Source organism: Pseudodesulfovibrio indicus, assembly GCF_001563225.1.
Lineage (GTDB): Bacteria > Desulfobacterota > Desulfovibrionia > Desulfovibrionales > Desulfovibrionaceae > Pseudodesulfovibrio > Pseudodesulfovibrio indicus.
The window spans coordinates 3,138,444-3,250,119 of sequence record NZ_CP014206.1 but is presented as its reverse complement, the minus strand read 5'-3'; the positions used below and the strand labels follow the sequence as shown (position 1 = coordinate 3,250,119).

The following is a 111,676-nucleotide window of genomic DNA, read 5'->3' as shown; positions in this document are numbered from 1 at the left end:
GGCCGGAATACCGGGGCCACCACCATCCTCGTGCGCACCGGCAAAGGGGCCAAGGAAGAACCGGACTGCGCCGACCTCACCGACCACGCCTGCGACGACCTCTTCGCCGCCGCCCTGTTCATCGAGAGCAGAGCGTAGGAGGAGGATGCCTCCGGCGGCCAGGGGGGAAGGGGAAGAGGGAAACCCTTTGAGAAAAGGGTTTCCCTCTTCCCCTTCCCCCCTGGACCCCCCAACCCCATCTCCCTTCCCAAACTTTTTGGGTCGCTTCGCGAGGTTTGGGGGGCCAGGGAAGACGTGCTGTTTCTCGTTTTATTCAAGACCAACAGCGCACGACAAAGCGCGTCCGCACGGACTTGCCGAAGGCACACAAAAAGCTTTGAAAGGGGAGTCCAGAGGGGGAAACTTTCTCGAAAGTTTCCCCCTCTGGCCGCCGGAGGCAAATAAAAAGGGGCCCTCCGTCAGGAGGGCCCCTTTTTATTGATTTGCATCTCGACTACTCGGCCATTTTCTTTTGGGCGAATTTGAGCATTTTGGCGGCTTCGGCGAAGTTGGGGTTGATCGCCACGGCATTTTTGGCGGAGTTGGCCATTTTGGCCCATTTGCGCCAGTCGTAGTAGAGTCGGCCGATGTTGTAGTGCAGGTATTCGTCCTGGGAGGTGAGGGTCAGGGCCTTGAGGTAGTATTTCTCGGCGGTCTCGTAGTCCTGCATCTTGCGCAGGACCATGCCGATGCGGTTGTACAGGTGGATGGCGTTGGGATCGTCGCGCAGGGCGTCGTCCAGCATGGAGTAGGCTTCCTTGTACCGGCCCGCGTTGAGATAGCGGTCGGCGATGTCCGCCTTGAGTTCCGTGTCGCCGCCAAAGGTCTTGACCAACTGGTCGAAGACGTCCTTGGCCTTGTCCCACTCGCCCGCGTCGAGGTGCGCCTGGCCCTGTTCAAGGGCCTCGCGCTTCTGGGCGGCGATGGCTTCCAGGTCGCCCTGGACCTCTTCGTTCAGGGCCTTTTGCAGTTCCTGGAGCAGCTCGCGCATGGCGTCGAGGAGCTTGCGTTCCTGGCCGGGTTCATAGCTGATGACCAGGGGGTATATCTTGCGCAGTTCCTTGTCCGAGTTGAGGACGTAGGTGACTTTCTGGAGGATGTCCTCGAATTCGTCGCGCTCGTTTTTCATGACCTGGTTCTTGAGAAACAGGATGAGGCCGTCGTGCACGGCCTGGACTGCGGGCATGTACTTGCCCTGTTTCAGCAGCGTAGCGATGGAATTCAGCTTTTTGCGCGACTTTATGAGATCGGTGGACATGGGTCGTTCCTGGCTGTGGTTCGGTGCTATATCCCTGTGCTTTCCCGGACCATATCACGAAAGCGCGCGAAGAAATAGCGGCTGTCGTGGGGGCCGGGCCCGGCTTCCGGATGGTGCTGGATGGCCAGTATGGGCTTTTCCCGGTGGCGGAAGCCTTCCAGGGTGTTGTCGTTGAGATTCATGTGGGTCTTTTCCAGGAAGTTCAGTCCTTCGATGTCCACGCAGAAGCCGTGGTTCTGGGAGGAGATTTCGATCTTCTCGGTCTGGAGGTCGATGACCGGGTGGTTGCAGCCGTGGTGGCCGAACTTGAGCTTGTAGGTGGTGCCGCCGAGCGCCAGGCCGAGGATCTGGTGGCCCAGGCAGATACCCGCCACGGGATAGTCCCCGCACAGGTCCTTGGCCGCGTCCACGGCGGTGGTCACGGCGGCGGGATCGCCGGGGCCGTTGGACAGGAACACGGCGTCCGCGCCGAGTTCGCGCACCTGGGCCGCGGTATAGTGGGAGGGCAGGACGATCATGTCGAAGCCCTGCGCTTCCAGCAGCCGCAGGATGTTCCACTTGATGCCGAAATCGTAGACCGCGAGCTTGGGGCCGGTCCCTTTCCAGGCGAAGTCCTTCATGTCGTCGAGGAACACGGGCTTCTTGCCGTCCCAGGTGTAGGGCTTGTCGCAGGACACCCGGTCGGCAAGGTTCAGGCCTTCCATGTTCTCGATGGCGCGGGCCTTTTCGACCAGCTCGGCGGGATCGACGTCGCCGGTGGCCATGAAGCCGCGCTGGGCGCCGTTGATGCGCAGGTGGCGGGTCAGGGCGCGGGTGTCGATGCCCTCGATGCCCATGACGCCGACCTGGGTCAGGTATTCGGGCAGGGACATGACGGACCGCCAGTTGCTCGGCCTCTTGCAGCATTCCTTGACGATGAAGCCGCCCACCTGGACCTTCTCGGACTCCACGTCGTCGGGGTTGACGCCGTAGTTGCCGATCAGGGGGTAGGTCATGGTGACCATCTGCCCGACGTAGGACGGGTCGGTCAGGATCTCCTGGTATCCGGCCATGCCGGTGTTGAAGATGACCTCGCCGGAGGCCTCGCCCTCGCCGGTGAAGCTCGTTCCCTTGAAAATTGTGCCGTCTTCGAGGGCAAGAATCGCTTTCATCAATGGTTCTCCAGAATGGTCTTGACCTTGACCAGGTCCTCGGGTCTGTCCACTCCGTGGCAGACGTGGTTCGTCTCGGTCACGTAAATATCGATGCCGTCTTCGAGCAGACGGAGCTGTTCCAGTTTTTCCCGCTGCTCCAGGGGGCTGGGGTCCAGTTCGCCGAACCGTTCCAGGGCCTCCATGCGGAAGGCGTAGAGCCCGATGTGCAGCAGAAATCCGTGCACCTTCTCGTCGCGGTCGAAGGGCACCAGCGAGCGCGAGAAGTAGAGCGCGCGTCCGTCGGCCGCCCGGACCACCTTGACGCGGTCCGGCGACTGGGCCTCTTCCAGGCCTATGGCCGTGGCCAGGGTCGAGACCCGGACGCGGGGGGCGGCGAAGGGCTGCACCAGCTCGGTGAGCATGTCCGGTTCCAGGCACGGCTCGTCACCCTGGATGTTAACCACTACCGCGTCGGAGTCAATGGACAGGGCGCGCGCGGCCTCGAGCACCCTGTCGGTGCCGCTGCTGTGGTCCTTCCGGGTCATGACCACCGGGACGTCCAGTTTCCGGGCCGCGTCGAGGATTCGCTCGTCGTCGGTGGCCAGGGTGACGCTGGTCATGTGGGGACAGGCGCGGGCCCGCGAGTAGACGTGCCAGAACATGGGCTTGCCGCCGATCTCGACCAGGGGCTTGCCCGGAAACCGCGAGGAATCGTACCTGGCGGGGATGATGCCGTGACATTCAGGGAACGCGCTCATTGCTACCGTGTTGCGTATTTAATCCTATTTGAGGAAATCGGCAACCTGTTTGGAGACCGCTTCCGCGCCGCCCCGGCGGTCTCTGATGTACTGTTTCGCGGCTGCGGCCACGTCCTTGCGGGCGGGCGGCCCGTCGATAATTTTAATCAGTGATTCCAGGGCTTCGCGCCAATCCTTGGCCTCCACGGCCAGGCCGGACGCAAGGATATCCCTGCCCACCCAGGCGAAATTCTTCCAGTGCGGGCCGGTGACCGGGGTCACGCCGCTGGTCAGCGGCTCCAGGAAATTCTGCCCGCCCAGGGGGGCCAGGCTGCCACCCACGAAGGCGGCCGTGGCCAGTCCGTAGGCCGGGACCAGCTCGCCGAAGGAGTCCCACAGGACCACCGTGCCGGGAGCGGCGGGCCCGGTCAGCCGGGAGCGCAGGGTCCAGTTCAGGCCGGCGCCCTCCACGCCCTTCCGCCACAGGTCCATGTGGTGCATGTGCCGGGGGAACAGACCGAGCACCGTGCCGGACCGTTTGCTCATCAGCCCTTTGGCCAGGAGGATCGCGTCGTGTTCCTCCTCCTTGCGTACCGAGCCGAAGACCACGAACGGGGCGCGCGCGGGGATCAGGTCCCGGAGCGGGTTGGACGCGCGGGGCATGGGCGAGGCGTCGCCCATGCGGTCGAACTTGATGTTCGGCATGATCCACACCCGGTCGCGGCCGAACAGGGTGCCGAACCGTCGCCCGTCGGTCTCGGACACGGCCATGATCCGGTCCGGTGCCAGGGCGCGGAACAGGCCGGGCCAGGCGAGGTAACCGCCCAGGGATTTGGTGGACATGCGCCCGTTGGCCAGGAGCACGGGTACGCCCTGGCGCTTGCAGGCGTGCAGGAAGCCGGGCCAGATCTCGGTCTCCAGGATCACGGCCAGCCTGGGGCGCACCCGGGCGGCCATGCGGCGCATGAGGTTTGGTTCGTCAAAGGGGAAATACCAGGGTTGGACCGCCAGCCCGTTCTTGCGGCCGTTGATCTCCTCGGCGGCGCGAAGCAGGGTCTGGAAGCCCTGGAGGGTGTTGGTGGTGGTCAGCACACGCAGGCTGCGGGACCACGGGGATTCGAGGTGCTTGAGAACCTCCCAGGCCAGGTACGCCTCGCCCCCGCTGGCCGCCTGAATCCACAGGTCCGCCGGGGCGGGTTCGCCCTCGGACAGGGTGCGCTGGCTCCACCCCTCCTTGAGCCGGGAATTGTACTTCAGCAGGGGCAGGGCCGCCTTCCAGGCCAGCCCGTAGGCGGCCAGGGCCATGTCCACGGCGGATTTCCCCATCTAGGCCGCCCGTTCCAGACCGAGCCGAATCAGCTCCGCGATCAGGTTGGTGAAGGAGTAGCCCACGTGGGCCGCGGCCCGGGGCAGCAGGCTGGTGGGGGTCATGCCGGGCAGGGTGTTGACCTCCAGCAGGTAGGTCGCGCCGTCGCGGGTGGCGATGAAGTCGCCCCGGCTGTAGCCGGTCAGCCCCAGGGCGGCGTGGGCCGTGAGCATCTGCTCCTGGATGGAGCGGCTCAGTTCCTCGTCCACCGGGGCCGGGCAGATCTCCTCGGCCCCGTTCTCGGCGTACTTGTTCTCGTAGTCGAAGAAATCCGAGCCGTCGCGCGGGGTGATCATGATCAGCGGCAGGGGGGTGTTGCCCAGGATGCCGCAGGTCAGCTCCACGCCGGGGATGAAGGATTCGACCAGGGCGGACTGGCACATGGCGAAGACCTTGTCCAGGGCCGCCGGAAAGTCCTCGGCGCGGCGCACCAGGGACATGCCCAGGGAGGAGCCGCCCTTGTCCGGCTTGACGAACACGGGCAGCGGAAGTTCGAGCGCGGTGTCCCGCCCCTGGGTGGGGGTGACGAGCTGCCAGTCCGGGGTCTTGATGCCGTGGGCCTCGAAGACCTCCTTGGCCGCAGCCTTGTTCAGGGCCAGGTAGGAGGGACCGGCGCCCGCGCCCTGGTAGGGGCAGCCCGCCTTGTCCAGGACCGCCTGGATCAGCCCGTCCTCGCCGGGGGTTCCGTGGAGGTTGATGAAGGCGAAGTCGGCTCCCCTGGCCACGGCGAGCAGGTTCTTGAAGTCGTCCGCGGGGTCGAAAAAGGTGACGTCGTGGCCCAGTTCATCCAGGGCGGCGCGGATCTTCCGCGCGCCGGACAGGGAGACGTCCCGCTCGTCAGACCAGCCGCCCGCTATCAAAATCACATGCATTGAGGTCTACCTCTAGGGTCTGGGATAACAATTCTTCGAGCTGCAGGGCCTGGTTCTCGGTGGCGTTGATGCGGTCCTGGAGGTTCATGGGAATCCCGTACCGCTTGATGAGGTCCTGGAACCGCTCCCGGATGGAGACCAGCTCGTTGTGGTTCACCCGCTTGTCCGCATAGAGCACGGCCAGGGGTGTGAAATATCTGTCTAGGTCCAGCGGGAAGGGCCACCAGACGTGGTGGGTCACGCCAGTGGCGATGACCGGATTGCCTGTCAGCTCGGCTACCCACGCCCCGCCCAGCTGGCTGTGGTTGCCCCCGTGGCGGATGGAATAGGTCTTGGCCAGGTCGTGGAGCAGGGCAGAGGCGCGCACCGTGGGGACGTCCACCTCAAGGCCCACGGCCTGCGCCCTGCGGGCCAGGAAGGTGGCAACCCCGGCCACCAGGCGGCTGTGCGCGGCCACGTTGTCCAGCATGTCGAACCGCTCCCAGTACTCGAAACACCGGGCGTCGTCCGGCGCGGGGCGGCTCGGATCGAAGCGGGCCGCAGGCGGCAGGGGCAGCCCGGCCCCGTGCTGTCCGTCGGTTTTGGGTGGATTCTTTTCGGCTGGCATGGCTCGCGTGCGCTGGCGCGTCTGGTTGATAGGGTGCTCCAATGCATCCGATGGCTTCCATCTACCAGCAGGCCCGGAAAAAATAAAGTCGGATCAGGGGTCAAAGGAGAATGCCGGGTGGAGGCGAGCAAAGTTTTTAGTCGGTGGCGCAACGTGCTGCCATGTGCTATGCAAGGCATACTGGGAGGAATCATGTAGTCATGTTGTTCCTGCAATTCGTGTTTATTCTGGCCGGCGGAGCGGTCGCCTGGATGGCGCTCCTCATGTGGCGCGCCGACAGCAGGGAGCCGTTGCCCGGCGTGACGCTGTGGATCGTCGGGTTCACGGCCGTCGGGGCGGCCTCGGCAGCCAGCGGCGTCGCCTACTGGGTGGGCGACTGGGCCAGAGGATTCGCCAGCCATTTGTTGCTGACGGGCGGCATGGGACTGGTCTGGCTGGGCATCCGGCTGTTTCTCCACGGAAGGGTGGGGCTGCTGGTCTTTCTCTTTGTCGGTGGGCTCCTGATCGGCGAGTGCGTGGGAATCTATTGGTTCTTCTTCGTCCGGGAGAGTTACCAGGAACGGCTGACCATCACCTGCGTGACCTTGCTCCTGCTGTCCATGAGCATGGCCATGAACCTGTTCTACGCCCAGCTCGGCGAGCGGGCCGTGACCGCCGCCGGGTTGTGCTATTGCCTCTTCGCCCTGCTCAACGGCCTGCGGACCATCACCATCCTGATCAACCCCGACAACCTGCGCTATTTCCTGTCCGGGGGCGTGTCTTCCGTGGTGACCGTGCTCATGGTCGTGTCCCTGATCGCGGCCCAGGCCGCCCACCTGCGCATGATCCACGACGCCCGGCTGGAGGATGCGGAAGAGCCCGAGTAAAGGATTTCGAGCGGTTGTGCCTTGCATGGACCCGTCGACCGGCCACCTGGCCATGCGGCGGGTTTTTCATTTGCCCACATCTTTCAGAAGGTATATGACAATCGCTAACCTCTTGAACCCGGCCCTGCCGTCAGCCCAAAGGATTGTGTTTTGAGCTTCGAATTGTTGGAAAAATTCCGTGATCCGGCTCTCTGCCGGAAGATTCTCGATAAGATGGAATCCGAACTGGACAGGGAGCTTCGCTTCATGGAGGTCTGCGGCACCCACACCGTGGCCATCTTCCAGTCCGGCCTGCGCTCCCTGCTGCCCGAACGCATCGTCCACCTGTCCGGCCCCGGATGCCCGGTCTGCGTGACCCATGAGTCCGAGGTCAACGCCTTCCTGGACCTGGCCGGTCGCGACAAGGTCATCATGGCCACCTTCGGCGACCTCATGCGCGTGCCCGGCAATAAGGGAAGGAACCTCAAGAAGGCCGTGGCCGACGGCGCGCGGGTCAAGGTGGTCTATTCCCCCTTCGACACCCTCAAGCTGGCCAAGGAGAACCCGGACGACCTGGTGGTCTTCATCGGCGTGGGGTTCGAGACCACGGCCCCGACCATTGCCGGGACCATGATGATGGCCCGCCAGCAGGGGATCACCAACCTGCGCATCCTCTGCTTCCACAAGACCGTTCCCCCGGCGCTCGACGCGCTCCTGGCCGACACCGCCATCAACATCGACGGCTTCATCCTGCCCGGCCACGTCTCGGCCATCATCGGCGTGGAGCCGTACCGGTTCATCGCCGAGAAGTACGGCAAGTCCGCCGTGGTCACCGGGTTCGAGCCGCTGGACATCCTCCAGTCCCTGAACCAGATGATCGAGTGGCGAAACAAGGGCGAGGCGCACGTCAGCAACAACTACACGCGCATCGTGGGCGAAAACGGCAATCCCAAGGCCATGGAAGTCATGTACCAGGTGTTCGAGCCCACCGACGCCCTGTGGCGCGGCCTGGGCATGATCCCCGGCTCCGGCCTGGAGATCCGGCCCGAGTGGGAACAGTTCGACGCCAAGAAGGAATTCGGCATCACCATCGAGGAAGGCCCGGCCCTGGCGGGCTGCAAGTGCGGCGACATCCTCAAGGGCGTCAAGCAGCCCGACGAGTGTCCGCTCTTCGGCAAGGCGTGCACCCCGGCCAACCCGGTCGGCCCGTGCATGGTCTCCACCGAGGGGTCCTGCGCCGCCTACTACAAATACAAACTGGATTAGAATATGTCTGACAAGGTGTTACTCGACTACGGCAGCGGCGGCCGCGCTTCCCAGCGCCTGATTTCCGACCTTTTCCTGAAATATCTCGGCAACGACGAACTGGACCGGCTGAACGACGCGGCGGTCCTGAACCTGTCCGGCAGGATCGCCATGTCCACCGACTCCTTCACCGTGGACCCGATCTTCTTTCCCGGCGGCGACATCGGATCGCTGGCCGTGCACGGCACGGTCAACGACGTGGCCATGATGGGCGCGGTGCCGCGCTACATCACCTGCGGCTACATCATCGAGGAAGGGCTGCCCATGGCCGACCTGGAGCGGATCGTCAAATCCATGGGCGAGGCCGCCGAGCACGCCGGGGTCAAGGTCGTCACCGGCGATACCAAGGTCGTGCCCAAGGGGGCCTGCGACAAGATTTTCATCAACACCACCGGCATCGGCGAGATCATCGTCGACCCGACCCCGAGCGGCGACGCGGCCAGGGTAGGGGACGCGGTGCTCATCTCCGGCACCGTGGGCGATCACGGCCTGACCGTGCTCGGCACCCGCGAGGGGCTGGACTTCGAGGCCAAGGTTCAGTCCGACTCCGCCGCGCTCAACCACCTGCTGGTCAAGCTCGTGCGCGAGCTGCCCGAGGTCCACGTCCTGCGCGATCCCACGCGCGGCGGCCTGGCCACCACCCTGAACGAGATCACCAAGAGCTCCAATGTCTGTTGCGAGCTGGTGGAGAACGACATCCCGGTGCGGCCCGAGGTCCGGGGCGGCTGCTCCATCCTCGGCCTGGACCCGCTCTACCTGGCCAACGAGGGCAAGTTCCTGTGCGTGCTGCCCGGCGAATACGCGGACAAGGCCCTTGAAATCATGCGCGCCGACCCGCTGGGCAAGGACGCCAAACACATCGGCACCATGACCGACGCCAACCCCGGCAAGGTCGTGCTGGTCACCCAGCTGGGCGGCAAGCGGCTGCTCGGCATGCTCGAAGGCGAACAGCTCCCCCGCATCTGCTAGACGCGGCGGTCCACATGTTGAACAGGGAAGCCCCGGTCGTCGACCGGGGCTTCTTTTTTTTGGCGCGGTCTATTGGATGGCGGCGTAGGGATCGGCGCCGCCGTTCTGGATGGCCGCGGCCAGTGAGGCAGGGCCGTGGAGTTCCCGCAGGACCTTGATGTAGGCCAGCTTTTCCTCAAGGGGCATCTGCGCCAGTTTCCAGGACATCTTGACGCGGGAGATGAAGAAGAGCGGATTGGATTTGCCGCCCTTGGGGCTGCGGTCCGCGGCGGTGACGCCGGTGGCCTTTTCGGATGCGCTCCAGTCGAAGCCCAGCACCAGGCCGTCGCAGGCGTCCTTCTTGGCGTTGACGCGCAGGGCGATGATCGAGGGCGCGACCCCGTCCACGGCGTTCCGCTTGGCGGCCTCGGGCACGTACATGCTGAACGCGCCGCTCTTGCCCACGGTGGCACCGTATACGGACTGGAGGGCATCCATGGCGCACATGGACGGCGCGCCGATGAACACGTACCGGTCGCCCGGCCCCAGGGGCAGGTTCTTGTCCAGATACCCCTTGGCGATGAACCCGGCGTTCAGGCCGGGACAGAAGTGGTCGTGCAGTTCCGCGCCCTTGAGCATGCGCCAGTCCGCGCCCGCGGACCAGGCCAGGGTGATGGACGCCACGGTGAACAGGCGCGGCCCCAAGGGACCCTTGGCGGTCTCGCCCCAGACCTCGGGCCGGAAGATGCTCTCGGGCCGGATGTCCAGGGTCTGGGTGGCGTAGGTGGTGCCGGTGAGCTTCAGGTACTCGAGCTGGCCGGTGTCCCGGTTGCACAGGGCGAACCACAGGGGCTCGCTGCACGGCGTGTCCACGGCCAGCAGGGTGCGGGTGCCGGGCGTCCGGCCCGTGGTCTCCCCGATCACGTCCAGGTAGGCCTCGGTGGACGCGCCTTCGGCCTCGCCGTAGCCCGCGTTGGTCATGGCCAGGAACCCCTCGGTGTCCGGGGTTACCTTCAACCGGGCCATGGCGTTTTGGAGTTCCGTACCCGCTGTTTTCATGCCCGGAGTCCAGGCCGGGCCGAAATCCGCCCCGTAGCCCAGGCCCGCCCCGCACAAGAGCAGCACCAGGGCCGCCGCAAGAGATTTCATCGCAAGTTTCATACTGTTTGCCTCCATAATAATTTTAGATTCGTATACAGATGAAGTATACGAAAACAAAATTAGTAACAATAGAGAAATGGAGTGCGTGGTCATCGAAAGGATGGGGCAAGAGGCCGGGCCAGTCCTGTCCTTCCCGGGGACAAGCCGCAGGGAACCCCGCTCCGGCAGGGCGTTTCCGGCGGCGTGGCCAACGCAAAAGGCCCCGGTGAACCGGGGCCTTTTGCGTTGCTGATATGTGTCCTCGGCCTAGCGCCGGGCTTCGGCCTTGCGTGCCTCGATGAGGGCGGCTGCGCGACGGGCGAGGTAGGTGATTTCGGGTTTGGAGACCTGATCGTCCGCGCCCACGGTTTCGCCCCCGATGGCGGAGCTTGTCGGTGATCAGCGAGGAGAACAGGATGACGGGCAGGTCGCGCAGGACGGGGTCCTCCTTGACGCGCTTGCACAGGTGGTGGCCGTCCATCATGGGCATCTCGATGTCGGACACGAGCACCTGGACGTATTCGGTGATGGGCCGGTTGTCCTCCTGGGCGCGCTTCTTGATCTCCAGGAGGCGGTCCCAGCATTCGCGGCCGTTGTTGGTCTTCTCCACCTGGAACCCGGCCTGGCCGAGCATGTCGCGGATCATCTCGCGGCCGTTGTTGGTCTTCTCCACCTGGAACCCGGCCTGGCCGAGCATGTCGCGGATCATCTCGCGGATGAGCGGGGAATCGTCGGCGATGAGCGCCTTGTAGCCCGCGTTGCCGTCGAAGGTGACGTTGTCGTCGAAGCGCAGGCGCATGCTGGGGTTGAGCTCGGAGACGATGCGTTCGAGGTCGAGGATGAAGACGATGCGGTCGTCGAACTTGACCACGCCGGTGATGGATTCGGAGGACAGGGCGGAGACGTACTTGTTGGGCGCTTCCACGTCCTCCCAGGAGATGCGGTGGATGCGGGTCACGCCGGAGACCATGAAGGCGGAGGTGACCTGGTTGAATTCGGTGACGATGACCTTGGGCGGCTCGTTCTCGACCCGTTTCTTCTTCAGCCACAGGGAGAGGTCGAGCAGGGGGATGATGCGCGAGCGCAGGTTGAAGGCGCCCAGCACCGAGGGGTGGGAGACCTCGGGCATCTCGGTGACCTTGGGCATGCGGATAATCTCCAGCACCTTGGCCACGTTGACGCCGTAGTAGCCCTTTCGGCTCGGCTTGTGCCCGTCCTTGCGTTCGTGTTCTTCCTGGTTCAGATCGAGTTCGTCGGACTCCTTGGGCTGTTCCTCGAGGTAGAACTCCACGATTTCCAGCTCATTGGTGCCCGCTTCAAGCAGGATGTCGGTCGACTCGGTGGCCATGCTGTTACCGTTTCCTTGGTCAAGGGTACGAAATAATTAGGGCAACTCAACCCTTGTAAACGCTATTGGCAAAGGTCGTCAACCAGTGGGTAGGGGGCTTCGGGATCGGCCGGTTCCAGATCGCGGATCACGGCGGCGGCGCGCTCCAGGTCTTCCCAGTCCCGGCATTCGAGCAGGGAGGCGCGCAGGGCGCGGATGCCCTTCAGCCCCTTGGCGTACCGGGGGATGATGGAGCGGATCTTGCGGAAGGAGCGTGTGTCGCCCTCGAACAGCCGGGTCAGGCGGATATGCTCGCGCACGATTTCCGAGAGGAGTGCGCCGTCGCGCACGGGCAGGGGGGTGCCTTTGCGCAGGGCGATGAACCGGGCGAAGATGGACGGGTCGAAGAGCGCGCCGCGGGCGAACATGACGGCGTCGATGCCGGTCTCATCCAGGCAGCGTACCCCGGCCTCGGCCGAGAACAGGTCGCCGGACCCGATGACCGGGATGGACACGGTCCGCTTCAGCTCGGCGAGCTTGGCCCAGTCGGCCTGGCCCGCGAACATCTGTTTGCCGTAGCGGGGGTGCAGGGTGACCCAGTCCACGCCGGTGTCCTCCAGCCGCCGTGCCAGGTCGAGGAAGACCTCCTCGCCCTTGTTGAAGCCCAGCCGGAACTTGACGCCCACGCGGCCGCCCAGGGGATGCTGCCGGGCTTTTTCGACCATGATGGCGGCCAACTCGACCAGCTTGTCGAGGTCCTCCATGAGCTGCACCCCGGAGCCGGACTTGAGCACCTTGCGCACCGGGCAGCCCGCGTTGAGGTCGAAATTGCGGTAGCCCATGGAGACGAGCTTCTCCATGACCGGGTGGAAATATTGGGCCTCCGAGCCGAAAAGCTGGAGGATCATGGGGTCGTCCTCCGGGCAGGTGGCGATGAGCCGCCGGGTACCGGAGTTCTTGAAGGCCATGCCCTTGACCGAGACCATCTCGGAACAGGCCGGGCCGCAGCCGTAGCTGCGGGAGAGCATCCGGAAGGGCAGGTCGGAGTAGCCGGCCAGGGGGGCCAGCCAGGGGGCGTCGGGGGTGATGGCGAATTGCTGCGTCATGGTGGGAAGGGCATACGGGGTGGGCGATCGGGAGTCAAAGAAAAACAGGACCGGGGCCGGGGAGCTATCTGATATAGTAGCGGTCGTAGAGATCCTGGTACAGGCCGGACCCTACCAGAGCGTTGAAGGCTTCCTGCCATCGCTGGATGACCTTGTCGTCCACCTGCTTGGAAAAGGCGATGTATCCGGCCGACTCGACCACCGGCTCCGGGATGCGGTGCACGGCGGAGATCGGGATGTTGCTGGCCGCCAGCTTCTGGGCCACGGTCTCGTCGGACGATACGGCCAACGTGGCTTCGCCCGTCTTGAGCTGGTCGAAGCAGATCGCATAGGTCGCCTCGGCGCGCACGTTGGCAAAGCCCTTTTTATTGAGCACGGCGTGGTGCATGCTGTCGGAGACCACGCAGATGGCGGCGACGCCCCTGGCGTCTTCCAGGGACTTTAGGCTGAGGGTGCCGTTCAGGCCATAGAGGTAGTCCACCTCGCGCTGGAGCGGTCCTACCCATTTATAGAGATGCTCCCGCTGCGGGGTGCGGTAGACGTTGAAGAAGGCCGCGTCGCCGCCCTCGTCCAGCCTGCGGATGCCGTCGGCGTAGAGAACTTCGCGGATGGGCGTCTCCAGGCCGAGCATGTGCTTGAGGGCGCGGACGACCTCGAGGTTGAAGGAACGCTTGCCCGCATGGTCGCGGCCGCGCAGCTCGCCGGAGGCGGGATCGATATAGGCCTGGACGCCCAGGTCGTGGGTCAGCAGGGCGAGCTCCCCGGCCGTGGCCCGGATGGGGGCCAGGACGAGAAGGGCCAGTATGAAGATCGATAATCGCATGGTTGTCGAATAGGGTTGTGTTGGTTTCGGGTTTGAGGGTAGGAATGGCGATTGCACCGCGCAATTATAAACTATCGTTGCCGGGCGTGGCTCCGGGGCCTGCGGTCCGGATCGGCCAAGGTAAGGAAATTGAAAAAAATACAGCTTCAGGGTTGACAAACCATCGCTTTTGAAATTAAACCGGCCCGTCTTCGAGCGCAATACGGCTCTTCCCCCATGAGCGGGAAAAAAGGCCGTTGAAAACTCTTGATTTTTGACATAGCGGCGTATATAGACTTCGTTCCCGGTTGGCTGGCGTAGCTCAATTGGTAGAGCAGCTGATTTGTAATCAGCCGGTTGCGGGTTCAAGTCCCATCGCCAGCTCCAGAAAGTAATAATGGTGGGGTTCCCGAGTGGCCAAAGGGAACAGACTGTAAATCTGTCGGCATACGCCTTCGGAGGTTCAAATCCTCCCCCACCACCACAAATTTTTTCGAATCACACTGTAGGAGGCCGTCCAAGAGGCGGTCGATGGACTACAGAGAGTGAGCGGGAATAGCTCAATTGGCTAGAGCATCAGCCTTCCAAGCTGAGGGTTGCGGGTTCGAGTCCCGTTTCCCGCTCCATTTAGCCGTCTCTCAATCCTCCATCATCCTTATATCAGTGTGCGAAGGCTCACGTAGCTCAGTCGGTAGAGCACATCCTTGGTAAGGATGAGGTCACCGGTTCAAATCCGGTCGTGAGCTCCAGGCGTTTTTTTGTTTGTAATGCTTTGTCAAGCAAGTATTTAGAAAATAGAAACCTACACAACTTTATTGATTTAGGGGGTTATTGAAATGGGTAAAGCTAAATTTGAACGTAGCAAGCCTCACGTTAACATCGGCACCATCGGTCACATCGACCATGGCAAGACCACTCTGACCGCCGCCATCACCAAGCTGGCTCACATGGCCGGTCACGGCGAGTACGTCGCCTTCGACGAGATCGACAAGGCTCCCGAAGAGAAAGAGCGCGGCATCACCATCGCCACCGCCCACGTCGAGTACGAGACCGAGAAGCGTCACTACGCCCACGTGGACTGCCCCGGTCACGCCGACTACATCAAGAACATGATCACTGGTGCCGCCCAGATGGATGGCGCCATCCTCGTGTGCGCCGCCACCGACGGTCCCATGCCCCAGACCCGTGAGCACATCCTGCTCGCCCGTCAGGTCGGCGTGCCCGCCATGGTCGTCTTCATGAACAAGTGCGACATGGTCGACGACGAAGAGCTGCTCGAACTGGTCGAGCTCGAAATCCGCGAGCTGCTGTCCAAGTACGAATTCCCCGGCGACGACATTCCGGTCATCCAGGGTTCCGCCCTGAAGGCCCTGGAGTGCGAGTCCGCCGACGATCCGGCCGCCAAGTGCATCTACGAGCTGCTGGAAGCCTGCGACTCCTACATCCCCGAGCCCGAGCGCGACATCGACATGCCCTTCCTGATGCCCGTCGAGGACGTCTTCTCCATCTCCGGCCGTGGTACCGTTATCACCGGTCGTGTGGAGCGCGGCATCATCAAGGTCGGTGACGAAGTCGCCATCGTCGGCATCAAGGACACCATCAAGACCACCTGCACCGGTGTCGAGATGTTCCGCAAGCTGCTCGACCAGGGCCAGGCCGGTGACAACGTCGGTCTGCTGATCCGCGGCGTGAAGCGCGAGGAAGTGGAGCGCGGCCAGGTTGCTGCCAAGCCCGGTTCCATCACCCCGCACACCAAGTTCAAGGCCGAGGTCTACGTCCTGTCCAAGGATGAAGGCGGCCGTCACACCCCGTTCTTCTCCGGCTACCGTCCGCAGTTCTACTTCCGTACGACTGACGTCACCGGTGTCGTCACCCTGGACGAGGGCGTCGAGATGGTCATGCCCGGCGACAACGCCACCTTCAACGTCGAGATGATCGCCCCCATCGCCATGGAGATCGGTCTGCGCTTCGCCATCCGCGAAGGCGGCCGTACCGTCGGTGCCGGTGTCGTCACCGAAATCGTGGAGTAATCATGCGCGTCAACATTCAGCTGCAGTGCACCGAGTGCAAGCGTAAGAACTACGCTACGCAGAAGAACAAGAAGAATACTACCGGACGTCTGGAAGTGAGCAAGTATTGTCCCTGGGACAAGAAGCACACTGTTCACAGAGAGTCCAAGTAGATTCGATAGAGCAGGGGCATAGTTCCAACGGCTAGAACGCCGGTCTCCAAAACCGGATGTTGGGGGTTCGAATCCCTCTGCCCCTGCCAACTTAAGTCTTTGAAAGCGGCGCGGGGTCTTGCACGGAAACGGCAAGGCCCCGCCAACCGCTCAATAATTTGGGAACAGTGATATGGCCAAGAAGAAAGGCAAGAAGGCCGCTGACAAGCAGGCCGTAGAGTCTCGGGCAGCCGGTCTGAAGGACAAAACCAAGGAGCTCATGGAGTTCTTTGAGGAGTCCAAGGTCGAGATCAAGAAAGTGGTCTGGCCGACCCGCAAGGAGACCGTAACCACGTGTATCGCCGTATTGGTCGTCTCCGTGGTCATCGCTCTCTATCTGGGCGTGGTCGACCTGGCGCTTTCCAAGATCGTCGAGGCCATCCTGTCCTAAGGACCAAAGCTATTTGCAAAGGCTGGATCACAACATGGATGCCACAATGGAAAACGCCGCACCTCGTGCTCGCTGGTACATAGTTCACACCTACTCGGGTTTCGAGCAGCGTGTCGAACAGACCGTCCGCGAGATGATGCGCACCGGACAGGACAAGGGCCTCATTGAGGAAGTCGTCATGCCCACCGAAAAGATCGTTGAGATGGTCAAAGGTGAGCGCAAGACGTCGACTCGCAAGTTCTATCCGGGATACATCATGATCAAGATGATCCTGACGGACGATTCCTGGCATCTCATTCAGTCCATTCCGCGCGTGACAGGCTTTGTCGGCGGCAAGAACCGGCCGACTCCCATGCGCGACAGCGAGGCGGAGAACATCCTCAACATGATGGAGAGCCGCCAGGAGAAGCCCCGTCCCAAGTTCAACTTCGAACGCGGGGACGAGGTCCGGGTCATCGATGGCCCGTTCAGCGGCTTCAACGGTGTTGTGGAAGAAGTCAACTACGACAAGGGTAAGCTCAAAGTATCCGTCTCTATATTCGGGCGTCAGACTCCTGTGGAGCTTGATTTTGTCCAAGTGGACAAGGGATAGCCCGGATCGTCGCTAACAGCGAAATTTCTCATCGAGGAATACAATGGCCAAGAAAGAAATAGGTAAGATTAAACTGCAGATCCCCGCAGGCGCAGCCAACCCCTCCCCGCCGGTCGGTCCGGCCCTGGGTCAGCACGGCGTCAACATCATGGAATTCTGCAAGGCGTTCAACGCCAAGACGCAGGACCAGAAGGGTCTGATCATCCCGGTGGTCATCACCGTGTATGCGGACCGCTCCTTCGACTTCATCACCAAGACCCCCCCGGCTGCCGTGCTTCTGCTCAAGGCCGCCAAGATTGAGAAGGGCTCCGGTGAACCCAACAAGCAGAAGGTCGGCAAGGTCACCAAGGCGCAGATCAAAGAGATCGCCGAATTGAAGATGGTGGATTTGAACGCCAATGACATCGAACACGCCATGCTCCAGATCGAGGGTACCGCCCGCAGCATGGGTCTCGAAGTCAAGGGCTAGTGAGGAAAGAAAAATGCCTAAGCATGGAAAGAAATACCGCAACGCAGTCGGTGACCGCGACACCACCGTGCGCGTCGATATCGAAGAGGGTGTGAAGGCCGCTGTTGCCGGCGCCTACGCCAAATTCGACGAGACCGTGGACGTGGCCATCAACCTCGGCGTCGATCCGAAGTACTCCGATCAGATGATCCGCGGCGCCGTCAGCCTGCCCAACGGGCTCGGCAAAGACGTGCGCGTCGCCGTCTTCTGCAAGGGGGAAAAGGAAAACGAGGCCAAGGAAGCCGGTGCCGATTACTACGGTTCCGACGACCTGGTCGAGAAGATCCAGTCCGGCTGGCTCGACTTCGACAAGGCTGTCGCCACCCCGGACATGATGGCCGTGGTCGGCAAGATCGGCCGCGTGCTCGGCCCCCGTGGCCTGATGCCCAACGCCAAGACCGGCACCGTGACCATGGACGTGGCCAAGGCCGTCAGCGAGCTCAAGGCCGGTAAGGTCGAGTTCAAGGTCGACAAGGCGGGCGTGCTGCACGCTCCCATCGGCAAGGTCTCCTTCGGTCCGGACAAGCTCCTTGAGAATCTCAAGGCGCTGCTGGAAACCGTCATGCGCCTCAAGCCCTCCTCCGCGAAGGGCACCTATATGAAGGCTCTGGCCGTTTCCTCCACCATGGGTCCCGGCGTGAAGGTCGATCCCCTGACCGTCCGGAAATTCCTGGAAAGCACCAATTAATTGAATGCCGGGCTCCCTTTGGGGAGCCCTGTAGATAATCGCACGGAAGGTTGAGTCAGAGACGGCAGGTGGGGCTGTGCTCCCTTAATATCCTGCTCAGACAAAGCTTTGACCTGCTTTCCGGGCCGAACGACGAGGAGTGGTAGATGAACAGGCAAGAAAAAGCCCAGATCATCGAGCAGCTGCACGAAAAAGCTTCGCGCGCCAGCATCGCCGTCGTCACCGATTTCAAGGGTCTGACCGTTGAGGAAATGACCGTCCTGCGCTCCAAGTGCTTCGAGATCGGTGTCGATTACCAAGTCGTCAAGAATACCCTGGCCCGGTTGGCTCTCAATGACACCTCTCATGGTGAATTGAGCGAACACCTGAAAGAGAACTGCGCCATTGCGCTGGGTTACGAAGATCCCGTAGCCCTTGCCAAGGCGTTGGCCGATTACGCCAAGACGAACAAGAAGTTCGCCTTGCGTTACGGCACTCTCGAAGGCCAGTTTCTTGACAGTGACGCAGTGAAGGAACTCGCCAAGATGCCCAGCAAGCCTGAGCTCTTGAGTTCCCTCCTCGGCACGATGCAGGCCGTACCTCGCAATTTCGTCTGTCTGTTCGCCAACATCGAACGCAAGTTCCTGTACGCCTTGACCGCGATCAAGGAACAGAAAGAAGCTGCGTAAAAACAGGTTCAAAGCGAATCACTTTTAAGGAGAATTTATCATGGCTGATATCACCAAAGAACAGGTTGTCGAATTCATCGGCAACATGACCGTCCTGGAACTGTCCGAATTCATCAAGGAACTCGAAGACGTGTTCGGCGTCGAGGCTGCCGCCCCCGCCATGGCCGTTGCCGCTGCTCCGGCCGCCGGTGGCGATGCCGCCGCCGAGGACGAGCAGACCGAGTTCAACGTCGTCCTGACCAATGCCGGCTCCAACAAGATCGCCGTCATCAAGGCCGTCCGCGGCCTGACCGGTCTGGGCCTGAAGGAAGCCAAGGCTCTGGTCGACGAGGCTCCCAAGGCCGTCAAGGAAGGCGTGTCCAAGGACGAGGCTGACGAGGCTGCCAAGCAGCTGCAGGAAGCCGGCGCCGAAGTTGAAGTTAAGTAACTTCGCCCTCTTAAGCTAGCATAGCAAAGAGCGCTCGCCCTCTTAAAAAGGGCGTTGCGCTCTTTGCTCTGTATGTATATATAATGGTTTAATCGCCTTTCGACATTGGGTGCAAGCGCTGCAAGGATGACCATCCTCTCCTCGTCGGTGCGCCGGGTTTTTGGTTCCGGCTGCAGCTTATCTACCCGTTTAACGCATCGGTCGATCTAGACGGCCGCTGTGTCAGACAGTGGGCAAGGGCCAAGGCCCCGCGCCCCAACCATCAACCGCTCATGCATGAGGGTACAATGGGTCAACTGAGAAAAGAATTCGGCAAAATCGTCAACACGCTCCCCATCCCGCACCTGCTGGAACTCCAGGTGGATTCGTACGATCGTTTCCTCCAGGCGGAGACCCCGCCGTCCAGCCGCGGAGACTTCGGTCTCGAGGGCGTGTTCAGGTCCGTTTTTCCCATTGAAGATTTCAACAAGACCGCTAGCCTTGATTTCGTGTCCTATGAAATCGGCGAACCAAAATACGACGTCGATGAGTGCATCTCGAAGGGTTTGACCTACGAGACGCCCATCCGTATCACCGTCCGTCTCGTAGTTTTTGACGTGGATGAAGAGACCGACAACCGCACGATTCGCGACATCAAGGAACAGGACATATACTTCGGCACGCTCCCGCTGATGACTGAGAAGGGCACCTACGTCATCAACGGCACCGAGCGCGTCATCGTCAACCAGCTGCAGCGCTCCCCGGGCATCATCTTCGAGCATGATTCCGGCAAGTCCCATTCCAGCCGCAAGGTTCTCTATTCCAGCCGCATCATTCCCATGCGCGGCTCCTGGCTTGACTTCGACTTCGACCACAAGGACATCCTGTACGTGCGGATCGACCGCCGTCGCAAGATGCCCGTCACCATCCTGCTGAAGGCCATGGGCCTCTCCAGGGCGGATATCCTCGACTACTTCTACGAGATCGAGTCCTACACCCTGCACAAGACCAAGGTGCTCCGCAACGTGGTCGCCGAGCAGTACCGCAAGGAAACCGCGTTCGCCGACATCACCGTCGACGATAAGGTGCTGGTCAAGAAGGGCACCGACATCACCAAGGGCGCCTGGAAGAAGATGGTCCGCGCCGAGGTCAAGACCATCGAGGTCGATCCGGCTTCGCTGGTCGGCCTGTTCCTGGCCAAGGACATGGTGGACAAGAACGGCGAGGTCATCGCCGAGGCCGCCGAGGAAGTGACCGTCGACGTGATCGAAAAGCTCCGCGACGCCAAGATCAAGGACCTGGAAGTGCTGCACACCCGCGGCATGGACGTGTCCTCGTCCCTGCGCGACACCCTGCTGCTCGACAAGACCACGGACATCGAATCCGCGCAGATCGAGATCTACCGCAGGCTTCGTCCCAGCTCCCCGCCCACGCCCGAGATCGCGGCCAGCTTCTTCGAGAACCTGTTCCGCTCCGCCGACTACTACGACCTTTCCAGCGTGGGTCGCTACAAGCTTAACTCCCGTCTGAACCAGGACGTGGACCTGTCCATCCGCACCCTGACCAACGAGGACATCCTCCTCGCGGTCAAGGAGCTGATCCACCTGAAGGACTCCCACGGCCCGGCCGACGACATCGACCACCTGGGCAACCGCCGCGTGCGCCCTGTGGGCGAACTGGTGGAGAACCAGTACCGCATCGGCCTTGTCCGCATGGAGCGCGCCATCAAGGAGCGCATGTCCCTGCAGGAAGTGGCCACCCTGATGCCCCATGACCTGATCAACCCCAAACCGGTTGCCGCCGTGCTCAAGGAGTTCTTCGGAACCTCCCAGCTCAGCCAGTTCATGGACCAGACCAACCCGCTCTCCGAGGTCACCCACAAGCGCCGCCTGTCGGCCCTGGGACCCGGCGGCCTGACCCGCGAACGCGCGGGCTTCGAGGTGCGCGACGTGCACACCTCGCACTACGGCCGCATCTGCCCCATTGAGACGCCGGAAGGTCCGAACATCGGTCTGATCGTCTCCCTGACCACCTACGCCAAGGTCAACGACTACGGGTTCATCGAGACCCCGTACCGCAAGGTGGTGGACAAGAAGATCACCGACGAGATCGTCTACATGGACGCCTCCAAGGAAGCCAAGGAAGTGGTGGCCCAGGCCAACGCGCCCCTGGACAAGGACGGCGTCTTCGTCAACCCGCGCGTCAACGCGCGTCTCGCGGGCGACGTTCAGCTCACCGCGGCTGAAGAAGTCACCTGCATGGACATCAGCCCCAGCCAGACGGTCTCCATCTCGGCTGCGCTGATTCCGTTCCTGGAGCACGACGACGCCAACCGCGCGCTCATGGGCTCCAACATGATGCGTCAGGCCGTGCCGCTTCTCCAGGCCGAGGAGCCGCTCGTCGGCACCGGCATGGAAGGCCCGGTCGCCCGCGACTCCGGGGCCTGCGTCCTGGCCGAGCAGGACGGCGTGATCCACTACGTGGACGCCGAGCGCATCATCATCAATTACGACAACGGGCTGTACCCCAACACCGGGGGCGCCAAGCACTACGAGCTGCAGAAGTGGCACAAGTCCAACCAGAACTCCTGCTTCGGCCAGACGCCCCGCGTCCAGGTCGGCCAGGTGGTCAAGAAGGGCGACGTGCTGGCCGACGGCCCGGGCATCGACCACGGCGAGCTTGCCCTGGGCAAGAACCTGCTGGTCGCCTTCATGCCCTGGTGCGGCTTCAACTTCGAGGACTCCATCCTCATCTCCGAGCGCATGGTCAAGGAAGACGTGTTCACCTCCATCCACATCGAGGAGTTTGAACTGGTCGCCCGCGACACCAAGCTCGGACCCGAGGAAGTGACCCGAGACATCTCCAACGTTTCCGAAGAGATGCTTCGCAACCTCGACGAATGCGGTATCATCCGCATCGGTGCCCGCATCAAGCCCGACGACATCATGGTCGGCAAGATCACGCCCAAGGGCGAGACCCAGCTGACCCCTGAAGAGAAGCTGCTGCGCGCCATCTTCGGCGACAAGGCCCGCGACGTGAAGAACACGTCCCTGAAGGTTCCGCCGGGAATCGCCGGCACCATCGTGGACGTCAAGGTCTTCAACCGCCGCTCCGGCGAGAAGGACGACCGCACCAAGGCCATCGAGGACGCCGAGCTGGCGGCCTTCGACGTCAAGGAGCAGAAGCACGTCGCCGCCCTGACCGACGCCATCCGCGAGAAGGTCTGGGCCGTGCTGGAGGGCGTCAAGCTGAAGAAGGACCTGGCCGGACCCAAGAAGGCCACCCTGGGCAAGACCGGGGAGGTCATCGACCGCGAGGCCGTGGACTCCGTGCCGGTCAAGAAGCTCATCGGGCTGTTCGACCGCGAGGTCAACGACCAGCTGAAGCTCATCGTGGCCGACTACGAGCAGCAGATCGCCTTCATCAAGAACATCTACGACGTCAAGCGCGAGAAGGTGACCGAGGGCGACGATCTGCCCCCGGGCGTCATCAAGATGGTCAAGGTCTACGTCGCGGTGAAGCGCAAGCTCTCCGTGGGCGACAAGATGGCCGGCCGTCACGGCAACAAGGGCGTCGTGTCCTGCATCCTCCCCGAGGAAGACATGCCGTTCTTCGAGGACGGCACCCCCATGGACATCGTCCTGAACCCCCTGGGCGTTCCCTCCCGTATGAACATCGGGCAGATCATGGAAACGCATCTGGGCATGGCCGGCCGCAAGCTGGGCCAGCAGGTTCAGTTGATGATGGAGGAGAGCGGCAATTCGCTCAAGAACATCCGTGAGGAGGTCAAGTCCATCCTCGACACCGCCCGCATGGGCGACGTCATCGATTCCATGTCCGACGAGGAGTTCGTCGAGGCCGTCAAGAAGCTCAAGAACGGCATCGTCGCCAAGACCCCGGTCTTCGACGGGGCCGCGGAAGACGGCATCTGGGGCTGGCTGGAAAAGGCCGGTCTCGCCTCCGACGGCAAGTTCGTGCTCTACGACGGCCGCACCGGCGAGCCGTTCCACAGCCGGGTCACCGTGGGCATCATGTACATCCTCAAGTTGCACCACCTGGTCGACGAGAAGATCCATGCCCGGTCCACCGGCCCGTACTCCCTGGTCACGCAGCAGCCCCTGGGCGGTAAGGCCCAGTTCGGCGGCCAGCGGCTGGGCGAGATGGAAGTCTGGGCCCTCGAGGCCTACGGCGCCGCCTATCTTCTGCAGGAGTTCCTGACCGTCAAGTCCGACGATGTCCAGGGCCGCGTGAAGATGTACGAGAAGATCGTCAAGGGCGACAACTTCCTGGAAGCCGGTCTGCCGGAATCCTTCAACGTCCTGGTCAAGGAACTCATGTCGCTGGGTCTGGACGTGACCCTGCACTACGAGGACCGTAAGCGTCCCGGCCAGCAGCAACAGCAGGCCCTCCCGGCATTCCCGGCAGGCCCCACGCCGCTGGTGGACTAGGGCCGGACGAACACAAGGTAATAGGCCCGGCCGGCCGCAACCGGCCGGCCGGGCATGAAATAACTTTTTACGATAGGGGATATCCATGACGTTGGACGATCTGTTCACCTTGCGTGGAGCGCCGAACGCGGCGGCCCAGGGCCGCAACCTCAAAGCGATCCAGATATCCATCGCTGCGCCTGAAACGATCCGCGAGTGGTCCTACGGTGAAGTCAAGAAGCCGGAGACCATCAACTACCGTACCTTCAAGCCGGAGCGCGACGGCCTGTTCTGCGCCAAGATCTTCGGCCCGGTGAAGGACTACGAGTGCAACTGCGGCAAGTACAAGCGCATGAAGCATCGCGGCATCGTCTGCGAAAAGTGCGGCGTCGAGGTCATTGCCTCCAAGGTTCGCCGCGAGCGTATGGGACACATCGAACTGGCCGCGCCTGTGGCGCACATCTGGTTCCTGAAGACCCTGCCGTCCAAGATCGGCACGCTGCTCGACATCACCATGGCCGACCTGGAAAAGGTCCTGTACTTCGACTCGTTCATCGTGCTTGATCCGGGCGAGACCCCGCTGAAGAAGCACCAGGTCGTCAGCGAGGACCAGTACTTCCAGGTCATCGACCACTTCGGCGAGTCCGCCCTGACCGTGGGCATGGGCGCGGAGACCGTCCGCACCATGCTCCAGGCCCTGGACCTGCCGACCCTGCGCGCCGAGCTGCGCGAAGAGTCGCAGACCACCCGGTCGCAGACCAAGAAGAAGAAAATCACCAAGCGGCTGAAGATCGTCGAGGCCTTCCTCGAGTCCGGCAACAAGCCCGAGTGGATGATCATGGAAGTGATTCCCATCATCCCGCCCGAGCTGCGCCCGCTGGTCCCCCTGGACGGCGGCCGTTTCGCCACCTCGGACCTCAACGACCTGTACCGCCGCGTCATCAACCGGAACAACCGCCTCAAGCGGCTGCTGGAGCTCGGCGCGCCCGAGATCATCATCCGCAACGAGAAGCGCATGCTCCAGGAGGCCGTCGACGCCCTGTTCGACAACGGCCGCCGCGGCCGCGCCATCACCGGCACCAACGGTCGTCCGCTGAAGTCCCTGTCCGACATGATCAAGGGCAAGCAGGGCCGGTTCCGCCAGAACCTGCTCGGCAAGCGCGTCGACTACTCCGGCCGTTCGGTCATCGTCGTCGGCCCGAAGCTGAAGCTGCACCAGTGCGGCCTGCCCAAGAAGATGGCGCTGGAACTGTTCAAGCCGTTCATCTATTCCGAGCTTGAGAAGCGCGAGATCGCCACCACCATCAAATCCGCGAAGAAGATGGTCGAGCGCGAGGACCTGGTCGTCTGGGATATCCTGGAAGACGTGGTCCGCGAGTACCCGATCATGCTCAACCGCGCCCCGACCCTGCACCGGCTGGGCATCCAGGCCTTCGAGCCGCTGCTTGTCGAGGGCAAGGCCATCCAGCTGCACCCGCTCGTCTGTTCCGCCTACAACGCGGACTTCGACGGTGACCAGATGGCCGTTCACGTTCCGCTGTCCGTCGAGGCGCAGATCGAGTGCCGCGTGCTGATGATGTCCTCCAACAACATCCTCAGCCCGTCCAACGGCTCGCCGATCATCAACCCCTCGCAGGACATCGTCCTGGGCCTGTACTACCTGACCACGCCGCGTTCCTTCGAGAAGGGCGAGGGCATGATCTTCTCCTCCCCGGAAGAGGTCATCGCCGCCCACGACTTCGGCGCCGTCGGCATCCACGCCCGGATCAAGGTGCGCATCAACGGCGAGATCGTCGAGACCACCACCGGCCGGATCATCGTTTCCGAGCTGATCCCCGAGAAGGTCCCGTTCGAGCTGGTCAACTGCGTGCTGAACAAGAAGAACATCGCCGCCCTGGTCACCGGCGCCTACCGTCTGGCGGGCACCAAGGCCACCGTCATCCTGTGCGACAGGATCAAGGACCTGGGTTACGAATATGCCACCCGCGCTGGTGTGACCATCGGCGTCAAGGACCTCAAGATCCCGGACAAGAAGGCGAAGATGCTGGAAACGGCCAACGCCGAGGTGGACGAGATCGAGAACCAGTTCCAGGACGGCATCATCACCCGCACCGAGAAATACAATAAGGTCGTCGACGTCTGGACCAAGGTGACCAACGACATCTCCAATGAAATGATGCAGGAGATGTCCACCGACGTCCTGGTCGATCCCAAGACCGGCAACACCGAGGTCAACTCGAGCTTCAACCCCATCTACATGATGGCCACCTCCGGCGCTCGAGGCAACCAGGACCAGATGCGGCAGCTGGCCGGCATGCGCGGTCTGATGGCCAAGCCTTCGGGCGAGATCATCGAGACCCCGATCACCGCCTCCTTCCGCGAAGGGTTGTCGGTTCTCCAGTACTTCATCTCCACCCACGGCGCACGAAAGGGCCTGGCCGATACCGCGCTCAAGACCGCGAACTCCGGTTACCTGACCCGCCGCCTCGTGGACGTTGTCCAGGACGTGACCGTGTCCGAACTGGACTGCGGCACCGTGGACGGACTGGAGCTGACCCACTACATCAAGGGCGGCGAGATCAAGCAGCGCCTTGCGGAACGGGTTCTGGGCCGCGTGACCATGTTCGACACCTACGACGAGGAGACCGGCAAGCTGGTCATCCCGTCCAACACCATGATCGATGCCGCCTACGCCAAGAAGCTCGACGAGTCCGGCGTGAACTCCATCGTCATCCGCTCCGGCCTGACCTGCAAATCCAAGCAGGGCGTCTGCGCCATGTGCTACGGTCGCGACCTGGCCCGTGGCCACCTGGTCAACGTCGGTGAGACCGTCGGCATCATCGCCGCCCAGTCCATCGGCGAGCCGGGCACCCAGCTGACCATGCGTACCTTCCACATCGGCGGTACCGCATCCAAGGAAATCGAGTCCTCGAGCATCGAGTCGCAGCACAACGGCCGCGTCATCACCTCGCGCATGCGCACCGTCGTCAACTCCGACGGCCACAAGATGGTGCTCGGCAAGAGCTGCCAGGTGGGCATCGTGGACGAGCAGGGCCGCGAGCGTGAAAAGTACGTGCTGCCTTCCGGCGCGCGCCTGCTGGTCGACGAGGGCCAGGAGGTCAAGAAGGGCGCCGCCCTGGCCGAATGGGACCCGTACATGGAGCCGTTCATCGTCGACGTGTCCGGCGTCATCAAGTTCAAGGACATCATCGAAGGGAAGACCGTCCAGGAGGACCGTACCTCCAAGGCGTCCTTCACCATCATGGAATACCGCACCACCAACTACCGCCCGGCCGTGACCCTGCTGGGCGAGGGCGGCAAGCCCGTGCACCGGCCCGGCACCGATATCGATGCCAACTTCGCCATGCCCGTGGGCGCCATCCTCATGGTCAAGGACGGCGACACGGTCCGCGCGGGTGACGTTATCGCCCGTAAGCCGCGTGAGTCCTCCAAGACCAAGGACATCGTCGGTGGTCTGCCGCGCGTCGCCGAGCTGTTCGAGGTGCGCAAGCCCAAGGATCTGGGCGTCGTGTCCTCCATCGACGGCATCGTGACCTTCGGCCCCGAAACCAAGGGCAAGCGCAAGGTCATCGTCACCCCGGAGACCGGCGATGCTCAGGAATTCCTCATTCCCAAGGGTAAGCACATCACGGTCCAGGAGTCCGACTTCGTCGAGGCCGGCGACCTGCTGACCGAAGGCTCCCCGGAGCTGCACGACATCCTGCGGATCAAGGGCGAGAAGCATCTGGCCCGCTACCTGGTCGAGGAAATCCAGGACGTGTACCGGTTCCAGGGCGTCAACATCAACGACAAGCACATCGAGATCATCGTTCGCCAGATGCTCAAGAAGGTCTCCATCCTGAATCCCGGCTCCACCTCCTTCCTCATCGGAGAGCAGGTGGACAAGATGCGGTTCATGGAAGAGAACTCCAAGGTCGTGGCCGAAGGCGGCGAACCCGCCGTGGCCGAAACCCTGGTTCTGGGTATCACCCAGGCCTCGCTGTCCACGGACTCCTTCATCTCGGCCGCTTCGTTCCAGGAGACCACCAAGGTCCTGACCGAAGCGTCCCTGAAGGGCAAGTCCGACTACCTGCGCGGCCTGAAGGAAAACGTCATCGTGGGCCGTTTGGTGCCCGCCGGTACCGGCTTCCGGAAGTACACGGACGCCGAAATCAGCGTGCCCGATCAGCCCGAACGCCCGGACAAGTTCCTTGAGGAGCTGGAAGAAAGCCCGCTCCTCGTGGACATGCCCCTGGCATAAACGCTGCCGAGATTATAACACGGAAGCGTAGGTTTTAACTGTTTGGAAAAGTTGGAGAGGCCTGTCCTCTCCAACTTTTTTGGCCTGAGAGGCGCCAAAGTACACCGGATCATCGGGCTAAATCACTTGACAATGCCCGAAGTAATGGAGTACTTGCGGTCCTCTTTGCGCATGGTTTGCGCGTTGCTACAGTATTAACTAATGATTGGAGGATGAATGCCTACCATTAACCAGCTGATCCGCAAGGGCCGTGAAGCTCAGCCCAAGCGGAAAAAAACCCCGGCCCTGATGGAATGCCCTCAGCGTCGAGGCGTTTGCACCAGGGTGTACACCACGACCCCGAAGAAGCCGAACTCCGCGCTTCGTAAGGTCGCCCGCGTGCGCCTGACCAACGGCATGGAAGTCACCGCGTACATCGGTGGTGAAGGCCACAACCTGCAGGAACACTCCGTGGTTCTGATCCGCGGCGGCCGTGTAAAGGACCTTCCCGGTGTCCGTTACCACATCGTCCGCGGTACCCTCGATACCTCCGGTGTCGACGATCGTCGCCGCGGCCGTTCCAAGTACGGCACCAAGCGCCCGAAATAGGTTATAGCCTCATTCGCAATGCCCGGGGTGGGATGACAAAGTAGGGCGGAGGCTGCCCGAAATAATGTCCCCCCGGCCGAAATTCAAGGAGAAAAAAATGCCTCGTAAAGGTCCTGTCGCCAAGCGGCAGATCCTGCCGGATCCTGTATACGGCAGCAAGCTCATCACTCGCTTCATCAACCGTCTTATGTTGGACGGCAAGAAGTCCACTGCGGAAAGAATTTTCTACAAGGCACTCGAGATCCTGGCCGACAAGACCAGCGAAGACGCGCTGCGCGCCTTCGAGAAGTGCATCGACAACATCCGTCCCGCCCTGGAGGTCAAGTCCCGCCGTGTCGGCGGCGCCACGTACCAGGTGCCGATGGAAGTGCGTCCCGACCGTCAGACCGCCCTGGCCATTCGTTGGGCCATCTCCTACGCCCGCGGGCGTGGCGAGAAGGGCATGGTCGCCCGCCTGTCCGGCGAGCTCCTGGACGCCTTCAACAACCGTGGTGGCGCTGTGAAGAAGCGTGAAGACACCCACAAGATGGCTGAAGCCAACAAGGCTTTCGCTCACTACCGCTGGTAGTCCCGGAGTATTACAGTGGCGAGAAAAGTACCCAGAGAGAAACAGCGCAATATTGGTATCATGGCCCACATCGATGCGGGCAAGACTACCACTACCGAGCGAATCCTGTTCTACACCGGCGTGTCCCACAAGATCGGTGAGGTCCATGATGGCGAAGCCACCATGGACTGGATGGTTCAGGAGCAGGAGCGCGGCATCACCATTACGTCTGCCGCCACCACCTGCTTCTGGCGCGAGCACCGTGTCAACATCATCGACACCCCGGGCCACGTGGACTTCACCATGGAAGTCGAGCGCGCCCTGCGCGTGCTTGACGGCGCCGTCGCCGTCTTCGACTCCGTGGCCGGCGTCGAGCCGCAGTCCGAGACCGTGTGGCGTCAGGCCGACCGGTATCACGTTCCCCGCATGGCCTTCGTCAACAAGATGGACCGCATCGGTGCCGACTTCTTCCGTTGCGTCGAGATGATGAAGACCCGGTTGGGCGCCAAGGCCGTTCCTCTCCAGCTGCCCATCGGCGCCGAGGACGATTTCCAGGGCGTCGTGGACCTGATCGAGGGCAAGGCCTACATCTATGATCACCTCGATCACGGAGCCAGCTTCACCACCACCGAAGTGCCGGCCGATCTCCAGGACCAGTACGAGCTGATGCGCGCCGAAATGATCGAAGCCATCGCCGAGGAGGACGAAACCCTTCTCGAGAAGTACATGGGCGAGGAAGAGATCACCCCCGAGGAGATCCGCGAGGGCGTGCGCAAGGCGACCACCAACCTGACCATCTGCCCCGTGCTCTGCGGCACCGCGTTCCGCAACAAGGGCGTCCAGCCGCTGCTCGACGCCGTTGTGGACTACCTGCCCAGCCCGCTGGACATTCCGGCCATGAAGGGCACGGACCCGCAGGACCCCGAGACCGTTATCGAGTGCCCCTGCGACGACGACAAGCCGCTTGCGGCCCTGGCCTTCAAGCTGATGACCGACCCCTTCGTCGGCCACCTGACCTTCCTGCGCATCTACTCGGGCAAGATCGAGTCCGGCGCCACGTTCATGAACGCGGCCACCGGCAAGAAGGAGCGCATCGGTCGTCTTCTGAAAATGCACGCCAACAAGCGTGAAGAAATCAAAGAGGCATACGCCGGCGACATCGTTGCCGCCGTCGGCCTCAAGAACGTAGCCACCGGCGATACCCTGTGCGACCTCAAGCGCGCAGTGGCCCTGGAGTCCCTGGACATCCCCGAGCCGGTCATCGAGGTGGCTATCGAACCCAAGACCAAGGCAGACCGCGACACCCTGTCCGCCGCTCTCGTCAAGCTGGCCAAGGAGGATCCGTCCTTCCGCGTCAAGGGCGACGAGGAGACCGGACAGACCCTGATCGCCGGAATGGGTGAGTTGCACCTCGAAATCATCGTTGACCGTCTCCTCAGGGAGTTCAACGTGAACGCCAACGTGGGCGCGCCCCGCGTTGCGTACCGAGAGACCATCTCCGCCGCGAACAAGGTTGACGTCAAGCATGCCAAGCAGTCTGGCGGCCGTGGCCAGTACGGCCATGTCGTCCTGGAAGTCGAGCCCAATCCTGAGAAGGGCTACGAGTTCGTGGACGAGATCAAGGGCGGCGTGATTCCCAAGGAATACATCCCCGCCGTTGACAAGGGCATCCAGGATGCCATGAAGAACGGCATCTCCGCCGGGTTCCCGGTGGTCGATGTGAAGGTCAAGCTCGTGTTCGGCTCCTACCATGAAGTCGACTCCAGCGAACAGGCCTTCTACATTGCCGGTTCTCTGGCCATCAAGGAAGCCTGCAGAGGCGCCAAGCCGGTGCTGCTCGAGCCGATCATGTCGGTGGAAGTGGTCACCCCGAGGATTACCTCGGTGACGTCATGGGCGACTTGAACGGCCGTCGCGGCCGCGTGGGCGAAATGGAAGCCCGCGCCGGCGTGCAGGTCGTGCGCTCCTTCGTGCCGCTGTCCGAGATGTTCGGATACGCCACGGACCTGCGCTCCAAGACCCAGGGCCGGGCCACCTTCACCATGCAGTTCGACCACTACGAGCGGTTGCCGAACAACTTGGCCGAAGAATTGATGAAAGGAAACGATTAACGTAGAGCCGAGGATTTTCCCTTTGCTTGACACTGCGGCGGTCCGGGTGTACTCATCCCGACCGCTGCAAAGTTCGGCGCCTTTTCCTTTTCAGGCGCGGTAAAGATAAATCCTTTGAGGAGAAAGCACTATGGCTGCTTCGATGGCGAGCGATCGCATCAGAATTAAACTGAGAGCATACGATTACCGTATTCTGGACAAGGCTGTTAACGAGATCGTTGACACCGCCCGGAATACCGGTGCGGCTATTGCCGGCCCCGTGCCGCTGCCCACCGACATTCATCGTACCACCGTCCAGAAGTCTGTCCACGTTGACAAAAAGTCCCGTGAGCAGTTCGAAATGCGCATTCACAAGCGTCTTCTGGATATCCTCGAACCCACTCAGCAGACGGTTGATGCCCTGGGCAAGCTTTCGCTTCCCGCCGGCGTCGACGTCGAGATCAAGCTCTAGGAGTGTAGTTATGGCTAAGACTCTCGGACTGCTTGGCAGAAAAGTGGGCATGACCCGCATTTTCAAGGACGATGGTACCATCTGCCCCGTGACGGTCATTGAGGCCGGTCCCTGTGCGGTGATGCAGATCAAGACCATGGATAAGGAAGGCTACAATGCCCTGCAGCTCGGCTACGACAACGTGCCCGAGCGCAAGGTGAACAAGCCCATGAAAGGCCACATGGCCAAGGCCGGCGACGCCCTGTACCGCCACCTCAAGGAATTTCCCATTGAGGCCATCGAGGGCTACGAGCTGGGTCAGGAGATCACCGTCGACATCTTTGCCGCCGGTGAGAAGGTCAAGGTTACCGGCACCTCCAAGGGTAAGGGTTTCCAGGGCGTCATGAAGCGTCACAACTTCGGTGGCTCCCGCGCCTCCCACGGTGCCGAAAAAGTGCACCGCGTTCCCGGCTCCGTCGGTAACGCGACCTACCCCGGCCGTGTCTGGAAGGGCAAGAAGATGCCCGGCCAGATGGGGAACGAGCGTGTGACCTTGAGCAACGTTGAGATCGTCGATGTCCGTCCCGAGGATAACGTCCTCGTGGTCAAGGGCCAGGTGCCCGGACCGAACAACGGCCTCCTGATGATCCGCAAGAACGGCTAAGAGGTATACGTCATGGCAAAAATTCAAGTTGTAGATCAGAATAACAAGAAGGTGGGCGACTTCGAGCTGGCCCCCGAGGTTTTCGAGGTGGAGATCATGCCCGAAATCCTCAACCAGGTCGTCCGCGCCCAGCGCGCTTCCCAGCGCCAGGGCACCCATGCCACCAAGAACCGCGCCCTCAAGGACGGCGGCGGCCGCAAGCCGTGGCGCCAGAAGGGCACCGGTCGTGCCCGTGCCGGTTCCAGCAACTCGCCCCTGTGGCGTGGTGGTGCCGCCACCTTCGGCCCGCAGCCTCGCGACTATACCTTCAAGGTCAACAAGAAGGTCCGCAAGCTGGCCCTCAAGATGGCTCTGTCCTCCCGCGTCTCCGAAGAGAAGATGATGGTGGTCAAGTCCATCGATCTCGCTGAGATCAAGACCAAGGCCTTTGCCGAAGTCGCTGAAACCCTCGGCCTGAACAAGACCCTGATCGTCGCCAAGAACGCCGATCGGAATCTGGAGCTGTCCGCACGGAACATGCCCCACATCAAGGTTATCGAGGCCGACAAGCTGAATGTTTACGACGTGCTGCTGTACCCCGAGCTGGTTATGCTCGAGGCCGCCGCCCAAGACGTTCAAGAGAGGTTGAAGTAATGGATTATTCGAAAGTACTGCTCAAGCCCGTGGTCTCCGAAAAGGCCAACGAGGCCAAGGAGCAATCCAATCACGTCTCTTTTTACGTCCACCCCGATTCCAACAAGGTCGAGGTGAAGAAGGCCGTGGAAGCAGCCTTCGACGTCAAAGTCGAGTCCGTGAATATCGTCAGCAAGAAAGCGATGCCGCGCAAGCGCATGGGTCGCCTGACCGGCGGCCGCGTCCCCGGTTACAAGAAGGCCTACGTCAAGCTTGCAGCCGGCGATAAAATCGAAATCTTCGAAGGAGTGTAACCCATGGCAACCCGTAAGCTGAAGCCTACTTCTCCGGGCCGCCGGTTCCAGACCATCTCCGATTTCGCGGAGATCACCCGGACCACTCCCGAGAAGTCGCTGACCAAAGGCCTGACTAAGAAGGCCGGTCGCAACAACAATGGTCGCGTCACCTCCCGCCGTCGCGGCGGAGGCAACAAGTCCCTGTACCGCCTGATCGACTTCAAGCGGAACAAGCTTGGCGTGCCCGCCAAGGTGGCCGAGATCGAGTACGATCCGAACCGCAGCGCCCGCATCGCCCTCCTGCACTACGCGGACGGCGAGAAGCGCTACATCCTGGCCCCTGTCGGCCTGAACCAGGGCGACGTCATCACCGCGGGTGAGGGCGCCGACATCAAGCCTGGCAACGCCATGGCTCTGGCCCAGGTCCCGACCGGTACCATCGTGCACAACATCGAGCTGTACCCCGGCAAGGGCGGCCAGTTCTGCCGTGCCGCCGGTACCTACGCCCAGCTGATCGCCAAGGAAGGCAAGTACGCGCTGCTGCGCATGCCCTCCGGCGAGGTCCGCAAGGTGCTGGCCACCTGTTGCGCCACCATCGGCCAGGTTGGAAACATTCATCACGAGAATATCAAGATCGGTAAGGCCGGCCGTAATCGCTGGCTTGGCCGTCGCCCGAAGGTCCGTGGTGTGGCAATGAACCCGATCGATCACCCGCTGGGGTGGTGGTGAGGGCCGCAGTTCCGGTGGTCGCCACCCGGTTTCCCCGTGGGGTATGCCGGCCAAGGGCTACAAGACCCGGAACCGCAAGAAGGCTTCCTCGAAGCTTATCGTCAAACGCCGCGGCCAGAAGTAGGAGTATAAACGATGCCTAGATCTCTCAAAAAAGGCCCGTTCCTCGACGGTCACCTGATCAAGAAAATCCAGTTGGCTGCCGAAAATCAGGATCGCCGCGTGATCAAGACCTGGTCCCGCCGTTCCACGATCGTCCCCGAGATGGTCGGTATGACTTTCGCAGTCCACAATGGCCGGAAGTTCATCCCCGTGTTCGTGACCGAAAACATGGTCGGTCACAAGCTGGGTGAATTCTCCCCGACCCGCACCTACTTCGGCCACGTGGCCGACAAGAAGAAGTAGGGGGAGCACGTAATGGAAGCCAAAGCAGTAGCAAAGTTCATTCGCGTGTCCCCGCGAAAGACCCGCGTCGTCGCCGAGAACATCAAGGGCAAGGGCGTCGAGGATGCTCTGAACATCCTCCGGTTCACCCCGAAGAAGCCCGCCGAGATTCTCCGCAAGGTTCTGTACTCCGCCATTTCCAATGCGGAGCAGATGCCCGGCGTCGATGTCGACTCCCTGATTGTCGACACGGTCATGGTCAATGAAGGTCCTACCTGGAAGCGTATCAAGCCGCGCGCCATGGGCCGCGCTTACCGCATCCGGAAGCGTACCAGCCACATCACCATCGTAGTGAAGGAACAGTAGTATGGGACAGAAAGTACATCCTTACGGTTTTCGTCTGGGGTATAACAAGAACTGGCTGTCCCGCTGGTACAGCACCAAGGATTACCCTGCGTTCGTCCTCCAGGACGACCAGGTCCGCAAGTTCGTTAAGAAAAAGTTGTTTCAGGCCGGCGTTTCCCGCATCGAGATCGAGCGGGCCGGCGGCAAGATTCGCCTGATCATCCACACCGCGCGTCCCGGTATTGTCATCGGCCGTAAGGGTGTAGAGATAGAAAAGCTGCGCGATGAATTGCGCGGCAAGTTCAAAACCGAGTTCACCATTGAGGTCAACGAGATCCGTCGACCGGAGGTTGAAGCTCAGCTCGTAGCTGAGAACATTGCCCAGCAGCTCGAACGCCGTATTGCCTTCCGCCGTGCCATGAAGCGCACGGTGGGCCTTGCCAGGAAATTCGGCGCCGAGGGTATCAAAGTCGCTTGCGCAGGCCGCCTTGCCGGCGCAGAAATCGCTCGCGGCGAGTGGTACCGTGATGGGCGTGTGCCCCTGCACACCCTTCGTGCCGACATCGACTATGGTTTCGCCGAGGCTGCCACCACTTACGGCGTTATCGGAGTCAAGGTCTGGATCTTCAAGGGTGAGATTCTGGACAAAGAGGTACAACAGTAATGCTTGCTCCAAAAAGAGTTAAATTCAGGAAATGGCAGAAAGGCCGACTCAGAGGCAAGGCCCAACGGGGTAACGTGGTGTCCTTCGGCGATATCGGGCTGAAGGCATTGGAGCACGGAAAGATCACCAATCAGCAGATTGAATCCGCTCGTGTCGCGATCATGCGTCACATCAAGCGCGGCGGTAAGGTCTGGATCCGCATCTTCCCTGATCACCCCACCACCTCCAAGCCCGCGGAAGTCCGCCAGGGCAAGGGTAAAGGCGCACCCGACGGTTGGGTCGCGCCGGTGAAACCGGGCCGGATTATGTACGAAGTCAAGGGTGTCGACATCGAGCTTGCCAAGGAAGCCCTCAAGCGCGCTTCCTACAAGCTGCCGATCAAGACTTCCATCGTTGTGAAGGAGGGTCTCTAAGATGATCACTTCCAAGGAACTTCGTGAACTGGATGACGCGAAGCTGACCGAGAAGCTGACCGAGTCCCGGCATGAGCTGTTCACCATGCGCTTCAAGCATGCGACCGCCCAGCTGGAGAACACCAAGGCACTCGCCGGCGTCAAAAAGACCATCGCCCGTATCCTGACCATTCAGCGGGAACGGCAGGGAGCGTAAGAAATGGCTGAGTTCAAATACCAAGGCAACAAGCGCCTGCTCACCGGTCTGGTGATCTCCGACAAGGCCGACAAGACCATCGTCGTCCGCGTCGAGACCCTGGTGAAGCATCCGCTGCTGAAGAAGTACATCCGCCGCCGCAAGAAGTTCATGGCCCATGATCCGGCCAACGACTGCGGTGTAGGCGATACGGTGCAGATTGTCGAATCGAGACCCATGTCCCGGCGCAAGCGCTGGCACCTGGTCAAGATCCTCGAAAAGGCCGTTTAGGGATTAGGAGGAAATCATATGATTCAGGTTGAATCCAATCTCGACGTGGCTGACAACTCCGGAGCCAAGAAAGTCGCCTGCATCAAGGTGCTCGGCGGTTCCAAGCGCCGTTACGCCAGCGTCGGTGATATTATCGTAGTGTCCGTCAAGGAGGCCATGCCCCATTCCAAGGTGAAGAAGGGCTCGGTCATGAAGGCGGTTGTCGTCCGCACGAAGAAGGAGCTCGGTCGTCCCGACGGTTCCTACATCAAGTTCGACAACAATTCCGCCGTGCTGCTCAACAACAACATGGAGCCTGTGGGCACCCGTATCTTCGGGCCCGTGGCTCGTGAGTTGCGCGCCGCCGGTTTCATGAAGATCGTTTCCCTCGCTCCCGAGGTCCTGTAAGGAAATGATGATGAAGACTAAAATCCGTAAAGACGACAAGGTCATGGTCATCGCCGGGAAAGACAAGGGAAAGGTCGGCAAGGTGTTGAAGATTCTCAAGAAGCAGGACAAGGTCCTGGTTGAGAAGGTGAACATGGTCCAGCGCCACACCAAAGCCAACCCCTATGCCCAGCAACCCGGCGGCATTATCGAGAAGGAAGCCCCTATCCATGTATCCAATGTGGCTGTGGTCTGCGACGCCTGCACCAAGCCCACGCGGGTAGGGTACAAGAAGACTGAAGACGGCAAGAAGGTGCGCTTCTGCAAGAAGTGCAACGAGACCTTCAAATAGGTATCAGTATGACTCGTCTCGAAAAAGTATATAACGAAAAGGTCGTCCCCGAACTCCAGAAGGAGTACGGTTATTCCTCGTCCATGGAGATCCCCAAAATGGTGAAGATCTCCCTGAACATCGGTCTCGGTGCTGCCAGCCAGAACAGCAAGCTCATCGAAGCCGCCGCCGAGGAACTGACCGCAATTGCCGGCCAGAAGGCCGTGGTCACCCTGGCCAAGAAGTCCATCGCGCAGTTCAAGCTGCGCGAGGGCATGCCCGTGGGCTGCCGCGTCACTCTGCGCGAAGACCGGATGTGGGACTTTTATGACAAGCTCGTGAGCTTCGCTCTGCCCCGGGTCCGCGACTTCCGCGGCATCCCCGACCGCGGTTTCGACGGTCGTGGAAACTTCACCCTGGGCATCAAGGAACACACCATCTTCCCTGAGCTTGACATCGACAAGGTTGAGTTGGTGAAGGGCATGAACATCACCGTGACCACCACGGCCAAGACCGACAAGGAAGGCAAGACCCTCCTCGATCTGCTTGGCATGCCCTTTAAAAAGTAGGAGGACGGAAAGTGGCCAAGACTAGCATTCGCGTTAAGGCAACTCGCAAACCCAAGTTCAAGGTTCGCGCCTACAATCGGTGCCCGATTTGTGGCCGTCCTCGGGCTTTTCTGAGGCGGTACGGAATTTGCCGTATCTGCTTCCGCAACAAGGCTCTCGCCGGCGAACTGCCCGGCGTCCGCAAGGCGAGCTGGTAATTAAGGAGAAAATGAAATGGCTGTTGTTGATCCTGTAGCCGACATGTTGACCCGCATCCGGAATGCGTACGGCGCCTATCACACCGGCGTCGTCGTTCCGGTTTCCAAGATGAAATCGGCGATCGCGGGTATTCTGAAGGAAGAAGGTTATATTACCGACTACGCTGTCGAGGACAGGGACATCAGTATTACCCTCAAGTACGCCGAAGGCAAACCGCTCATCACTGGCCTGAAGAAGGTCAGCAAGCCCGGTCGCCGCGTGTACGTAGGTGCTTCTGATATCCCCCGAGTCCAGAACGGCATCGGTATTTGTATCGTGTCCACCTCCAAGGGGTTGCTTGAAGGCGCCAAGGCCAAAGAGGCCAACGTCGGCGGCGAGCTGCTCTGCGAAATCTGGTAAAGAGGTTCCGTTATGTCTCGTATAGGAAAGAATCCCATCGACATCCCTGCCGGTGTCGAGGTGTCTGTCGGAGCCTCTGAAATCCAGGTCAAGGGTCCCAAGGGTTCCCTGACGACTCCGGTCGATCCGGCCGTGGAGTATAAGGTTGAGGATGGCAAGGTGTACGTTACCCGCGTTGATGATTCCCGCCGTTCCCGCGGCCAGCACGGTCTTCGTCGGACCCTGCTCGCCAACTGCGTGGACGGCGTGACCAAGGGCTTTGCAAAGACCCTGGAAGTCATCGGCGTTGGTTACAAGGTGTCCGTGCAGGGCAAGAAAGTCGTGCTCAACGTCGGGTATTCCCACCCGGTCGAGTTCGATCTGCCCGCCGGCCTCGAAGCCAAGGTGGAAGGCTCTAAGCTGATCATCGAGGGCACCGACAAGCAGCTTGTCGGTGAAGTTGCGGCCCAGATCCGTCGTGTGCGCCCGCCCGAGCCTTACAAGGGCAAGGGCATCAAGTACATTGACGAGATCATCCGCCGCAAGGCCGGTAAGTCCGGTTCCAAGTAGGGGTAATAGTCATGAGCATAAGCAAGAACGAGCAGAGGCTTCGTCGCAAGCCTCGCATCAGGAAGAAGATCTCCGGTACCGAAGCCCGGCCCCGTCTTGTCGTCTACCGGTCCAACGTGCATCTCTATGCGCAGTTGGTCGACGACGTGAACGGCGTCACCCTCGCTTCCGCCAGCACCCAGGTGCTGAACAAGGGCGGCGAGGCCCTGAAGGCCAACAAGGACTCCGCTGCCAAGGTCGGCAAGGCTATCGCCGAAGCCGCCCTGGCGCAGAAAATCGAGACCTGCGTCTTCGACCGGAACGGATATATCTATCACGGCAAGATTAAAGCCCTTGCCGACGGCGCCCGCGAAGGCGGGCTGAAATTCTAGTCAGCCAGGAAAGAAAAATGGAACAGAATGAAAGTGGATTGATTGAAAAAATCGTCTACCTCAATCGCGTCGCCAAGGTTGTCAAGGGTGGCCGCCGTTTCAGCTTCAGCTGCCTGGTGGTCGTCGGTGACGGTGAAGGTGGAGTAGGATACGGACTGGGCAAGGCCAACGAAGTGCCCGAAGCCATCCGCAAGGCGTCCGAGCGCGCCAAGAAGAACATGATCAATGTTCCTCTTCTGGACGGCACCCTGCCGTATGAGGTCCTGGGACGTTACGGCGCGGGCCGCGTTATGCTGAAGCCCGCCAGCCGCGGTACCGGCATCATCGCCGGCGGTCCCGTCCGCGCGATCATGGAAGCCGTCGGCGTCCATGACATCCTGACCAAGGCCATTGGCACCAACAACCCGCACAACGTGCTGCGGGCCACCATGGCCGGACTGGAGTCCCTGCGCAGCGCCGAGCAGGTTTCCGCCCTGCGCGGCGTGTCGGTCTCCACTCCCAGAAAGTAGAAGGATACCGCCGTGATTAAAATCAAGCAGATCAAAAGCAAGATCGCGTGCAAGCCCGACCAGGTGAAGACCCTGGAAGCCCTGGGACTGCGCAAGATCAATCAGGTCAAAGAGCACGCTGACACTCCCGTCATCCGTGGCATGATCTACAAGGTCAGACATCTCGTGGAGGTTACCGAATCATGAGACTTCATGAACTGTACGCCTTCCCGGAGGAATATAAGAATCGCAAGCGCGTAGGTCGCGGCTCCGGCTCCGGCCATGGCAAGACCTCCGCACGCGGCAACAAGGGTCAGAACTCCCGCTCCGGCGGCGGCGTTCGTCCCGGGTTCGAAGGCGGCCAGATGCCTCTGGCCCGCCGTCTGCCCAAGCGCGGATTCAAGAATCCCTTCCGTGAAGAATACGAAGCCGTGAACGTGGGTCGCCTGATCGCCATGTTCGAAGGCAAGGACGAAATCACCCTGGCCGACATGTACGAACGCGGCGTCGTGACCAACGGCGCTCCGGTCAAAGTGCTCGGCACCGGTGAAGTCGACAAGGCCGTGACCATTGAAGCCCACCGCTTCAGCGCGTCCGCTGCCGACAAGATTGCCAAGGCCGGCGGTACCGCCAAGGCCATTGAGGCGTAACTCACTCTAGATTCGGAAGGGTACTTGGACGATGTCAGGAGTTGACAATATTGCCCGGTTGCCGGAGCTGCGGAAAAAGCTGCTCTGGACATTCGCACTGCTCGCTGTCTACCGGATGGGCATTCATATCCCTATTCCCGGCGTCGATAGTGCTGCGCTTTCTGAGTTCTTCGCTCAGGCGCAGAACACCCTCTTCGGCGTGTTCGACATGTTCTCCGGCGGTGGACTCTCCAAGATGTCCATCTTCGCGCTGGGGATCATGCCGTACATCTCGGCCTCCATCATCCTCCAGCTGCTTACCGTGGTCAGCCCCGAGCTGAAACGGCTGCAGAAGGAGGAGGGTGAGGCCGGCCGCAAGAAGATAACCCAGTACACCCGATACGGCACGGTACTGATCACCGTGGTCCAGGGTTTCGCCATCGCCACCGGTCTCGAGTCCATGAGCAGCCCCACGGGCGCGCCCATGGTTCTGTTCTCGGGCATCGGATTCAAGCTGATGACGATCATCACCCTGACCGCGGGGACCGTGTTCCTGATGTGGCTGGGCGAACAGATGACCGAAAAGGGCATCGGAAACGGCATCTCGCTGATCATCTACGCAGGCATCATCGCCGGACTCCCGTCCGCGGTGGTCAACACCCTGCAGCTGATGACCGTGGGCGAGATCTCGCTGTTCATCCTGCTGTTCCTTCTGGTCATCATGATCGCCACCCTGGCCTTCATCGTGTTCATGGAGCGCGGCCAGCGCCGTATCCCGATTCATTATGCCAAGCGTCAGATGGGCCGCCGCATGTTCGGCGGGCAGACCACGCACCTGCCGCTGAAGATCAACACCGCGGGCGTTATCCCGCCGATCTTCGCGTCCTCCATTCTGATGTTCCCTGCAACCCTTGCTCAGTTCTCGAGCAACAAGTACCTGCAGGACTTCTCGGCATACATGCGGCCCGATTCGATTCTGTACAACATCCTGTTCATCGGAATCATCATCTTCTTCTGCTATTTCTATACGGCGATCATGTTTGATCCCAAGGGAATCGCGGAGAACATCCAGAAGCAGGGCGGCTTCATCCCGGGCATCCGTCCCGGCAACCGCACCCGCGAGTACATCGACAAGGTCCTGGCCCGCATCACCCTGTGGGGCGCCTTCTATGTCTCCGCGGTTTGCGTGCTGCCCATGATTCTGATCAGCAAGTTCGGCGTCCCGTTCTATTTCGGCGGCACTTCGCTTCTGATCGTGGTCGGCGTGGCCATGGACTTCATGGGCCAGATCGAATCCTACATGATCTCTCGCCAGTACGAGGGATTGATGGGGAAAGGCAACAAACTGAAAGGCAGGCGCTAGGCTTGAAGAAATTCAGGGGCGTCTTCCTCAAGAACGATAAAGAGATTGGCCTCATGCGTGAGGCCAATCGCATTGTTTCTCGAATTCTCGATGAGCTCGGCAAGAACGTCCGACCCGGCGTGCCGACCATGCTCTTCGAGGAGATTTGCCGGGCCCGGTGCGATGAGTACGGAGTTCGCCCGGCATTTCTGGGGTATCAGGGTTTTCCCTATGCCCTCTGTTGTTCTGTGAATGAAGAGATCGTGCACGGCTTTCCCTCCAGGGAGCGCATCCTCGAAGAGGGCGACATCGTCAGCTTCGACATGGGCGTCGTGTACAACGGGTTTTACGGAGATTCCGCCCGCACCTTTGGTGTCGGCGAAGTTTCCGCCGAGAGCCAAAAACTCATGGATGTAACCCGCGAGTCTCTGTATAAGGGTATCGAGCAAGCCGTGCCCGGCAACAACCTGTATGACATTTCCGCGGCAATCCAGTCATACGTCGAAGGGTTCGGTTTCGGTATAGTCCGTCGTTTTGTCGGACATGGGATCGGCAGTCATCTCCATGAGAAGCCTGAGATCCCCAACTTCGTTCCCAAGGGCATCTCCGGCATTCCTCTCAAAGCCGGAATGGTGCTTGCCATTGAGCCGATGGTCACGGTTGGGACCCACGAGGTTGAAGTCCTTGACGACAAATGGACGGCGGTGACCAAGGACGGGAAACTGTCCGCTCACTTCGAGCACACGATCGCCGTGACGTCCGACGGACCGAGGATATTGAGTCTGTCCGAATAGCTCCCGCGGGGGCCCTTAAATTCGGGCTTGCTCTTTGTTCGAAAAGGCTGTATTAAACACAGCTTCGTTTAAAAGGCCACCCCCTGGAAGGGGGGTATTGGCATTATTGTTATTTAGACATTGGAGATGGTCATGAAAGTCAGACCTTCTGTTAAGAAAATGTGTTCCAAGTGCAAAGTAATTCGGCGCAACGGCGTACTGCGGGTGATCTGCGAGAACCCCCGGCACAAACAGCGCCAAGGATAGAGGGTAATAACTATGGCACGTATTGCTGGTGTTGATCTGCCGAGGAACAAGCGCGTTGATATCGCGCTGACGTACATCTACGGCATCGGCCGGACCATGGCTAAGCAGATTCTCGAATCGACCAATATCGATTGGAAGACCAACAGTGACGACCTCACTGCCGACGAAGTCAACCAGATTCGCGTCGAGATCGAAAACAACTACAAGGTTGAAGGTGACCTCCGTCGTGAGATCACCACCAACATCAAGCGGTTGATGGACATCGGCTGCTACCGTGGCCTGCGTCATCGCCGCGGCCTGCCCGTTCGCGGACAGAAGTCCAAGACCAACGCACGCACCCGCAAGGGTCCCCGCCGTTCGGTCATGGGCCGCAAGAAGAAATAAGTCCGATTGCGACTATCGCCTGCGTGCCCGTGCGTGCGTGAGCGTTTTATAAGACTTTTATTCAACGGAGATTAAGGCAATGGCTAAACCCCGTCGCTCTGGGAAGAAAAAAGAGAAAAAGAATATTCCCGTCGGTATTGCCCACGTCAAGGCCACGTTCAACAACACGATCGTGACCTTCACCGACGTCAAGGGCAATGTCGTCAGCTGGGCTTCTGCAGGCGCTCACTTCAAGGGTTCCCGCAAGTCCACTCCTTTCGCGGCCCAGATGGCTGCCGAAGCCGCGGCCAAGCGTGCCCAGGATTCCGGCATGCGCACCGTCGGCATCTATGTGAAAGGCCCCGGCTCCGGCCGTGAAGCCGCCATGCGCGCTATCAACAACGCCGGTTTTAAGGTCACCTTCATCCGGGACATCACCCCGATCCCCCACAATGGTTGCCGGCCGCCCAAACGCCGCAGGGTCTAATTAAGGAGAATTATCGTGGCAAGATATACCGAAGCAAAATGCAAGCTGTGCCGCCGCGAGGGAGAGAAACTCTTCCTGAAGGGCGATCGCTGCTACACCGATAAATGCGCCTACGAGAAGCGCCCCTACCCCCCGGGACATTCCGGCCGCATGCGCCACAAGATGAGCGACTACGCCATCCAGCTGCGCGAGAAGCAGAAGGTTCGCCGCATGTACGGCGTGCTGGAAGGCCAGTTCCGCGAGTACTACCATCGTGCCGACGGCATGAAGGGCGTTACCGGTCATAACCTGCTGTTCCTGCTGGAACGCCGCCTCGACAACGTCATCTACCGCCTGGGCTTCGCCAACTCCCGCGACCAGGCCCGCCAGCTGGTCCGTCACGGCATCTTCAAGCTCAACGGCCGCCGCGTGAACATCCCGTCCATGCAGGTCAAGGCCGAGGACGTCATCGAGGTCCGTGAGGAAGCCCGTAAGATCCCCGTGATCAACGAGGCCCAGGAAGTCATCGCCCGCCGCGGCTGCCCCGAGTGGCTGGAGTCCGACGGCGCCAACTTCAAGGGCACGGTTAAGGCCATGCCGAGCCGGGACGACATCCAGTTCCCGATCAACGAGCAGCTGATTGTCGAATTGTACTCCAAGTAAATAGGGGACTACATGCTTATTGAGAACGGCGACAAACTCATCAACACCCGCAATTGGAGCGAACTGGTCAAGCCCGAGGCCCTCGTGCGCGACCCCAAGTCCTCCAAGATGTACGGTAAATTCATCTGCGAACCCCTGGAGCGCGGCTATGCCACCACCATCGGCAACGCCATGCGCCGGGTTCTCCTCTCCTCCATGCAGGGATGCGCCATCGTGTCCGCGACCATCGAGGGAGTGCAGCATGAATTCACCACGCTGCCTGGTGTTCTTGAGGACATGACCGAGGTTGTGCTGAACCTGAAGCAGGTTCGCATCGCCATGACCACGGACGAGCCTCAGCGCTTGGTCCTCGAAGCCAACAAGAAGGGCGAGGTCTTGGCAGGCATGATCCAGGAAAACCAGAATGTCACCATTCTGAACAAGGATCAGCTCATCGCCACCCTGACGGAAAATCGCCCTCTGAAGATGGAGTTGGAAGTCCGCATGGGCAAGGGCTACGTCCCGGCCGACATGCACGAAGGGCTCACCGACGAAATCGGCTCCATGGTCCTCGACGCCAGCTACTCCCCCGTCAAGAAGGTCGCATACTCCGTCGAGCAGGCGCGTGTCGGCCAGATGACCAACTACGACAAACTCATCCTGGAAGTGTGGACCGACGGTTCCGTCACTCCCGAGGATGCCTGTGCATACAGTGCCAAGATCCTGAAGGACCAGCTGTCGGTGTTCATCAACTTCGACGAGTCCTCTTCCGAGACCCACGAGGAAGAAGACGACTCCATCGATCTGAACCCGAACCTCTTCAAGTCCATTGACGAGCTCGAACTCTCCGTTCGCGCCACCAACTGCTTGAAGGCCGCCAACATCCAGTTGGTGGGTGAGCTGGTCCAGCGCACCGAACAGACCATGCTCAAGACCAAGAACTTCGGCCGCAAGTCCCTGGACGAGATCCGCCGGGTTCTGGACAGCATGACCCTCAAGTTCGGCATGTCCATCGAGGATTTTGACAAGAAATACCAGGAATGGTTGAAGAGGAAAGAGAAAAATGAGGCATAGAAAGTCTGGCCGCAAACTGAATCGGACCAATACGCACCGTGCCGCCATGTTCAAGAACATGGCCCGCGCGCTCCTGACCTACGAGCAGATCCGGACCACCGAGCCCAAGGCCAAGGAACTTCGTCGCATCGTCGACAAGCTCATCACCCTGGCCCTGCGCAACGACCTGCATACTCGCCGCCAGGCCTTCAAGGTCCTCGGCAGCCATCAGATGGTTCAGCGTCTCTTCGACGAGATCGGTCCCCGTTTCGAGGGCGGATCCGGCGGTTACACCCGCATCGTCAAGCTGTCCCAGCCCCGCAAGGGCGACTGCGCTCCCATGGTCATCATCGAACTGACCAAAAAGGCCGGCGAGGCCGCTCCCGAGGCTCCGGCCGAGGAGCCCAAGAAGGCCCCCGCCAAGAAAGCCGCTCCGAAAAAGGCCGCTCCCAAGAAGGAAGCCCCTGTCGAGGAAAAGCCCGAAGCGGCTGCCCCCGAGGCCGAACAGGAATAATTGAAAAAGGGCAGGCCCAGCGCCTGCCCTTTTTTTGAGTTTATCTATAGATTTCATCGATTAGAAGGATTTATTTCATGGACATCCGGAAGCTTGAGGCCTTTTGCAAGGTCTACGAACTGCAGAGTTTTTCCAAGGCCGGAGAGGCCATGTTCCTGTCCCAGCCGACCATCAGCTCGCATGTGGCGAACCTGGAAGACGAACTCGGCGTCAAGCTCTTCGACCGGCTGGGCCGCAAGGTCATGCCCACCCAGGCCGGTGATGTCCTGTACGAAAACATGGTCAGCATCTTCCGCAACCTGGACCGGGCCAAGGCGGCCATCGAAGTCCTGCGCGACAGGGTGGTGGGCGAACTCCAGGTGGGGTGCAGCACCATCCCTTCCCACTCCATCCTTCCCGGCATGCTGAAGGCCTTTTCCGCGAAATATCCGGAGGTTACCTTCACCGTGCACACCGCTGACTCCGCCGAGGTCATTCGGCGAGTGGCCTGCGGCGACTGGCCGGTCGGCATCGTGGGCAAGAAGCCCGAAGAGGAAGAGCTGACGTCCAAGCTGTTGGCCGAGGACGAGACCATCCTGGTTGCGTCCCCCAAGGCCCCGTGGCTGCCGACCATGGCCACCTATGACCTGGATACCCTGATGGGGCTGCCCTGGGTCATGCGGACCAAGGGGTCGGCCACGCGCATGGTCCTGGAGAACGCCCTGGCCCTGACCGGGCATACCCTCCAGAACCTGAACATCCGCTGCAAGGTCGAGGGTACCTGCGAGAGCCTGGCGCACGCCGCTTGCGGGGTGGGCGTCTGCTTCACCTCGAAGCTGGCTGCCCAGCCCCTGCTGGAGAATGGCGAGGTGATCCAACTGCGCGCTCCGGCCCTGGAAGGGCGCAGGGAGTTCTACCTGGTCCACCATGGCGGCAGGTACATGTTCCCGGCCCTCAAGGCCTTCGTCGAGTTCCACCTGTAGGGATCAGATTCGGGGCAGGAACCGGAGCTCGGGCGCACGCTCAAGGACGCCGGTTTCCACCAGGCAGTCGTAAAATGCTGCCAGCCCCCGCTGTTCCTCCGGCCCGAGGTCGTAGACCAGCCCATCGAAATAGGAGCACATCTCCTCGTCGTTCAGGCAGCTGTCCTCGGCGGCCAGGACGCAGATTTCGTGGATGTTCTCCTCGCCCCACCGTTTGCCCTCGACGAGCATGCGGGCGGCGGCTTCCAACCGTTCGCCATCCCTTTCCCAGCTTTCCCGGCTCACCAGCCAGACGCCGAAGATGAACGGCAGGCCGGTCAACTCGCGCCACGCTTCGCCCAGGTCGATGCGGTGCGGGTAGTCCGGGTGATAGCGCAGGTTCAGGGCCTCGTCGCCGATGCACAGGATCGCCTCCGGGCGTTCCCCGGCCTCAAGCGCGGCGGTGGCGTTGCCCGTGACCAGGCCGGTCGATATCTTCCAGAGCTTCTTTTTGAGCACGCCGAGCAGGGCGGCTGAGGTGTGGGTCTGGGCGCTGACCAGGATGGTCTTGGAGTCCAGCTCCTGCACCGGGCGGCGGCTGAGGAGCAGCACGGACTGCACCGGCCCCCGGCTGCCGATGGCGATGTCGGGGATGAGGAAATATTTGTCCGGGTGCCGCGCGTATTCAACGCTCGACGCGGCGGACAGGTCCAGTTCGCCCGCGTCCATGAGCCGGTTGAGCGCGGCGGGCGGGCCGGAGGTGACCACGAAGTCGTTCTTCAGGAGGCCCGATTCCAGCGGATGGTAGATGGGCAGCACGTTGAGGTAGCCGATTTTTCCGAGACGGATGGGCATTACCGCGCCTCCACCATGGTGTAGTCCATGGTCCGCTGGCGGGGCGTGAACCCGGCCCCTCGGACCAGCCGGTGGATTTCCTCGCGTGACAGCCGGAAGGCCACGCCTGCGGCCTTGACCACGTTCTCCTCGATCATGGTGGACCCGAAGTCGTTGCCGCCGAAATAGAGGGCGAGCTGGGCGATCTTCGGCCCCATGGTCACCCAGGAGACCTGGATGTTGTCCACGTTGTCGAGCACCAGCCGGGATACGGCCAGGGTGCGCAGATACTCCACGCTGGTCAGCTTGCGGCAACCGGGCAGGGCGGTGTTGTCCGGCTGGAAGGTCCAGGGGATGAAGGCGGTGAACCCGCCGGTGCGGTCCTGGACCTCGCGCACCCGGAAGAGATGCTCCAGCCGTTGCGCCGGGGTCTCGAGGTGCCCGAACATCATGGTCGCGGTGGTCCGCAGCCCCTGGGCGTGGGCCTCTTCCATGACCCCGAGCCACTGCTCCGACGGGCATTTGTTGGGGGCCACGCGGGAGCGGACCTCGTCCACCAGGATCTCGGCGCCGCCGCCGGGAATGGAGTCCAGCCCGGCCTCGCGCAAGCGGCGGATGACCTCGGCCACGGAAATGTTCTCCTTCTCGCCCCAGAAGACCACCTCGGGCGGCGAGAAGGCGTGGATGTGCACGGGATGCTCGGCCTTGATGTAGCGCAGCATTTCCTCGTACCAGGAGAGCGGCAGGTCGGGATGGTGCCCGCCCTGCATCAGTATCTGCGTGCCGCCCAGGGCCAGGGTCTCGTCGATCTTGCGGCCGATCTCCTCGAAGGACAGGACGTACCCGTCCGCAGCCCCGGGCTCGCGGTAGAACGCGCAGAACTTGCAGCAGCAGACGCAGACGTTGGAATAGTTGATGTTCCGGTCCACAACGTAGGTGACCATCGGCTCGGGGTGCTTGCGCAGCCGGACCGCATGGGCCAGTCTTCCCAGGTCGTGGAACCCGGCCTCGGCGTAAAGCAGCTCGGCCTCATCGAACCCGATGCGTTCGCCTTCCAGAATCTTCTCGAATATCGTTTTCATCTTATCCATACTGTTCTCTCATTCCTTCCGTTCACCCACCCCGCGAAGCGGCGATAAAAAGTTTCGGAAGGGAAGGGGGATGGGGGTCCGGGGGAAGGGGGAAGGGAAAGCCCTTTACAAAGGGTTTCCCTTCCCCCTTCCCCCGGCCGCCGGAGGCACTACACCTCGTTGAAAAAGCCGTCGCGCTCCACGGGGGTGCAGCCGCAGCCCCGGATCATGTCGGTCAGTTCCTCGCGGGTCAGTCCCTGATCCGAGGTGGCACCGGCCTCGTGGCCGATCTTTTCCTCGATGACCGTGCCGTCGAAGTCGTCGGCCCCGAACTTGAGGGCGGCCTGCGCCTGCTTGACCCCGAGCATGACCCAATACGCCTTGATGTGCGGGATGTTGTCGAGCATCAGCCGGGAGACGGCGATGGTCCGCAGCTCTTCCAGCCCGGTCAGGGGGCGGTCGATCTTGAGCTTGCTGTTCTCGGTCAGGAAGGGCAGGGGGATGAAGCAGGTGTAGCCGCCGCCCCGGTCCTGGGACTCGCGCAGCCGCACCAGGTGGTCCACCCGGTCCTCGATGGCTTCGATGTGGCCGAAGAGCATGGTGCAGTTGGTCTTGATGCCGAGCTCATGTGCCTCCTCGTGGATGGCCAGCCATTCGTCCGCCGTGGACTTGCGCGGGCAGAGCTGCTCGCGGATTTTCGGCGCGAATATCTCGGCCCCGCCCCGGGGAGCATGTCCAGTCCGGCCTTTTGAAGCCGGGACAGGACCTCCCGGGCGGAGAGGTTCTCCAGCCGGGCGAAGTGGGCGATCTCCACGGCGGTGAAGCACTTGAGGACCACGCCGGGCAACCGGGTCTTGACCGCGTTCAGCACGTCCTCGAAGTAGGCCAGGGAGAGCTTGGGATGGCAGCCGCCCACGATGTGGACCTCGCGCGGGGTGACGGGCGCCGCGTCGATCTTGCTCAGCACGTCGTCCACGGTGAGCACGAACCCGCCCTGTTGCCCTTCCTCGCGCTGATAGGCGCAGAACACGCACCCGTTGACGCAGACGTTGGTGTAGTTCACGTGCCGGTTGAGGACGTAGAAGGCCTTGTCGCCGTGCAGCCGGGTGCGCACCTGATGGGCCAGCGCGCCAACGGCCAGCGGCTCGGGACAGTTGAAGAGGCGCACGCCGTCCTCGAAGGAGAGGCGTTCGCCCGCCGCGACCTTGGCCCGGATGTCGGCAAGGTCCATATTGGCGTAATAGTCGTTCTTGAACAGTTTCATGGCTACTCCTGGGAAGGGGTGGCGGCCAGCCCGCGGCGCAGGAACTCGGCCAGGGATCGGGCCTTGTCCGGCAGGGCGGCCGGTTCGGACGGTTCGCCGTCCAGGGGCGGCACGGCGTGGTCCTGGAAGAAACGGTCCATGACCGCGTGCAGGGTGAACACCGCCGTGTCCGTGTCGAGATCGGCGGGCAACTGCCCGGCCTGGATGCCGTCCTCGATGAGACGGCGCAGGTACTTGGCATGCGCGCCCCGAATCTCGCCGAGGAACCGCTCGCGCAGCGGGAAATTTTCGTTGAACAGCATCTTGAGGTAGATGCGGTAGAGCTGGGGATGGTCCTCCACGAACCGGCATCCGGCCACCAGGCTGCGTTCGATGCGCTCGAAAAAGGTGAGGCCCGAAGTGTCCCGGATTTCCTTCAGCGGCTTCTTGAAACCGGCCACGGCGCGGCCGAAGAGGTGCTCGAACAATCCCTGCTTGTTGCCGAAATACTTGAACAGCGAGCCCTTGGCGATGCCCAGGCGGTCCACGATGCGGTTCACGGACGCCTGGTGGTAGCCGTGCTCCGCGAACTCGACCGTGGCCTCGTCCAGCACGCGCCTGCGCTTTTCCTCGGGCAGATTCTCGAATGTCTTGGGGGAGGGCGTCATTTGTGGGGGTTGCTCTTTGTGGTTCGTTCCGTTAGTGGTGACCAGGTGGTCACCATGACTACCGCCGCCGGGCGGCTGTGTCAAGAGTGCTGTAAAAATTACGTTATACCAAAGAGTTATCATGCCTAGGAATTTGAGCATCGGCTTTTCCCCCTGTCCCAACGACACCTATATCTTTCACGCCCTGGCCACCGGGCTGATCCAGTGGCCGGGCGGGCTGTCCGTGACCCTGGCCGACGTGGAGGAGCTGAACGGGCTGGCCGCATCCGGGTCGCTGGACGTGGTCAAGATCTCGGTGGCGGCCGCCGCGGGAATCCTGGACGACTACGTGCTGCTGCGCGCGGGCGGGGCCATGGGCTACGGGGCCGGGCCGGTGCTGGTGTCGGGCCGGGACAGGACGCTCGAATCCCTGGACGGTGCGCGGGTGGCCATCCCCGGCGAGCGGACCACGGCCAACCTGATCTTCGGCCTCTGCTGCCGCGAGGCGGGCATCGCCGTGGAGCGCGTGCCCATGGTCTTCGACGAGGTCATGCCCGCCGTGGAGGCGGGATCGGTGGAAGCGGGCGTGGTCATCCACGAGGGGCGGTTCACGTTCTCGGAACGCGGCTTGAAGCGGGTCCTGGACCTGGGCGCGTGGTGGGAGGGATTTACCGGGCTGCCCATCCCGCTGGGGGCCATCGCCATCAGGCGCTCACTGGGCGAGGACACGGCCCGGCGCATGAACGAGGCCATCCGGCGGTCGCTGGGCGCGGCGCGAGCCAACCCCGAGGCCGGGCGCGACTATGTCCGCAGCCATGCCCAGGAGCTGAGCGAAGACGTGGTGTGCAGTCACATCGAGACCTTCGTCACCGACTACAGCCTGGACGTGGGGGAGTCCGGGATGGAGGCCGTGTCCCGGCTGCTGGCCGAGGCGGGCTGCACCCGGAAGGACATCTTCATCGAGATTTAGGCGGCAGCTGCAACCTTGCGGGACTTGTTGTCCTGGCTGACGTAGACCCCGCCGATGACGATCACCGAGGCCGCGTACTGCATCCAGTTCAGCCGTTCGCCCAGCAGGACCATGCCCAGGATCAGGGTGATCACCGGGATCAGGTTGATGAACGCCGAGGCCTGGGCCGTGGGAATCTTGGACATGCCGTAGTTGTACAGCCCGTAGGCCATGATGGTCACGAAGGTGCCCAGATAGAGGATCGAGGCCACGCCCGTGAAGTCGAAGGCCACGGGCATCTTGGTGGAGGGCAGGAAGAGCAGCGGAAAATAGAACACCGCGCCGATGAACGCCTGGATCATGGTCAGGAACCACGAGTTGTAGCGAGGCATCAGCTTTTTCATGGCGATCATGTATCCGCAGGCGCAGATCATGGCCAGGAATTCCAGGAAGTTGCCGAGAACCGGGTTGGAGGCGGTGTCCGTCTTCTCGGCCACGGCGGAGAGCAGCACCGCACCCACGATGGCCAGGCCGAAGCCCGAGGCCATCCGCTTGGACAGCGGTTCGCCCAGCACCAGCCGCGCGGCCACGGCCACCATCAGCGGCAGCAGGGCGCAGATCATGCCCGCCTGCGAGGCGTCGGTATAGGTCAGGGCCAGGGCCTCGAAAATGAAGTACAGCCCCGGTTCGCACACGCCCATGAAGGCGAGCAGCTTCCAGTCGCCGGGCTGGTAGTCGATGTGCCGGAGCCGTCGGAACACGAGCATGAAGCCGAGGCTGGCCACGAACATGCGGCCGAAGATGACCACCATGGGGTCGAACCGCTGGAAGGCGATCTTGAGCACGATGAACGAGCTGGCCCAGAGCAGGACCGCTCCCCAAAGGGCCAGAAATGCCTTCGTCTTACCTTCCTCGATGACCATGCCGTTCTCCATTTGCGCTTGATGGAACGATCTAGCATTGTTCCCCAATGAAGGGAACCTGATATGCCATCACATATTCGGATGGTCTCCATAGGCGCACCCGCGCCAAATGAAAAAGGCCCCGCTTGCACGGGGCCTTTTCCACGGTGTTCTATGAAATCTCCCCTAGTGGGGGCAGACGGCAAGGACGTTGACGGGCTTGAAGCCGTTGGCCGGGTCTTCGGCATAGCGGCAGCCCAGATGGGAATCGTCGCGCTTGTGCATGATGTCGCCCTCGGAACCGAGGTAGTGCGGACAATTGTTGTTGTTGCAGATCAGGATGACGCCCCAGCCGGTCTCCGGCGGCGCGAGCCATGCGTCGAGGGTTTTGCCGCAATGCGGGCAATCCTTGTCGGGCAACTCCGTGACGACTCCGGCGTATTCGTGAATAACCATCTGTATCATCTCCTTAAAAACGGCGGACCCGCCGCGTTTGATTCAATGACCAATAGATAATCCCCCAAATCCCCCGTCAAGACCGGCGCGGATTATTTTTGGGAAGAATGCCTCCGGGCCTCCAGCCTTACGGATGAGGACAGCAGCGATCGGCCAGAGGGGGAAACTTTCGAGAAAGTTTCCCCCTCTGGACTCCCCCTTCAAAGCTTTTTATCGCTCGCTTCGCTCGTGTCCGTGCGGATGCGTTTTGTCGTGCGGGTTTGTCTTGGAAAAGCAGCGTGCTGTGGCAGGTGTTTTCATGACCATCAAACCTCGCGAAGCGACCCAAAGAGTTCGGAGGGGAGATGGGGATGGGGGTCCGGGGGAAGGGGAAGAGGGGAACCCTTTGCAAAGGGTTCCCCTCTTCCCCTTCCCCCGGCCGCCGGAGGCGCCTACTCCTCGAAGGGAGGCAGGGAGCGGAGGAGGCGGAAGAGGGCGCGGGATTCCTTGGGCGGCTTGCCGCCGGCGGCTTCCCGGCGCGCGCCAAGGGCGAGCTGGCGGAGACGCTGGGCCTCGTCCGGGTAGACTTCGTAGAGCTTGGAGAGCAGGTCGTCGTCGCCGTCGAGCAGCCGGTCGCGCAGGTCTTCCACGCGCTGGAACTCGGCGGTCTTGACCTGGTGGCCGAGCTTGGCCGTTTCGACCAACTCGCGCACGTGGGTGGTGTCGAAGGTCCGCATGAGCTTGCCCACGTACTGCATGTGCCGCCGCCGGGCCTCGTGCTTGGTCATGCTCTTGATGAGCAGCAGGGCCTTTTCCACTTCCGGGGGCAGGCCCGCCTCCTTGACCACCTTGTCGCCCAGCGCGGCCATGTCGGCGCCGAGCTGTTGCAGCTCGATCATGTCGCGCTTCAGCTGGGAGCGGCTGGGGCGGTCGTCGATTTCGTCGAATTCTTCGGGACGGTATGTTTTGGCTTTCTTGACCATCAGTTCTCAAGCGGCGCAACGGCCAGATCGTTTTCAAGGTTGGTGAAGATATGGGCCACGGCCTGTGTCATGCCCTGGACCAGGGTCTGGGGATCGGCGGAGGCGAGGGGCACCCGCTCCTTGTACGAGCCGGCGAAGACGATGGCGTTCTCGGCGTTGGATTCGTCCACCACGAAGAACTGCATTTCGACCACGGCGGCGGGTGCAGGGCCGGAATAGTCGCCGTACAGGGCGTTGACCATGCCTTCCAGGGTCAGGCCGGGGACCACCAGGCTGCCGGGCGCGACGATATGGGTGAACAGTCCGGACTCGGTCAGCCAGCGGCGCAGTTCGGTGGTCAGCATGTTGCCGGGGGTGACGAAGAGCAGGTTGTAGAAGTCGGAGTCTATGGCCCCCTCCGGGCCCCGGTAGACCAGCTCGCGGGCGTTGTAGAGATCGGACACGGCCAGCCGGCGGATCTTGAGGGTTTCTTCGCGGGGCTGGGTTGCTGCGGCGGCGGTGCGTTCGGGCGAGAGCTGGTAGTAGCGCTTGTCCACGGGCTTGCCGCCGAGCTTGACGCAGGCGGAGGCGGCCAGGGCCACGGCCAGGACGAGGATCAGGATGCGGTATGGTTTCATGTCGGCCCCCGGTTACTTGGTTTCGGGATTGGGTTTGGTCGGCGGATTGCCGAAGAGCACGCCGGACGGGTAGCGCTTGGCGTCTTCGGTCAGCTCCTTGACGTTTTGCAGCACTTCCCTGGTGTCCTCGATGATGGAGTGGAGGGCCCCTTCCTCGGCGGCGATGTTGCCGTTCACGCGGTTGACCAGGGCGTGGATCTTGCTGACCGCGGCGGCCAGGTCGGCGGACGCCTGGGAGATGTTCTCCAGCGTGGGGGCGATCTCGCCCATGGCCTTGTCCATGCGGGGATCGGTCAGGGTCCTGCTCAGGACCTGGGAGGCCTGCTTGAAGCTGGCGATGGCCGCGCGGGTCTCGGCTGCGGCATTGATGATGTTGTCCGCCGATTCCTCGGTGATCCGGCTGACGTTGGCGGTGATGGCCGAGACGTTCGGGATGATCGCCTCGGCGGCGGGATCGGACAGCAGCTTGTCGGTTCGGGAAAGGATGCCGCGCGTGGACTGCAGGATGTCGAGCATGCGCTCGCCCGCTTCCTGGCCGCCCTGGGTCTTCATGAAGTCGTCGATGGTTCCGACGATGGATTTGACGTCGGTTATGATGGACTGGAGGTCTTCCTGCTTGAGGGAACTCAGGGTCTTGCTGATGGTGGTCACGGCCTCCTCGACCCGGCTGAGGGTGGAGGGCACGGACGGAACGTAGGCGAACTCCGGGGTCCAGTCCAGGGGCAGGGGCGGGTTGCTCTCGGCGTCCTGGTACACGGTGTTCAGGAAGAGCTGGCCGGTCAATCCCAGGGAGGTGGGCCGGATGCGCATGCCGCGCTTGGACTCCCGGCGGACGTAATCGTCGAACTCCTCTTCGCTCATGTCGTCGAAGAGATCCGGGTTGATCTCGCAGAGGACGTAGACGTAGCGGATTTCGCGCTCGCGGGCTTCGGGATAGATGTTGGTCACGAAATTGATCTGGGACACGCGGCCCACCTGGACGCCGCGCAGCTTGACCGGGGACCCGACGGACAGGCCGTTGACGGATTCGTCGAAGTAGGTCTCCAGGGGATAGGTGGTCTCGAAAAACCGGCCCGCTCCCAGGATGATGACCATGGCCAGCAGCATGCCGGTGCCGAGGATGATGAAGAGGCCCAGCTTGAAGTAGTCGTTTTTCCGTATCATTGCCTATCCTTGCGCTACGGGCTGCCCGTTTTCGTCATAGCCGGGTTTGCCTATGTTCGGCTGGCGGAGAAAGAACCGCCGGACGAACAGGTTGGTGGAGGTGTCCCGCAGCTCGCGGGGGTCGCCTTCGGCCACGATGGATTTGACTTCCCTGTCGAGCATGATAACCCGATCAGCTATTTTGTAAATGGACTCCAGCTCGTGCGTGACGATGACGAAGGTGATGCCGAGATTCTTGGAGAGGTCCATGATCAGCTCGTCCAGTGACGCGCTGGAGATGGGGTCCAGCCCGGCGCCCGGCTCGTCCAGGAACAGGATGCCGGGATCGAGCGCCATGGCCCTGGCTATGGCCGCGCGCTTCTTCATGCCGCCGGACAGGGCGGCGGGCATCTTGTAGGCGGCCTGCTCCAGGTCCACCATGGCCAGCTTGGACTTGGCGATGATCGAGATGGCCTCGCGGGGCAGGTCCGTGAACTCCTCCAGGGGGAGCATGACGTTCTGGAGCAGTGACATGGACCCGAAGAGCGCGCCCATCTGGTACATGACCCCGAATTTGCGGATGATGGCGTCGCGCCGTGCGCCGTCGGCCGAGGTCAGTTCGTCCTCGCCGTAGAAGACCTCTCCGGCCATGGGCTGGATCAGGCCGATCATGTTCTTGAGCAGGGTGGACTTGCCGCAGCCCGATCCGCCCAGGATGACGAACACCTCGCCCCGGTGGATGTCGAAGCTGACGTTGTCCACGACCACGTTTCCGTCGTACCCGCAGGTCAGGTTGCGCACGCTGATGACCGTTTCGTTTTCCATGCGCCCCTTCCTAAAATCCAAGGTAATAGTACGCCACGGCGAAGAGGCCGTCGGCGAAGGCTATGAGGATGATGCCGGTGACCACGGCGCTGGTGGTGGAAAGGCCCACCGCGCTGGCCCCGGACCGGGTCTGCAGGCCGCGCAGGCAACCCACGCCCGCCACCAGGAAGCTGAACACCAGGGCCTTGAGCATGCCGCCCCAGAAATCGGACAGGGAGAGATAGCTGAACACGCGCGAGGTGAAGGTCACCAGGGGATAGCCCATGGAGAGCATGACCACCGCCCCGCCCACCAGGCTCGCCAGGTTGAAGAACATGGTCATCAGCGGAATCATCATCATGGCGGACAGGAGCTTGGGCGTCACCAGAAAGCGCATGGGGGACAGCCCCATGGTGGTCAGGGCGTCCAGCTCCTCGTTGACCTTCATGGTCCCGATCTCGGCTGCGAAGGCCGAGCCGGACCGGGCGGCCAGCAGGATGGCGGTGACCAGCGGGCCCATCTCGCGGAACATGACCAGGCCGAGCATGTTGGGCACGAATATCTCGCCGCCGAACCGTTGCAGGCTGATGGCGGACTGGAAGGACATGATCAGCCCCATGAGAAAGCCGATGAGCACGATGATGAACAGGGAGTCCACGCCCACGTTGGTGCAGGACAGGAGAACGTCCTTCCAGCGCACCTTGTGGGGCCGGATCAGGACCTGGCCGACCAGGATCGAGGATTCGCCCACGAAGGCAATCATGGCGCGCAGGCTCTGCCAGTACTGTCTTCCGGCGTCGGTCAGGGTCTCGGCCAGCGAGCGGCGCTCCATGCTCTTGCCGTCGTAGGCGGGCAGCTCCACGTCCCAGGTCAGCTCCGCCAGCTTGCGGTCCTCGTCGCGCATGTTGTGCAGTTCGAAGGTGGCGCCAATGGTCCTGGCCATCTCCCTGAGCTTGACCAGCAGGGCCTCGCCGGAGCCGTTCAGGTAGGTCACGCCCGCGCAGTCCACCACCAGGGAGGTGAACCCGGTTCCGCCCACGCCCTTGACCGCGTCGTCCCAGACGGCGGCGGTTCCGGCGGCGTCCAGGCGGCCGGAAAGGGCGACCGTCATGACGGCGCCTCGTGCGGAGACGGTTATGCGGGCATCGGCCCGGGTACGATCAAGCGAGTTGCTTTTCAAGGATTATCCTGTGCCGCGCTGGGCGGTCGAAACTCAAAAAATATCGATTTGTCAGATTATCCGAGGATTTCAGAAAAGGAAAGCCGGTTTGTATCCTTTGTCTTGCGCCCGGTGGGGTGCTTGACACAGGGTGAAAAGAATATTATTCCCTTATTCCATGAATAACAGAAAGATTGACAAACTGGATTTGGAAATCCTGAACATCCTTCAGGAAGATGGAAAGGTCTCCAATGCCGAAATTGCCCGCAAGGTCGGCAAGGCTCCTTCCGCTGTTCTCGAGCGCGTGCGCAAGCTCAAGAAGAGTGGTATAATCAAGGGGTACGAATGTATTGTCAACCACAAAGCCCTGGGCCGCGGGCTGACCGCCTTCACTTCCATCCGCGTGGAGGAGGGCGTCGGCGCAACCGAGGTCGGTCAGAAACTGGCCGAATTCCCGGAGGTTCTGGAAGTTCATTATACGGCTGGAAGGGATTCCTACCTGGTCAAGGTCCGGGTCGAGGATACCGAAGCGTTGCAGGCGACCCTGGCGAAGTTCGGCACCATCGGGCCGGTCAGGGACACCAACTCGACCATAGTGCTGACCACGGTGAAAGAATCGCGGGTCATACCACTACCTCACGAAAACGACTAGAAGTACGAAGTACAAGGAGCAAACGATGTCCGCTACACCGACCTCCCTGGACCCGAGAATCATAACTCGGGGCAGGGAGTTTTTTTCGTCCATTTCGGGAGAATCTCCTTCGGTTTTCAACAAAGGCTGGTGGACCGGAAAGGTCATGGATTGGGCCATGAAAAACGAGGATTTCAAGGTCCAAATGTTTAGATTTGTTGATGTTCTTCCTTATCTGAGCACCTCCGAGTCACTTTCGCGCCATATTGAAGAATATTTCGCGGGTGACGATTCCAACATCCCCGACGTGCTCAAATGGGGCGCCACCAAGACCAAGTTCGGGGGCGGCCTGGTGGCCAAGGTCCTGAACAAGACCATCCGCTCCAACATCGAGTCCATGGCCCGCCAGTTCATCATCGGCCAGGAGGCCAAGGAAGCGGTCAAGGGCATCAAGAAGCTGCGCAAGGACGGCTTTGCCTTCGTCCTCGACCTGCTGGGCGAGGCCACGGTGTCCGAAGTGGAGTCCGCCGCCTACCGCGACGGCTACCTGGAGGTCCTGAACGCCATCCATAAGGAACTGGACAAGTGGAACGCCCTGGACAACGGGGCGGGCGGCCTGGACTGGGGCCACACCCCCAAGGTCAACGTGGCGGTCAAGCCCTCGGCCTTCTACTCCCAGTCCAAGCCCGTGGACCTGGAGGGAACCGTGGACGGCATGGTCGCCTCCATCGAGCCCGTCTATAAGAAGGTAATGGAGATGGGCGGCTTCATGTGCATCGACATGGAGCAGCTCAAGTACAAGGAGGCCACGGTCGAGCTGTACAAGCGGCTGCGCACCAAGTACCCCGACTACCCGCACCTGGGCATCGTCTTCCAGGCCTACCTGCGGTCCGTGGACGAGGACGTCAGCTCCTTCATCGGCTGGGCGCGTGAAGTGAACCTCCCGGTGTCCATCCGGCTGGTCAAGGGCGCGTACTGGGATTACGAGACCGTGCTGGCCAAGCAGAACGACTGGCCCGTCCCTGTCTGGACCCACAAGCCCGAGTCCGACATGGCCTACGAGCGGGTGGGGCGCTACATCCTCGAAAACAGCGACATCTGCCACTTCGCCTGCGCCTCGCACAACATCCGGACCATTTCCGCGATCATGGAGAGCGCCGCCGAGCTGAAGGTCCCGGAGGAGCGCTACGAGTTCCAGGTGCTTTACGGCATGGCCGAACCCGTGCGCAAGGGCCTCAAGAACGTGGCCAAGCGCGTGCGCCTCTACTGCCCCTACGGCGATCTCCTGCCCGGCATGGCCTACCTGGTGCGCCGTCTCCTGGAGAACACCGCCAACGAGTCCTTCCTCAAGCAGACCTTTGCCGACGAGGCGGACATGGACCGGCTCCTGGAGAACCCGGCCGAGACCCTGCGCCGCCAGCTCGAAGGCAAGTGCGTGACCCCGTCCGAGGACAAGGGCGGGTTGCCCCGGTTCAAGAACTTCCCCCCGGCGGACTTCACCCTGGCCGCCGAGCGCGACGCGTACCCCGCGTCCATCGCCAAGCTGCGCAAGACCATGGGCGGCACGGTCCCGCTGTACATCAACGGCCAGGACGTGACCACCGCCGACACCCTCGACTCCTACAACCCGGCCCTCCCGTCCGAGATCCTCGGTTCGGTCTGCCAGGCGGGCGTCGAGGAAGTGGACCGCGCCGTGGAGGCCGCCTCCGCCGCGTACCTCACCTGGCGCGACGTCGCCCCCGAGGAGCGGGCCGAGGCGCTGCTCAAGGCCGCCCAATACCTCAAGGACAACGTCCACGACATGGCCGCCCTCCAGGTGCTCGAAGTGGGCAAGCAGTGGGATCAGGCCCAGGCCGACGTGGGCGAGGCCATCGACTTCCTCGAATACTACGCGCGCGAGATGATCCGCCTGGGCAAGCCCCGGCGCATGGGCCGCGCTCCCGGCGAGATGAGCCACCTCTTCTACCAGGGCAAGGGCGTGGCCGCGGTCATCGCCCCCTGGAACTTCCCCATGGCCATCTCCGTGGGCATGGTCTCCGCGGCCATCGTCTGCGGCAACCCCGTGGTCTACAAGCCCGCCGGAAGCTCGTCCTGCGTGGGCCGCGCCCTGGTGGACATGTGGAAGGCCGCCGGTCTGCCCGACGGCGTGTTCAACTACTGCCCCGGCCGGGGATCGGTCATGGGCGACCACCTCGTGGACCATCCCGAAGTCTCGGTCATCGCCTTCACCGGCTCCATGGAAGTGGGGCTGCGCATCCAGGAGCGCGCCGCCAAGGTCCAGCCCGGACAGCAGCAGTGCAAGCGGGTCATCGCCGAAATGGGCGGCAAGAACGCGATCATCATCGATGACGACGCCGACCTCGACGAGGCCGTGCTCGGCGTGCTCTATTCCGCCTTCGGCTTCCAGGGCCAGAAGTGTTCGGCCTGCTCGCGGGTGGTGGTCCTCGATTCCATCTACGACCGGTTCGTGGAGCGCCTGACCGAGGCCGCCAAGTCCGTCAAGCTCGGCCCGTCCGAGAACCCGGCCAACTACATGGGCCCGGTGGTGGACAAGGCCGCCCAGCAGAACGTCCTGCGCTACGTCAAGATCGCCGAGGAGGAGGGCAGGGTGCTGGTCAAGCGCGAGGTCTCCGAAGATCTCAAGGCCACCGGCGGGTGCTACGTGCCCCTGACCATCGTCGGCGACATCACCCGCGACCACCGCATCGCCCAGGAAGAGGTCTTCGGCCCGGTGCTCTCGGTCATGCGCGCCAAGGACATGGACGAGGCCCTGGCCATTGCCAACTCCACCAAGTTCGCCCTGACCGGCGCCATCTACTCCCGCAGCCCGCGCAACCTTGAGCGCGCCTACAAGGAGTTCCGGGTGGGCAACCTGTACCTGAACAAGCCCTCGGTGGGCGCGCTCGTCGAGCGCCACGCCTTCGGCGGCTTCAAGATGTCCGGCGTCGGCTCCAAGTCCGGCGGCCCCGACTATCTGCTCCAGTTCCTCGACCCGCGCCTGGTCTGCGAAAACACCATGCGCCGGGGCTTCGCGCCCATTGAGGAAGACGACGACTGGCTGAGCTAGCCCGTCCGTCCCGACGAGAACACAGCCCCCGCCCGGCCCGCCGGACGGGGGCTTTTTTGCCTCCGGCGGCCAGGGGGAAGGGGGACCCTTTGAGAAAAGGGTCCCCCTTCCCCCTGGACCCCCATCCCCTCCCAAACTTTTTGGGTCGCTTCGCGAGGGTGGGGGTAACTTTTTTTGAATTTCTTTTGTGAGGGCGCTGGGGGCGCAGTTGTTTTTCCAATTATTTTATACTTGTTGATTGTGAAACTGAGTGCTTACTCAGTTTTGCCGATTTTTTTGACATTAAGGCATTTTAGGCCGTATGAAGGAAAAAACTGAGTGAACACTCGGTTTGCTTGGGAAAAAAGGATCAAGGCATGAAGAAAAAGGAATCCATCCTCAAAGTCGCCACGTTCATGTTCGCGCACAAGGGGTTCGCGGACACGTCCGGGCAGGAGCTGGCCCGGCTGACCGGGGTGGCCGAGGGGACGATATTCTACCACTTCAAGACCAAGGAAGGTCTGCTGCTGGCGATCCTGGAGAAGACCAGGGACGAGATCGTGGACCAGTTCGAGCGGTTCTTCGAGAACAGGCCGTTCAACTCGGGCATGGAAATGACGGAGGAGGTCATTTCCTTCTATCTCTACCTGGCCGGGCTGATGGAAGACAAGTTTCTGCTCCTGCACAGGCATTTTCTCTATAAGTTCTCCGAGTCCAATCCGGAGTTCAGGGAGAATCTCGAAGACATCTACAATTGCCTCGTGGACATCTTCGAAAAGGCCATCGTCACCGGGCAGGAGGACGGCTCCATCGGCAAGGAAGTTCATCCCAGGAAATCGGCGCTCATTCTGTTCACGATGGCTGATGGTCTGGTTCGGTTCAAAAACTACAACCTGTACGATGCGGGGGCGCTGTTCAACGAGCTGATGCGCGCATGCCGCAGGATGTTGCAGGCGTAATGCAAGGAAGAGGCTGAATGCTTTCGAAAATATTCCCTTTCATCGACTGGTTCAAAGGGTACAACATGACGGCGTTGCGTGCGGACGCCATCTCCGGGCTCACCGTGGCCCTTGTGCTCATTCCCCAATCAATGGCCTATGCGCAGCTGGCGGGCATGCCCGCCTACTACGGCCTTTACGCCTCGTTCCTGCCTCCGCTGGTGGCGGCCCTGTTCGGGTCCAGCCGCCAGCTTGCCACCGGCCCGGTGGCCGTGGTCTCGCTGATGACCGCCGCCTCGCTGGAGCCCCTGGCCACGGCCGGCAGTGAAGGGTACATCGCCTTCGCCATCCTGCTCGCGCTGATGGTCGGCATGTTCCAGTTCCTTCTGGGCGTGCTCAAGCTCGGCCTGGTGGTCAACTTCCTGTCCCACCCCGTGGTCAACGGCTTCACCAACGCGGCGGCCATCATCATCGCCTCGTCCCAGTTCTCCAAGATGTTCGGCGTCTACGTCGACGGCGCAGAGCACCACTACGAGACCATCATGCGCGTGGTCGAGTCCGCCATCCACTACACCCACTGGCCCACCCTTGGCATGGGCGTCCTCGCCTTCGCCATCATGGTCGGCCTCAAGCGCGTGAATCCCAAGATCCCCAACGTACTGGTGGCGGTGGTCATCACCACCGCGCTGTCCTGGGGGCTGGGCTTCAACCACGACACCAGCGTCTCCGTTTCCGCCATCGACTCCCCGGCCGTGCACGAGGCCATTGTCGGCTTCAACGGCACCATCGACGGCATCGACCAGCTGGCCCTGCAGCGCACCGCCCTGGGCAAGCAGATGGAAGAGGCCAAGTCGTCCGGCGACCCGGTCAGGGTGCTCGACATCGAACACGACATGAACGTCCTCAACGTCCAGATGGCGCGCCTCAAGCTTAAGGCCCACGATCTGCGCAAGAATCTCCGTTCCGTCCTCTTCGCCGGTGTTGAACAGGCGGACGGCGGCCTTCGTTTCTACGAACAGGACGCCGTTCCCGCGGGCATGGCCACCGACGGCCGCACCTGGCGGGTCAAGGTCGGCAACGCCAAGCTCGACACCGCGTCCCTGAAGATGATGGGCGGCGGCGCCGTGGTCGGCACCGTGCCTTCCGGCATCCCGGCCATCACCGTTCCGTCCCTGGACCTCAAGGTCATGCTCCATCTGATCCCGTTCGCGGCGATCATCTCCCTGCTCGGCTTCATGGAGGCCATCTCCATCGCCAAGGCCATGGCCGCCAAGACCGGCCAGCGCCTCGATCCCAACCAGGAGCTCATCGGCCAGGGGCTGGCCAACATGCTCGGCGCCTGCGGCAAGAGCTATCCGGCGTCCGGCTCATTCTCCCGCTCGGCGGTCAACCTTCAGGCGGGCGCGCTGACCGGCATGTCCAGCGTGTTCACCTCGCTGATGGTGGTCATCGTGCTGCTCTTCTTCACCCCGCTGCTCTATCATCTGCCCCAGGCCGTGCTGGCCGCGGTCATCATGATGGCGGTCATCGGGCTGATCAACGCCTCCGGCTTCATCCACGCCTGGAAGGCCCAGTGGTACGACGGGGCCATCTCCATCCTGTCCTTCGGCTGCACCCTGGCGTTTGCCCCGCACCTGGACAAGGGCATCATGGTCGGCGTGGTCCTGTCCCTGCTGGTCTTCCTCTACAAGTCCATGCGCCCGCGCGTTGCCAACCTGTCCCGCAACGCGGACGAATCCCTGCGTGACGCCACGGCCTTCGGCCTCAAGGAATGCCAGCACATCGCCCTGGTCCGCTTCGACGGCCCGCTGTTCTTCGCCAACGCGAGCTTCCTGGAGGACCAGATCACCGAGCGCATGATGGGCAACGACAAGCTCAGGCACATCATCATCGTGGCCAACGGCATCAACGACATGGACGCCTCCGGCGAGGAAGCCCTGTCCCTGATCGTGGACCGCGTGCGTTCCAACGGGCTGGACATCTCCCTGTGCGGCGTGAACGAGGCGGTCATGGCCGTGCTCGAACGCACCCACCTGCTGGAGAAGATCGGCAAGGATCACGTCTACACGACCATGGAGACCGCCATTTGCGCCACCCATGAAAGCGCTCACCGGGACGGCCAGGAAGAAAGCTGCCCCCTTACCACCTTCTGCCGCCTCGCGTAAGGCGTAAAAGGGAGTCAATATGTCTGTCATCACCGTTTTCAACGGACTGTTCTGCGAAGCCGGAGTGGTGGTCAAGCGCGTCGTGGACGCCACGGGTTGCCGCCTGGTCACGGACCAGGACATCGTGGCCGACGCCGCGAGCCTGTCCGGAATGGCCGAGGACCGCATCGCCCGCGCCTTCCAGGCCAAGACCTCGGTCTTCAATACCTTCAGCCACGAAAAGGAGCAGGCCATCGCCTGGATGCGCCTGGCCCTGGCCAAACGGCTGGTCGAGGGCGACGATCTGGTCATCCCCGGATTCGTGTCCCAGTTGCCCTCCCGGTCCATCGGCCACATCCTCAACGTCTGCCTCATCTCCGAGATGAAGAGCCGGCTGGCCGTGGCCGACCGCGAGGAAGGGTTCGCCGAGAAGCACGCCATGAAGCTCATCCGCAAGGACGACGAGGACCGCGCCGCCTGGGTCAAGGCCGTGCGCGACGCCGACGACCCGTGGGCCGGTTCCCTGTACGACCTGGTGGTGCCCGTGGGGACCACCGGCGTGGAGCGTTCCGCCGACCTCATCGTCGAGCAGTTCAGTAATGCCGCCGTCAAGGTCACCGAAGGCTCCAAGGCTTCCTGCGAGGACTTCCTCCTGGCCGCCCGCGTGGAGACCGTGCTGGCCAAGGAGGGGCACAACGTGCAGGTGTCGGCCAAGAAGGGCACCGTCACCCTGACCATCAACAAGCACGTCCTCCTGCTGGAGAAGCTGGAGCGCGAGCTCAAGTCCATCGTCTCGGACGTGGAAGGCGTCAAGACCGTCGAGGCGGGCGTGGGCAAGGGATTCCACCAGACCGACATCTACCGCAAGATGGACTTCGAGGTGCCGTCCAAGGTCCTGCTCGTGGACGACGAGCGCGAATTCGTCCAGACCCTGTCCGAGCGGCTGATGATGCGTGACATGGGTTCCGCCGTGGTCTACGATGGCGAGTCCGCCCTGAACCTGGTCCGCGACGACGAGCCCGAAGTCATGATCCTCGACCTGAAGATGCCCGGCATCGACGGCATCGAGGTCCTGCGCCGCGTCAAGGGCGAGCATCCGGACATCGAGGTCATCATCCTGACCGGCCACGGGTCCGAGGCGGACCGCAAGGTGTGCATGGACCTGGGCGCCTTCGCCTACCTGCACAAGCCCGTGGACATCGATGTCCTGAGCGAGACGCTCAAGGCCGCCAACGAAAAGATTCGAGCCGGAAAGTAACTACGGGAGCCGGGTGACGTCATGTCTCTCATCGAGAAGATCAGACCGCAATTCTGGGATACGGACCCCGACGGGGGAGTGGGCAAGAGCCTGTTCAACTACCGTCGGATCTGGCGGCTGGCCATCTGCCTGCTCGCCCTGGTCGCGCTCATTCCGCTGATGGTCATGGCGCTTATCGATTACAACGTCACCCGGTCCTCCCTTGAATCCGAGAACCTGTTGCGCACGTCCAGGACCACCTCCAACACCCGCCGTTCCGTGGCCTACTTCCTGGAGGAGCGGACCCGGGCGCTGGACTTCCTGGCCGAGCACGAGGGCATCGAGGGGCTGCGCGACCGCGACAACCTGAACAGGGTCCTGTCCTCCCTGAAGACCAGCTTCGGCGGGTTCGTGGATATCGGGATCATCGACAGCAAGGGGCGGCAGATCGCCTACATCGGCCCCTACGACCTGCTCGGGCGCGACTACAGCGGTCAGGAAGGGTTCAACAGTACCATGGAGCACGGCACCTACATCAGCCGCGTCTTCCTGGGGTTCCGCGACGTGCCGCACCTGGTGGTCGCGCGCAAGATGCACGACGCCAGCACCGGCGAGGACTACATCCTCCGCGCCACCCTGGACACCGGGCCGTTCAACGCCATCCTGACCTCCATCGACCTGCCCGGCGGCGGCGACGCCTTCATCGTGGACCGGGACGGCATCATCCAGACCCCGTCCAAGGAGCATGGCTCCCTGCTGACCAAGGTGGACCTGGCCATCCCGGCCTATTCCGACAAGACCAGCGTGCAGCAGGTGGAGGGCAGGGACGGCACGGACTTCACCGTGGGCTACGCCTACATCCACGACACCCCGTTCGTGGTCTTGGTGGTCAAGCACACCCGCGAGCTGATGAAGCCGTTGCAGACCATCCGCATGGAGCTGCTGTGGATCCTGATCTCCTCGATCATGATCATCCTCCTGGTCATCGTCGGGGTGGCCACCTACATGGTCAACAAGATCTACATCGCGGACCAGACCAGGGCGCGGACCCTGCACCGCATGGAGCACACCAACCGCATGGCCTCCATCGGGCGGCTGGCGGCGGGCGTGGCCCACGAGATCAACAACCCCCTGGCGATCATCAACGAGAAGGCCGGGCTGGTCCGCGACCTGTTCACCTACCGGCAGGAGTACGCCCACGACGAGCGGCTGCTCGCCAACATAGACTCCATCATCAACTCGGTGGCCCGGTGCGGCAAGATCACCAAGCGGCTGCTCAGTTTCGCGCGGCACATCGACGTGGAGATGGACTCCATCGAATTCAAGGACCTGGCCAACGAGGTCATCGACTTCCTGCGCAAGGAGGCCGAGTACCGGTCCATCACCATCGATATGGACATCCCGGAGACGCTGCCCAGCTTCATCTCCGACCGGGGCAAGCTGCAACAGATCTTCCTCAACCTGGTGAACAATGCGTTCCAGGCCATGAGTGACGGCGGCCATCTCGGCATCACGGCCCGCGAGACCGCCTGCGACCACCTGGTCTTCACGGTGGAGGACGACGGCTGCGGCATTCCGCCCCAGGACATCAAGCGCATTTTCGATCCCTTCTTCTCCACCAAGAAGAAGACCGGCGGAACCGGTCTGGGCCTGTCCATCACCTACGGGCTGGTGCAGGAACTGGGCGGCTCCATGACTGTGGAGAGCGAAGTGGGCAAGGGCACGGCCTTCACCATCGTCATGCCCCTGAAGTATAGCAAACCCGAAGGAAAGACGAACAAGGCATAGCCGTTATGAGAGTACTGTTGGTTGACGACGAAGTGGAACTGGTTTCGGCCATGGCGGAGCGCCTCGGCTTTCGGGGCGTGGATGCGGACTGGGCGGACAACGGCGAATCCGCCCTGGAGATGGCCGACAAGACCGAATACGCCGTGGCCGTGCTGGACATGAAGATGCCCCGGCTGAGCGGGCTTGACCTCATGGACCGGTTGGCGGATAAGCACCCGGACATGAAGTTCATCTTCCTCTCCGGGCACGGTTCCGAATCGGATTTCAAGGCCGGTTGCGCCGCCGGGTGCAACTACCTCATCAAGCCCATCCAGCTTGAGGAACTCGTCGCCCTGATCAACAGGGTCACGAAGTGAAACCGGAGGGAGGCGCTATGAGCAGACAGGACGAGACCCGTGCCGGGTTGCGATTTTTCGGGCGCGTCAGCGCGTCCGTGTCCCACGAGATCAAGAACGTGTTCGCCGTGATCAACGAGGCGGCCGGGCTGATCGAGGACTTCACGCTCATGGCCGAGCGCGGCATGCCCCTCCAGCCCGAGAGGCTGAAGAGCGCGGCCAACTCCATCCAGGGACAGATCCGGCGCGGCGACGCGATCATCAAGAACATGAACGCGTTCGCCCACTCCACGGACGAGGACGTCCGGGAAGTGAACCTGGTGGAGGGACTGGCCCTCGCCGTGGCGCTGTCCACCCGATTTGCCGACATGCGGCAGGTCAAACTGACCATGGGCGAGTGCGAGCCCGTCTCCATGGTCGCCAGCCCCTTTGACCTGACGCGGCTGCTGCACTCCTCAATAGCGGCGGCCCTTGATAGACTGGAAGCGGGCGATACGCTGGTCATCGGCGTGCGCCCGGAAGGCGGCGGAGCATCGTTCTCCCTTTCCTCTCCCGGAAAGGATGGTCCGCTGAGGGATGACGAACCGTTTGCCGACCTCGCGCGGGCCATGAACGCCTCCGTGAGCGTGAACGAGAAGACCGGGACCAGCGAGCTGTTGCTCGAACGTGCCGGAAGTTCCGAATAACACAACATTCATACCCAACCGGAGAATGAGAAAATGGCAGAAAAAGTACTGCTTATCGATGACGAAGTGGAATTCCTCGAGGCCCTGTCCGAACGCATGGAAATCCGCGGCATGGAAGTGACCACCGCCGAAAGCGCCAGCAACGCGGTGGACGCCTTGGGCGCCGGCGATTACGACGCCATCGTTCTGGACCTCCAGATGCCGGACATGAACGGCATCGAGATGCTCAAGCTCATCAGGAAGAGCCACCCGGACCTGCAGGTCATCCTGCTCACCGGCCAGGCCACCCTGGAGGCGGGCATCCAGGCCATGAAGCTCGGCGCCATGGACTTCATGGAGAAGCCCGCCGACATCGACGCCCTGACCGACAAGATCAAGAAGGCCCAGGCCAAGAAGATGGTCATCGTGGAGAAGAAAACCGAGAAAAAGGTCAACGACATCCTCAAGTCCAAGGGGTGGTAGACACTCCCTGGCGAGATCCCCGAAAAAAGGCTGCCGGTACATTTCCGGCAGCCTTTTTGCGTCTGAAAAGCGTGGTTGCTAGTCGCTGAGGTGCAGGGTCATGGCGTGCCAGGCGGCCCCGCCGTGGGTGGATTGGGAGAGTCCCTCGTGCTCGAAGCCGTGGCGGGCGTAGAAGGGGATGAGGTCTTCCTTGCACAGCAGCTTGACCGCATCCTTGCCCATCTTTCGGGCCTGTTTGATGAAGTCGGTCATGAGCCTGTCCGCTATGCCCCGGTTCCGGTAATCGGGGTGCACGGACAAGGAGAAGATGACCATGTACCGGCCGTCGGGCTCATGGCCGATGAGCTGCTTGAACTCCTCATCCGTGATGTCGTCCTTGTCCGTGGAGCCGGAGTTCACCTGGCCGACCACCCGGCCGTCCAGTTCCGCCACCAGAAACCCCTCGGGATAATTCTCGATGCGGTTGCGCAGGCTGCTGGTCCAGGCCGCCTCGGAAGGGGGAAAGCACCTGGCTTCTATGGTATGGCACGCGGTCAGGTCGTCGGGATCGACGTGTCGTATGGTCAGGGCTTGCATTCTCAGTCCAGCTCCACGCCCTCAAGGGCGGTTTCAAGTTCTTCCCAGGTCTCATAGGCGATTTCAAGGTCCGACTCAAGGGTTTCCAACCGCTTTTGGTCGTCGGCCATTATCTCGCCGGAATTTTTGTAGTAATCACCCGCCGACATGCGGGATTGCAACGCTCCCAGCTCGCTCTCCAGCCGCTCGATGAGAGCGGGCATCTCCTTGAGTTGATCCCGTTTTTTGGTCAGCTCGAATTTTTCCTTGTAGCTCAGCCTAATCTTGGCCGGGGCCTGCTTTTCCGGAGCGGGCTTGGCGGGGGCGCACTCCTTGTCGCGCACCGGGGCGTCCGAGGGGCGCTGGCGGAGCCAGTCGTCGTAGCCGCCCACGTATTCGGCGATCCGGCCGCAACCCTCGAAACCGATGGTGGAGGTGACCACGTTGTTCAGGAAGTCGCGGTCGTGGCTGACCAGCAGCAGGGTGCCGGGATAGTCCATGAGCAGCTCTTCCAGCAGGTCCAGGGTCTCGGCGTCCAGGTCGTTGGTCGGTTCGTCCATGACCAGCACGTTGGACGGGCGGGTGAACAGCCGGGCCAGGAGCAGCCGGTTGCGCTCGCCGCCGGAGAGCACGGACACCGGGACCTTGGAGCGGTCCGGGGTGAACAGGAAATTCTTGAGGTGGGTCATGACGTGGCGGCGGTGCCCGTTGATGTCCACGAAGTCGTTGCCGTCGGCCACGTTGTGCCGGGCCGATTTGGTCTCGTCGAGCTGCTCGCGCAACTGGTCGAAGTAGCAGATCTGGAGGTTCACCCCGTGGCGCAAGGAGCCGGACTGGGGTTCGAGCTCGCCCAGCAGTATCTTGAGCAGGGTGGTCTTGCCCACGCCGTTGGGACCGATGAGGCCGACCTTGTCCCCGCGCATGATGGTGGTGGAGAAACCGTCGATCAGCCTGTCGCCCCGGTAGCCGAAGGAGAGGTCCCTGGCCTCGATGACCAGTTTGCCGGTGCGCTCGGCTTCCTGGATGATCATCTTGGCCTGGCCGGTGCGCTCGCGCCTGGCGCGCCGTTCCTCGCGCATTTTGAGCAGGTCGCGGACGCGGCCCATGTTCCGGGTGCGCCTGGCCTTGATGCCCTGCCTGATCCACGTCTCCTCCTCGGCCAGTTTGCGGTCGAAGTTGTGGTTCTGCTTGGCCTCGGCGGACAGGGCGTCGTCCTTGCGCTGGAGATAGGTGTCGTAGTCGCACTCCCAGCTGGTCAGCTTTGCCCGGTCCAGCTCCACGATGCGCGTGGCCAGGCGCCGCAGGAAGGCGCGGTCGTGGGTGACGAAGAGCAGAGCGGCGTTCTGGCGCAGGAGGAAGTCTTCCAGCCAGGCGATGGAGTCGATGTCCAGGTGGTTGGTCGGCTCGTCCAGGATGAGCAGGTCCGGGCCGGAAACCAGGGCGCGGGCCAGGAGCACGCGGCGCTTGGTGCCGCCGGACAACCCGTCGAACAGCGCGTCGCCGTCCAGCTTGAGGTGGGAGAGCACGGTCTCGATGGTCTGGTGGTGCGGCCAGCCCCCGGCGTCCTCCAGGGCGTGCTGGGCGCGTTCCATGCGCTCGGCGAGCCGCTGGTCCGGTTCCGGGGATTCGGCCAGGGCGCGTGCGGACCGGTGGTATGCGGCCAGGTGGCCGCCGACCTCGCCCAGCCCCTGGGCCGCGATGTCGTAGACCGTGCCCGCCAGCTCCAGGGGGACCTCCTGGGGCAGCATGGCCACCTTGGTCCCGCGCGCGTAGTCCACGCTCCCTGCGTCCGGGCTGGTCACGCCCTCGATGATGGACAGCAGGGTGGACTTGCCCTCGCCGTTGCGGCCGAGCAGGCAGACGCGTTCGCCGGGCTCGATCTGCATGGAGACCTTGTCCAGCAGGACGGTGCCGGTGAAATTGATGGTGATGTCTCGTAAACTGACCAGGGCCATGGCGTTGCTCAAAGAAAAGGGGCTGTGTTCCAGCCCCGTGTTGTTCGGGAGCTTTCGGGCGTTAGGCGCAGGCGTCCTGAAACGCCTTGTACCGCTCGCCGTAGGGCGGGAATTTGAAGAAGGCGGAACCGGAGACCAGCACGTCCACCCCGGCCTGCGTCAGCTCGCGGGCGTTGTCCAGGGACACGCCGCCGTCGATCTGGATCAGGGTCTCGGCCCCGGCGGCCCGGATCATGGCCTTGAGCTCGCGGACCTTGTCCAGGCAGAAAGGGATGAACTTCTGGCCGCCGAACCCGGGGTTCACGGACATGATCAGGACCATGTGCAGCTGGGGGATCAGGTATTTGATGGACTCCAGCGGGGTGTGCGGGTTGAGGGCCACGGCGGGCTTGGCCCCGGCCTCGACAATCTGGGCGCAGACCCGCTCCAGGTGGGTGCACGCCTCGGCGTGGACGCAGATCAGGTCGGCCCCGGCTGCGGCGAAGTCGGCGATGTACCGGCCCGGATCGTTGATCATCAGGTGGCAGTCGAAGAACAGGTTCGACTTGGCGCGCATGGCCTTGATGATCGGCGGCCCGAAGGTGATGTTCGGCACGAACATGCCGTCCATGACGTCGAGGTGGACCCACTCGAGGCCTGCGGCTTCCAGGGCTTTCAGCTCGGCTTCCATGTTGGCGAAGTCCGAGGAGAGCATGGACGGGGAAAGGATCATTTTTGCAACTCCGTGTGGTCGGTGACGTTAGGGGTGGTGTACCCGCTCCGGGGGCGGACCGCAAGGGTTTCGGGGGTGTTTCCGGCGGGGGTTTGTGTTTTGGGAGGTTTTGCCATAAGGTCCGCCCTTCGAATTCAACCCTTACCTTAATGATGTCCTGATCCGCATGCGCACTTACTGTATCGCGATTCTGTTTCTGTTCCTGATCGTCGGCACTGCCCGGGCCAGTGATTTCGTTTTTTATGTCGGCGAGATATTCCCCTTTATCCAGGTGTCCAAATCCGGAGAGGTCGGCGGTCCGATCGTTGACGTCGTCTCCGAGCTCATGGGCGGGGCGGGCGACCCCGTCCGGGCGGAAGAATTCCGGAGCATCAGCTTTCCCCGTTCCCTGGAGATTCTGGAGACCACGCCCGGCACGGGCATGTTTCTCCTGGCCCGCACCCCGCAGCGCGAACCCCTGTTCAAATGGGTCGGCCCCCTTGTCGAGTTGAAGCTCGGGCTGGTGGCCAGAAAGTCCTCCGACATCGTCATCCGGAGCAAGGAAGACCTGAAACGCTATTCCATAAGCGTGGTCCGCAACAGCGGCCCCATGCATCTGCTGCAAAACGACCCGGTGCTCAAGGACGTGCGCAGGGAGGTGGTCAAGGACGACGTCCTCCAGATGCGCATGCTGAACGCCGGAAGGGTGGATCTGGTCTGCCAGGCCGATACCGCCGCGCCACACGTGCTTGAGTCCGTAGGACTGGACCCAGATGATTTCGAGATGGTCTACGTGCTCAGCAACCTGCCCCTCTACCTGGCCTTCAACCGGGCCGTGGACGACGGGTTCATCGCCCGGCTCCAGGCGGCCATGGACGCCATGCGCAAGGAGGACCGACACGGCCGGTCCCGCTTCAAGGCGATCATGCGCAAGTACAGCGCCGAAGGATTGTTGGAGAGAAACCGGTAGGTTGTCGCCCGGTTCAACGATTTCGGCCGCCTTCGGGCGGTTTTTTTTATGGTCTCCCGGCGAACGGGGCCGAGGGGGGCTTCGGATGGCGATCTCCAAACCTTTCGGACTTGTCGGCCCGTGCGTCGCGCACATTATACTTTTACGGGCGGCATGAATTCGGTATGAAAAAGTATGGGTACGTTCAGATTGAAGTTTGTCCTGCTTTCCCTGTGCGCAGCCTTTCTCGCCCTTTTCCCGGCCAGGCCGGCCCTGGGCGACCATGTCCGCTTCTACGCGGACGGCTTGCCCCCCTATGCCGTATTGCACGACGACGGGCCGCCCACCGGATTCGCCGTGGAATTGATGGGACTGATGATGCATTCCATCGGCGAGCATTTCGCCCCCTCCGACATCAAGGTCTTGCCCTGGGCGCGGGCCGTGCATGAAGTGGAGATCGTGCCGAGTTCCGCGTTGATCGTGCTGGCCCAGCTCCCGGAGAGGCTTGGCCGCTTCAAGTGGGTCGGTCCGCTGGACGTGATTCACATCGGGGCCTATGCCCGGCGGCGGTCCGGGGTCAAGGTCGAGCGCCTCGAAGATTTGAAGCAGTACAGCATCGGCATGGTCCGCAACACGAGCCCTATTCATATCCTGGTCAACGCCTTGCCCGGGATCGAGAAGAATATGGTCATGCTCAGCGGCATCCCCGCCCAGCTGAGGATGCTCAGGGAAGGGCGCGTTGATGTGATCGTCCAGGCCTTGGGCGCGACGGAGCGGATGATGGGCGATGAGGGGATGGCGGCGGAAGACTACCGGATTCTCTACCGGTTCGAACCGTTGACGGTCTATTTCGGTTTCAACAGGAACACGGACGACGAGCTGATCGACCGCCTGCAGTCCGCCCTGGACAACTTCAAGAAGGTGGATGCATCGGGGAGCAGCCCCTACTCCAGGCTGCGGGAAATGTATTTAAACGGGATCTCGCCCCTTGACGTCGAGGGGGCGGAGGGCGAGTGAGCCCGGCGTCGGTCAGGGCTGATTCTGCACCAACCGTTCGGAGGTAAAGCCGAGCAGCCCGCCGAGGACCAGGGCGATGCCCAGGGACTGGAGCACGCCCGGTATGCTGTCCGGATAGAGCAGTATGCTCAGGGGAAGGGAGGTCAGGGCCGCGATGAGCATGCCCGTGGCCCAGCTTTCCAGGGGCATGCGCGCGTAGGCGATGACGATGCTCAGCCCCAGCCAGTGCAGCACGGTGGCGGTCACGGGCTGCCAGACCGTGGACAGGAAGACCAGGGGAATGGCGTTCAGGATGCCTGCGGCCAGGCCCAGCAGTAAAATCTTGTACAGCTTGTGCATGGCCTTGGCGCTCCCTATTTGTCCATCTTGAAATCGACCTTGATCTTGAACAGCTTGTCGGCCGGAAGATTCAAAATCTTGATGCCCGTGGCCTCGGTGATGGAGGCCAGGATCGCCTCCACCGCGTCCATGTCCGGGGCGATGAGCGCGAACCAGACGTTGAACTCGTTCTCGCGCAGGTAGTTGTGGGTCACGCCGTCGTGCTTGTTCACCTCGGCCACGAACTCGTCGAGCTTGTCCTCGGGCACGGACGCCGCGCACAGGGTGGATTGCCAGCCCAGCGTCTTGGAGTTGAAGTTGGCCCCCATGCGCCGGATCAGGCCGGACTTCTTCATGTCCCGAACCCGCTCCAGCACCTCGGCCTCGGTCAACCCCACCTGCTTGCCCACGTCTTCATAAGGGCGGGAAACGAGGGGGAAATGGGACTGGATGATGTCGAGTATCTGCTTGTCGTAATTGTCCATGGGGTGCCTCCGGCGGCTTAAGAACCTTTTGAAAAAGGTTCTTAAGCATCTCCAAAACTTTTTATCGCGTCTTCGGCGGGTGCGTCCAGGCGCGGTTGATTCTCTTTCAAAAAACGGTGTCAGGTCAAGCGGTCCGCCCTGACGCCAACCCCCACCCTCCGCGAAGCGGCAACAAAAAGTTTGGGAAAAGAAGGGGATGGGGGACCGGGGGAAGGGGAGGAAAGAACCCTTTTCAAAGGGTTTTTCCTCCCCTTCCCCCGCCCGCCGGAGGCGTCTCTACGCCTTCGGCTTTTTCTTCGGGGTGTAGGAGCACAGCGGCTCCTCTTTGAGATAGTGGCCCTTCATGGTTTGGGCGCGGGCGCGGCAGCCGCCGCAGACCTTTTCGTATTCGCAGTGGCCGCACTTGCCGTCGTAGACGTCGGGGTTGCGCAGGTTGAGGAACTGCTGGGAGCTCTTCCAGATATCCGGGAAGGGGATCTCGCGGACGTTGCCGCAGTCCAGGTCCAGGTAGCCGCACGGCTGGACCTGGCCCCGGTGGGAGATGAAGCAGAATCCGATGCCGCCCAGGCAGCCGCGCGAGACCGCGTCCAGGCCGAAGTTGGCGAAATCCACCGGGGTGCCGTCTTCCTTGGCGCGCTGGCGCAGGATGCGGTGGTAGTGGGGCGCGCAGGTGGCCTTGAGCTGCATGTTCGTGGTCTTGCGGAAGTCGTAGAACCAGTTGAGCACGTCCTCGTACTCCTCGGCGGAGATGATCTCGGTGCCGAGTTCTACGGCCCGGCCCGTGGGCACGAGCAGGAAGATGTGCCAGGCGGACGCGCCGATCTTCTCGCAGAGCTGGAAGATGTCCTTGAACAGGTGCAGGTTGTTCTTGGTCACCGTGGTGTTGATCTGGAACTCGATGCCCGCGTCCTTGAGATACTGGATGCCGCGCATGGAGGCGTCGAACGCGCCCAGTTCGCCGCGGAACTCGTCGTGCTGGGCGGCCTCGGGCGCGTCGATGGAGATGGAACACCGCTCGATGCCCGCGTCCTTCATCTGTTTTGCGGTCTCCGGGGTGATCAGCGTACCGTTGGGGGCCATGACGCAGCGCAGCCCCTTGGTCTTGGCGTAGGCGATCAGCTCGTAGACGTCGTGGCGCATCATCGGCTCGCCGCCGGTGAAGATGATGATCGGGGAGCCCACGTCCGGGAAGGTGTCGATGAGCGCCTTGGCCTCGTCGGTGGACAGCTCGCCCTCGTAGGGTTCCGGGTGCGCCTCGGCCCGGCAGTGCTTGCAGGCCAGGTTGCAGGAGCGGGTCACTTCCCAGGCGATGAGCCGGCAGATGGGGGTGACGCCGTCGTCCAGATACTTCTTGGGCGCGTGCTCCGCGCCGGGGTGCATTTTGCCGTGCGGGTGGCCGCCGGGATGGCCGCCGGGATGCCCTTCGGGCGGGCAGCCGGTGCCGGGATGGCCGCCGGGGTGCTGATTGTCGTGTGCGCTCATTATTTCAATACCTTGAGTACGTCTTCGGTGAAGTAGGTGAGGATCAGGTCCGCTCCGGCGCGCTTGAAGGCCACCAGGGACTCCATGACCACGGCCATCTCGTCGATCCAGCCGTTGAGGGCGGCGGCCTTGATCTGGGAATATTCGCCGCTGACCTGGTACACGGCCACCGGGGTGTCGAAGTTGTCGCGCACCTGGCGGACGATGTCGAGGTACGGCATGCCGGGTTTGACCATCAGGATGTCCGCGCCTTCCTCCAGGTCGGCCACGGCTTCGCGCATGGCCTCGCGGGAGTTGGGCGGGTCCATCTGGTAGGTCTTGCGGTCGCCGAACTGCGGCGAGCTTTCTGCGGCCTCGCGGAACGGGCCGTAGAAGGCGGAAGCGTATTTGACCGCGTAGGACATGATCGGGGTGTTGATGAACCCGGCTTCGTCCAGGGCCTCGCGGATGGCGGCCACGCGACCGTCCATCATGTCGGACGGGGCGACCATGTCCGCGCCCGCCTTGGCCTGGGCCACGGCGGCGCGGGCCAGCAGGTTCAGGGTCGGGTCGTTCTGCACGTAATCGTTCTTCACCAGGCCGCAGTGGCCGTGGGAGGTGTATTCGCACAGGCAGGTGTCGGCGATGACGATGAGCTTGGGCCAGCGGTCCTTGAGCAGCCGGATGGCCTGCTGGACGATGCCCTTGTCGTCGTAGGCACCGGAACCGACCTCGTCCTTCTCGGCGGGGATGCCGAACAGGATGCACGCCTTGAGGCCGTTGGCCACGGCTTCGCCGACCCGTTTCTCCAACTGCTTGAGGGAGAGCTGGTACTGGCCGGGCATGGAGGAGATTTCCTTCTGGAAGTCCTCGTCTGCGGTTTCGACCACGAAGTAGGGCATGATCAGGTCATTGGCGGTGACCGCGTTTTCGCGGACCATTTCGCGCAGGGCCAGCGAGGTTCTCAACCGGCGGCCGCGATAAAAATCAGCAGGAATCATATGTTCTCCAGGGAAGCGTTTTCAAAACGAATTTGAACTGTTCTATACGCCTTTTCAGCGTTCCCGCAACCAAGTGCAAAAAAAGTTGCCGCACGTCTTCGAGCGAAGCGGGCGGCAAAAAGTCCTTGAAAGGGGTCCGGGGGAAACCTCGATGATGAGGTCTCCCCCGGCCTCCGTAAACGTTCTTCCTACAGCTTCTCGCCGGTGATTTCTTCGTCGGTGAGGTAGCAGGCGGGGTCCTGCGCCCAGAAGTCGTCGTAGTACGCTTCGGCGCGGGCGCGGAAGTTGCCGCCGCAGATGTTCAGGAACCGGCAACCGGCGCAGCGGCCGCCAACGTGCGGGCGCTTGTCCTTGAGCTTGTGCAGCAGTTCGATGTTCGGGTCGGTCCAGATTTCGGAGAACGGACGTTCGAGCACGTTGCCGAAGGTGTGGTGGCGCATGAACTGGTCGGCGTGAACCTTGCCGTCCCAGGAGATGCAGCCGATGCCCCGGCCCGAGGAGTTGCCCTCGTTCATCTTGAGCAGTTCGAGCACTTCCTTGGCGCGTTCCGGGTCCTCCTTGAGGAGCCGGTAGTAGACGTAGGGGCCGTCGGCGTGGTTGTCCACGGTCAGGACTTCCTTGGGCAGACCCTTGTCGAACAGGGCGCGGGTGCGGTCCATGATCAGATCGACCACGTCGCGGGTCTCCTGGTGATCCAGGTCTTCCTTGATCAGCTCGGAACCACGCCCGGAGTAGACCAGGTGGTAGAAACAGATGCGGGGGATCTCCATGGTCTCGATGAGATCGAAGAGGTGGGGGATCTCCACGGCGTTGCGCTTGTTGATGGTGAAGCGCAGGCCGACCTTGAGGCCTTCGGCCAGACAGTTCTCCACGCCCTTCAGGGCCTGCTTGTAGGACCCTTTGACGCCACGGAACTTGTCGTGGATCTCCTCGTTGCCGTCGATGGAGATGCCGACGTAGGAGAGGCCGACTTCCTTGAGTTCCTTGGCCTTGGACTTGGTGATCAGGGTGCCGTTGGTGGAGATGACGGCCCGCATGCCCTTGGAGGTGGCGTACTTGGCCAGGTCCACCAGATCCTCGCGGACCAGGGGCTCGCCGCCGGAGAAGAGCAGGACCGGCGCGCCGAACTGGGCCAGATCGTCGATCATCTCCTTGGCCTTCTCGTTGGAGATGGGGTCTTCGTGGCTGCTGGGATCAACGGCGTGGGCGTAGCAGTGCACGCACTTGAGGTTGCACCGCTGGGTCATGTTCCAGACCACGACGGGCTTCTTGTCTTTGGAGAACTGGAGCAGGTGGGACGGGAGCTGCCCGGATTCGCGGTTGTATCGCAGGGCGTCGGACGCTTCCACGGCGCCGCAGTACAATTTGGAAATGCCTATCATTAAAAATACCTCTCAGGTGAAATGAAGGTCTCTCAGGTAGCACACAATCTTGAGTGTGTAAAAGACGAAAAAAGAGGCCCGGAATGGCCCCCTGTCGCGTCCCTGTTCGGGAAGATAAGAATTGTTGTCAAAAAGTCAAGAAATCATTGGTTGGCCGGGGGCGCGAGCCTGATCTCCACGCGCCGGTTGCGCTGCTGGTCGCCGTCGGTCGTGCCCGCGGTCAGTGGTCGGGTCTTGCCGTAGCCCACGGTTTTTATCAGGGCGGGGTCCGCCTTCCAGCGGTCCACCAGGTAGGTTTTGACCGCGTCGGCCCGGCGGCGGGAGAGGTCCAGGTTGTACTGCGCGTCCCCTGCCGCGTCCGTGTGGCCGCCGATGACGATCTCCCGGCCCCTGAGCTGCGGGGAGCTCAGGCTCTCGCCCAGGGCGTCGAGCAGGGGATAGGACTGCTGCTGGATGACCGCCTTGTCGAAGTCGAAGAGGATGTCGAGGTCCACGCCGGATATCTGCGGCCGGGTCGCGCCGTCCTCGCCCGCTGCGGGTGCGGCGGGCGTTCCGCTTGCGCCGGGCGCGGGAGCCGCGCCGGTTCCCTGCGTTGCGCCCGGTTCGGGCGGAAGGTCGCTGCCGTCGGTCCCGGCTCCGTCCGGGGCGGGGAGCAGCCCCTGCTTCACCTCTTCCGGGGTGGTGGCGTACTGGTAGCGCGCCTCCGGGTCGGGCAGCCACGCCTTGAGCGGGATGGCCATGTCCTTGGCTATGGCGCGGATGATCCTGTTGAACGGGGCGTCGTTCATGCGCGTCTCGTGCACGAAGTAGACGTAGTCGTCGGGGTCGCGTTTCTCGATGCGCCCGGACTGGAGCATGGTCCAGAGCAGCTCCCCGCTGCCCGCTGCGTAGATGTCCACCTCAAGGGTCACGGCGGAGTCGTCCAGGGTGTGCCCGTCATAGAAGTAGGGGACCTTGCCGATGATCAGCAGGTCCGCGCCCCGCCTGCGGGCCGTGTTCATGGCCGAGGACAGCCCCTGGTAGCCCGAGCCGGACTCCAGCTCCATGGTGGTGAAGAGCCGCTCCTCGGTCCAGGCGTTGAAGAATATCCCGGAGAAGGAGGAGGACAGGGCCGCGTGGTCACGGTTCTCCTGCTGGATGACGAAGGGATGGAAGTAGGCCGTCAGGGGGCTGATCTGCCTGCCCTTGGGGTGCAGGGAGACCTGGAGCGCCGATTTCCTGACGGGCGCGTCCGTATAGACCTTGATCTGATCGGTCAGGGAGAGGTCCACGTGGGAGCACGCGGTCAGCATTAGCAACAGTGCTGAAAATATGATTTTTTTCATGTCGTCCACCGGCTGCGGGTTGGTGCCTTTCCCCGGCGGCCCGTCGCGCGCGTGACGGGGCCGGGGTTGTCGTCGGGGACGAAGCAATATGTATGCCGGTCGGCCTACTGAAGCGTCTGGGTGGGGGAGGGCGCGGATTCGATGGATTCCAGGAGCTGTACCCTGGATTCCTCAAGCCCCTGGCGCAGGAGCAGCTTCTTGCCGGTGGACAGCTTCCGGAATTCTGGCCGGTCGGCCAGTTCCGAAAGCCGGTCCATCTCGACGATGACGCTGCGGATGAGCTTGTGGATGTCCTTTTCGCGCGGGTTGAGCTGGGAGGCGAGCAGGGCGAGGTCGCGGATCTCCATGGCCATCCGCTTGAAGCTGCGCGGGTCGACCTGCCGGGCCAGCTTGCGCTGGGCTTTGACCGCCTCGATCCTGTCCTTCAGCCAGCCGAACACGGCGTGCTCCTAAACGGTGGCGATCTGCGCCGTGACCATGGAGGCGACCACGGCCATGAGCAGCAGGACGGTCAGGACCACCACCCCGGCGGTGCGGATGGAGGAGGTCTCGTGGATGTACTTCAGCCCGACGGCGGTCAGGGCCAGAAACCAGAGCACGCTCAGGCCGAGGTTGCCGATGACCAGCTCCACCAGGGGCAGGGGCAGGATGCCGATGATGATCGGCGCATAGGCATAGGCCACGGCCCGGAAGGTGCCCTCGAAGCCCTTTTTCGCCGATTGCAGGGGCATGAGCATCAGGTGGAACAGCCCGGCGAAGAAGAATATCTCGAAGGCCACGGCGGCGGGGCGCAGCAGGAGCATGAACAGGTCGTCCGCCGTGGTCGGCGCGGCCGCGACCATGTCCGGGCTGGTTACGTCGATGCCCGGCATGAGTCCTACGGCGGTCCAGGCGTACTGGGCCACGGACTGGATCATGGCCACCAGGATGGCGAAGGTCAGGGGCTTGGACAATCCGTTGCCCACGGGCATGACCGAGAAGAACAGGCGCGGCGACAGGAGGACCAGCTTGATGGTCAGGAACAGGCCCCGGAAGAAGCCGTAGCGGTCGAGCTGCTCGAAGGGCGGCGGAACCTGCATGGAGGCGGAGGCCGTCTCGTCCTCTTCTTCCGCGAACTCGCCCTGCATGGGATCGGGGAAGTCCTCGTTGAACTCGCCGGTCCAGCCGGGAACGGGCTGCTGTTCGCTGTCCTGCCCGGGTTCCGGCTCGTCGCGGTAGACGTTGCGGGGCTTTTCCGGGGGCGTCATGGTGTGCAGCCGCTGCCACAGGGCGTCGCCGGAGTCGTTGTCCGCGTCGGGCAGTCCGGGGAAGGCGCGATCGGTCTTTTCCGTGATTTCCTCGGTGTCGTCCGCGTCGTCGGTCTCCATGAGCGATCCCTGGCGCGGCTCGACGCCCCGGCGGAGCTTGCGCAGCACCGGGTCGGCCGGGCTCTCCGCCTCGGCCTCGCTGGGCGCGGGCGCAGGGGATTCCCGTTCGGTCACGGGTTCGGGCGCGGGAGCCGATTTGACCTCGGGAGTCGGCTCGGCTGCGGGCTTGGGGGCGCCCACGGGTTCGGGCGCGGCCTCGGGCGCGGGTTCATCGATGATGAAATCCGGCTCCGGCAGGTCGCGAAACTTGAATTTGGTCTGGCACTTGGGGCAGGTCGCCACCTGGGAGCGGGCGGGGATCTTGGACTCGTCCACCTCTCGGGCGAACCTGCACTCGGGACAAATTATCTGCATCGTCATTCCTTGAAAGACATGATTCGTGTCACCGCTGAACGGTCGTATACATTTTGTAGGCCGGAATCAAGCGGACTGCAACGGGGTTGTGGTCAGGCCGGGTTTTCCTCCAGCAGGAGCATTTGGAGCGAACCCATGAGAAAGGACGGCTCCGGCATCAGGGCGCGGCGCACCGTGGGGTAGTCGTCGTTGAGCAGGTGACTCGTGATCCCGCCGCCCGCCTCGTCGAACCGTTTCAGCTTGGCGGCCAGCTGTTCCGGGGTCTTGTTCAGCCGGCTATGGTGCAGGATGAAGGCGTCCAGGGCCAGGGCCGTGCGCCCCTCCACGCCGGTCAGCCGCTCGTGCACGGGCCGGGTGAAGCGCACGGACTCGCGGTTGCGGAACAGCCGCAGTTGCAGGTCGGGCCACAGCCCGTAGCCCGCCTTGAACCGGTTCGCGTCCGGGTACAGGGTCAGGCGCGGGAACCAGCACGCCTCCAGCCGCTTGACCAGCATGCAGGCCGTGAACAGCCCCCAGACATCCTCGCTGAACCGCTCGTCGCCGTCCAGGTACAGGACCCAGTCGCCCTCGCAGCGGTCGAGCATGAAGTTGCGCTGGGAGGCGAAGTCGTCCAGCGGGCGGGCGAAGTGGCGCACCGGGGCCGCGCAGGGGTACTCGGTCTCCGGCACGGTTTCTCCGTCCCAGACGACCACCACCTCGCGCACCCAGTCCGGGAACTGGGCGAAATATCCGGCCAGGTCGGGCTCGTCGGGGCTGAGGATCGCGCCCACGGACAGGTCCGGGGCCTGGACCCCGACGTGGCTCAGGTACGAGCTGTTGATGGCCTGGTGCGGCTTGGCCGCGGAAAAAAGGCGTTGCAGGCCGCGATACCGGGTCCGGTCCTCATCGCCCAGGTCGGGATTCAGGACCAGGGTGGCCTTGTCCGGGGTCACGCCGGACAGGGCCAGCAGGTAGAGCAGCGCCCAGGGCGAGGTGTCGGCGGCCGCCAGCGCCATGTCGTCCTCGCCGTTCCAGCCGGCGCGGTCCCTGAGGAAGGCGCGGGCCGTGGCCGGGTCGGTGTCGCAGGCCACCAGCCGGACGCCGTGGGGCAGTCCGTCCCTGAGGGCATCGGCCAGCCGACCGTCCCCCAGGCCGAACAGGACCAGATCGGGGTTGCCGCTCTTGCGGACCAGCCGCAGGCTGCGCTCGGCGGTTGCGGCCACGTCGGTCCCGGCGGCGGGAGCGGCGGGTTTTGCGCCGTGCAGTTCGAAGTCCAGGACGGCGGCCGTGTATTCTCGGATCAGGGTGTTGCTCATGAACGTATTCCTTTGCGCTGCAAGAGTTCCAGGTAGACGGATTCAAGCTGCCGGGTGACGGTTTGGGCGCGGTAGAGTCTCGCGCTCTTTTCCCGTCCGGCAAGGCCCATTCGCCGGGCCTCCTCGGGGTGGGTGAACAGGTGGGTCAGCGCCCGCGCGTACTCTTCGGCGTTGCGGGCCACGAGCCCGGTTACGCCATGCTCCACCAGCTCCAGCTGGGCGTTGTCGCGCAACCCCTGGCTGGGGTGGGTGACCACGGGCAGTCCGCAGGCCATGGCCTCGGCGATGACCAGGCCGAACGATTCCCCGGTGTCGTTTGCGTGGGCCAGGACCGGGACCGCGTCCAGGAAGGAGGCGATCTCCGCGTCTGTCTGCACCGGATCGTGGAAGATCACGTTGTCCGACAGCCCGTGCTCCCGGACGTAGTCGAAGGCCTCCGGCACCCCGCCGATGACGCGGTACCGGAAGTCCGGGAATTCGCGCATCACCAGGGGCAGGAACTCCAGGGCCAGCCGGGACCACTTGCCGGGATCGGCCCGCGAGATGCGTCCGGCGGCGGGCTCGGAGAAGTCCCTGTCGCGCCGCGCGGCGCGGGCGAAAAAGTCGGTGTCCACGGGGTTGTAGAGAAACGACCAGCGGGACGGGTCGGGTTCTATGCCGGTGGTTTGGTGGAACCGGTCCAGGCAGAACCGGGAGACGAACAGGGTCCGGTCGATGACCGTAGCCGGGGGGCTGGGGTCGAACCGGCCGAAGACGTTGGTCTCCACCACCACGGGCACGCGGGCGCGCTTGAGCGGCACGAGCAGCTCCGGCTCGGGCCAGCCCGCGCGGTGGACGTGCGCTATCCGGGGCCGGACGCGGTCGAGGACCGAGGCCAGGTCCCCGCCGATGTGGGTCTCCACGCCCGCCTCTCGGATCTGCCGCGCGCGCGGGCCGTCCTGGGGGCAGTAGACCGAGGCCCGGAACCGGGTCGGGTCCAGATTGGCCACGAACAGCTGGAGCACCTTTTCCGTGCCGCCCAGGTCGAGGCTCTTGATGACGTGGAGTACGCGGACAGGGGGTTCAACCATGGCCGAAAGGTGACACATGCCGCAGGTGTTGTAAATGACCGCCGGGGGGTTGTCTCAAACGAAACCGGCCCCTTGCGGGGCCGGGTCGGTTCATCGGTTGGCGTTGTTGTAGGCGTTGGCCGCGCGGAACTTGGCCGCCGCCGCAGCGTTGCGGATGGGCGACGGGGCCTGGGGCGCGGGCTGGGCCGCCGGTTTGCCCTCCTGCTTCTGGGGCGCCGGTTCGCCCGTCTGCGGCTGGGGGGCCGGTTTGGGCTGCGCCGGGTTGGCCTGGGCGGGCAGGATCGGCGGAGCCTGAATCGCCTGGGGCGCGGCCTTGGGCGGCTGGCTCCGGGACAGGGTGTCGCCGGGGTCGCCCTTGGCATCGTGGATGGGTACGATTTGGGCATAGGCCGAGCGCAGCCCGTCGAGGATGCGGATGACGTCGTCGATCATCTTGTTGTCCATCCGGATGTTGGCCTTGACCAACTGGCTGGTGCAGAACAGGTAGAGCTGGCTGAGCTTGGGCGTTATGTCGCCCCCCTTTTCCTTGTTCAGGCTCTCGGACAGCTCGTGGACGATCGCCATGGCCTTCGATATGTATATGCCTTTTTTGGCGTAGTCCCGGTTGTCGATCTCCCGCTGCGCCCGTTTGAGGAACTTGATCGCCGCTTCATAGAGCATGAGCAGCAGTTCGCCCTGGGTGGTGGTTTCGACCTGGGTCGCCAGATATGCCTTTGCTGGATTGGCCATCAATCACTCCTTGCTATTCAAGCTGTGCCAATGCCGCCTCAAGCTGGCCCTGCTGCAACTGGTACTGGCCGAGCAGCGCGTCCAGGCGGGCGTATTTGAGACGCATGTTTCTTTCCAGTTTTTCGATCCTGGTTTCCTCGTAGGCGATCTTGTCGTCGATGGAATCCATGATGTCGTCGTAATTGTTCTGCAGGACCGCCAGGGGGCCGCCTTCGTACGTGAACTTGTTGTACGGCTTGGTCAGCTCCTTGAGCTCGTTGATCATCTCGGTGGCCTTGCCGGTCTTGACCGCCACCGTGCCGCCGTGGGACCCGGCCGCGGTGTTGTTCAGCCTGACGGCCATACCCTTCGCGTCGCCCGTCTTGGCGGTGATTTCCCATCCGGAGATGGACGCCTCCTCGCCGTTGATGGTCGCGCTGACGATCTTGGTGCCGTCGCTGACCACCTGGACGTCGTAGACCCCGGGCATGGTGGTCCCGTCGATGAGGGAGGTGAAGGTGAAGTCCGTTGTGTGGCTGACCCCGGTGGGCTCCAGGGCGAACAGCTCGGCCACTGCGGTGGGGTCCTCCTCCAGGGCCGCTTCGAGCTTCTCGTAATCGATGATCAGGAGACCGTTGGTGGGCGACCCCTGGTCCGCGTCGGTCAGGATGCCGAGTTGGGAGAGGGCGGCGAACTTGTCGCCGGACAGTGTGTCCTCGTTCCAGGAGGTGAACCCCTGGCCCATTTCGGCGGTGATGTTCTTGAGATTCTGGGAAACGATGTCGATGCCGTAGTTGCCGGTCAGGACGGACCCTTCGCCTTCCTCGTCCACCTTGGTCAAGGCGATGATCCGGGCGCGGATGACGTTCACCGCGTCCACGAAGGCGGTGACTTTGTCCGCAATGTCCTTGGTGTTCGTGGTCACGGCCAGGCTGATGACCGAGTTCGGGTCGGCCTCCTTGAGGTTCAGGGTGATGCCGGAGATGACGTCGTCCACCGTGTTGGAGTCGCGTTCGATCCAGCCCGTCCCGGAGAGGGGAAAGCCGTCCACGCGGATCTGGGCGTTTTGTGCGTTCTGGGTTTCGGTGTAGCCGGAACCGAAGGCGAGGCCGCCCGCGTCGGTGATGGACAGCTGGTTGTCCGCGCCCAGCTCCTTGCCCGCGAGTTGGAGGTGGTAAGTGGTGCCGTCGAAGATGGTCGAGGCCTGGATCAGTCCGCGCGAGTCGGCGTGGTTGTTGATCAGGTAGACGAAATTCTGAAGGGTGGTGCCCGCCGGGATGTCGTCGATGGTGACCTGCTTGCCTCCGTAGGAAAAGCTGAAGGAGGTGGCCGTGGAGGTCAGGGACGAGGTCAGGGAGCTGGCCCCGGAGGTGGTGATCAGGATGTCGTTGGTGGCCAGCTGGTTGATGATCACGGAGTGGGTGGATTCCAGGGCGTTGGCATCCGCCGTGGCTGAAAGCAGGTTGGTGTTGGAGCTGCTCACGCCCTTGGTCATGAACTCGTTCATGGAGTTCATGCCCTCCAGGGTGGTCTTCAGGCTGAGCAGCTGGGTGTTCAGTTCCTGGAACTGATCGTTCTTGATTTCCCAGGTTTTCCGCCACTTCTCCAGGCGCGTCACACGAGTCCGCTCGACATCGATGAAGCCGTCGATGAGCGCGTTGAAATCGGTCCCGTTGCCGAGGCCGGTGAAGTTGATTGAACCCGATGTGTACGTGCTTTCTGCCATAGTTATACCCTTAATCGGAAGTTTTTTCCCCTTTCATTAGGTGTGAAATGACTTGCAAACCTGATGCCACGGTCTGTCTTGAAAAAAGTCCAGTTAAAACAAGGGGCCGGACCCCAGGAAGGAGTCCGGCCCGAAAGTCGCCTATGGCGAAGCGATTCGTGACTAGCCGATCAGGGACAGGGCCATTCTCGGCATGCTGTTGGCCTGGGCCAGCATGGAGACTGCGGACTGGGTCAGAATCTGGTTGCGCACGAACTCGGTCATCTCGGAAGCGACGTCGACGTCGGAGATGCGGGATTCGGCGGCCTGGACGTTTTCGGCCTGGATTTCCAGAACGGTAACGGTGTTTTCCAGGCGGTTCTGCAGGGCACCGAGGTTGGCGCGGATCTTGTCCTTGGAGATGATGGCCCTGTTCAGGACATCGAGGGACTGCTGGGCCAGCTGCTGCGTGGAGATGGACGCACCGGCACCGGAACCAGCGGCCAGGCCGACGCCGAGGGCGGAGGCGGTGGCGGAGTTGATTTCGATGTAGTAGTAGTCTTCCGAGCTGTCGTTACCGGTTCCGAAGTGGACCTTCAGCTTTCCGGTGGCCTTCAGGCCGGAACCGTCGTGGGTGCCGGAGAGGGCGCCGTTGAGCAGGTAGATGCCGTTGAAGTCCGTGGAGTTGGCGATACGGGTGATTTCCGAAGCCATGGCCTGATACTCGGAGTCGATGATCAGACGCTGGTCGGAGTTGTAGGTACCCGTGGATGCCTGCATGGCCAGTTCCTTCATACGGATCAGCTTTTCATCGATAACGCCGAGAGCGCCGTCAGCCGTCTGGATGAGGGAGATGGCGTCGTTGGCGTTGCGGATGCCCTGCTGCAGGGAGCTGACGTCGGAGCGCATGAGCTCGCGGACGGCCAGACCGGCGGCGTCGTCGGACGCCTGGGTGATGCGCAGACCCGAGGACAGGCGCCGAGTGGACGTTTCCAGGTTGCCGTAAGAGACACCCAGGTTGCGAGACGCGTTCATCGCCATCATGTTGTGGTTGATAACCAGGGACATAATTTCCTCCTTGAAATTGTTTTGGCTTCCATGCCTAGGTTTTCAATCCGGCCGATATTGGATTTGGCCGGACAAACCTTCGTGTGTTGCCCTCTTCATCGGCTCGGCCTGAGAAAACTTTAGGCTGGCTAAATGTTTTTTTTCATACCTTATTACGCGCGTAAGAACGGCGGCGGAGGAGAACCGTCGGGAACGCGGCAAAGTGCGGCCCGTTTCGGAGGGGAAGGGTACCCATGGTCCGGAGGAGACAGGGGAATCGCGGGGCGGCCGGATCAGCCGAAAGTGGCGCGCATGGTCTCCACGAGGTTCGCCAGGCGGCGCTCGTAGGTGTGCTCGGCCAAAATGCGTCGCCGTGCGGCGGTGCTGACCGCCCGGCGCGCGTCGGGGGCGGCGGCGAACCGCTCGACCAGCTCCGGGATGTCCTGCGGTTCGCGGTACGTTACGGCCTCGCGGTCCAGGTCGAAGAGGTCTTCCATCTGCTCGCGGTGGTCGGTCAGGAGGAATCCGCCGCAGGCCGGAACGTCGAAGACGCGCTGGTTGACCGCGCCCTTCATCTGGCGGCTGGTGCAGTTGAAGTTGATTTCCGACAGCGGATAGAAGCGGGGCAGGTCGTCGTAATAGTCGAGCGGAGGCAGGAGCCGCGTTCCTGCGCCGAGCAGGCCGGTCCAGCCGTCGTCGCCCACCACCAGCGGGTCGAAGGGCAGGATGGTCTGCACGCAGGCCAGCCGGTATCGGCGGGTGGCCTCCCAGGTGAGCAGGGACTCGGCAGCCAGCCTGCGTTCCCTTGTGGGCAGGGCGGTGATTTCCCGCGTCCAGTCGGTCCGTTCGCGCTCAAGGAACCGGGCCACGCTGGTCTCGCCGGACGCGCCGAAGGCCGCGGCCACGGTTTCGTATTCTTCCGCCAGCCTGTCCGGAAGCCCGGCCAGGGCCAAACACCTGTCCACCGGGCCGGTCATGGAGCTGCCCACAAAGGAGATCGGGGCCCTCCATTCCGATGGTCCGCGGCCTGCGCCGGGCCGGAACCGCTCCGGGTCCGTGGCCAGGGGCAGGTAATGGACGTTTCCGAATCCACGTTCGCGCATCGCGTCCAGGTTGCCCGCGTCAAAGGTGAAGATGGCGGTATTGTCCGCGCCGGGGTGGGCGTAGTCGAAGAGGATCAGGTGCGGGTTGTCCACGAACCAGGAGGCGAGCGGCAGGCCGAGGTCGGCCAGCAGTCCGGCCAGCTTGCCCTCGCGGTCCAGGCCGAAGTGGTTGACGGTCAGGGCGAAGTCCGGGCGGAAGTCGATGACCGCCTTGAGCAGGTTTTCGATGAACGCGCTGCTGCCGGTTTCGCGGTCCTCCAGGACGATGGATCGGTGGGACGCGCCGATCCGGTCCAGTCCGGCCCTGATCTCGCGGCACAGGAAATAGTCGGAGTCGAAGAAAAGCACGCGCGGCGCGGTTGAGCGGAACTTGGGGTAGCGGGCCAGGGACCAGAAGTCCGTGCTGGCGCCCGCCTTGAGGGTCTCGGCCAGCGCGCCGTAGTACTCCCGGTCCAGCCGCTGGTACAGGGGCAGGACCACCGGATGCAGCGGCCCGCCGCCGCGATCCGCCCGCCACGCCTCCAGCCGCTTCAGGGCGGCCGCCGGGTCCGGGTCGTCCACCAGCAGGGAGGGCGCTGCTCCGGGGGGCAGCAGGGCGCGCATGTCCCGCTCCCGGTCCACCACCGCCGCCTCGATACCCTTTCCGGCCAGCCGCTCCAGGCAGATGCCCAAGCCCGTCCCGAGGAGCACGGGCAGTGCGCCCTGCGGCACTTCGTCGGCCAGCCGCTCCTCGCGTTCGGCCCCGCTGCGGCCCCACAGGTGCCAGGTCTTGCCCTGAATGCGGATGCGGATGTCGGCCAGCGCGCCGTCCTTTAGGACGGGTTCGGCGGTGTAGGGAGCGGTGGGCATGGATAGGTCAGTACTCCATTTGGCGCGCGCCCGGCAAGGGTGGGGCGGTCTGGATCGGGCTGTTTCGGGCGAAAAAAGGGCCGCCCCGGTCCAACCGGGGCGGCCCGCAATGGCTGATAAAGCGGAGTTACTCTGAACCGAACAGCCCCTTGATGGCGCCGCCAACGGATTCGCCCGCGCCTTCCACGGCCTTGCCCGCGCCCTTGGCCGCCTTGCCAAGGGCCTCGGTGAGCTGCTTGCCCACCTCGGTCACGGTGCCGGTCACGTCGCCGGTCATCTCGCCGAGAATCTGGGCGAACGCCTCGGCCGGGGTGATTTCCTTCTCCTTGCCGATGTCCTTCATGTGGATGTCCGGCAGGGCGATGCCCACCCCCTTGTCGCCGAAGACGTCGACCAGGGAGCCTCCCAGGTTGATCCTGCCGTTCCTGACGATGAAGTTGTTGATCTGGATCTTCTTCTCGGCCCCGGTTTCGGTCTCTCCGGCCTTGGCTTCCTGCTTCTTCTCTCCGGCCACGGTCTTCTGGATGTTGTTGACGATGGTCTTGAAGTTGTCGGTGTTGCCGCGCTTCTCGTAGCTGATGACCGGGCTGTCGACATAGATTTCTTCGATGATGATCCGGTCGGTGGTCAGGGAGTCGGTAACGACCTTGACCCGGATGGTTCCGCACTCCACGGCGCTGGGCATGGTGAATCCCTGGGGGTTGCCGAGGTAGAAGTCGGACAGGGTGCCCGAGCCGCTCAGGATCGAGATGTCCGCCGCGCCGAGGCGGACTTCGGTCTTGGTGATGGGCGGCCCGAATTTCTCCACGGCCGTCTTCACCAGATCGCCGAGATTGAGAATGACGAGGACGACCATGGTGACGATGGCGACGACCAGCGCGCCGGCGCCGATGAGGATGTATTTCTTCATGATAACTCCTGGATGAAATTTTCTGGCTTGTGGAAGCCTAGGATATTTGCGGCGTCAGGGCAACCATGTCAGCGCATTTGTTGCGGAAGCTTCGGGATCGGGTGGGCGGCGACGTGGTGCATGGCCGTGGTGGCCGACCCGGGGCTGCCGGAGTCCAGGGATGGTCCCGGTCCGTCCAGGGGGCCGGGCGCGCCGTCGAAGACCATGGGTTCCAGCCTGCGGCACAGCGCGGCGGCCCGGTCCGCAGCGCGCTCCATGAGCAGGGCCAGGGTCGATTCCTGCGGCTCGCCCGACAGCGGGTCGGCCCAGCGGATCGCTCCCTCCACCAGCCCGGCCTGGGCCAGCCATTGCGGGGCGTAGAACAGGGCCGCGATCTCCCGCGCCGCGTTGGGCAGCCAGGGCCAGGCGGCGTGCAGCGTCCGGGCCAGCCCCCGGCGGGGGAACAGCCCTTGGAGCCGTCCGAACAGGCCCAGCGCCGAACTCAGGGCGGACGCCGCCCGGGTGGGCGCGATGCCTGCCATATCGGCCAGGCCGTCCACGGGAAGGGCGTCGAACAGGGCCGGGCCGAGGCTCAACACCTGGTTGCGCACCAGGTAGAGCGGGCGGCCGAGCATCTCCGGGCAGGCGACCATGTCCATGAGGGATTCCAGAGCGCGGTGGCGCTGGCGGGCCAGGGATCTTTCCTTCGGCGTTGGCGCGTAGTAGTCGCCGGTCAGGTGCCAGACCATGGGATGCATGACCGTGTCCGCCTCCAGGTGGGCGGCCAGCCCGATGAGCAAGGTTGCGGGCAGGTTCCGTTCCGGTCCGGCGGCTGCGCGCCGGGCCTGGAGCCGGAGCAGGGCGTAAGTGTCCTCGCCGCCCGCCCCGTGAATCCTGTGGCCCACCTTGGCCATGGGCAGGGCGCGCGGCAGGGCGGCGTAAAAGAAGACGTCGTGCAGCACCGAGCCCAGGAGCAGCCCGGCGGGGCAATGGTGCAGGCACGGCTCGAACCGCGTCCCGGCCAGCCGGGCCGCGGTCGTCTCGGCTATCTTGAAATGGATCAGTTCCTTGGGCATGTCGGTTCGCTTTAAGGTTTACCTGAGGCCACCCTACTTGATAATGTCGGCGCGGCAAAGGGAACTCTAACCGCGAGAGGCGCGCATGGCCAAATATCTGATCAACGAGGTACAGGAAATCGAGGACGCCGGGGCCGAAAAACGGTTCATCAAGGGCGAGAAGCGCGAAGACTATGCCGACGGCTGGCGCGATACCGGCAACGTGGTCCTGCTCGGCCTGCCGGGATCGGGCCGCAACGAGCTGGCCCGGCTGCTCGGCGAGCGCACGGGCAAGCCGGTGCTCGTTCCGGCCACACCCGCCGAGACCGCCGAGGTACTGGCGGGCAGCGGGGCGATCATCGTCCTGGACGACGGGCTGGTGGACCACGACGACGTCCGCCACCTGGTCCACGGCGCGGGCAAGGTGTTCTATCTCCTGGCCGACACCAGGCTGCTCTCCGGCCGGGTGGCCGAGCGCGACGGGGTGGAGGACGTTGAGGGGCTGTGGCGCGACCTGTCGGCCCGCCTGGCCGTGGTCGAGCCGGTGTTCTACAGCGCGCTCCACTTCATTCTCCAGGGATCGCAGGCACCTGCGGAGCTGGTGGAAGACGCTCTGGAGAAGATCGGCTACTAGCCCGGCCCGGGCCGGGGAAGCCCGTCCGGGCGGGGAGAGGCGGATGACAGCCCCCGCCCTTTCATGTAGTCTTTCGGACCCGGTCGCGGGCGAGCCGCGCCGTTCCCCATACATATCATTATTGGAGTACCATACATGCCGGAAAAGAAACTCAGGGTCGAATGTCTGGCCGTGACCCCCGATGCCCTGTCCCTCATCTACGCCGCCTTCCGCCAGTGCTACCACGCCGGGTTCGTGGCCGACATGTGGCCGCGGCTCCTGTCCGGCGAGATCGATCCCGAGGTCCAGGCGGACTTCGTGGCCAAGACCATGGAATCCGGCCACGACAGCCCCATCGAGCACGTCTCCCTGACCTTCGCCATCGAGGGCATCTCCAGGGCGTGCTCCCATCAGATCGTCCGGCACCGCATCGCCTCCTATTCCCAGCAGAGCCAGCGGTACGTGGCCGAGAGCGACATGGACTACATCCTGCCCCCGGCCTTCGCCAAGATCCCCGAGGCGCGCGAGCGGTTCGAATCGTTCATGGCCGAGGTCCAGTCCGCCTACAACGACCTGCGCGACATCCTGGTGGCCCACGGACGGAAGACCAAGGCCAACGAGGACGCCCGCTTCGTCCTGCCCCAGGCCGCCGAGACCAAGATCGTCATGACCATGAACTGCCGCAGCCTGCACCATTTTTTCCATCTGCGCTGCTGCAACCGCGCCCAGTGGGAGGTCAGGGCCCTGGCCGACGCCATGCTCGAACTCTGCAAGGAGAAGCTGCCCGCCATCTTCAAGAACGGCGGCGCCCGCTGCGAGCAGCTCGGTTATTGCCCGGAATCCCCGAAATTCGCGTGCGGAAAATATCCCACCCGCGAAACCATCGGGTAATTTCGTAACGGTCCTTAAAGAATTTTTTCCCAAGGCCGGGACTTTTTCCCGCGCTCTGGAGCCCGCGTCCCTCTTCATGTTTTCGTAACATCCATTTTTTTTCATTTTAAACTGGGATGTTGCTGTTGTTCCAAACGGGCGGTTCCGTGCCAACCCTTGGAAACCGTGGGTTTTGGCCCCGGACTCTGTCCCGGTTTCGCACGGTGAACCCGGATAGGAATGGTTGTTGTTTTGTTTTTGCCAGAGAAAACAAGTGGTTATTCAGTCAATAGGAAATCAGGCCCCTATCCGGTAGGGAATGGTCTGTCACAAAATTAATGTAGAGGAGAAGAAAAAGAGTGAAATGGTCAGGGGTGTGACGAAAAACATGTCTACTACTGTGGATAAAGTTTTCCACAACTGTTTAAACTGCCATTTTCTAGATTTAATTGAGAGCCGCAAAACCCTTGTTACACCGGTGTTTCAACCCCCTTGGCCCGAAAAAGGCGGCCCGCTCAGGGTTTTATTATAATTCAAATGATTTCATAGCGTTAAGTGTTTCGTCCGCTGTCAAAAACCTGCTTGGGCCTTGGCCTTTACATTGAATAATACGAATTGAGACTTTCAAGACGTTAAACTATCTCACTCAACATGATCGACACTGCCTGGAAGCAAATACTCTACTCGCTCGAAAAGAGCCTCAACCCCGGTCTCTTCACTGTCTGGATCAAGCCGCTGGGCGGCCGTGTGGACGGAAACCGTCTCACCCTGACCGCCCCCAACGAGTTCGTGGCCAACTGGGTCCGCGACCGTCTGCTCCAGGTCATCCGCGAGTCCGCCGCCGAAGTGCTCGGCGGGGAGCCGCGCATCACCATCAACATCGGACCGCGCGATCCCGGCGCCAAGGCGGCTGCCCCGGTGGGCAAAAAACCGGCCGTCGCGGCACCGGCCCCCCGGCACATGGGATTGCCGCTGGGCCAGACCATCAAGCCCGTGACGGTCTCCAACTGGCGTTTCTCCTTCGACGACTTCGTTGTCGGCCCGTCCAACGAGCTGGCCTGCGCGGCCAGCAAGTCCATGGGGTCCACCGCCTTTCAGTCGGACCACCTGTTCCTCAGTTCCGGTCCCGGCCTGGGCAAGACCCATCTGCTCCAGTCCGTGGGCAACGAATTGTGCCGCACGGCCAACCGCAAGAACATCAAGGTCGCCTGCCTCTCCTCCGAGGAGTTCGCCACCCGCTGGGTGCTCGCCTTCAAGGGCGGCCAGGTGGACCAGTTCAAGTCCCTGTTCCGCGAGTCCATCGACGTTCTGCTGCTGGAAGACGTCCATTTCTTCCAGGGCAAGGAGAAGATGCAGGAGGAGCTGCTCTCCACCCTGACGGCCCTGCGCGAGCGCGGCAGCAAGGTGGTCCTGACCAGCTCCTTCATGCCCAAGGAATTTTCCAAGGTGGACGACCGGCTCGTGTCGCGGTTCTGCTCCGGGTTCCTGGCCCACATCAACCGGCCCGACATGGAAACCCGGCGCAGGATTCTCCTGGAGAAGGCCCGGCGCATGCAGGTCGCGGTCCCGGTGGAGGTTTCCGAGCTCCTGGCCGAGCGGATCACCACCGACATCCGCCAGTTGGAGAGCTGCCTGAACAACCTGGTGCTCAAGGCGCGGCTGCTCAACCGCGCGGTGACCATGAACCTGGCCTGGGAGGTGCTCGAAAACTATGCGGTGCACAACGCCTCCCCGGACATCGCCCACATCATCGAGTTCGTTTGCAAGTGTTACAGCCTGTCCGAGGAGGACCTGCGCTCCAAGAGCCGCAAGCGCGACGTGGTCCTGGCCCGCAACACCGCCTTCTACCTGGCCCGCAAGCACACGGAGATGTCGCTGAAGTCCATCGGCGAGCGGCTGGGCCGCAAGCACTCCACGGTGCTCAAGGGCATCACCAAGGTGGAGCGCGAGATCTCCCTGCAGACCCCGCTCGGCAGGCAGATCGAGAACACGACCCAGAGGCTCACGCCGTAACCATGCCCCCCACATGTTCTTCCGGAGCCGTTTCAGCATCAGTCACATGATCGACGGTACACCGGAGGAATATTTAAGGCCGGTCGCAAGACCGGCCTTTCTTGTTTTCGTCAATGTCCCCCTGGGGGCCGCTCTCTACAGGGTAAGTTCGTGGACGAAGCGGATGACCTGGGCGCGGATGTCGTCGCGGATGGTGCGGGCGGCGGCAAGCCGTTCCTCGGGCGAGCCGGTGATCAGGGCGGGGTCGGGGAATCCCCAGTGCTGGCGGGCAACTTCGCCAGGAAAGGCGGGGACCTCGCCGAATAGCTCAGGCGAACAGGTGGTGATGACGTAGTGGAACGGCGGGTGCTCCCGGATCAGGTCCCGGACGTCGGCGGCCGGACGGGCTGAGAGGTCGAAGTTCGCTTCGCGCATGACTTCGATCACCAACGGCCCCGGTGCGGCGGAGGAAAAGCCGGCGCTTGCCGCTTCGAACAATCCCCGGCCCAGCCTCCGGAGATAGGCTTCGGCCATGAGGGTGCGGCCGCTGTTGAGGTGACAGAGGAACAGGACGCGTATGGGGGCCATGAGAGCAACTCCTTATCTGGAGTTTCCTCTATCCCCGGCAGGTTACAGGGTGAGGGCGTTCCGGTGGCCGGAGCGTATCAACTTTCCGGTATCGCTGAAACCGTCACGGTTTTTCGGGACCGAAGCCGCCGCCTCCGGGCGTCTCCATGCGCACTCGGTCACCCTTTTGCAGCGCGCGGTGGAACTTGTCCGGCAGTTCCTCGGCCAGGCCGTCGCGGATGATCGTGTTGCGCCCCGGCCCTCCGGGCGCGCCTCCGTTTGTCCCGAAGGGCGGGCGCACCCGCCGCTCGGACAGGACCGTGACCTCGGCGTCGGCCAAGAGCTCGATCTCGCGCACCAGCCCGTCACCGCCCCGGTGCGCGCCGCTGCCCCCGGTGTCGCGGCGCACGGCGTACTCGCGGACCCGGAAGGGGTAGGCGTATTCCAGGGCCTCCACAGGCGTGTTCAGGGTGTTGGTCATGTGCGAGTGTACGGCGGACTCGCCGTCCCCGCCCGGCCCCGCCCCCATGCCGCCCGCCAGTGTCTCGTAGTAGGCGAAGGGGCCGGCTTCGGTTTGGCCGCCGATGGTCAGGTTGTTCATGGTCCCCTGGCTGGCCGCCGGGATGCGCTCGGGCATGGCTTTTGAGAGCGCGCCGAGGATGACGTCCACCAGCCGCTGGGAGGTCTCCACATTGCCCCCGGCCACGGCGGCCGGGAATTCGGCGTCCACGATGGACCCGGGCCGGGTGACCACCGTGAGCGGGCGCATGCACCCCGCGTTGGCCGGAATGTCGCGCCCGGCCAGGGCGCGGAAGCAGTAGAGCACGGCGGACAGGGTGATGGCCCGTACCGCGTTGACGCTGCCCCGGACCTGGTCGCCGCTGGCCGAGAAGTCGAGCCGGGCCGCGTCGCCTTTGACGGTCATGGTCAGCCGGACGGGAATGTCCGTGGTCCCCTGGCCGTCGTCGTCCAGAAAGTCCTCGAAATCGTAGGTCCCGTCCGGAATCGCCTCCACGGCCAGCCGGGTGACGCGCTCGGAGTAATCCATGAGCGCGCGGCCGTAGTGGACGCAGGTGTCCAGGCCGTATTTTTCGATGCATTCGGTCATGCGCCGGACCCCGGTGACGTTGGCCATGAACTGGGCCGCGAAGTCGCCCTCGCGCTCCAGCGGGGTGCGCACGTTGTTCAGCACTAGCCGCATGAGCTCCTGGTCCGGCTCGCCCCGGCGCACGATGCGTACCGGCGGGATGATCAGCCCCTCCTGGAACAGGGAGGTGGACAGGGGCATGGACCCGGAGGCCATGCCGCCCACGTCCGCGTGGTGCGCGCGGTTGGCCACGAAGAAGACGGGCTCGGCCTTCCCCTCCGCAAAGACCGGGGCCACGATGGTGATGTCCGGCAGGTGGGTGCCGCCCTTGAACGGGTCGTTGAGCATGACCATATCGCCCGGCTCGAACCCGCCGCTGTCGGCCATGGCGCGCATGGCCGCCTGGACCGACAGGGGCATGGACCCCAGGTGCACCGGGATGTGCGCGGCCTGGGCGATCATGTCGCCGCGCGCGTCGAAGATCGCGCAGGACAGGTCGCGCCGCTCCTTGATGTTCGGGGAAAAGGCGGTGTGCGTCAGGGTGACGCCCATCTCCTCGGCAATGGAGGAGAAGCGGTTCTTGAAGACTTCGAGGAGGACGGGATGGGTCTGCATGGGACCGGACGTTACCCGCAACCGGGGGCGTCTGGCAACCGGGGCGAAGTCGAGTGAAGGCGGCTAGGTGTTGCGCAGCGCGTCGAGTTTGCGCCGGGCGTCAACCGGGTCCAGGCCCCTCCTGGCCGCGATCTCGTCCAGGTTGGCCTCGGCGTCCGAGGGGCGGACGTAGATGGGCTCGATGGACTCCCGGGAATACTCGGCCCGGCAGGCGGCGGCCAGCAGGACCTCCGGGGTCGGATTGTCGAAGTTCGCGCCCAGGAGCCGGTAGCCGGGGTTGGTTTCGGCCAGCTCGGCGAAGAAAGCCCCGTTCTTGCGCAACCCGCTGCCCACGAGGTGCGCGGCGGGGCCGATTGCAGCCATGCGCGCGGCGGCCTGGTCCAGGGACAGGGCGTCCAGGGGCGCGATCTCGGCCAGGTCCGGGCAGTTGAAGGACTGCATGTAGACCAGCCCGCGCCGGGCGTAGGTCAGGACGTGGAGCGGGCCGGAGAGCAGGGGGCCGGGACCGGCGGCCAGCAGCGGCAGGTGGTCCATGCCCGCCAAAGGCAGGGAGCGGGCCGCAGCGATGCCCTCGGCCGCGGCCAGGACCAGTCGCAGCCCGGTGAAGCTGCCGGGGCCGCGCACGCAACCGATGCGGCTGATGGCCGAGGCGTCGATGCCGAACTCGTCCAGCACGGCCTTGAGCCCGGGGATCAGGAAGCGCACGGACTGGCCCGGCACGGTCCACTGGCGGGAGGCGAGCAGCGTGTGGCCGTCGCCCTCCGGCAGGCCGAGCACGATCTGGAGCCGTTCCTCGGCCCCGGCCAGGGCCAGGGTCAGGTCGCGCGGGACGATGGTCTGGGGTACGGCCACGTCGGTTTCCCCCTAGGACAGGAGCCTGCGCACGTCGTTGAAGATGGCCAGCGACATGAGCAGCAGCAGGAGGAGCAGCCCCACGCGCATGGACATGGCCTTCCAGCGGTCGCTCAGCGGGCGGCGGAAGATGATCTCCAGGCCGAAGAAGAGGATGTGCCCGCCGTCCAGCACCGGGATGGGCAGCAGGTTGATGATCGCCAGGTTGATGGAGATGAGCGCCATCATGCCGAGCAGGTCGAAGAACCCGCTCTGGGCGCTTTGGTGAACCATCTGGGCGAGCATGATCGGCCCGCCCACGGATTCCACGGGGATGAGCCGCTCCAGGATGGAGACGAACCCCTTCACCACCACCTTGGACATGTACCAGGTGTTCTGGAGGGCGCCCGCGAAGCCGATGCCGTCGATGGGCTCGAACCGCACCTGGCCCGCCTGATTGATGCCGACCATGGGCACGGTGACGTTCTCGCCGAACAAATTCTTGTAGGTGTTCACCTTGGGGGTCACAGTCAGGGTCAGCACCTGCCCGGCGCGGTCGATCTCCACGACCAGAGGCTTGCCCTCGGCGGCGCGGATGGTCTCGACCATCTGGGTCCAGGAGTCCACGGGCACGCCGTCGATGGCCGTGACCAGGTCGTCCTTGACGAACCCGGCCTCGGCGGCCGGGGAGTCGGGCAGGACGCCGCCCACCAGGGGCAGGACCACCGCCTGGCCCTGGGCCAGGCCCAGGAACCAGTAAATCAGGAAGGCGAGCAGGAAATTGAAGAACGGACCGGCTGCCACCACGCAGAGGCGCTGCCAGGCCGGGCGGTTGGAGAAGAGTTTGTCGTCCGGGAAGTCCGGCTCGTCCTCGCCCTGCTCGCCGGCCAGGGCCACGTAGCCCCCCAGCGGGATCAGGGAGAGCTTGTAGTCGGTCTGGCCGGAGGTGAACCCGGCGAGTTTCGGCCCGAAGCCGAGGGAGAACGCCTTGACCCCCATGCCGAAGATGCGGGCCACCACGAAGTGGCCCAGTTCATGGAAAAAGATGAGACCGCCCAGGACCAGGACAATGGCGATGATGCTCGTGATCATGAATTCCTCTTGGGGCCGCGTTGATGAGTTGGATATGCGGCCTTGGTAACTATAACCATTATCCGGGCCTTGGCTAGAGCCGGGACTCGGTTTCCCTCCGGACCTCGCGGTCCAGGGCCAGCACCGCTTCGGGAGTGGTTACGTCCACCGGGGCGTGGCGGTCAAGTCCGGCCTCGATCATGGCCGGGATGTCGAGGAACCCGATGCGCTCCTTGAGAAAGGCGTCCACCGCCACCTCGTTGACCGCGTTGAGCACGATGGGGTGGCTCGGCCCGGCGTCGAACGCCTCGCGCGCCAGCCGCAGGCAGGGGAAGGCCGCGAGGTCCGGCTCCTCGAAGGTCAGGCTGCCGACCTTGGCCAGGTCGAGCCTCGGGACGTCCACGGCCACCCGCTCCGGGTAGCACAGACAGTGGGCGATGGGTACCTGCATGTCCGGATTGCCCAGGTGGGCCAGCTGGGAGCCGTCCACGTACTCCACCAGGGAGTGGATGATGGACTGCGGGTGGACCACCACCGAGACCATGTCCGGCGGCAGCCCGTAAAGGTGGCAGGCCTCGATCAACTCCAGTCCCTTGTTCATCAGGGTGGCGGAGTCGATGGAAATCTTGGCGCCCATGTCCCAGTTGGGATGGGCCAGGGCCTGGTCGCGGGTGACCGTGGACAGGAACGCGGCGTCGCGTCCCCGGAACGGCCCGCCCGACGCGGTCAGGATGAGGCGCTTCAGCTCTTCGTCCGAGCCGTGTCCGGCCAGCCCCTGGAACAGGGCGTTGTGCTCGGAGTCCACGGGCAGGACGACCGCGCCTGATTCGGCGCAGGCGGCGCGGATCAGGTGGCCGCCCAGGACCAGGGATTCCTTGTTGGCCAGGGCGATCATCTTGCCTGCGCGGGCCGCGGCCAGGGTCGGCTCGAAACCGGCGGCCCCGACGATGGATGAGAGGATCAGGTCGGCCTCGGGCAGGGCGGCCAGCCGGACAAAGGCGTCCGGGCCGACCAGCAGCTCGGTGCGCCCGGCGTCGTCGACGTGGGCCAGAAAGGCATCGCGCGCCGCCTCGTCGAGCACGGCGGCGTAGCGCGGCTGGAAGCGGTTGCACAGCGCGGCCAGCTTTTTGCCGTTGCGTCCGCCCGCCAGGGCGATGACCGTGAACCGGTCCGGGTGCTTGGCCACCACCTTGAGGGCCGAGTCGCCTATGGAGCCGGTGGCCCCGAGGATGGACAGGGCGCGCGGGAAGGGCGGGCACTCGACCGTTTCGGGCCAGGGGGAAATGTAGGATTGCACGTAGGACTCCCGGCGGTCCGCTACTGGAAGAAGGGATGGAACAGGGAGATCAGGCCGTAGCAGGGAATGACCAGGAGCAGGCTGTCCACGCGGTCGAGCAGGCCGCCGTGGCCGGGCAGGATGACCCCGGAATCCTTGATGTCCAGGGACCGCTTCAGGGCGGATTCGAAGAAGTCGCCGAACTGGGCCGCGATGTTCAGGGCAGCGCCGAGGAGCAGCCACTTCCACCATGCCGTGCCTTCCAGGCCGAAGGCCATGCCGTAGGCCAGGGCCGCGCCCATGCAAGCGGTCAGGCCGCCGATGGACCCCGCCCAGGATTTCTTGGGGCTGATCCTGGGCCAGATCTTGCGTTTGCCGAGCAAGGTCCCGGCATAGAAGGCGGCGGTGTCGGAAACGGCGGCCGCGCCGATCACCAGGAGAATCTCCAAGCGGTCGAAATAGAGCAGGAAATGGAAGTTGAGCGGGATGTAGAACAGCCCGGCCAGGAAGATGGCCGCGTGGCGGTAGGACGCGGTCACGTCCTTGTTGTAGCGCACCAGGAAGACCATACCCGCCGCCCAGAACGCCGCGGCCATGGCCATGGCCGGGCAGCGGCTGTCTCCGGTGGTGTAGGCGGCCATGAGCAGCAGGGTGAAGACCGCGCCCAGGGCCTTGAAGGCGGCCATGGACTGTACCGGCCGGAACATGGAGTAGAATTCCCACAGGGTGAGGACGCTGAACAGGGCGAGAACCGCGAACAGCACCCATCCCTGGAAGATCAGCGCCAGGGCGGGGAGGACGGCGAGGCCGATGCTGGTGGCGATTCGTTGTTTGTGCGGGGAAATATCCATAATCGGTTTCGGCGGTTAATGGTGTCTTCAGGGTCGGTTCAAGTCAATTTTCTGTACGCTATTTGGCGGTCGGGGGCAATCGCCCCGGCGCAACGGGCCGTTTTTTCCCTATCCCGCGTCGAGTTGGTCCCCGGTTTTGCCGAATCGCCGCTGGCGGCCGTTCAGGTCCTCGATGGCCCGGTCCAGTTCCGCCGGGGAAAAGTCCGGCCAGTAGATGTCCGTGAAATAGAATTCGGCATAGGCGGACTGGAAGAGCAGGTAGTTGGAGAGCCGCAGTTCGCCGCTGGTGCGGATGACCAGGTCCGGATCGGGCTGGCCCCCGGTCCACAGCTCGGCGGCGAAGGTCTCTTCGGTGATTGCCTCCGGGGAGAGACCCTTGGCGGCCAGCCTCCTGGCGGCGCGGACGATCTCGTCGCGGCCCGAGTAGTTCAGGGCCAGGTTGAGGGTCATGTCCTCGCACTCGGCGGTCCGGCGCATGACGTGCTTGAGCACCTGGCGCACGGCCAGGGGCATGGCGTCGATATCACCCAGGACGTTGAGCCGGATGCCCTGCTCCCTGAGGCTCATCTCCTCGCGCTTGAGAAAGGTGGTCAGCAGGTCGAACAGGGTCCGGACCTCGTCCTTGGGACGGGACCAGTTCTCCTTGGAGAAGGTGTAGAGGGTCAGATGGCGCACGCCGAGCTCGCGGCAGCGGGTGACGACGGCGCGGGCCGCCTCGGTCCCGGCCCGATGGCCGTCGGTCCGCTGCAGCCCGCGCTGTTGCGCCCACCTGCCGTTGCCGTCCATGATGATGGCGATGTGGGTGGGGATGTTGGTCTTGGTCAAGTGGAGGACCCGTTAGATTTCGAGGATCTCTTTTTCCTTGGCGGCCACGACGTCGTCGGCCTTCTTGACGTATTCGTCGGTCATCTTCTGGACCTCACCCTCGCCGCGGCGCAGGTCGTCCTCGGAGATTTCCTTGTCCTTCTCCATCTTCTTCAGGGCGTCGTTCATGTCGCGGCGCACGTTGCGGATGGCGATCTTGGCGTCCTCGGTGTATTTCTTGGCGACCTTGACTAGCTCCTTGCGGCGCTCCTCGGTGAGCGGCGGGATGGAGATGCGGATGATCTTGCCGTCGTTGACCGGGTTCAGTCCCAGGTCGGAGGTCTGGATGGCCTTTTCCACCGCACCGAACGCGCCCTTGTCCCAGGGCTGGATGGTGATGGTCTTGGAATCGGGGACGGACACGGAGGAAAGCTGGCTGATGGGCGTGGGCGTGCCGTAGTAGTCCACTACGATGGTATCCACCAGGGCGGTGGTGGCGCGTCCGGTGCGCAGTTTGCCGAATTCCTTGTCCAGGGCGCCAATGGCCCCGGCCATCCGTTTCTTGCCGTCGTTGAGTACGGTTTGCATCTTAGTCTCCTTGAACAGTGGTTCCGATGTTTTCACCATTGGCGGCCCTGCGGATGTTGCCTTCCTTGTACAGGTTGAAGACAATGATCGGCAGGTTGTTGTCCCGCGCCATGGAAATGGCCGTGGAGTCCATGACCCCCAGCCGCTTTTCCAGGGTTTCCATGTACGAGACCGTTTCGAATTTGACCGCGTCGTCGAACTTGGCCGGGTCCTTGTCGTACACGCCGTCCACCTTGGTGGCCTTGAAGATGGCGTCGCATTTCAGCTCGAGCGCCCGCAGGGCGGCGGCCGAATCGGTGGTGAAGTAGGGGTTCCCGGTGCCGGCGGCGCAGATGACCACGCGGCCCTTGTCCATGTGGCGGAGGGCCCGGCGGCGGATGTACGGCTCGGCCACGTCGGCCATGGACAGCGCGGTCATGACGCGGGTGTCGCAGCCGTTCTTCTCCAGGGCGTCCTGGACGGCCAGGGCGTTCATTACCGTGGCCAGCATGCCCATGTAGTCGCCCTGGGCGCGGTCCATGCCCTTGGCCGAGGCGGCCATGCCGCGAAAGATGTTGCCGCCGCCGATGACGAGCGCCATCTGCAGGCCGGTGGCGGCCACTTCGGCGATCTCCTTGGCGAACTGGCCGATGGCTTCCGGCTGGATGCCGAACTGCTGGTCCCCGGCCAGGGCTTCGCCGCTGAGTTTCAGTAGAATCCGCGAGTAACGCGTCTTGGTCATTGGTTCCCCTGCGTGTAGTTCTTGAGGTTGTGAATCGGTCACGCCCAAAGGCGATAGCACGTTTTCCGGACAAAAAAAACGGGCCGTGAGGCCCGTTTTCATTTTTTAGGCAGTCAGGCTACCCGGCGTTTTCGCCGAGGGCCAGACGGTGGAAGCTGGCGACGGTGCCGCCCTTGAGGATCTGCTTGATGGTCTGCTTGTCGTCCTTGATGAAGGCCTGCTCCATGAGGCAGACGTCTTTGTAGAACTTGTTCAGGCGGCCCATGACGATCTTCTCGGCGATGGCTTCGGGCTTGCCCTCGTCCATGGCCTGCTTCAGGTACAGCTCCTTCTCCTTCTCCAGGGTCTCGGCGGGGAGTTCCTCGGGGGAGATGCAGGCCGGGTTCATGGCGGCCACGTGCATGGCAACGTCCTTGGCGACCTCGGCGTCGTCGGTACCGGTCAGCTCGACGATGACGCCCAGCTTGTTATTGGAGTGGATGTACACGCCCAGCACGCCGTCGGTGGTCACCTTGGCGAAGCGGCCGACGCCCATGTTCTCGCCCAGCTTGGCGATCAGGTCGGTCACGTCCGCGACATCGGCGGGCAGGTTCTCGGCGTTGCCGGAGGTCACGTCCAGGCCGGCGATCTTCTCGGAGAGGCCGTTGGCGAAGGCCACGAAGTCGTCGCCCTTGGCCACGAAGTCGGTCTCGCAGAGCAGCTCGGCGATGACGGCGGTCTTGCCGTCGGCGGAAACGTAGGGAGTGACCAGACCTTCGGAAGTGGCGCGTCCGGCCTTCTTGGCGGCCTTGGACAGACCCTTCTCGCGCAGGTACATGACGGCCTTTTCCTCGTCGCCTCCGGACTCGGTCAGGGCCTTTTTGCAATCCATCATGCCCGCGCCGGTCTTCTCGCGCAGGTCTTTAACTTGGGCAGCGGTAATCGACATTATTCCTTCTCCTCGGTAGGGGCCTCGGCGGGAGCCTCGACCTTTTCTTCGGTTGCGGCGGCCTGGGGAGCGGCTTCGGCCTTGCCCTCGGCCTTGGCATTGGCGGCGTAGTCCTTCTGCATGGCGGCGCCTTCCAGGCAGGCGTCGGCCATGTGGGTGGCGAACAGCTTGATGGCGCGGATGGCGTCGTCGTTGCCGGGGATGATGTAGTCGACCATGTCCGGATCGCAGTTGGAGTCGACCACGGCCACGACCGGGATGCCGAGCTTGCGGCATTCCTGGATGGCGATCTGCTCGCGCTTGGGATCGATGACGAAGGCGGCGCGCGGGGCGTCGTTCATGTCCTTGATGCCGCCGAGGGCGAGGTTCAGCTTCTTGACCTCGCGGTTCATGCCCACCGCTTCCTTCTTGGTGTAGCGGGAGATGGAACCGTCCTCGAACATCTGCTCGAGGTTCTTCAGGCGGTCGATGGACTTCTTGATGGTCTGGAAGTTGGTCAGGGTGCCGCCCATCCAGCGGTGGGTGACGTAGTACATGCCGGCGCGCTCGGCCTCGGCCTTGACGGCCTCCTGGGCCTGGCGCTTGGTGCCGATGAACAGCACCTTGCCGCCCTTGGCGACGGTGTCGACGATGAAGTCATGGGCGGTGGCAAACATCTTGACGGTCTGCTGCAGGTCCATGATGTGGATGCCGTTGCGGGCGCCGAAGATGTAGGGGCGCATTTTGGGGTTCCAACGGCGGGTCTGGTGGCCGAAGTGGACGCCGGTCTCCAGCATCTGCTTCATAGTAACGTAAGCCATGATGATCTCCTGGGTTTTTCGTCCATCCCGCGGTCCAATAAGGAGCCCGTGCCATCACGGACCACCCGGAGTTATGGGCGGGATGTGTGAATTTAAAGTCGGGGGTACTTAACGCAATGCGCCGCGCTTGGCAAGGGGGAAGATGGTTGTTTCGCCGACTTGCCCCAAAGGCCGGGGGGCGGATTCGGGCGGCTCACCCCCGCGCCGGAGTGCAGAAATAGATGGCGCGGTAGGCTGGCTCGCGGTTCTCCAATTCGAAGTAGCGTCGGTTGAAGAACTCGCTGACCTTTTCCTTCAGGTCCTCGCGCAGGCGGTGCATCATGAGGTGCATGGCCATCCAGGACGCCTGGCTGGCGTTGGGATGGCGGGTGTGGTCGAGCCCGAGGGTGTCGAGAACGGCTTCCACGTCTGCGGGCCTGGGCAGGCCGAAGATTCGGTGTTCCGCCAGCCAGGGGTTGCCGGTCAGCCCCAGGACGAACTCCTCGACCTCGGAGGCCTCGTGGACCGGAAAGGACAGGACCAGGGCGCGGGATGCCACGCGAGCGGTTTCAGCCAGGAAGAATGGCCGCTCCTCGGGAATGACGTGCTCCAGGACATTCAGGGCCACGACCACGTCGAAAGAGCCGTCCTTGAAGGGGAGGGGGCCGTTTTCGGGCCGGATGAGTTCCCCCCAGGGGCGCACGCGGTCGCCGGGCAGGAACTTGGCGAACTCCCCGTCGAATCCTCCGACATCCAGGATCAGCAGCCCGTTGGGGGCGCGTTCAAGACCGCTCAGTAGATCCGCCACGGCTCGGAATCGCTGGTAGCGGTCGAAGTAGGTGGTGTACAGGGAAGCTTCCTTGTGGTGCGGCACGTCGTCTCCTCTTTTGCCGGTCTGGCGTCACTCGCCGAACGCCCGCGCCATCAGCCGCTTGCCCAGTCCGCCGAAGTCCGGGGGCGCGTAGCCGAAGACCTCGTTCCAGACCCCGGTGGACTCCATGCAGAAGTAGAGCTGCTCTTCCATGCCGTGCTTGCGCAGCCGGTCGACCATGAACTTGAACTGCTCCACGCGCAGGGGGCGGAGGAGCCGCACCTTGCCGTCCAGGCCGGGCACGAACTCATTATATATGTAATTGGTCTCCGGGAACCGGTCCTCGATGATCGGGTTGAGCTGCGGCATGCAGCGGAAGGAGCCCAGCGACATGTAGGCGATCTGGTCCGGCCGAACAAAGTCGAAGATGCGGTCGATGATCTCCGCGTACCCCTCGCGCCAGCCGTCGAAGCGGATGATCGGGTCGAAGTGCAGGCAGACCCGGAACCCGGCCTCGGCGCAGGTCCGCGCGGCCTCCAGCCGTTCGGTCAGGGTGGAGACGTCGAACTCCTCGTGTTCGTTGATGAACGGGGCGTTCAGGGACCAGGCCGGGAGGACCCGGTCCGTGCGCGTGGCCCCCTCCATCCACGACAGGTCCACCACCTTGGACTTCAGTTCCAGCACCACGTTGTCGTAGTCCTCCAGGAACTCCACCAGGTTGCGGCTGTAGCCCGTGAGGTGCTCCAGGGCCAGGGAGTCGGTGAACTCGCCGGTGCCCACCCGGTAGCGGGTGTTGCGGTCCGCCCCGAATCCGTCGGCCAGCTCGCGGAACAAGGCGTCCTGGTTGGCCCAGATCTTGAGCACCCGGTCCTGGAAGTACGCCTGGAGGATGCAGTAGGAGCAGGCCATGGGGCAGTTCTCGCCGATGTGGATGATCCGGTAGCCGCAGCAGTGGTAGGCGCGGGTGCCGGGGCAGAAACGCAGAAATTTTCCCTTGTACTCCTTGAGGTACAGGGCCTGGGTCTCGCCCCGGTCGAACTCCACCCGGTCCTGGTCCGGCGGGACCACGGTCCAGGGGATGTCCGCCCGGCCTCCCTCGGCCAGCCGTTCGCGCACGCGGTGCGTCATGGGGGCGTCGATCATGGACTCGTCCACGAACACGTGGCCGATCCTGCGCAGGTGGCGGGGCAGGCTAGGCATCGTCGCCGCCCGGATTGAACACGTCCTTCCAGGCCGGGGCCCCGGCCATCCCGTTGAGCTCCTCCACCGCAGCGGCCAGTTGGTCCGCGTCCTTGATGCGTAGGGTCAGCTCGGCCCCGGAGGTCTCGAAATTGTCGGGCTGCGTCAGCCGCCAGCGGGTCCCGGCGGTCACGGCCCGGGCCGCGCCGTCGAACCGGTCGCGCAGCCGGGTCAGCTCCGGGTAGCGCGCCTGGCGGGCAGCCGCGCAGAGCCTTGCGATGGCGTCCTTGGGAGAGAGGTCTCCGCCCAGCATGGAGTGCATGGACGCCCGTTTCATGACCTCGGTCACGGATGCGCCGGTCATGCGCCCGGCCTCGAACAGCCAGGTCAGGACGTTGACCGCGTTGGACCGGGACCAGGACAGGGAGCCGAACAGCCCGACCACCGCGTCGCGGTCCGCGTCGGTCATCCGCGCCAGCACGGTCCCGGCGGCCAGGGGAACGTTGCCACCGGCCAGCAGGTCCTGCCACGCTCCGGGCAGGGCGAGCCAGTCGAGGAGCAGCCGACCGTCCTTGGACTTGGGCCGCACGCCGAGCCGGGGCAGGATGTCCCGCTCGAGTCCGTTGCGGTCCAGGTGCGGGGCGAAGTAGCGCAGCGCCCGCATGCGCATGGCGTCGTCCGGCTCGCGGTGGGCGTTGTCCGCCAGGTAGAGCAGGCCGAGTTCCACCGGGGATTCGGCTTCCACCAGCCGGGCCAGGACCGGGCGGTTCAGCTCGGTCAGCAGGGCCAGCCGGGAAGCGCCCGCCACGAGTTCCAGGCCGCGCTCGGTTTCGCGCACCAGGACCGGGGCGGACTGGCCGAACTCGGTGATGGAATTCCTGAGTGATTCTTGGATGTTGCCTGACCAGAACAGGTGCGCTCCACCGGCCCGTATGGCCTGGTTCGAACTGGTGACGATCTCGCTTGTGAGCAGCAATGCGGACTCCTGAAACTTTCTGTCTTTCCCCGTTCAACCGCTTGATATGACAAGCGAATTGTACTAAAATCAAGGGAACTATTTAAAAAAGTTGTTATATTTCGGTTAGATGTGTCTTTCTAGTGAAGACGGAGGCGACTTGACATTCTCGCGTCGGTCTTCCTATAGGACTAAACCCGTCAAAAACCAAGTGCTGTGCTTTTCGCGGGGCGAAAACGGCTCCGCGACCCGATAAGGACAACCTGAAAACGATGTGGAGTGAAGTATGCCTGACCTCAAGACCCAAAGAACGTATGCACTCGTCGGCCACGGCGGTAGCGGAAAGACCTCCGTCGCCGAGATGCTGCTTTTCAACGCGGGAGTTGTAAATCGCCTCGGCAAAGTCGAAGAGGGGAACACCGTCCTCGACTACGAGCCCGAGGAAATCAAGCGTCGCGGTTCCATCCAGCCCGGTTTCGCCAGCTTCAAGTGGAAGAAGAACGACCACTTTCTCATCGATACCCCCGGCGACTCCAACTTCGCGGGCGACCTCTCCTACTCCCTGACCGCCGCCGACGGCGTGGTCATGGTCATCGACGCCGTGGACGGCGTCAAGCCGCTGACCCGCAAGGTCTGGGCCCAGGTCCAGGAAATGGGGCTGCCCTCCATGATCGTCATCAACAAGATGGACCGCGACAGGGCCGATTTCGACATGGCCTTCAACGGCATCTCCGAGTCCCTGGGCGCACGTCCGGTGCTGCTGTACTACCCCATCGGCTCCAAGGAAAATTTCAAGGGCGTCGTTGACATGATGTCCGGCAAGGCGCTGCTCTTCGGCGCCGACGGCGAGGTCTCCGAGGGCGAGGTCCCCGGCGACATCGCCGACGAGGTCGAGACCCTCCGCGAGACCATGATCGAGAACATCGCGGAGTCCGACGAGGAACTGATGGAGAAATACTTCGAGGACGGCGAACTCGCCCCCGAAGACATCACCAAGGGCCTTCAGGCCGGCGTCGCCTCCGGCGAACTGGTCCCGGTCATCGTCTCCGCCGCGCTGAACTGCCAGGGCGGCCAGATGATCCTGGACACCGTCCAGAACCTGCTGCCCAGCCCCCTGGACCACAAGCCGTGGGTCGGCGAGGACGGCGGCGAGGAAGCCAGCTCCCCGGACGAGCCCCTGGCCTGCTTCGTCTTCAAGACCCAGGCCGACCCCTTCGCCGGGCAGCTCACCGTGGTCCGCGTCCTGGCCGGTCAGCTCTCCCCCGACTCCCAGCTGGTCAACACCACCAACGGCGAGAAGGAGCGCGTGGGCCAGCTGCTGCTGACCAACGGCAAGGAGCAGACCCCGGTCAAGACCCCCATGGGTCCCGGCGCCATCGTCACCCTGGCCAAGCTCAAGAACACCCGCACCGGCGACACCCTGGTGGAGAAGGGCGAGTTCAAGCTGGCCAAGCCCACCCTGGCCCCGCAGCTGATCACCTTCGCCCTGGCCCCCGAGGTCAAGGGCGAGGAGGACAAGGTCTACGCCGCCGTGGCCAAGCTGCTGGACGAGGACATCACCCTGACGCTCGGCCGTGACGAGGAGTCCGCGGACATCCTGCTCTCCGGCATGGGCCAGAACCACATCGAAATCTCGGTCGAGAAGGCCAAGCGCCGCTACAAGACCGCCATCGTCCTGAAGACCCCCAAGGTCCCGTACCGCGAGACCTTCAAGACCGGCGCCCGCGAAGTCCAGGGCCGCCACAAGAAGCAGTCCGGCGGCCGAGGCCAGTTCGGCGACTGCTGGATCCACGTCGCGCCCCGGGCGTCCGGCGAGGGCTACGAGTTCGTCGACCAGATCGTCGGCGGTTCCATCCCGCGCCAGTTCATCCCGGCGGTCGACAAGGGCGTCCAGGAGACCGCCGCGCGCGGCGTGCTCGCCGGATACCCGGTCATCGACTTCCAGGTCACCCTGTACGACGGCAGCTACCACAACGTCGACTCCTCGGAAATGGCCTTCAAGGTGGCCGGTTCCCTGGCCTTCAAAAAGGCCTGCGAAAAGGCCAAGATGGCCCTGCTGGAGCCGATCATGCTGGTCACCGTGGCCGTGCCCGACTCGTTCATGGGCGACGTCATCGGCGACCTCTCCTCCCGTCGCGGCAAGGTCCTGGGCTCCGACTCCCAGGCGGGCATCACCGAGGTCAAGGCCCACGTACCCATGGCCGAGATGCTCAAGTACGCCCCGGACCTCAACTCCATGACCGGCGGCCAGGGCACCTTCTTCATGGAATTCTCCGGCTACGAGGAATGCCCCCCGCAGGAGGCCGAGAAGGTCATCGCCGCCCACAAGAAGGACGACGCCGAGTAACCCGGCTACCCTCCGACATCACAAGGGCGACGGCTTCGGCCGCCGCCCTTTTTTGCGCGCATCCCCAGGCCGCCATCTCCCTCACCCTCTTGAGTTTTTATCGCCGCCCGGCGGGGCCGGGGGCGGCAGGACCGGCTTGAAATGATTGGCGACGCGGGCGGAGCAGGGGCGGCGGGTGTCGGACAGGGCGGCTGCGCCGGGGTTTTCTTTTCTTGTTTCATCTAGTGTTTTGGTTTAGTTACACGGGAGTTTGCACAACAAGGACGGATCATGTTTCGACGACTGTTTTTCACCATACTGCTCGTGCCGGTGACCATCTGGTACTCCCTGAAGATGCTCAAGGTGGACCGCGAGACGTCCACGCCCGAGGAATACGACTACTGGGGGCTGGCCTGGGGGGCCGCCGCCGTGAAGCTCTCCGGCGTGACCATCGACGCTGACATGGGCGAGGTGGACCCCAAGGGTCACTACGTGTTCATCGGCAACCACCAGTCCAACCTGGACATTCCCGTGCTGTTCAAGGTCCTCAAGGGCAACCGCATCCGGTTTGTGGCCAAGAAGTCCCTGTTCGAGATTCCGATCTACGGCAAGGCGCTGGCCCACGCGGGCCACATCTGCGTGGACCGCGAGAACCGCCGCGCCGCTATGCAGTCGCTGAACGACGCCGTGGAAGTGGTCAAGGGCGGCATCTCCCCGGTCATCTTTCCCGAGGGTACGCGCAACACGAACCTGAGCGAACTGATGGATTTCAAGATCGGGGCCATGATCCTGGCCCTCAAGGCCGGACTGCCCGTGGTCCCGTTCGTCATGACCAACACCGGGCGGATCATGGGCAAGGGCGACTTCTTCATCGACAACCGTCCCGTGGTTCGGTTCAAGGCGTTGCCGGTCATCGATCCGGCCCGCTACACGCTCAAGGAACGCGAGCAGTTCAAGGAAGACCTCCACGCCATGATGAACAAGGCGTACAAAGAGCTGCTGGCAAAGGGGTAGACCGCATGGCCGATTCCTCCCTCACCCTCTTCCCGCTCGGCGGCCTCGGCGAGATCGGCATGAACTGCATGCTGTACAAGACCGAGCGGTCCATGGTCATGGTGGATTGCGGCCTCATGTTCCCGGAGGACTACCACTTCGGCGTGGACGTGGTCATTCCCTGCTTCGACTATCCCATCCGCAACAAGGCCCAGCTCAACGGCATCGTGCTCACCCACGGCCACGAGGACCACATCGGCGCGCTGCCCTGGCTGCTCCAGAACGTGGACGTGCCGGTCTACGGTTCGGAATTCACCCTGGGGCTGGTGGAGAACAAGCTGCGCGAGCACGGCCTGGACCGCTGGGCCGACCTGCGGCCGGTCCGGCCCTACGACCGCGTGCTGCTGGGCGATTTCCGCTTCAATTTCTTCCCGGTCTGCCACTCCATCATCGAGGGGTTCGGCCTGGGCATCGAGACCCCGGTGGGCAGGGTGGTGCACACCGGCGACTTCAAGATCGACCGCAACCCGCTGGGCGGCCACGCCACGGACCTGGCCGCGTTCCGCAAGTTTTCGGACGAGGGCGTGCGGCTGATGCTCTCGGACTCGACCAACATCGGTCGCGAGGGGTTCGCCCTGACCGAGCGCGAGATCAAGGTCTCCCTGCGCGAGATCTTCAACACCGCCAAGGGGCGCATCCTCGTCTCCCTCTTCTCCAGCCACATCCAGCGCATCCAGGAGATTTTCGACCTGGCCGACGCCGAGGGGCGCAAGGTGGCCGTGTCCGGCAAGTCCCTGCACCGCAACATCGAGCTGGCCCGCGACCTGGGCCACCTCAAGGTCCCCAAGGGCACGTTCATCGAACTGGACGAGCTGGACCGCTTCGGCGATTCCGAGCTGGTCCTGCTGGTGACCGGCTCCCAGGGCGAGCCGCTGGCGGCCCTGTCGCGCATCGCCATGGGCGAGCACCGGCAGCTGGCCGTGCGGCCCGACGACCTGTTCATCCTGTCCTCGCGGTTCATCCCCGGC

Annotated in this window: 115 protein-coding genes, 5 tRNA genes and 4 pseudogenes (2 of these 124 only partly in view); 70 read left to right on the top strand and 54 right to left on the bottom strand. The window is 63.0% G+C overall.

Annotated elements, in window-relative coordinates:
* A protein-coding gene (locus tag AWY79_RS14830; protein ID WP_066805637.1) for a D-glycero-alpha-D-manno-heptose-1,7-bisphosphate 7-phosphatase crosses the window boundary here: on the top strand, positions 1-138 show its 3' portion. The gene continues 408 nt to the left of window position 1, outside the view; the window shows 138 of its 546 coding nt (coding positions 409-546); its start codon lies off the left edge, out of view; its stop codon occupies positions 136-138.
* A gap of 355 nt (positions 139-493) precedes the next feature.
* Here AWY79_RS14830 and AWY79_RS14825 read toward each other — a convergent pair whose 3' ends face one another.
* The 6 genes from AWY79_RS14825 to AWY79_RS14800 are packed head-to-tail and all read right to left on the bottom strand — an operon-like array spanning position 494 to position 6,012.
* On the bottom strand, positions 494-1,297 hold the full coding sequence (locus AWY79_RS14825) for a tetratricopeptide repeat protein (RefSeq protein WP_066805634.1): 804 nt from the start codon (positions 1,295-1,297) through the stop codon (positions 494-496).
* Positions 1,298-1,323: 26 nt separating this feature from the next.
* Complete coding sequence (carA, locus tag AWY79_RS14820) at positions 1,324-2,448, bottom strand: glutamine-hydrolyzing carbamoyl-phosphate synthase small subunit (protein ID WP_066805631.1); 1,125 nt, start codon at positions 2,446-2,448, stop codon at positions 1,324-1,326.
* Complete coding sequence (gene kdsB, locus AWY79_RS14815) at positions 2,448-3,188, bottom strand: 3-deoxy-manno-octulosonate cytidylyltransferase (protein ID WP_066805627.1); 741 nt, start codon at positions 3,186-3,188, stop codon at positions 2,448-2,450. The genes carA and kdsB overlap by 1 nt, the downstream gene beginning before the upstream one ends.
* Before the next feature lie 24 nt (positions 3,189-3,212).
* Positions 3,213-4,493: a 3-deoxy-D-manno-octulosonic acid transferase gene (locus AWY79_RS14810; protein WP_066805624.1), complete on the bottom strand. Its 1,281-nt coding sequence runs from the start codon at positions 4,491-4,493 to the stop codon at positions 3,213-3,215.
* Positions 4,494-5,405 (bottom strand): D-alanine--D-alanine ligase family protein, encoded by a 912-nt coding sequence (locus AWY79_RS14805; RefSeq protein WP_066805621.1) that lies wholly within the window; start codon positions 5,403-5,405, stop codon positions 4,494-4,496.
* Positions 5,371-6,012, bottom strand: a complete 642-nt coding sequence (locus tag AWY79_RS14800; protein WP_078063896.1) for an HD domain-containing protein — start codon at positions 6,010-6,012, stop codon at positions 5,371-5,373. Before AWY79_RS14800 ends, AWY79_RS14805 begins: the two co-directional genes overlap by 35 nt.
* A 200-nt stretch (positions 6,013-6,212) precedes the next feature.
* Here AWY79_RS14800 and AWY79_RS14795 point away from each other — a divergent pair, with 200 nt between their 5' ends.
* From AWY79_RS14795 to hypE, 3 genes are all read left to right on the top strand, one after another.
* Positions 6,213-6,878, top strand: coding sequence for a hypothetical protein (locus AWY79_RS14795; protein ID WP_066805618.1), 666 nt, complete (start codon positions 6,213-6,215; stop codon positions 6,876-6,878).
* A gap of 150 nt (positions 6,879-7,028) precedes the next feature.
* Positions 7,029-8,123: a hydrogenase formation protein HypD gene (hypD, locus tag AWY79_RS14790; protein ID WP_066805615.1), complete on the top strand. Its 1,095-nt coding sequence runs from the start codon at positions 7,029-7,031 to the stop codon at positions 8,121-8,123.
* 3 nt (positions 8,124-8,126) lie between these two features.
* A complete protein-coding gene (gene hypE, locus AWY79_RS14785; protein WP_066805613.1) occupies positions 8,127-9,131 on the top strand; it encodes a hydrogenase expression/formation protein HypE in 1,005 nt (334 codons plus the stop codon).
* 69 nt (positions 9,132-9,200) lie between these two features.
* Here hypE and AWY79_RS14780 read toward each other — a convergent pair whose 3' ends face one another.
* The 4 genes and pseudogenes from AWY79_RS14780 to AWY79_RS14765 all read right to left on the bottom strand — a co-directional run bounded on the left by AWY79_RS14780 (position 9,201) and on the right by AWY79_RS14765 (position 13,506).
* Positions 9,201-10,271 carry an FmdE family protein gene (locus AWY79_RS14780; RefSeq protein WP_133987402.1) on the bottom strand — a complete coding sequence of 357 codons (1,071 nt, stop codon included), beginning with the start codon at positions 10,269-10,271 and terminating at the stop codon, positions 9,201-9,203.
* 246 nt (positions 10,272-10,517) lie between these two features.
* Positions 10,518-11,598, bottom strand: a pseudogene (locus tag AWY79_RS14775) (chemotaxis protein).
* 62 nt (positions 11,599-11,660) lie between these two features.
* Positions 11,661-12,683 (bottom strand): tRNA dihydrouridine synthase, encoded by a 1,023-nt coding sequence (locus AWY79_RS14770; protein ID WP_066805607.1) that lies wholly within the window; start codon positions 12,681-12,683, stop codon positions 11,661-11,663.
* A 64-nt stretch (positions 12,684-12,747) separates the two neighbouring features.
* Complete coding sequence (locus AWY79_RS14765) at positions 12,748-13,506, bottom strand: substrate-binding periplasmic protein (RefSeq protein ID WP_066805604.1); 759 nt, start codon at positions 13,504-13,506, stop codon at positions 12,748-12,750.
* A 290-nt stretch (positions 13,507-13,796) separates the two neighbouring features.
* Between AWY79_RS14765 and AWY79_RS14760 the strand changes: the two genes are divergently transcribed.
* The 48 genes and pseudogenes from AWY79_RS14760 (at position 13,797) to AWY79_RS14535 (ending at position 46,178) form a co-directional block, all read left to right on the top strand.
* Positions 13,797-13,872 (top strand) — tRNA-Thr (locus AWY79_RS14760).
* 12 nt (positions 13,873-13,884) lie between these two features.
* Positions 13,885-13,969 (top strand) — tRNA-Tyr (locus AWY79_RS14755).
* A 65-nt stretch (positions 13,970-14,034) separates the two neighbouring features.
* Positions 14,035-14,111 (top strand) — tRNA-Gly (locus tag AWY79_RS14750).
* A gap of 47 nt (positions 14,112-14,158) precedes the next feature.
* Positions 14,159-14,234, top strand: a tRNA-Thr gene (locus tag AWY79_RS14745).
* 87 nt (positions 14,235-14,321) lie between these two features.
* The gene (tuf, locus tag AWY79_RS14740) at positions 14,322-15,515 is read left to right on the top strand and encodes an elongation factor Tu (RefSeq protein WP_066805601.1); all 1,194 of its coding nucleotides are present in this window, start codon (positions 14,322-14,324) and stop codon (positions 15,513-15,515) included.
* A 2-nt stretch (positions 15,516-15,517) separates the two neighbouring features.
* Complete coding sequence (rpmG, locus tag AWY79_RS14735) at positions 15,518-15,667, top strand: 50S ribosomal protein L33 (RefSeq protein WP_066805598.1); 150 nt, start codon at positions 15,518-15,520, stop codon at positions 15,665-15,667.
* Between the two features lie 12 nt (positions 15,668-15,679).
* Positions 15,680-15,756 (top strand) — tRNA-Trp (locus AWY79_RS14730).
* Between the two features lie 83 nt (positions 15,757-15,839).
* Positions 15,840-16,097: a preprotein translocase subunit SecE gene (secE, locus tag AWY79_RS14725; RefSeq protein WP_066805596.1), complete on the top strand. Its 258-nt coding sequence runs from the start codon at positions 15,840-15,842 to the stop codon at positions 16,095-16,097.
* A 34-nt stretch (positions 16,098-16,131) separates the two neighbouring features.
* Complete coding sequence (nusG, locus tag AWY79_RS14720; RefSeq protein ID WP_066807267.1) at positions 16,132-16,689, top strand: transcription termination/antitermination protein NusG; 558 nt, start codon at positions 16,132-16,134, stop codon at positions 16,687-16,689.
* A 43-nt stretch (positions 16,690-16,732) separates the two neighbouring features.
* Complete coding sequence (gene rplK, locus AWY79_RS14715; RefSeq protein ID WP_066805594.1) at positions 16,733-17,158, top strand: 50S ribosomal protein L11; 426 nt, start codon at positions 16,733-16,735, stop codon at positions 17,156-17,158.
* A 13-nt stretch (positions 17,159-17,171) separates the two neighbouring features.
* Positions 17,172-17,885: a 50S ribosomal protein L1 gene (rplA, locus tag AWY79_RS14710; RefSeq protein WP_066805588.1), complete on the top strand. Its 714-nt coding sequence runs from the start codon at positions 17,172-17,174 to the stop codon at positions 17,883-17,885.
* Positions 17,886-18,031: 146 nt separating this feature from the next.
* Positions 18,032-18,553, top strand: a complete 522-nt coding sequence (rplJ, locus tag AWY79_RS14705) for a 50S ribosomal protein L10 (protein WP_066805585.1) — start codon at positions 18,032-18,034, stop codon at positions 18,551-18,553.
* A 40-nt stretch (positions 18,554-18,593) separates the two neighbouring features.
* A complete protein-coding gene (gene rplL, locus AWY79_RS14700; protein WP_066805582.1) occupies positions 18,594-18,980 on the top strand; it encodes a 50S ribosomal protein L7/L12 in 387 nt (128 codons plus the stop codon).
* A 287-nt stretch (positions 18,981-19,267) separates the two neighbouring features.
* The gene (rpoB, locus tag AWY79_RS14695) at positions 19,268-23,407 is read left to right on the top strand and encodes a DNA-directed RNA polymerase subunit beta (RefSeq protein ID WP_066805579.1); all 4,140 of its coding nucleotides are present in this window, start codon (positions 19,268-19,270) and stop codon (positions 23,405-23,407) included.
* A gap of 85 nt (positions 23,408-23,492) precedes the next feature.
* Positions 23,493-27,647, top strand: coding sequence for a DNA-directed RNA polymerase subunit beta' (gene rpoC / locus AWY79_RS14690; protein WP_066805576.1), 4,155 nt, complete (start codon positions 23,493-23,495; stop codon positions 27,645-27,647).
* A gap of 216 nt (positions 27,648-27,863) precedes the next feature.
* Entirely contained in the window at positions 27,864-28,235 is a 372-nt protein-coding gene (gene rpsL / locus AWY79_RS14685; RefSeq protein ID WP_014324023.1) for a 30S ribosomal protein S12, read from the top strand.
* Between the two features lie 97 nt (positions 28,236-28,332).
* Complete coding sequence (gene rpsG, locus AWY79_RS14680; RefSeq protein ID WP_066805573.1) at positions 28,333-28,803, top strand: 30S ribosomal protein S7; 471 nt, start codon at positions 28,333-28,335, stop codon at positions 28,801-28,803.
* A 15-nt stretch (positions 28,804-28,818) separates the two neighbouring features.
* Positions 28,819-30,893, top strand: a pseudogene (fusA, locus tag AWY79_RS14675) (elongation factor G).
* 130 nt (positions 30,894-31,023) lie between these two features.
* The gene (gene rpsJ / locus AWY79_RS14670; RefSeq protein WP_066805571.1) at positions 31,024-31,344 is read left to right on the top strand and encodes a 30S ribosomal protein S10; all 321 of its coding nucleotides are present in this window, start codon (positions 31,024-31,026) and stop codon (positions 31,342-31,344) included.
* Positions 31,345-31,354: 10 nt separating this feature from the next.
* Complete coding sequence (gene rplC / locus AWY79_RS14665) at positions 31,355-31,987, top strand: 50S ribosomal protein L3 (protein WP_066805569.1); 633 nt, start codon at positions 31,355-31,357, stop codon at positions 31,985-31,987.
* Positions 31,988-31,999: 12 nt separating this feature from the next.
* The gene (gene rplD, locus AWY79_RS14660) at positions 32,000-32,620 is read left to right on the top strand and encodes a 50S ribosomal protein L4 (RefSeq protein ID WP_066805566.1); all 621 of its coding nucleotides are present in this window, start codon (positions 32,000-32,002) and stop codon (positions 32,618-32,620) included.
* Positions 32,620-32,913: a 50S ribosomal protein L23 gene (gene rplW, locus AWY79_RS14655; RefSeq protein WP_066805564.1), complete on the top strand. Its 294-nt coding sequence runs from the start codon at positions 32,620-32,622 to the stop codon at positions 32,911-32,913. The genes rplD and rplW overlap by 1 nt, the downstream gene beginning before the upstream one ends.
* A 3-nt stretch (positions 32,914-32,916) precedes the next feature.
* A pseudogene (gene rplB, locus AWY79_RS14650) lies at positions 32,917-33,748 on the top strand (50S ribosomal protein L2).
* Between the two features lie 11 nt (positions 33,749-33,759).
* The gene (gene rpsS / locus AWY79_RS14645) at positions 33,760-34,029 is read left to right on the top strand and encodes a 30S ribosomal protein S19 (protein WP_066805562.1); all 270 of its coding nucleotides are present in this window, start codon (positions 33,760-33,762) and stop codon (positions 34,027-34,029) included.
* Between the two features lie 12 nt (positions 34,030-34,041).
* Positions 34,042-34,374: a 50S ribosomal protein L22 gene (gene rplV / locus AWY79_RS14640; RefSeq protein WP_066805560.1), complete on the top strand. Its 333-nt coding sequence runs from the start codon at positions 34,042-34,044 to the stop codon at positions 34,372-34,374.
* A 1-nt stretch (position 34,375) separates the two neighbouring features.
* The gene (gene rpsC, locus AWY79_RS14635; RefSeq protein ID WP_066805558.1) at positions 34,376-35,017 is read left to right on the top strand and encodes a 30S ribosomal protein S3; all 642 of its coding nucleotides are present in this window, start codon (positions 34,376-34,378) and stop codon (positions 35,015-35,017) included.
* Positions 35,017-35,430, top strand: a complete 414-nt coding sequence (gene rplP / locus AWY79_RS14630; protein WP_066805555.1) for a 50S ribosomal protein L16 — start codon at positions 35,017-35,019, stop codon at positions 35,428-35,430. Before rpsC ends, rplP begins: the two co-directional genes overlap by 1 nt.
* A gap of 4 nt (positions 35,431-35,434) precedes the next feature.
* Positions 35,435-35,626: a 50S ribosomal protein L29 gene (gene rpmC, locus AWY79_RS14625; RefSeq protein WP_078063895.1), complete on the top strand. Its 192-nt coding sequence runs from the start codon at positions 35,435-35,437 to the stop codon at positions 35,624-35,626.
* Positions 35,627-35,629: 3 nt separating this feature from the next.
* The gene (gene rpsQ, locus AWY79_RS14620) at positions 35,630-35,896 is read left to right on the top strand and encodes a 30S ribosomal protein S17 (RefSeq protein ID WP_066805542.1); all 267 of its coding nucleotides are present in this window, start codon (positions 35,630-35,632) and stop codon (positions 35,894-35,896) included.
* 18 nt (positions 35,897-35,914) lie between these two features.
* The gene (rplN, locus tag AWY79_RS14615) at positions 35,915-36,283 is read left to right on the top strand and encodes a 50S ribosomal protein L14 (RefSeq protein ID WP_066805540.1); all 369 of its coding nucleotides are present in this window, start codon (positions 35,915-35,917) and stop codon (positions 36,281-36,283) included.
* A 7-nt stretch (positions 36,284-36,290) separates the two neighbouring features.
* Entirely contained in the window at positions 36,291-36,614 is a 324-nt protein-coding gene (rplX, locus tag AWY79_RS14610; RefSeq protein WP_066805538.1) for a 50S ribosomal protein L24, read from the top strand.
* 8 nt (positions 36,615-36,622) lie between these two features.
* Entirely contained in the window at positions 36,623-37,162 is a 540-nt protein-coding gene (rplE, locus tag AWY79_RS14605) for a 50S ribosomal protein L5 (protein WP_066805535.1), read from the top strand.
* A gap of 11 nt (positions 37,163-37,173) precedes the next feature.
* Positions 37,174-37,359: a type Z 30S ribosomal protein S14 gene (locus tag AWY79_RS18415; protein WP_078063797.1), complete on the top strand. Its 186-nt coding sequence runs from the start codon at positions 37,174-37,176 to the stop codon at positions 37,357-37,359.
* Between the two features lie 16 nt (positions 37,360-37,375).
* A complete protein-coding gene (rpsH, locus tag AWY79_RS14600; protein ID WP_066805533.1) occupies positions 37,376-37,759 on the top strand; it encodes a 30S ribosomal protein S8 in 384 nt (127 codons plus the stop codon).
* A 12-nt stretch (positions 37,760-37,771) separates the two neighbouring features.
* A complete protein-coding gene (gene rplF, locus AWY79_RS14595; RefSeq protein ID WP_066805532.1) occupies positions 37,772-38,308 on the top strand; it encodes a 50S ribosomal protein L6 in 537 nt (178 codons plus the stop codon).
* Between the two features lie 11 nt (positions 38,309-38,319).
* Positions 38,320-38,679: a 50S ribosomal protein L18 gene (gene rplR / locus AWY79_RS14590; protein ID WP_066805530.1), complete on the top strand. Its 360-nt coding sequence runs from the start codon at positions 38,320-38,322 to the stop codon at positions 38,677-38,679.
* A gap of 17 nt (positions 38,680-38,696) precedes the next feature.
* Entirely contained in the window at positions 38,697-39,188 is a 492-nt protein-coding gene (rpsE, locus tag AWY79_RS14585) for a 30S ribosomal protein S5 (protein WP_066805528.1), read from the top strand.
* 12 nt (positions 39,189-39,200) lie between these two features.
* Positions 39,201-39,374 carry a 50S ribosomal protein L30 gene (gene rpmD, locus AWY79_RS14580; RefSeq protein ID WP_066805525.1) on the top strand — a complete coding sequence of 58 codons (174 nt, stop codon included), beginning with the start codon at positions 39,201-39,203 and terminating at the stop codon, positions 39,372-39,374.
* Entirely contained in the window at positions 39,371-39,817 is a 447-nt protein-coding gene (gene rplO / locus AWY79_RS14575; RefSeq protein WP_066805522.1) for a 50S ribosomal protein L15, read from the top strand. The genes rpmD and rplO overlap by 4 nt, the downstream gene beginning before the upstream one ends.
* A gap of 31 nt (positions 39,818-39,848) precedes the next feature.
* The gene (secY, locus tag AWY79_RS14570; RefSeq protein ID WP_066805520.1) at positions 39,849-41,159 is read left to right on the top strand and encodes a preprotein translocase subunit SecY; all 1,311 of its coding nucleotides are present in this window, start codon (positions 39,849-39,851) and stop codon (positions 41,157-41,159) included.
* A gap of 2 nt (positions 41,160-41,161) precedes the next feature.
* A complete protein-coding gene (gene map / locus AWY79_RS14565) occupies positions 41,162-41,932 on the top strand; it encodes a type I methionyl aminopeptidase (RefSeq protein WP_066805518.1) in 771 nt (256 codons plus the stop codon).
* Positions 41,933-42,064: 132 nt separating this feature from the next.
* Complete coding sequence (gene rpmJ, locus AWY79_RS18410) at positions 42,065-42,178, top strand: 50S ribosomal protein L36 (RefSeq protein WP_014324049.1); 114 nt, start codon at positions 42,065-42,067, stop codon at positions 42,176-42,178.
* Between the two features lie 12 nt (positions 42,179-42,190).
* The gene (gene rpsM / locus AWY79_RS14560) at positions 42,191-42,562 is read left to right on the top strand and encodes a 30S ribosomal protein S13 (protein ID WP_066805516.1); all 372 of its coding nucleotides are present in this window, start codon (positions 42,191-42,193) and stop codon (positions 42,560-42,562) included.
* A gap of 79 nt (positions 42,563-42,641) precedes the next feature.
* Positions 42,642-43,028 carry a 30S ribosomal protein S11 gene (rpsK, locus tag AWY79_RS14555; protein WP_066805513.1) on the top strand — a complete coding sequence of 129 codons (387 nt, stop codon included), beginning with the start codon at positions 42,642-42,644 and terminating at the stop codon, positions 43,026-43,028.
* 15 nt (positions 43,029-43,043) lie between these two features.
* Positions 43,044-43,670 (top strand): 30S ribosomal protein S4, encoded by a 627-nt coding sequence (rpsD, locus tag AWY79_RS14550; RefSeq protein ID WP_066805511.1) that lies wholly within the window; start codon positions 43,044-43,046, stop codon positions 43,668-43,670.
* 12 nt (positions 43,671-43,682) lie between these two features.
* On the top strand, positions 43,683-44,723 hold the full coding sequence (locus AWY79_RS14545) for a DNA-directed RNA polymerase subunit alpha (RefSeq protein ID WP_066805508.1): 1,041 nt from the start codon (positions 43,683-43,685) through the stop codon (positions 44,721-44,723).
* The gene (gene rplQ, locus AWY79_RS14540; protein WP_066805506.1) at positions 44,713-45,216 is read left to right on the top strand and encodes a 50S ribosomal protein L17; all 504 of its coding nucleotides are present in this window, start codon (positions 44,713-44,715) and stop codon (positions 45,214-45,216) included. The genes AWY79_RS14545 and rplQ overlap by 11 nt, the downstream gene beginning before the upstream one ends.
* Before the next feature lie 77 nt (positions 45,217-45,293).
* Entirely contained in the window at positions 45,294-46,178 is an 885-nt protein-coding gene (locus tag AWY79_RS14535; RefSeq protein ID WP_066805504.1) for a selenium metabolism-associated LysR family transcriptional regulator, read from the top strand.
* 3 nt (positions 46,179-46,181) lie between these two features.
* Here AWY79_RS14535 and AWY79_RS14530 read toward each other — a convergent pair whose 3' ends face one another.
* From AWY79_RS14530 to AWY79_RS14515, 4 genes and pseudogenes are all read right to left on the bottom strand, one after another.
* On the bottom strand, positions 46,182-47,012 hold the full coding sequence (locus AWY79_RS14530) for a menaquinone biosynthetic enzyme MqnA/MqnD family protein (protein ID WP_066805501.1): 831 nt from the start codon (positions 47,010-47,012) through the stop codon (positions 46,182-46,184).
* Positions 47,012-48,082: a cyclic dehypoxanthinyl futalosine synthase gene (gene mqnC, locus AWY79_RS14525; RefSeq protein WP_066805498.1), complete on the bottom strand. Its 1,071-nt coding sequence runs from the start codon at positions 48,080-48,082 to the stop codon at positions 47,012-47,014. The genes AWY79_RS14530 and mqnC overlap by 1 nt, the downstream gene beginning before the upstream one ends.
* A gap of 149 nt (positions 48,083-48,231) precedes the next feature.
* Positions 48,232-49,325, bottom strand: a pseudogene (gene mqnE, locus AWY79_RS14520) (aminofutalosine synthase MqnE).
* 2 nt (positions 49,326-49,327) lie between these two features.
* Positions 49,328-49,972 (bottom strand): TetR/AcrR family transcriptional regulator, encoded by a 645-nt coding sequence (locus AWY79_RS14515; protein ID WP_066805495.1) that lies wholly within the window; start codon positions 49,970-49,972, stop codon positions 49,328-49,330.
* 121 nt (positions 49,973-50,093) lie between these two features.
* Between AWY79_RS14515 and AWY79_RS14510 the strand changes: the two genes are divergently transcribed.
* Positions 50,094-50,921 (top strand): 1,4-dihydroxy-6-naphthoate synthase, encoded by an 828-nt coding sequence (locus AWY79_RS14510; protein WP_066805492.1) that lies wholly within the window; start codon positions 50,094-50,096, stop codon positions 50,919-50,921.
* Here AWY79_RS14510 and AWY79_RS14505 read toward each other — a convergent pair.
* The 7 genes from AWY79_RS14505 to AWY79_RS14475 all read right to left on the bottom strand — a co-directional run bounded on the left by AWY79_RS14505 (position 50,918) and on the right by AWY79_RS14475 (position 56,964).
* Entirely contained in the window at positions 50,918-51,823 is a 906-nt protein-coding gene (locus AWY79_RS14505) for a DMT family transporter (protein ID WP_066807265.1), read from the bottom strand. The two genes, AWY79_RS14510 and AWY79_RS14505, sit on opposite strands and share 4 nt — an antisense overlap.
* A gap of 165 nt (positions 51,824-51,988) precedes the next feature.
* The gene (locus tag AWY79_RS14500; protein ID WP_066805490.1) at positions 51,989-52,258 is read right to left on the bottom strand and encodes a hypothetical protein; all 270 of its coding nucleotides are present in this window, start codon (positions 52,256-52,258) and stop codon (positions 51,989-51,991) included.
* 431 nt (positions 52,259-52,689) lie between these two features.
* Positions 52,690-53,220 (bottom strand): ribosome biogenesis factor YjgA, encoded by a 531-nt coding sequence (yjgA, locus tag AWY79_RS14495; RefSeq protein WP_066805488.1) that lies wholly within the window; start codon positions 53,218-53,220, stop codon positions 52,690-52,692.
* Positions 53,220-53,837: an ABC-type transport auxiliary lipoprotein family protein gene (locus tag AWY79_RS14490; RefSeq protein WP_066805486.1), complete on the bottom strand. Its 618-nt coding sequence runs from the start codon at positions 53,835-53,837 to the stop codon at positions 53,220-53,222. The genes yjgA and AWY79_RS14490 overlap by 1 nt, the downstream gene beginning before the upstream one ends.
* Before the next feature lie 12 nt (positions 53,838-53,849).
* Positions 53,850-55,001, bottom strand: a complete 1,152-nt coding sequence (locus AWY79_RS14485) for an MlaD family protein (RefSeq protein WP_066805484.1) — start codon at positions 54,999-55,001, stop codon at positions 53,850-53,852.
* Between the two features lie 3 nt (positions 55,002-55,004).
* A complete protein-coding gene (locus AWY79_RS14480; RefSeq protein ID WP_066805482.1) occupies positions 55,005-55,805 on the bottom strand; it encodes an ABC transporter ATP-binding protein in 801 nt (266 codons plus the stop codon).
* 10 nt (positions 55,806-55,815) lie between these two features.
* Positions 55,816-56,964, bottom strand: coding sequence for an ABC transporter permease (locus AWY79_RS14475; RefSeq protein ID WP_066805478.1), 1,149 nt, complete (start codon positions 56,962-56,964; stop codon positions 55,816-55,818).
* A 157-nt stretch (positions 56,965-57,121) separates the two neighbouring features.
* Between AWY79_RS14475 and AWY79_RS14470 the strand changes: the two genes are divergently transcribed.
* From AWY79_RS14470 to AWY79_RS14430, 9 genes are all read left to right on the top strand, one after another.
* A complete protein-coding gene (locus tag AWY79_RS14470) occupies positions 57,122-57,595 on the top strand; it encodes an Lrp/AsnC family transcriptional regulator (RefSeq protein WP_066805475.1) in 474 nt (157 codons plus the stop codon).
* A gap of 25 nt (positions 57,596-57,620) precedes the next feature.
* Positions 57,621-60,641 (top strand): proline dehydrogenase family protein, encoded by a 3,021-nt coding sequence (locus AWY79_RS14465; RefSeq protein WP_066805464.1) that lies wholly within the window; start codon positions 57,621-57,623, stop codon positions 60,639-60,641.
* A gap of 356 nt (positions 60,642-60,997) precedes the next feature.
* Positions 60,998-61,579: a TetR/AcrR family transcriptional regulator gene (locus AWY79_RS14460; protein WP_066805462.1), complete on the top strand. Its 582-nt coding sequence runs from the start codon at positions 60,998-61,000 to the stop codon at positions 61,577-61,579.
* Positions 61,580-61,596: 17 nt separating this feature from the next.
* Complete coding sequence (locus AWY79_RS14455; RefSeq protein WP_066805460.1) at positions 61,597-63,723, top strand: SulP family inorganic anion transporter; 2,127 nt, start codon at positions 61,597-61,599, stop codon at positions 63,721-63,723.
* A gap of 19 nt (positions 63,724-63,742) precedes the next feature.
* Entirely contained in the window at positions 63,743-64,960 is a 1,218-nt protein-coding gene (locus AWY79_RS14450) for a response regulator (protein ID WP_066805458.1), read from the top strand.
* A gap of 21 nt (positions 64,961-64,981) precedes the next feature.
* Positions 64,982-66,727 carry a sensor histidine kinase gene (locus AWY79_RS14445; RefSeq protein ID WP_066805451.1) on the top strand — a complete coding sequence of 582 codons (1,746 nt, stop codon included), beginning with the start codon at positions 64,982-64,984 and terminating at the stop codon, positions 66,725-66,727.
* A gap of 5 nt (positions 66,728-66,732) precedes the next feature.
* Positions 66,733-67,083, top strand: coding sequence for a response regulator (locus AWY79_RS14440; protein ID WP_066805448.1), 351 nt, complete (start codon positions 66,733-66,735; stop codon positions 67,081-67,083).
* A 17-nt stretch (positions 67,084-67,100) separates the two neighbouring features.
* Positions 67,101-67,748 (top strand): sensor histidine kinase, encoded by a 648-nt coding sequence (locus tag AWY79_RS14435; RefSeq protein WP_066805445.1) that lies wholly within the window; start codon positions 67,101-67,103, stop codon positions 67,746-67,748.
* Positions 67,749-67,781: 33 nt separating this feature from the next.
* Positions 67,782-68,210, top strand: a complete 429-nt coding sequence (locus AWY79_RS14430; RefSeq protein ID WP_066805442.1) for a response regulator — start codon at positions 67,782-67,784, stop codon at positions 68,208-68,210.
* Positions 68,211-68,288: 78 nt separating this feature from the next.
* Here AWY79_RS14430 and AWY79_RS14425 read toward each other — a convergent pair whose 3' ends face one another.
* From AWY79_RS14425 to rpe, 3 genes are all read right to left on the bottom strand, one after another.
* Positions 68,289-68,786 carry a GNAT family N-acetyltransferase gene (locus AWY79_RS14425; protein ID WP_066805439.1) on the bottom strand — a complete coding sequence of 166 codons (498 nt, stop codon included), beginning with the start codon at positions 68,784-68,786 and terminating at the stop codon, positions 68,289-68,291.
* 2 nt (positions 68,787-68,788) lie between these two features.
* Positions 68,789-70,720, bottom strand: a complete 1,932-nt coding sequence (locus AWY79_RS14420; protein WP_066805437.1) for an ATP-binding cassette domain-containing protein — start codon at positions 70,718-70,720, stop codon at positions 68,789-68,791.
* Positions 70,721-70,781: 61 nt separating this feature from the next.
* Positions 70,782-71,432 carry a ribulose-phosphate 3-epimerase gene (gene rpe, locus AWY79_RS14415; RefSeq protein ID WP_066805434.1) on the bottom strand — a complete coding sequence of 217 codons (651 nt, stop codon included), beginning with the start codon at positions 71,430-71,432 and terminating at the stop codon, positions 70,782-70,784.
* A gap of 166 nt (positions 71,433-71,598) precedes the next feature.
* Here rpe and AWY79_RS14410 point away from each other — a divergent pair, with 166 nt between their 5' ends.
* Together AWY79_RS14410 and AWY79_RS14405 are read left to right on the top strand one after the other, a co-directional pair.
* Positions 71,599-72,381, top strand: coding sequence for a substrate-binding periplasmic protein (locus AWY79_RS14410; protein WP_066805431.1), 783 nt, complete (start codon positions 71,599-71,601; stop codon positions 72,379-72,381).
* Positions 72,382-72,555: 174 nt separating this feature from the next.
* On the top strand, positions 72,556-73,377 hold the full coding sequence (locus AWY79_RS14405) for a substrate-binding periplasmic protein (protein ID WP_066805428.1): 822 nt from the start codon (positions 72,556-72,558) through the stop codon (positions 73,375-73,377).
* A gap of 12 nt (positions 73,378-73,389) precedes the next feature.
* On the opposite strand, the gene AWY79_RS14400 is transcribed toward AWY79_RS14405, so the two are convergent.
* From AWY79_RS14400 to AWY79_RS14325, 16 genes are all read right to left on the bottom strand, one after another.
* The gene (locus AWY79_RS14400; protein ID WP_066805424.1) at positions 73,390-73,716 is read right to left on the bottom strand and encodes a hypothetical protein; all 327 of its coding nucleotides are present in this window, start codon (positions 73,714-73,716) and stop codon (positions 73,390-73,392) included.
* Positions 73,717-73,730: 14 nt separating this feature from the next.
* Positions 73,731-74,180: a siroheme decarboxylase subunit alpha gene (ahbA, locus tag AWY79_RS14395; RefSeq protein ID WP_066805422.1), complete on the bottom strand. Its 450-nt coding sequence runs from the start codon at positions 74,178-74,180 to the stop codon at positions 73,731-73,733.
* A 276-nt stretch (positions 74,181-74,456) separates the two neighbouring features.
* Positions 74,457-75,662 carry a heme b synthase gene (gene ahbD, locus AWY79_RS14390; RefSeq protein WP_066805420.1) on the bottom strand — a complete coding sequence of 402 codons (1,206 nt, stop codon included), beginning with the start codon at positions 75,660-75,662 and terminating at the stop codon, positions 74,457-74,459.
* Complete coding sequence (hemB, locus tag AWY79_RS14385) at positions 75,662-76,642, bottom strand: porphobilinogen synthase (protein ID WP_066805418.1); 981 nt, start codon at positions 76,640-76,642, stop codon at positions 75,662-75,664. The genes ahbD and hemB overlap by 1 nt, the downstream gene beginning before the upstream one ends.
* Before the next feature lie 188 nt (positions 76,643-76,830).
* The gene (gene ahbC, locus AWY79_RS14380; RefSeq protein WP_066805416.1) at positions 76,831-78,024 is read right to left on the bottom strand and encodes a 12,18-didecarboxysiroheme deacetylase; all 1,194 of its coding nucleotides are present in this window, start codon (positions 78,022-78,024) and stop codon (positions 76,831-76,833) included.
* 143 nt (positions 78,025-78,167) lie between these two features.
* Positions 78,168-79,349, bottom strand: coding sequence for an OmpA family protein (locus tag AWY79_RS14375; protein WP_066807262.1), 1,182 nt, complete (start codon positions 79,347-79,349; stop codon positions 78,168-78,170).
* Positions 79,350-79,453: 104 nt separating this feature from the next.
* On the bottom strand, positions 79,454-79,789 hold the full coding sequence (locus AWY79_RS14370; protein WP_066805414.1) for a hypothetical protein: 336 nt from the start codon (positions 79,787-79,789) through the stop codon (positions 79,454-79,456).
* A gap of 9 nt (positions 79,790-79,798) precedes the next feature.
* Positions 79,799-81,070 carry a YIP1 family protein gene (locus tag AWY79_RS19155; protein ID WP_066805412.1) on the bottom strand — a complete coding sequence of 424 codons (1,272 nt, stop codon included), beginning with the start codon at positions 81,068-81,070 and terminating at the stop codon, positions 79,799-79,801.
* A gap of 92 nt (positions 81,071-81,162) precedes the next feature.
* On the bottom strand, positions 81,163-82,365 hold the full coding sequence (locus AWY79_RS14360; RefSeq protein WP_066805410.1) for a glycosyl transferase family 2: 1,203 nt from the start codon (positions 82,363-82,365) through the stop codon (positions 81,163-81,165).
* Entirely contained in the window at positions 82,362-83,435 is a 1,074-nt protein-coding gene (locus AWY79_RS14355) for a glycosyltransferase family 4 protein (RefSeq protein WP_066807260.1), read from the bottom strand. The genes AWY79_RS14360 and AWY79_RS14355 overlap by 4 nt, the downstream gene beginning before the upstream one ends.
* Positions 83,436-83,525: 90 nt before the next feature.
* Positions 83,526-84,164 carry a flagellar export chaperone FliS gene (gene fliS / locus AWY79_RS14350; RefSeq protein ID WP_066805407.1) on the bottom strand — a complete coding sequence of 213 codons (639 nt, stop codon included), beginning with the start codon at positions 84,162-84,164 and terminating at the stop codon, positions 83,526-83,528.
* Between the two features lie 13 nt (positions 84,165-84,177).
* A complete protein-coding gene (gene fliD / locus AWY79_RS14345) occupies positions 84,178-85,869 on the bottom strand; it encodes a flagellar filament capping protein FliD (protein ID WP_066805404.1) in 1,692 nt (563 codons plus the stop codon).
* 162 nt (positions 85,870-86,031) lie between these two features.
* On the bottom strand, positions 86,032-86,916 hold the full coding sequence (locus tag AWY79_RS14340) for a flagellin N-terminal helical domain-containing protein (protein WP_066805402.1): 885 nt from the start codon (positions 86,914-86,916) through the stop codon (positions 86,032-86,034).
* A gap of 272 nt (positions 86,917-87,188) precedes the next feature.
* Entirely contained in the window at positions 87,189-88,847 is a 1,659-nt protein-coding gene (locus tag AWY79_RS14335) for a CgeB family protein (protein ID WP_066805398.1), read from the bottom strand.
* Positions 88,848-88,974: 127 nt separating this feature from the next.
* Positions 88,975-89,757, bottom strand: a complete 783-nt coding sequence (locus AWY79_RS14330; protein ID WP_066805395.1) for an AsmA family protein — start codon at positions 89,755-89,757, stop codon at positions 88,975-88,977.
* A gap of 68 nt (positions 89,758-89,825) precedes the next feature.
* A complete protein-coding gene (locus tag AWY79_RS14325) occupies positions 89,826-90,812 on the bottom strand; it encodes a zinc dependent phospholipase C family protein (protein WP_066805391.1) in 987 nt (328 codons plus the stop codon).
* A gap of 85 nt (positions 90,813-90,897) precedes the next feature.
* On the opposite strand from AWY79_RS14325, the gene AWY79_RS14320 reads away from it, so the two are divergent.
* The 3 genes from AWY79_RS14320 to dnaA all read left to right on the top strand — a co-directional run bounded on the left by AWY79_RS14320 (position 90,898) and on the right by dnaA (position 94,287).
* Positions 90,898-91,425, top strand: a complete 528-nt coding sequence (locus AWY79_RS14320; RefSeq protein ID WP_066805389.1) for a hypothetical protein — start codon at positions 90,898-90,900, stop codon at positions 91,423-91,425.
* Positions 91,426-91,560: 135 nt separating this feature from the next.
* Positions 91,561-92,295 (top strand): FAD-dependent thymidylate synthase, encoded by a 735-nt coding sequence (thyX, locus tag AWY79_RS14315; protein ID WP_066805388.1) that lies wholly within the window; start codon positions 91,561-91,563, stop codon positions 92,293-92,295.
* A 630-nt stretch (positions 92,296-92,925) separates the two neighbouring features.
* On the top strand, positions 92,926-94,287 hold the full coding sequence (gene dnaA, locus AWY79_RS14310; RefSeq protein ID WP_066805386.1) for a chromosomal replication initiator protein DnaA: 1,362 nt from the start codon (positions 92,926-92,928) through the stop codon (positions 94,285-94,287).
* A gap of 135 nt (positions 94,288-94,422) precedes the next feature.
* Here the strand turns inward: dnaA and AWY79_RS14305 are convergent, their stop codons facing one another.
* The 14 genes from AWY79_RS14305 to AWY79_RS14240 form a co-directional block, all read right to left on the bottom strand.
* Positions 94,423-94,854, bottom strand: coding sequence for an arsenate reductase/protein-tyrosine-phosphatase family protein (locus AWY79_RS14305; RefSeq protein WP_066805383.1), 432 nt, complete (start codon positions 94,852-94,854; stop codon positions 94,423-94,425).
* Positions 94,855-94,957: 103 nt separating this feature from the next.
* The gene (locus tag AWY79_RS14300) at positions 94,958-96,535 is read right to left on the bottom strand and encodes a hydantoinase B/oxoprolinase family protein (RefSeq protein ID WP_066805381.1); all 1,578 of its coding nucleotides are present in this window, start codon (positions 96,533-96,535) and stop codon (positions 94,958-94,960) included.
* A 63-nt stretch (positions 96,536-96,598) separates the two neighbouring features.
* A complete protein-coding gene (tsaB, locus tag AWY79_RS14295; RefSeq protein ID WP_066805378.1) occupies positions 96,599-97,387 on the bottom strand; it encodes a tRNA (adenosine(37)-N6)-threonylcarbamoyltransferase complex dimerization subunit type 1 TsaB in 789 nt (262 codons plus the stop codon).
* Positions 97,388-97,399: 12 nt separating this feature from the next.
* On the bottom strand, positions 97,400-98,458 hold the full coding sequence (rseP, locus tag AWY79_RS14290; RefSeq protein ID WP_066805376.1) for an RIP metalloprotease RseP: 1,059 nt from the start codon (positions 98,456-98,458) through the stop codon (positions 97,400-97,402).
* A 73-nt stretch (positions 98,459-98,531) separates the two neighbouring features.
* Positions 98,532-99,734, bottom strand: a complete 1,203-nt coding sequence (locus AWY79_RS14285) for a 1-deoxy-D-xylulose-5-phosphate reductoisomerase (RefSeq protein ID WP_066805374.1) — start codon at positions 99,732-99,734, stop codon at positions 98,532-98,534.
* Between the two features lie 20 nt (positions 99,735-99,754).
* A complete protein-coding gene (locus AWY79_RS14280; protein ID WP_066805372.1) occupies positions 99,755-100,564 on the bottom strand; it encodes a phosphatidate cytidylyltransferase in 810 nt (269 codons plus the stop codon).
* 108 nt (positions 100,565-100,672) lie between these two features.
* Entirely contained in the window at positions 100,673-101,389 is a 717-nt protein-coding gene (gene uppS / locus AWY79_RS14275; protein ID WP_066805369.1) for a polyprenyl diphosphate synthase, read from the bottom strand.
* A 12-nt stretch (positions 101,390-101,401) separates the two neighbouring features.
* Positions 101,402-101,956: a ribosome recycling factor gene (gene frr / locus AWY79_RS14270; protein WP_066805367.1), complete on the bottom strand. Its 555-nt coding sequence runs from the start codon at positions 101,954-101,956 to the stop codon at positions 101,402-101,404.
* Between the two features lies 1 nt (position 101,957).
* On the bottom strand, positions 101,958-102,677 hold the full coding sequence (gene pyrH, locus AWY79_RS14265) for a UMP kinase (protein WP_066805364.1): 720 nt from the start codon (positions 102,675-102,677) through the stop codon (positions 101,958-101,960).
* 118 nt (positions 102,678-102,795) lie between these two features.
* Positions 102,796-103,605 (bottom strand): translation elongation factor Ts, encoded by an 810-nt coding sequence (gene tsf, locus AWY79_RS14260; RefSeq protein ID WP_066805361.1) that lies wholly within the window; start codon positions 103,603-103,605, stop codon positions 102,796-102,798.
* Positions 103,605-104,405, bottom strand: a complete 801-nt coding sequence (gene rpsB, locus AWY79_RS14255; protein ID WP_066805359.1) for a 30S ribosomal protein S2 — start codon at positions 104,403-104,405, stop codon at positions 103,605-103,607. The genes tsf and rpsB overlap by 1 nt, the downstream gene beginning before the upstream one ends.
* A gap of 193 nt (positions 104,406-104,598) precedes the next feature.
* Entirely contained in the window at positions 104,599-105,258 is a 660-nt protein-coding gene (locus AWY79_RS14250) for a class I SAM-dependent methyltransferase (protein ID WP_066805356.1), read from the bottom strand.
* Positions 105,259-105,285: 27 nt separating this feature from the next.
* The gene (locus tag AWY79_RS14245) at positions 105,286-106,395 is read right to left on the bottom strand and encodes an SPL family radical SAM protein (protein ID WP_066805354.1); all 1,110 of its coding nucleotides are present in this window, start codon (positions 106,393-106,395) and stop codon (positions 105,286-105,288) included.
* A complete protein-coding gene (locus tag AWY79_RS14240) occupies positions 106,388-107,350 on the bottom strand; it encodes a ParB N-terminal domain-containing protein (protein ID WP_066805351.1) in 963 nt (320 codons plus the stop codon). The genes AWY79_RS14245 and AWY79_RS14240 overlap by 8 nt, the downstream gene beginning before the upstream one ends.
* Positions 107,351-107,615: 265 nt before the next feature.
* Here AWY79_RS14240 and AWY79_RS14235 point away from each other — a divergent pair, with 265 nt between their 5' ends.
* The 3 genes from AWY79_RS14235 to AWY79_RS14225 all read left to right on the top strand — a co-directional run.
* A complete protein-coding gene (locus tag AWY79_RS14235; RefSeq protein ID WP_066805348.1) occupies positions 107,616-109,676 on the top strand; it encodes an elongation factor G in 2,061 nt (686 codons plus the stop codon).
* Positions 109,677-109,946: 270 nt separating this feature from the next.
* The gene (locus AWY79_RS14230) at positions 109,947-110,669 is read left to right on the top strand and encodes a lysophospholipid acyltransferase family protein (RefSeq protein ID WP_066805346.1); all 723 of its coding nucleotides are present in this window, start codon (positions 109,947-109,949) and stop codon (positions 110,667-110,669) included.
* A gap of 5 nt (positions 110,670-110,674) precedes the next feature.
* On the top strand, positions 110,675-111,676 hold the 5' portion of the coding sequence (locus tag AWY79_RS14225) for a ribonuclease J (RefSeq protein WP_066805343.1). 654 nt of this gene lie beyond the right edge of the window; the window shows 1,002 of its 1,656 coding nt (coding positions 1-1,002); the start codon lies at positions 110,675-110,677; its stop codon lies off the right edge, out of view.

Bases quoted from the DNA above. Each gene is read 5' to 3' on its own strand.
- rpsC (WP_066805558.1), top strand. From the start codon at position 34,376: ATGGGACAGAAAGTACATCCTTACGGTTTTCGTCTGGGGTATAACAAG.
- AWY79_RS14420 (WP_066805437.1), bottom strand. From the start codon at position 70,720: ATGGCCCTGGTCAGTTTACGAGACATCACCATCAATTTCACCGGCACC.
- AWY79_RS14780 (WP_133987402.1), bottom strand. From the start codon at position 10,271: ATGAAACTTGCGATGAAATCTCTTGCGGCGGCCCTGGTGCTGCTCTTG.
- AWY79_RS14325 (WP_066805391.1), bottom strand. From the start codon at position 90,812: ATGCCCAAGGAACTGATCCATTTCAAGATAGCCGAGACGACCGCGGCC.
- rpsG (WP_066805573.1), top strand. From the start codon at position 28,333: ATGCCTCGTAAAGGTCCTGTCGCCAAGCGGCAGATCCTGCCGGATCCT.
- secY (WP_066805520.1), top strand. From the start codon at position 39,849: ATGTCAGGAGTTGACAATATTGCCCGGTTGCCGGAGCTGCGGAAAAAG.
- rplF (WP_066805532.1), top strand. From the start codon at position 37,772: ATGTCTCGTATAGGAAAGAATCCCATCGACATCCCTGCCGGTGTCGAG.
- rplE (WP_066805535.1), top strand. From the start codon at position 36,623: ATGACTCGTCTCGAAAAAGTATATAACGAAAAGGTCGTCCCCGAACTC.
- rpsB (WP_066805359.1), bottom strand. From the start codon at position 104,405: ATGGCTTACGTTACTATGAAGCAGATGCTGGAGACCGGCGTCCACTTC.
- rpoC (WP_066805576.1), top strand. From the start codon at position 23,493: ATGACGTTGGACGATCTGTTCACCTTGCGTGGAGCGCCGAACGCGGCG.
- AWY79_RS14455 (WP_066805460.1), top strand. From the start codon at position 61,597: ATGCTTTCGAAAATATTCCCTTTCATCGACTGGTTCAAAGGGTACAAC.
- nusG (WP_066807267.1), top strand. From the start codon at position 16,132: ATGGATGCCACAATGGAAAACGCCGCACCTCGTGCTCGCTGGTACATA.
- AWY79_RS14535 (WP_066805504.1), top strand. From the start codon at position 45,294: ATGGACATCCGGAAGCTTGAGGCCTTTTGCAAGGTCTACGAACTGCAG.
- AWY79_RS14825 (WP_066805634.1), bottom strand. From the start codon at position 1,297: ATGTCCACCGATCTCATAAAGTCGCGCAAAAAGCTGAATTCCATCGCT.
- AWY79_RS14230 (WP_066805346.1), top strand. From the start codon at position 109,947: ATGTTTCGACGACTGTTTTTCACCATACTGCTCGTGCCGGTGACCATC.
- rplP (WP_066805555.1), top strand. From the start codon at position 35,017: ATGCTTGCTCCAAAAAGAGTTAAATTCAGGAAATGGCAGAAAGGCCGA.
- rplW (WP_066805564.1), top strand. From the start codon at position 32,620: ATGGATTATTCGAAAGTACTGCTCAAGCCCGTGGTCTCCGAAAAGGCC.
- AWY79_RS14430 (WP_066805442.1), top strand. From the start codon at position 67,782: ATGGCAGAAAAAGTACTGCTTATCGATGACGAAGTGGAATTCCTCGAG.
- ahbC (WP_066805416.1), bottom strand. From the start codon at position 78,024: ATGATAGGCATTTCCAAATTGTACTGCGGCGCCGTGGAAGCGTCCGAC.
- rpsE (WP_066805528.1), top strand. From the start codon at position 38,697: ATGGAACAGAATGAAAGTGGATTGATTGAAAAAATCGTCTACCTCAAT.
- rpsK (WP_066805513.1), top strand. From the start codon at position 42,642: ATGGCTAAACCCCGTCGCTCTGGGAAGAAAAAAGAGAAAAAGAATATT.
- hypE (WP_066805613.1), top strand. From the start codon at position 8,127: ATGTCTGACAAGGTGTTACTCGACTACGGCAGCGGCGGCCGCGCTTCC.
- AWY79_RS14545 (WP_066805508.1), top strand. From the start codon at position 43,683: ATGCTTATTGAGAACGGCGACAAACTCATCAACACCCGCAATTGGAGC.
- AWY79_RS14440 (WP_066805448.1), top strand. From the start codon at position 66,733: ATGAGAGTACTGTTGGTTGACGACGAAGTGGAACTGGTTTCGGCCATG.
- AWY79_RS14530 (WP_066805501.1), bottom strand. From the start codon at position 47,012: ATGCCCATCCGTCTCGGAAAAATCGGCTACCTCAACGTGCTGCCCATC.
- AWY79_RS14335 (WP_066805398.1), bottom strand. From the start codon at position 88,847: ATGCCCACCGCTCCCTACACCGCCGAACCCGTCCTAAAGGACGGCGCG.
- AWY79_RS14500 (WP_066805490.1), bottom strand. From the start codon at position 52,258: ATGGTTATTCACGAATACGCCGGAGTCGTCACGGAGTTGCCCGACAAG.
- kdsB (WP_066805627.1), bottom strand. From the start codon at position 3,188: ATGAGCGCGTTCCCTGAATGTCACGGCATCATCCCCGCCAGGTACGAT.
- AWY79_RS14300 (WP_066805381.1), bottom strand. From the start codon at position 96,535: ATGCAGACCCATCCCGTCCTCCTCGAAGTCTTCAAGAACCGCTTCTCC.
- dnaA (WP_066805386.1), top strand. From the start codon at position 92,926: ATGATCGACACTGCCTGGAAGCAAATACTCTACTCGCTCGAAAAGAGC.
- carA (WP_066805631.1), bottom strand. From the start codon at position 2,448: ATGAAAGCGATTCTTGCCCTCGAAGACGGCACAATTTTCAAGGGAACG.
- thyX (WP_066805388.1), top strand. From the start codon at position 91,561: ATGCCGGAAAAGAAACTCAGGGTCGAATGTCTGGCCGTGACCCCCGAT.
- AWY79_RS14450 (WP_066805458.1), top strand. From the start codon at position 63,743: ATGTCTGTCATCACCGTTTTCAACGGACTGTTCTGCGAAGCCGGAGTG.
- AWY79_RS14360 (WP_066805410.1), bottom strand. From the start codon at position 82,365: ATGAGCAACACCCTGATCCGAGAATACACGGCCGCCGTCCTGGACTTC.
- AWY79_RS14405 (WP_066805428.1), top strand. From the start codon at position 72,556: ATGGGTACGTTCAGATTGAAGTTTGTCCTGCTTTCCCTGTGCGCAGCC.
- rpmG (WP_066805598.1), top strand. From the start codon at position 15,518: ATGCGCGTCAACATTCAGCTGCAGTGCACCGAGTGCAAGCGTAAGAAC.
- rplC (WP_066805569.1), top strand. From the start codon at position 31,355: ATGGCTAAGACTCTCGGACTGCTTGGCAGAAAAGTGGGCATGACCCGC.
- rplJ (WP_066805585.1), top strand. From the start codon at position 18,032: ATGAACAGGCAAGAAAAAGCCCAGATCATCGAGCAGCTGCACGAAAAA.
- rplV (WP_066805560.1), top strand. From the start codon at position 34,042: ATGGAAGCCAAAGCAGTAGCAAAGTTCATTCGCGTGTCCCCGCGAAAG.
- AWY79_RS14320 (WP_066805389.1), top strand. From the start codon at position 90,898: ATGGCCAAATATCTGATCAACGAGGTACAGGAAATCGAGGACGCCGGG.
- AWY79_RS14515 (WP_066805495.1), bottom strand. From the start codon at position 49,972: ATGACGCCCTCCCCCAAGACATTCGAGAATCTGCCCGAGGAAAAGCGC.
- secE (WP_066805596.1), top strand. From the start codon at position 15,840: ATGGCCAAGAAGAAAGGCAAGAAGGCCGCTGACAAGCAGGCCGTAGAG.
- AWY79_RS14460 (WP_066805462.1), top strand. From the start codon at position 60,998: ATGAAGAAAAAGGAATCCATCCTCAAAGTCGCCACGTTCATGTTCGCG.
- AWY79_RS14485 (WP_066805484.1), bottom strand. From the start codon at position 55,001: ATGATACGGAAAAACGACTACTTCAAGCTGGGCCTCTTCATCATCCTC.
- AWY79_RS14765 (WP_066805604.1), bottom strand. From the start codon at position 13,506: ATGCGATTATCGATCTTCATACTGGCCCTTCTCGTCCTGGCCCCCATC.
- AWY79_RS14795 (WP_066805618.1), top strand. From the start codon at position 6,213: ATGTTGTTCCTGCAATTCGTGTTTATTCTGGCCGGCGGAGCGGTCGCC.
- rplX (WP_066805538.1), top strand. From the start codon at position 36,291: ATGATGAAGACTAAAATCCGTAAAGACGACAAGGTCATGGTCATCGCC.
- AWY79_RS14490 (WP_066805486.1), bottom strand. From the start codon at position 53,837: ATGAAACCATACCGCATCCTGATCCTCGTCCTGGCCGTGGCCCTGGCC.
- mqnC (WP_066805498.1), bottom strand. From the start codon at position 48,082: ATGGATAAGATGAAAACGATATTCGAGAAGATTCTGGAAGGCGAACGC.
- AWY79_RS14445 (WP_066805451.1), top strand. From the start codon at position 64,982: ATGTCTCTCATCGAGAAGATCAGACCGCAATTCTGGGATACGGACCCC.
- rplD (WP_066805566.1), top strand. From the start codon at position 32,000: ATGGCAAAAATTCAAGTTGTAGATCAGAATAACAAGAAGGTGGGCGAC.
- rpsJ (WP_066805571.1), top strand. From the start codon at position 31,024: ATGGCTGCTTCGATGGCGAGCGATCGCATCAGAATTAAACTGAGAGCA.
- rplK (WP_066805594.1), top strand. From the start codon at position 16,733: ATGGCCAAGAAAGAAATAGGTAAGATTAAACTGCAGATCCCCGCAGGC.
- tuf (WP_066805601.1), top strand. From the start codon at position 14,322: ATGGGTAAAGCTAAATTTGAACGTAGCAAGCCTCACGTTAACATCGGC.
- AWY79_RS14810 (WP_066805624.1), bottom strand. From the start codon at position 4,493: ATGGGGAAATCCGCCGTGGACATGGCCCTGGCCGCCTACGGGCTGGCC.
- AWY79_RS14435 (WP_066805445.1), top strand. From the start codon at position 67,101: ATGAGCAGACAGGACGAGACCCGTGCCGGGTTGCGATTTTTCGGGCGC.
- AWY79_RS14245 (WP_066805354.1), bottom strand. From the start codon at position 106,395: ATGCCTAGCCTGCCCCGCCACCTGCGCAGGATCGGCCACGTGTTCGTG.
- AWY79_RS14510 (WP_066805492.1), top strand. From the start codon at position 50,094: ATGCCTAGGAATTTGAGCATCGGCTTTTCCCCCTGTCCCAACGACACC.
- AWY79_RS14235 (WP_066805348.1), top strand. From the start codon at position 107,616: ATGCCTGACCTCAAGACCCAAAGAACGTATGCACTCGTCGGCCACGGC.
- tsf (WP_066805361.1), bottom strand. From the start codon at position 103,605: ATGTCGATTACCGCTGCCCAAGTTAAAGACCTGCGCGAGAAGACCGGC.
- rpsM (WP_066805516.1), top strand. From the start codon at position 42,191: ATGGCACGTATTGCTGGTGTTGATCTGCCGAGGAACAAGCGCGTTGAT.
- AWY79_RS14280 (WP_066805372.1), bottom strand. From the start codon at position 100,564: ATGGATATTTCCCCGCACAAACAACGAATCGCCACCAGCATCGGCCTC.
- AWY79_RS14480 (WP_066805482.1), bottom strand. From the start codon at position 55,805: ATGGAAAACGAAACGGTCATCAGCGTGCGCAACCTGACCTGCGGGTAC.
- AWY79_RS14410 (WP_066805431.1), top strand. From the start codon at position 71,599: ATGCGCACTTACTGTATCGCGATTCTGTTTCTGTTCCTGATCGTCGGC.
- fliS (WP_066805407.1), bottom strand. From the start codon at position 84,164: ATGGCCAATCCAGCAAAGGCATATCTGGCGACCCAGGTCGAAACCACC.
- ahbA (WP_066805422.1), bottom strand. From the start codon at position 74,180: ATGGACAATTACGACAAGCAGATACTCGACATCATCCAGTCCCATTTC.
- rpoB (WP_066805579.1), top strand. From the start codon at position 19,268: ATGGGTCAACTGAGAAAAGAATTCGGCAAAATCGTCAACACGCTCCCC.
- rplL (WP_066805582.1), top strand. From the start codon at position 18,594: ATGGCTGATATCACCAAAGAACAGGTTGTCGAATTCATCGGCAACATG.
- AWY79_RS14375 (WP_066807262.1), bottom strand. From the start codon at position 79,349: ATGAAAAAAATCATATTTTCAGCACTGTTGCTAATGCTGACCGCGTGC.
- rpe (WP_066805434.1), bottom strand. From the start codon at position 71,432: ATGATCCTTTCCCCGTCCATGCTCTCCTCGGACTTCGCCAACATGGAA.
- rseP (WP_066805376.1), bottom strand. From the start codon at position 98,458: ATGATCACGAGCATCATCGCCATTGTCCTGGTCCTGGGCGGTCTCATC.
- AWY79_RS14305 (WP_066805383.1), bottom strand. From the start codon at position 94,854: ATGGCCCCCATACGCGTCCTGTTCCTCTGTCACCTCAACAGCGGCCGC.
- rplA (WP_066805588.1), top strand. From the start codon at position 17,172: ATGCCTAAGCATGGAAAGAAATACCGCAACGCAGTCGGTGACCGCGAC.
- rplN (WP_066805540.1), top strand. From the start codon at position 35,915: ATGATTCAGGTTGAATCCAATCTCGACGTGGCTGACAACTCCGGAGCC.
- rpsH (WP_066805533.1), top strand. From the start codon at position 37,376: ATGGCTGTTGTTGATCCTGTAGCCGACATGTTGACCCGCATCCGGAAT.
- pyrH (WP_066805364.1), bottom strand. From the start codon at position 102,677: ATGACCAAGACGCGTTACTCGCGGATTCTACTGAAACTCAGCGGCGAA.
- rpsQ (WP_066805542.1), top strand. From the start codon at position 35,630: ATGGCTGAGTTCAAATACCAAGGCAACAAGCGCCTGCTCACCGGTCTG.
- AWY79_RS14355 (WP_066807260.1), bottom strand. From the start codon at position 83,435: ATGGTTGAACCCCCTGTCCGCGTACTCCACGTCATCAAGAGCCTCGAC.
- rpsS (WP_066805562.1), top strand. From the start codon at position 33,760: ATGCCTAGATCTCTCAAAAAAGGCCCGTTCCTCGACGGTCACCTGATC.
- AWY79_RS19155 (WP_066805412.1), bottom strand. From the start codon at position 81,070: ATGCAGATAATTTGTCCCGAGTGCAGGTTCGCCCGAGAGGTGGACGAG.
- AWY79_RS14330 (WP_066805395.1), bottom strand. From the start codon at position 89,757: ATGAAGAAATACATCCTCATCGGCGCCGGCGCGCTGGTCGTCGCCATC.
- AWY79_RS14805 (WP_066805621.1), bottom strand. From the start codon at position 5,405: ATGCATGTGATTTTGATAGCGGGCGGCTGGTCTGACGAGCGGGACGTC.
- AWY79_RS14425 (WP_066805439.1), bottom strand. From the start codon at position 68,786: ATGCAAGCCCTGACCATACGACACGTCGATCCCGACGACCTGACCGCG.
- fliD (WP_066805404.1), bottom strand. From the start codon at position 85,869: ATGGCAGAAAGCACGTACACATCGGGTTCAATCAACTTCACCGGCCTC.
- ahbD (WP_066805420.1), bottom strand. From the start codon at position 75,662: ATGAGCGCACACGACAATCAGCACCCCGGCGGCCATCCCGGCACCGGC.
- AWY79_RS14800 (WP_078063896.1), bottom strand. From the start codon at position 6,012: ATGCCAGCCGAAAAGAATCCACCCAAAACCGACGGACAGCACGGGGCC.
- rplR (WP_066805530.1), top strand. From the start codon at position 38,320: ATGAGCATAAGCAAGAACGAGCAGAGGCTTCGTCGCAAGCCTCGCATC.
- AWY79_RS14465 (WP_066805464.1), top strand. From the start codon at position 57,621: ATGTCCGCTACACCGACCTCCCTGGACCCGAGAATCATAACTCGGGGC.
- AWY79_RS14340 (WP_066805402.1), bottom strand. From the start codon at position 86,916: ATGTCCCTGGTTATCAACCACAACATGATGGCGATGAACGCGTCTCGC.
- rpsL (WP_014324023.1), top strand. From the start codon at position 27,864: ATGCCTACCATTAACCAGCTGATCCGCAAGGGCCGTGAAGCTCAGCCC.
- AWY79_RS14770 (WP_066805607.1), bottom strand. From the start codon at position 12,683: ATGACGCAGCAATTCGCCATCACCCCCGACGCCCCCTGGCTGGCCCCC.
- rplQ (WP_066805506.1), top strand. From the start codon at position 44,713: ATGAGGCATAGAAAGTCTGGCCGCAAACTGAATCGGACCAATACGCAC.
- rplO (WP_066805522.1), top strand. From the start codon at position 39,371: ATGAGACTTCATGAACTGTACGCCTTCCCGGAGGAATATAAGAATCGC.
- yjgA (WP_066805488.1), bottom strand. From the start codon at position 53,220: ATGGTCAAGAAAGCCAAAACATACCGTCCCGAAGAATTCGACGAAATC.
- AWY79_RS14400 (WP_066805424.1), bottom strand. From the start codon at position 73,716: ATGCACAAGCTGTACAAGATTTTACTGCTGGGCCTGGCCGCAGGCATC.
- frr (WP_066805367.1), bottom strand. From the start codon at position 101,956: ATGCAAACCGTACTCAACGACGGCAAGAAACGGATGGCCGGGGCCATT.
- rpmJ (WP_014324049.1), top strand. From the start codon at position 42,065: ATGAAAGTCAGACCTTCTGTTAAGAAAATGTGTTCCAAGTGCAAAGTA.
- AWY79_RS14505 (WP_066807265.1), bottom strand. From the start codon at position 51,823: ATGGTCATCGAGGAAGGTAAGACGAAGGCATTTCTGGCCCTTTGGGGA.
- AWY79_RS14470 (WP_066805475.1), top strand. From the start codon at position 57,122: ATGAATAACAGAAAGATTGACAAACTGGATTTGGAAATCCTGAACATC.
- hemB (WP_066805418.1), bottom strand. From the start codon at position 76,642: ATGATTCCTGCTGATTTTTATCGCGGCCGCCGGTTGAGAACCTCGCTG.